General features: G+C 61.0%; 107 protein-coding genes, 1 tRNA gene and 2 pseudogenes (2 of these 110 only partly in view). 59 read left to right on the forward strand and 51 right to left on the reverse strand.

Going from position 1 to position 113278, the window contains the following annotated elements; all coding sequences use genetic code 11:
- A protein-coding gene (locus DK870_RS22420; RefSeq protein WP_060753718.1) for a response regulator crosses the window boundary here: on the reverse strand, positions 1–461 show its 5' portion. The gene continues 211 nt to the left of window position 1, outside the view; 461 of the gene's 672 nt are visible here — the first part of the coding sequence; its start codon is at positions 459–461; its stop codon lies beyond the left edge, outside the window.
- A gap of 234 nt (positions 462–695) precedes the next feature.
- Here DK870_RS22420 and DK870_RS22425 point away from each other — a divergent pair, with 234 nt between their 5' ends.
- The 6 genes from DK870_RS22425 (at position 696) to DK870_RS22450 (ending at position 7170) form a co-directional block, all read left to right on the forward strand.
- Complete coding sequence (locus tag DK870_RS22425; RefSeq protein ID WP_161549705.1) at positions 696–1985, forward strand: OprD family porin; 1290 nt, start codon at positions 696–698, stop codon at positions 1983–1985.
- Positions 1986–2021: 36 nt separating this feature from the next.
- Positions 2022–3002, forward strand: coding sequence for a tripartite tricarboxylate transporter substrate binding protein (locus DK870_RS22430; protein ID WP_104995783.1), 981 nt, complete (start codon positions 2022–2024; stop codon positions 3000–3002).
- Positions 3003–3132: 130 nt separating this feature from the next.
- Positions 3133–3591, forward strand: coding sequence for a tripartite tricarboxylate transporter TctB family protein (locus DK870_RS22435; RefSeq protein ID WP_060753721.1), 459 nt, complete (start codon positions 3133–3135; stop codon positions 3589–3591).
- A 1-nt stretch (position 3592) separates the two neighbouring features.
- Complete coding sequence (locus DK870_RS22440) at positions 3593–5107, forward strand: tripartite tricarboxylate transporter permease (protein ID WP_161549706.1); 1515 nt, start codon at positions 3593–3595, stop codon at positions 5105–5107.
- Positions 5100–6128: an AbrB family transcriptional regulator gene (locus DK870_RS22445; RefSeq protein WP_161549707.1), complete on the forward strand. Its 1029-nt coding sequence runs from the start codon at positions 5100–5102 to the stop codon at positions 6126–6128. The genes DK870_RS22440 and DK870_RS22445 overlap by 8 nt, the downstream gene beginning before the upstream one ends.
- Positions 6129–6231: 103 nt before the next feature.
- On the forward strand, positions 6232–7170 hold the full coding sequence (locus DK870_RS22450) for a YncE family protein (protein WP_104995780.1): 939 nt from the start codon (positions 6232–6234) through the stop codon (positions 7168–7170).
- Positions 7171–7188: 18 nt separating this feature from the next.
- Here DK870_RS22450 and ung read toward each other — a convergent pair whose 3' ends face one another.
- Complete coding sequence (ung, locus tag DK870_RS22455; RefSeq protein ID WP_060753725.1) at positions 7189–7881, reverse strand: uracil-DNA glycosylase; 693 nt, start codon at positions 7879–7881, stop codon at positions 7189–7191.
- 135 nt (positions 7882–8016) lie between these two features.
- Here ung and DK870_RS22460 point away from each other — a divergent pair, with 135 nt between their 5' ends.
- Positions 8017–9129, forward strand: coding sequence for an enoyl-CoA hydratase/isomerase family protein (locus DK870_RS22460; protein WP_161549708.1), 1113 nt, complete (start codon positions 8017–8019; stop codon positions 9127–9129).
- 10 nt (positions 9130–9139) lie between these two features.
- On the opposite strand, the gene DK870_RS22465 is transcribed toward DK870_RS22460, so the two are convergent.
- Both DK870_RS22465 and DK870_RS22470 read right to left on the reverse strand, forming a co-directional pair.
- Positions 9140–9580, reverse strand: a complete 441-nt coding sequence (locus tag DK870_RS22465; protein ID WP_161549709.1) for a DUF3757 domain-containing protein — start codon at positions 9578–9580, stop codon at positions 9140–9142.
- A 145-nt stretch (positions 9581–9725) separates the two neighbouring features.
- The gene (locus DK870_RS22470; protein ID WP_090366242.1) at positions 9726–10079 is read right to left on the reverse strand and encodes a hypothetical protein; all 354 of its coding nucleotides are present in this window, start codon (positions 10077–10079) and stop codon (positions 9726–9728) included.
- Positions 10080–10340: 261 nt separating this feature from the next.
- Here DK870_RS22470 and DK870_RS22475 point away from each other — a divergent pair, with 261 nt between their 5' ends.
- From DK870_RS22475 to DK870_RS29755, 6 genes and pseudogenes are all read left to right on the forward strand, one after another.
- Positions 10341–11963 carry a methyl-accepting chemotaxis protein gene (locus tag DK870_RS22475; protein WP_161549710.1) on the forward strand — a complete coding sequence of 541 codons (1623 nt, stop codon included), beginning with the start codon at positions 10341–10343 and terminating at the stop codon, positions 11961–11963.
- Positions 11964–12048: 85 nt separating this feature from the next.
- Positions 12049–12261 (forward strand): cysteine-rich CWC family protein, encoded by a 213-nt coding sequence (locus DK870_RS22480; RefSeq protein WP_161549711.1) that lies wholly within the window; start codon positions 12049–12051, stop codon positions 12259–12261.
- Positions 12261–12953, forward strand: coding sequence for a pseudouridine synthase (locus tag DK870_RS22485; RefSeq protein WP_161549712.1), 693 nt, complete (start codon positions 12261–12263; stop codon positions 12951–12953). The genes DK870_RS22480 and DK870_RS22485 overlap by 1 nt, the downstream gene beginning before the upstream one ends.
- A gap of 303 nt (positions 12954–13256) precedes the next feature.
- Complete coding sequence (locus DK870_RS22490; protein WP_104995776.1) at positions 13257–14141, forward strand: alpha/beta fold hydrolase; 885 nt, start codon at positions 13257–13259, stop codon at positions 14139–14141.
- A 220-nt stretch (positions 14142–14361) separates the two neighbouring features.
- A tRNA-Gly gene (locus DK870_RS22495) sits at positions 14362–14435 on the forward strand.
- A 75-nt stretch (positions 14436–14510) separates the two neighbouring features.
- Positions 14511–14746, forward strand: a pseudogene (locus tag DK870_RS29755) (addiction module antidote protein); the annotation flags it as partial.
- Here the strand turns inward: DK870_RS29755 and DK870_RS22500 are convergent.
- Positions 14739–15926 carry an MFS transporter gene (locus DK870_RS22500; protein ID WP_161549713.1) on the reverse strand — a complete coding sequence of 396 codons (1188 nt, stop codon included), beginning with the start codon at positions 15924–15926 and terminating at the stop codon, positions 14739–14741. The pseudogene DK870_RS29755 and the gene DK870_RS22500 overlap by 8 nt on opposite strands.
- Positions 15923–17086, reverse strand: a complete 1164-nt coding sequence (locus DK870_RS22505; RefSeq protein ID WP_161549714.1) for an MFS transporter — start codon at positions 17084–17086, stop codon at positions 15923–15925. Before DK870_RS22505 ends, DK870_RS22500 begins: the two co-directional genes overlap by 4 nt.
- 95 nt (positions 17087–17181) lie before the next feature.
- Here DK870_RS22505 and DK870_RS22510 point away from each other — a divergent pair, with 95 nt between their 5' ends.
- The 4 genes from DK870_RS22510 to DK870_RS22525 all read left to right on the forward strand — a co-directional run bounded on the left by DK870_RS22510 (position 17182) and on the right by DK870_RS22525 (position 19674).
- Positions 17182–18093, forward strand: coding sequence for a LysR family transcriptional regulator (locus tag DK870_RS22510; protein WP_161549715.1), 912 nt, complete (start codon positions 17182–17184; stop codon positions 18091–18093).
- Positions 18094–18210: 117 nt separating this feature from the next.
- The gene (locus tag DK870_RS22515) at positions 18211–18543 is read left to right on the forward strand and encodes a hypothetical protein (RefSeq protein ID WP_060753735.1); all 333 of its coding nucleotides are present in this window, start codon (positions 18211–18213) and stop codon (positions 18541–18543) included.
- A 93-nt stretch (positions 18544–18636) separates the two neighbouring features.
- Positions 18637–19137 carry a methylated-DNA--[protein]-cysteine S-methyltransferase gene (locus DK870_RS22520; protein ID WP_161549716.1) on the forward strand — a complete coding sequence of 167 codons (501 nt, stop codon included), beginning with the start codon at positions 18637–18639 and terminating at the stop codon, positions 19135–19137.
- A gap of 111 nt (positions 19138–19248) precedes the next feature.
- Positions 19249–19674, forward strand: coding sequence for a low affinity iron permease family protein (locus DK870_RS22525; RefSeq protein WP_060753737.1), 426 nt, complete (start codon positions 19249–19251; stop codon positions 19672–19674).
- Positions 19675–19729: 55 nt separating this feature from the next.
- Here the strand turns inward: DK870_RS22525 and DK870_RS22530 are convergent, their stop codons facing one another.
- From DK870_RS22530 to yiaY, 9 genes are all read right to left on the reverse strand, one after another.
- Positions 19730–20257 carry a DUF4142 domain-containing protein gene (locus tag DK870_RS22530; RefSeq protein ID WP_090366255.1) on the reverse strand — a complete coding sequence of 176 codons (528 nt, stop codon included), beginning with the start codon at positions 20255–20257 and terminating at the stop codon, positions 19730–19732.
- Positions 20258–20378: 121 nt separating this feature from the next.
- The gene (locus DK870_RS22535) at positions 20379–21020 is read right to left on the reverse strand and encodes a LysE family translocator (RefSeq protein WP_090366257.1); all 642 of its coding nucleotides are present in this window, start codon (positions 21018–21020) and stop codon (positions 20379–20381) included.
- A 53-nt stretch (positions 21021–21073) separates the two neighbouring features.
- The gene (fos, locus tag DK870_RS22540; RefSeq protein ID WP_161549717.1) at positions 21074–21484 is read right to left on the reverse strand and encodes a fosfomycin resistance glutathione transferase; all 411 of its coding nucleotides are present in this window, start codon (positions 21482–21484) and stop codon (positions 21074–21076) included.
- A 70-nt stretch (positions 21485–21554) separates the two neighbouring features.
- Complete coding sequence (locus DK870_RS22545) at positions 21555–22883, reverse strand: MFS transporter (protein ID WP_161549718.1); 1329 nt, start codon at positions 22881–22883, stop codon at positions 21555–21557.
- A gap of 59 nt (positions 22884–22942) precedes the next feature.
- Positions 22943–23884, reverse strand: a complete 942-nt coding sequence (locus tag DK870_RS22550) for a hydroxymethylglutaryl-CoA lyase (RefSeq protein ID WP_161549719.1) — start codon at positions 23882–23884, stop codon at positions 22943–22945.
- Complete coding sequence (locus DK870_RS22555) at positions 23881–25074, reverse strand: CaiB/BaiF CoA-transferase family protein (RefSeq protein WP_161549720.1); 1194 nt, start codon at positions 25072–25074, stop codon at positions 23881–23883. Before DK870_RS22555 ends, DK870_RS22550 begins: the two co-directional genes overlap by 4 nt.
- A 110-nt stretch (positions 25075–25184) precedes the next feature.
- Complete coding sequence (locus DK870_RS22560; RefSeq protein ID WP_161549721.1) at positions 25185–26105, reverse strand: LysR family transcriptional regulator; 921 nt, start codon at positions 26103–26105, stop codon at positions 25185–25187.
- A complete protein-coding gene (locus DK870_RS22565; protein WP_161549722.1) occupies positions 26105–26779 on the reverse strand; it encodes an NAD(P)H-binding protein in 675 nt (224 codons plus the stop codon). Before DK870_RS22565 ends, DK870_RS22560 begins: the two co-directional genes overlap by 1 nt.
- 92 nt (positions 26780–26871) lie before the next feature.
- Positions 26872–28020: an L-threonine dehydrogenase gene (gene yiaY / locus DK870_RS22570; RefSeq protein WP_104995764.1), complete on the reverse strand. Its 1149-nt coding sequence runs from the start codon at positions 28018–28020 to the stop codon at positions 26872–26874.
- Between the two features lie 123 nt (positions 28021–28143).
- Here yiaY and DK870_RS22575 point away from each other — a divergent pair, with 123 nt between their 5' ends.
- Positions 28144–29160, forward strand: coding sequence for a DUF4917 family protein (locus DK870_RS22575; protein ID WP_060753747.1), 1017 nt, complete (start codon positions 28144–28146; stop codon positions 29158–29160).
- 141 nt (positions 29161–29301) lie between these two features.
- Here DK870_RS22575 and DK870_RS22580 read toward each other — a convergent pair whose 3' ends face one another.
- Entirely contained in the window at positions 29302–29829 is a 528-nt protein-coding gene (locus DK870_RS22580; protein ID WP_161549723.1) for a helix-turn-helix domain-containing protein, read from the reverse strand.
- A gap of 106 nt (positions 29830–29935) precedes the next feature.
- Here DK870_RS22580 and DK870_RS22585 point away from each other — a divergent pair, with 106 nt between their 5' ends.
- From DK870_RS22585 to DK870_RS22610, 6 genes are all read left to right on the forward strand, one after another.
- Complete coding sequence (locus DK870_RS22585; RefSeq protein ID WP_060753749.1) at positions 29936–30718, forward strand: aldolase; 783 nt, start codon at positions 29936–29938, stop codon at positions 30716–30718.
- A 28-nt stretch (positions 30719–30746) separates the two neighbouring features.
- Positions 30747–31619, forward strand: a complete 873-nt coding sequence (locus DK870_RS22590; protein ID WP_060753750.1) for a dihydrodipicolinate synthase family protein — start codon at positions 30747–30749, stop codon at positions 31617–31619.
- 131 nt (positions 31620–31750) lie between these two features.
- Positions 31751–32290 (forward strand): RNA polymerase sigma factor, encoded by a 540-nt coding sequence (locus DK870_RS22595; protein WP_161549724.1) that lies wholly within the window; start codon positions 31751–31753, stop codon positions 32288–32290.
- Complete coding sequence (locus DK870_RS22600) at positions 32287–33255, forward strand: FecR domain-containing protein (protein ID WP_161549725.1); 969 nt, start codon at positions 32287–32289, stop codon at positions 33253–33255. The genes DK870_RS22595 and DK870_RS22600 overlap by 4 nt, the downstream gene beginning before the upstream one ends.
- 127 nt (positions 33256–33382) lie before the next feature.
- Positions 33383–35941 (forward strand): TonB-dependent receptor, encoded by a 2559-nt coding sequence (locus DK870_RS22605; protein WP_161549726.1) that lies wholly within the window; start codon positions 33383–33385, stop codon positions 35939–35941.
- A gap of 116 nt (positions 35942–36057) precedes the next feature.
- A complete protein-coding gene (locus tag DK870_RS22610) occupies positions 36058–37002 on the forward strand; it encodes a DMT family transporter (protein WP_161549727.1) in 945 nt (314 codons plus the stop codon).
- A 44-nt stretch (positions 37003–37046) separates the two neighbouring features.
- Here DK870_RS22610 and DK870_RS22615 read toward each other — a convergent pair whose 3' ends face one another.
- From DK870_RS22615 to DK870_RS22630, 4 genes are all read right to left on the reverse strand, one after another.
- A complete protein-coding gene (locus tag DK870_RS22615; RefSeq protein ID WP_060753755.1) occupies positions 37047–38264 on the reverse strand; it encodes an SAM-dependent methyltransferase in 1218 nt (405 codons plus the stop codon).
- 87 nt (positions 38265–38351) lie between these two features.
- Complete coding sequence (locus DK870_RS22620) at positions 38352–38969, reverse strand: TPM domain-containing protein (protein WP_060753756.1); 618 nt, start codon at positions 38967–38969, stop codon at positions 38352–38354.
- 28 nt (positions 38970–38997) lie between these two features.
- Positions 38998–39726 carry a YgcG family protein gene (locus DK870_RS22625; protein WP_060753757.1) on the reverse strand — a complete coding sequence of 243 codons (729 nt, stop codon included), beginning with the start codon at positions 39724–39726 and terminating at the stop codon, positions 38998–39000.
- A gap of 18 nt (positions 39727–39744) precedes the next feature.
- Positions 39745–40356 carry a LemA family protein gene (locus DK870_RS22630; RefSeq protein ID WP_161549728.1) on the reverse strand — a complete coding sequence of 204 codons (612 nt, stop codon included), beginning with the start codon at positions 40354–40356 and terminating at the stop codon, positions 39745–39747.
- A 242-nt stretch (positions 40357–40598) separates the two neighbouring features.
- Between DK870_RS22630 and bglX the strand changes: the two genes are divergently transcribed.
- Entirely contained in the window at positions 40599–42890 is a 2292-nt protein-coding gene (gene bglX / locus DK870_RS22635; protein WP_104995755.1) for a beta-glucosidase BglX, read from the forward strand.
- A 127-nt stretch (positions 42891–43017) separates the two neighbouring features.
- On the opposite strand, the gene DK870_RS22640 is transcribed toward bglX, so the two are convergent.
- The 5 genes from DK870_RS22640 to DK870_RS22660 all read right to left on the reverse strand — a co-directional run bounded on the left by DK870_RS22640 (position 43018) and on the right by DK870_RS22660 (position 47819).
- A complete protein-coding gene (locus DK870_RS22640) occupies positions 43018–44175 on the reverse strand; it encodes a phosphatidylserine/phosphatidylglycerophosphate/cardiolipin synthase family protein (protein WP_161549729.1) in 1158 nt (385 codons plus the stop codon).
- Between the two features lies 1 nt (position 44176).
- Positions 44177–44755, reverse strand: coding sequence for a YceI family protein (locus DK870_RS22645; RefSeq protein ID WP_161549730.1), 579 nt, complete (start codon positions 44753–44755; stop codon positions 44177–44179).
- Between the two features lie 111 nt (positions 44756–44866).
- On the reverse strand, positions 44867–46309 hold the full coding sequence (locus DK870_RS22650) for an amidase (RefSeq protein WP_161549731.1): 1443 nt from the start codon (positions 46307–46309) through the stop codon (positions 44867–44869).
- A 125-nt stretch (positions 46310–46434) separates the two neighbouring features.
- Positions 46435–46749, reverse strand: a complete 315-nt coding sequence (locus DK870_RS22655) for an amidase (RefSeq protein WP_104995753.1) — start codon at positions 46747–46749, stop codon at positions 46435–46437.
- Positions 46746–47819 carry a serine hydrolase gene (locus DK870_RS22660; RefSeq protein WP_161549732.1) on the reverse strand — a complete coding sequence of 358 codons (1074 nt, stop codon included), beginning with the start codon at positions 47817–47819 and terminating at the stop codon, positions 46746–46748. Before DK870_RS22660 ends, DK870_RS22655 begins: the two co-directional genes overlap by 4 nt.
- A 188-nt stretch (positions 47820–48007) precedes the next feature.
- On the opposite strand from DK870_RS22660, the gene olsB reads away from it, so the two are divergent.
- Positions 48008–48763, forward strand: coding sequence for an L-ornithine N(alpha)-acyltransferase (olsB, locus tag DK870_RS22665; RefSeq protein ID WP_060753765.1), 756 nt, complete (start codon positions 48008–48010; stop codon positions 48761–48763).
- Positions 48763–49554, forward strand: a complete 792-nt coding sequence (locus DK870_RS22670; RefSeq protein WP_060753766.1) for a lysophospholipid acyltransferase family protein — start codon at positions 48763–48765, stop codon at positions 49552–49554. Before olsB ends, DK870_RS22670 begins: the two co-directional genes overlap by 1 nt.
- Before the next feature lie 5 nt (positions 49555–49559).
- On the opposite strand, the gene DK870_RS22675 is transcribed toward DK870_RS22670, so the two are convergent.
- A complete protein-coding gene (locus DK870_RS22675) occupies positions 49560–50177 on the reverse strand; it encodes an ACP phosphodiesterase (protein WP_161549733.1) in 618 nt (205 codons plus the stop codon).
- Between the two features lie 153 nt (positions 50178–50330).
- Here DK870_RS22675 and DK870_RS22680 point away from each other — a divergent pair, with 153 nt between their 5' ends.
- The 3 genes from DK870_RS22680 to DK870_RS22690 are packed head-to-tail and all read left to right on the forward strand — an operon-like array spanning position 50331 to position 52920.
- Positions 50331–50657 (forward strand): helix-turn-helix transcriptional regulator, encoded by a 327-nt coding sequence (locus tag DK870_RS22680; protein ID WP_060753768.1) that lies wholly within the window; start codon positions 50331–50333, stop codon positions 50655–50657.
- 13 nt (positions 50658–50670) lie between these two features.
- Positions 50671–51837, forward strand: coding sequence for an MFS transporter (locus DK870_RS22685; protein ID WP_161549734.1), 1167 nt, complete (start codon positions 50671–50673; stop codon positions 51835–51837).
- 27 nt (positions 51838–51864) lie between these two features.
- Entirely contained in the window at positions 51865–52920 is a 1056-nt protein-coding gene (locus tag DK870_RS22690) for an alkene reductase (protein WP_104995748.1), read from the forward strand.
- Positions 52921–53237: 317 nt separating this feature from the next.
- Here the strand turns inward: DK870_RS22690 and DK870_RS22695 are convergent, their stop codons facing one another.
- Complete coding sequence (locus tag DK870_RS22695) at positions 53238–53870, reverse strand: TetR family transcriptional regulator (RefSeq protein ID WP_090366301.1); 633 nt, start codon at positions 53868–53870, stop codon at positions 53238–53240.
- A 265-nt stretch (positions 53871–54135) separates the two neighbouring features.
- Between DK870_RS22695 and DK870_RS22700 the strand changes: the two genes are divergently transcribed.
- From DK870_RS22700 to DK870_RS22720, 5 genes are all read left to right on the forward strand, one after another.
- On the forward strand, positions 54136–55284 hold the full coding sequence (locus DK870_RS22700; RefSeq protein WP_060753772.1) for an efflux RND transporter periplasmic adaptor subunit: 1149 nt from the start codon (positions 54136–54138) through the stop codon (positions 55282–55284).
- 3 nt (positions 55285–55287) lie between these two features.
- Complete coding sequence (locus DK870_RS22705; protein ID WP_161549735.1) at positions 55288–58449, forward strand: efflux RND transporter permease subunit; 3162 nt, start codon at positions 55288–55290, stop codon at positions 58447–58449.
- Positions 58446–59903: an AdeC/AdeK/OprM family multidrug efflux complex outer membrane factor gene (gene adeC, locus DK870_RS22710; RefSeq protein WP_060753774.1), complete on the forward strand. Its 1458-nt coding sequence runs from the start codon at positions 58446–58448 to the stop codon at positions 59901–59903. Before DK870_RS22705 ends, adeC begins: the two co-directional genes overlap by 4 nt.
- 173 nt (positions 59904–60076) lie before the next feature.
- Positions 60077–61327 (forward strand): OprD family porin, encoded by a 1251-nt coding sequence (locus DK870_RS22715; RefSeq protein ID WP_161549736.1) that lies wholly within the window; start codon positions 60077–60079, stop codon positions 61325–61327.
- A gap of 83 nt (positions 61328–61410) precedes the next feature.
- Positions 61411–62310, forward strand: a complete 900-nt coding sequence (locus tag DK870_RS22720; protein ID WP_161549737.1) for a polysaccharide deacetylase family protein — start codon at positions 61411–61413, stop codon at positions 62308–62310.
- On the opposite strand, the gene pcaC is transcribed toward DK870_RS22720, so the two are convergent.
- The 11 genes from pcaC to pcaR all read right to left on the reverse strand — a co-directional run bounded on the left by pcaC (position 62311) and on the right by pcaR (position 73210).
- Positions 62311–62703 carry a 4-carboxymuconolactone decarboxylase gene (pcaC, locus tag DK870_RS22725; RefSeq protein WP_060753777.1) on the reverse strand — a complete coding sequence of 131 codons (393 nt, stop codon included), beginning with the start codon at positions 62701–62703 and terminating at the stop codon, positions 62311–62313. It lies immediately after the preceding gene.
- Between the two features lie 219 nt (positions 62704–62922).
- Complete coding sequence (gene pcaD, locus DK870_RS22730; RefSeq protein ID WP_161549738.1) at positions 62923–63714, reverse strand: 3-oxoadipate enol-lactonase; 792 nt, start codon at positions 63712–63714, stop codon at positions 62923–62925.
- A gap of 10 nt (positions 63715–63724) precedes the next feature.
- The gene (locus DK870_RS22735; protein WP_161549739.1) at positions 63725–65089 is read right to left on the reverse strand and encodes a 3-carboxy-cis,cis-muconate cycloisomerase; all 1365 of its coding nucleotides are present in this window, start codon (positions 65087–65089) and stop codon (positions 63725–63727) included.
- A gap of 9 nt (positions 65090–65098) precedes the next feature.
- Complete coding sequence (locus DK870_RS22740; protein ID WP_060753780.1) at positions 65099–66394, reverse strand: MFS family transporter; 1296 nt, start codon at positions 66392–66394, stop codon at positions 65099–65101.
- 186 nt (positions 66395–66580) lie between these two features.
- A complete protein-coding gene (gene pcaG, locus DK870_RS22745; protein ID WP_060753781.1) occupies positions 66581–67147 on the reverse strand; it encodes a protocatechuate 3,4-dioxygenase subunit alpha in 567 nt (188 codons plus the stop codon).
- Between the two features lies 1 nt (position 67148).
- Positions 67149–67853 carry a protocatechuate 3,4-dioxygenase subunit beta gene (pcaH, locus tag DK870_RS22750; RefSeq protein WP_060753782.1) on the reverse strand — a complete coding sequence of 235 codons (705 nt, stop codon included), beginning with the start codon at positions 67851–67853 and terminating at the stop codon, positions 67149–67151.
- 18 nt (positions 67854–67871) lie between these two features.
- Positions 67872–69077, reverse strand: a complete 1206-nt coding sequence (pcaF, locus tag DK870_RS22755) for a 3-oxoadipyl-CoA thiolase (protein WP_178126901.1) — start codon at positions 69075–69077, stop codon at positions 67872–67874.
- Complete coding sequence (locus DK870_RS22760; RefSeq protein ID WP_060753784.1) at positions 69074–69853, reverse strand: CoA-transferase subunit beta; 780 nt, start codon at positions 69851–69853, stop codon at positions 69074–69076. The genes pcaF and DK870_RS22760 overlap by 4 nt, the downstream gene beginning before the upstream one ends.
- On the reverse strand, positions 69853–70710 hold the full coding sequence (locus tag DK870_RS22765) for a CoA transferase subunit A (protein ID WP_060753785.1): 858 nt from the start codon (positions 70708–70710) through the stop codon (positions 69853–69855). The genes DK870_RS22760 and DK870_RS22765 overlap by 1 nt, the downstream gene beginning before the upstream one ends.
- Before the next feature lie 172 nt (positions 70711–70882).
- Positions 70883–72223 (reverse strand): MFS transporter, encoded by a 1341-nt coding sequence (locus DK870_RS22770; protein ID WP_060753786.1) that lies wholly within the window; start codon positions 72221–72223, stop codon positions 70883–70885.
- A gap of 144 nt (positions 72224–72367) precedes the next feature.
- Positions 72368–73210 carry a pca regulon transcriptional regulator PcaR gene (pcaR, locus tag DK870_RS22775; RefSeq protein WP_060753787.1) on the reverse strand — a complete coding sequence of 281 codons (843 nt, stop codon included), beginning with the start codon at positions 73208–73210 and terminating at the stop codon, positions 72368–72370.
- Between the two features lie 558 nt (positions 73211–73768).
- On the opposite strand from pcaR, the gene DK870_RS22780 reads away from it, so the two are divergent.
- Both DK870_RS22780 and DK870_RS22785 read left to right on the forward strand, forming a co-directional pair.
- Entirely contained in the window at positions 73769–73969 is a 201-nt protein-coding gene (locus DK870_RS22780; RefSeq protein ID WP_003172389.1) for a hypothetical protein, read from the forward strand.
- Positions 73970–74298: 329 nt separating this feature from the next.
- Positions 74299–75774 (forward strand): inorganic phosphate transporter, encoded by a 1476-nt coding sequence (locus DK870_RS22785; protein WP_060753788.1) that lies wholly within the window; start codon positions 74299–74301, stop codon positions 75772–75774.
- A gap of 176 nt (positions 75775–75950) precedes the next feature.
- On the opposite strand, the gene ccoM is transcribed toward DK870_RS22785, so the two are convergent.
- Together ccoM and DK870_RS29450 are read right to left on the reverse strand one after the other, a co-directional pair.
- Positions 75951–76067, reverse strand: coding sequence for a cytochrome c oxidase subunit CcoM (ccoM, locus tag DK870_RS29865; protein WP_017137226.1), 117 nt, complete (start codon positions 76065–76067; stop codon positions 75951–75953).
- A gap of 143 nt (positions 76068–76210) precedes the next feature.
- Positions 76211–76417 carry a hypothetical protein gene (locus tag DK870_RS29450; protein ID WP_143038184.1) on the reverse strand — a complete coding sequence of 69 codons (207 nt, stop codon included), beginning with the start codon at positions 76415–76417 and terminating at the stop codon, positions 76211–76213.
- A gap of 98 nt (positions 76418–76515) precedes the next feature.
- Between DK870_RS29450 and DK870_RS22790 the strand changes: the two genes are divergently transcribed.
- The 3 genes from DK870_RS22790 to DK870_RS22800 all read left to right on the forward strand — a co-directional run bounded on the left by DK870_RS22790 (position 76516) and on the right by DK870_RS22800 (position 79127).
- Positions 76516–77388, forward strand: a complete 873-nt coding sequence (locus DK870_RS22790) for a LysR substrate-binding domain-containing protein (protein ID WP_090366320.1) — start codon at positions 76516–76518, stop codon at positions 77386–77388.
- A 90-nt stretch (positions 77389–77478) separates the two neighbouring features.
- Positions 77479–77949, forward strand: coding sequence for a RidA family protein (locus DK870_RS22795; RefSeq protein ID WP_104995739.1), 471 nt, complete (start codon positions 77479–77481; stop codon positions 77947–77949).
- Positions 77946–79127: an aminotransferase class V-fold PLP-dependent enzyme gene (locus DK870_RS22800; RefSeq protein WP_161549741.1), complete on the forward strand. Its 1182-nt coding sequence runs from the start codon at positions 77946–77948 to the stop codon at positions 79125–79127. Before DK870_RS22795 ends, DK870_RS22800 begins: the two co-directional genes overlap by 4 nt.
- Here DK870_RS22800 and DK870_RS22805 read toward each other — a convergent pair.
- Positions 79124–79465 (reverse strand): aspartate-semialdehyde dehydrogenase, encoded by a 342-nt coding sequence (locus DK870_RS22805; RefSeq protein WP_161549742.1) that lies wholly within the window; start codon positions 79463–79465, stop codon positions 79124–79126. The two genes, DK870_RS22800 and DK870_RS22805, sit on opposite strands and share 4 nt — an antisense overlap.
- Before the next feature lie 219 nt (positions 79466–79684).
- On the opposite strand from DK870_RS22805, the gene rapA reads away from it, so the two are divergent.
- Positions 79685–82531, forward strand: coding sequence for an RNA polymerase-associated protein RapA (rapA, locus tag DK870_RS22810; protein WP_161549743.1), 2847 nt, complete (start codon positions 79685–79687; stop codon positions 82529–82531).
- A gap of 107 nt (positions 82532–82638) precedes the next feature.
- On the opposite strand, the gene DK870_RS22815 is transcribed toward rapA, so the two are convergent.
- Positions 82639–83985 (reverse strand): MFS transporter, encoded by a 1347-nt coding sequence (locus DK870_RS22815; protein ID WP_161549744.1) that lies wholly within the window; start codon positions 83983–83985, stop codon positions 82639–82641.
- Between the two features lie 253 nt (positions 83986–84238).
- On the opposite strand from DK870_RS22815, the gene DK870_RS22820 reads away from it, so the two are divergent.
- The 3 genes from DK870_RS22820 to DK870_RS22830 all read left to right on the forward strand — a co-directional run bounded on the left by DK870_RS22820 (position 84239) and on the right by DK870_RS22830 (position 89406).
- Positions 84239–84604 carry a YkgJ family cysteine cluster protein gene (locus DK870_RS22820; RefSeq protein WP_060753795.1) on the forward strand — a complete coding sequence of 122 codons (366 nt, stop codon included), beginning with the start codon at positions 84239–84241 and terminating at the stop codon, positions 84602–84604.
- Between the two features lie 138 nt (positions 84605–84742).
- A complete protein-coding gene (locus DK870_RS22825) occupies positions 84743–87007 on the forward strand; it encodes a bifunctional diguanylate cyclase/phosphodiesterase (RefSeq protein WP_161549745.1) in 2265 nt (754 codons plus the stop codon).
- Positions 87008–87210: 203 nt separating this feature from the next.
- Positions 87211–89406 carry a hypothetical protein gene (locus DK870_RS22830; protein ID WP_104995735.1) on the forward strand — a complete coding sequence of 732 codons (2196 nt, stop codon included), beginning with the start codon at positions 87211–87213 and terminating at the stop codon, positions 89404–89406.
- Positions 89407–89626: 220 nt separating this feature from the next.
- On the opposite strand, the gene DK870_RS22835 is transcribed toward DK870_RS22830, so the two are convergent.
- Positions 89627–89929: a DUF2288 domain-containing protein gene (locus DK870_RS22835; protein WP_060753798.1), complete on the reverse strand. Its 303-nt coding sequence runs from the start codon at positions 89927–89929 to the stop codon at positions 89627–89629.
- A 355-nt stretch (positions 89930–90284) separates the two neighbouring features.
- On the opposite strand from DK870_RS22835, the gene DK870_RS22840 reads away from it, so the two are divergent.
- The 9 genes from DK870_RS22840 (at position 90285) to DK870_RS22880 (ending at position 97965) form a co-directional block, all read left to right on the forward strand.
- The gene (locus DK870_RS22840; protein ID WP_060753799.1) at positions 90285–91412 is read left to right on the forward strand and encodes a branched-chain amino acid ABC transporter substrate-binding protein; all 1128 of its coding nucleotides are present in this window, start codon (positions 90285–90287) and stop codon (positions 91410–91412) included.
- Between the two features lie 228 nt (positions 91413–91640).
- On the forward strand, positions 91641–92564 hold the full coding sequence (gene livH / locus DK870_RS22845; RefSeq protein WP_060753800.1) for a high-affinity branched-chain amino acid ABC transporter permease LivH: 924 nt from the start codon (positions 91641–91643) through the stop codon (positions 92562–92564).
- Positions 92561–93814, forward strand: a complete 1254-nt coding sequence (locus tag DK870_RS22850) for a high-affinity branched-chain amino acid ABC transporter permease LivM (protein ID WP_090366330.1) — start codon at positions 92561–92563, stop codon at positions 93812–93814. The genes livH and DK870_RS22850 overlap by 4 nt, the downstream gene beginning before the upstream one ends.
- The gene (livG, locus tag DK870_RS22855) at positions 93811–94578 is read left to right on the forward strand and encodes a high-affinity branched-chain amino acid ABC transporter ATP-binding protein LivG (protein WP_060753802.1); all 768 of its coding nucleotides are present in this window, start codon (positions 93811–93813) and stop codon (positions 94576–94578) included. Before DK870_RS22850 ends, livG begins: the two co-directional genes overlap by 4 nt.
- Position 94579: 1 nt before the next feature.
- On the forward strand, positions 94580–95281 hold the full coding sequence (locus DK870_RS22860; protein WP_161549746.1) for an ABC transporter ATP-binding protein: 702 nt from the start codon (positions 94580–94582) through the stop codon (positions 95279–95281).
- Positions 95282–95502: 221 nt separating this feature from the next.
- Entirely contained in the window at positions 95503–95808 is a 306-nt protein-coding gene (locus DK870_RS22865; protein WP_060753804.1) for a DUF2282 domain-containing protein, read from the forward strand.
- A gap of 23 nt (positions 95809–95831) precedes the next feature.
- Positions 95832–96710, forward strand: coding sequence for a DUF692 domain-containing protein (locus tag DK870_RS22870; protein WP_161549760.1), 879 nt, complete (start codon positions 95832–95834; stop codon positions 96708–96710).
- Complete coding sequence (locus DK870_RS22875) at positions 96707–97483, forward strand: DUF2063 domain-containing protein (RefSeq protein WP_161549747.1); 777 nt, start codon at positions 96707–96709, stop codon at positions 97481–97483. Before DK870_RS22870 ends, DK870_RS22875 begins: the two co-directional genes overlap by 4 nt.
- Positions 97480–97965: a DoxX family protein gene (locus DK870_RS22880; RefSeq protein WP_060753807.1), complete on the forward strand. Its 486-nt coding sequence runs from the start codon at positions 97480–97482 to the stop codon at positions 97963–97965. Before DK870_RS22875 ends, DK870_RS22880 begins: the two co-directional genes overlap by 4 nt.
- Here DK870_RS22880 and DK870_RS22885 read toward each other — a convergent pair.
- Entirely contained in the window at positions 97956–98870 is a 915-nt protein-coding gene (locus DK870_RS22885) for a LysR family transcriptional regulator (RefSeq protein WP_161549748.1), read from the reverse strand. The two genes, DK870_RS22880 and DK870_RS22885, sit on opposite strands and share 10 nt — an antisense overlap.
- Before the next feature lie 105 nt (positions 98871–98975).
- Between DK870_RS22885 and DK870_RS22890 the strand changes: the two genes are divergently transcribed.
- The 3 genes from DK870_RS22890 (at position 98976) to DK870_RS22900 (ending at position 102063) form a co-directional block, all read left to right on the forward strand.
- Positions 98976–99575 carry a short chain dehydrogenase gene (locus DK870_RS22890; protein ID WP_060753809.1) on the forward strand — a complete coding sequence of 200 codons (600 nt, stop codon included), beginning with the start codon at positions 98976–98978 and terminating at the stop codon, positions 99573–99575.
- Between the two features lie 96 nt (positions 99576–99671).
- Entirely contained in the window at positions 99672–100343 is a 672-nt protein-coding gene (locus DK870_RS22895) for a COG3650 family protein (RefSeq protein WP_161549749.1), read from the forward strand.
- 106 nt (positions 100344–100449) lie between these two features.
- Positions 100450–102063, forward strand: coding sequence for an NAD(P)/FAD-dependent oxidoreductase (locus tag DK870_RS22900; RefSeq protein WP_161549750.1), 1614 nt, complete (start codon positions 100450–100452; stop codon positions 102061–102063).
- Positions 102064–102167: 104 nt separating this feature from the next.
- Here the strand turns inward: DK870_RS22900 and DK870_RS22905 are convergent, their stop codons facing one another.
- Entirely contained in the window at positions 102168–103262 is a 1095-nt protein-coding gene (locus DK870_RS22905) for a PLP-dependent cysteine synthase family protein (protein ID WP_060753812.1), read from the reverse strand.
- Positions 103263–103479: 217 nt separating this feature from the next.
- Here DK870_RS22905 and nhaA point away from each other — a divergent pair, with 217 nt between their 5' ends.
- The 3 genes and pseudogenes from nhaA (at position 103480) to DK870_RS30060 (ending at position 106509) form a co-directional block, all read left to right on the forward strand.
- Positions 103480–104655, forward strand: a complete 1176-nt coding sequence (gene nhaA / locus DK870_RS22910; protein WP_060753831.1) for a Na+/H+ antiporter NhaA — start codon at positions 103480–103482, stop codon at positions 104653–104655.
- Between the two features lie 231 nt (positions 104656–104886).
- Positions 104887–105651, forward strand: a pseudogene (locus DK870_RS30055) (MCP four helix bundle domain-containing protein); the annotation flags it as partial.
- The gene (locus DK870_RS30060) at positions 105646–106509 is read left to right on the forward strand and encodes a methyl-accepting chemotaxis protein (RefSeq protein WP_372241694.1); all 864 of its coding nucleotides are present in this window, start codon (positions 105646–105648) and stop codon (positions 106507–106509) included. The pseudogene DK870_RS30055 and the gene DK870_RS30060, both read left to right, overlap by 6 nt.
- Before the next feature lie 71 nt (positions 106510–106580).
- Here the strand turns inward: DK870_RS30060 and DK870_RS22920 are convergent, their stop codons facing one another.
- From DK870_RS22920 to dinG, 6 genes are all read right to left on the reverse strand, one after another.
- Entirely contained in the window at positions 106581–107045 is a 465-nt protein-coding gene (locus DK870_RS22920; protein ID WP_060753814.1) for a glycine zipper 2TM domain-containing protein, read from the reverse strand.
- Positions 107046–107301: 256 nt separating this feature from the next.
- Positions 107302–107949: a pyridoxamine 5'-phosphate oxidase gene (pdxH, locus tag DK870_RS22925; protein WP_161549752.1), complete on the reverse strand. Its 648-nt coding sequence runs from the start codon at positions 107947–107949 to the stop codon at positions 107302–107304.
- 27 nt (positions 107950–107976) lie between these two features.
- On the reverse strand, positions 107977–109143 hold the full coding sequence (locus DK870_RS22930) for an OmpA family protein (RefSeq protein WP_161549753.1): 1167 nt from the start codon (positions 109141–109143) through the stop codon (positions 107977–107979).
- Between the two features lie 143 nt (positions 109144–109286).
- Positions 109287–110432: a serine hydrolase domain-containing protein gene (locus DK870_RS22935; protein ID WP_161549754.1), complete on the reverse strand. Its 1146-nt coding sequence runs from the start codon at positions 110430–110432 to the stop codon at positions 109287–109289.
- A gap of 82 nt (positions 110433–110514) precedes the next feature.
- Positions 110515–112812 carry a beta-galactosidase gene (locus DK870_RS22940; protein ID WP_161549755.1) on the reverse strand — a complete coding sequence of 766 codons (2298 nt, stop codon included), beginning with the start codon at positions 112810–112812 and terminating at the stop codon, positions 110515–110517.
- Positions 112813–112909: 97 nt separating this feature from the next.
- Positions 112910–113278 carry the final stretch of an ATP-dependent DNA helicase DinG gene (gene dinG, locus DK870_RS22945; RefSeq protein WP_060753818.1) on the reverse strand. The gene runs 1776 nt beyond the window's last position, so the window shows 369 of its 2145 coding nt (coding positions 1777–2145); its start codon lies beyond the right edge, outside the window; its stop codon occupies positions 112910–112912.

Below are 113278 nucleotides of genomic sequence, written 5' to 3' on the forward strand. Positions count from 1 at the left end.
TCGCGAGAGGTCAACGTCATCAATTCGCCCCCCACCGTGAACCGTCGTGTATCCAGGTCGTAGACCAGCACACCGCAGGTCTGCTGGCGCTCGCCGCCGAGTACGCTGCGGCGCAACAGTGCCTTGACCCGCGCTTCCAGTTCCGTCAGTTCAAACGGCTTGGCGAGGTAGTCGTCGGCGCCCAGGTTCAGGCCATGCACGCGGTCCTTCACATCACTGCGCGCCGTCAGCATCAGCACCGGCAGGTTCTTGCCGCGTGCCCGCAAGCGTGCAAGCACCTCGAAACCATCCATGCGCGGCAGCCCGACATCGAGGACCAGCACCGCATACTCCTCGCTGCCCAAGGCCAGATCCGCAGCCACCCCATCGTGCAGCACATCGACGGTCAAGCCCGTGCTCTTGAGCGCCTGGGCGACACTTTCGGCGAGCTGCAGATGGTCTTCAACCAAGAGGACACGCATGGATTTTCACCTCATTCGGGCATGGTCGACGCCACGCTTTGCGAGGCAGTTTACAGACGCCGCCTGGCCTGTGAAGCCCGAAAACATTGAAAGACAACTGAAAGGTTAGTGAAAGGTTCGCCCTTTAGCATCCCGTTACGGTGGTCTATGCCCACCCCGTTGCCTGAGCGCAACGCTCGAAAAACGCCTCGAAGCGTTTTCGCCAAAATAAGAACAATAACGGAGTACACCCCCATGCTGTCGACACAGCCCCAGGCTCGCCCGCCTGTCCGGTTTTCCCGCCTGACCCACACCGCCCTCGCCAGTGCCGCTGCGCTTGCCGGCTTTGCGCCGCTTAGCCAGGCCGCCTTCTTCGAAGACAGCAGCGCGACCCTGGAAACCCGCAACATGTACTTCAACCGCGACTTTCGTGACGGCACCAGCGCGCAGCAATCCAAGCGTGACGAATGGGCCCAGGGCTTCATGCTCAACCTGCAATCGGGCTACACCGACGGCACTGTCGGGTTTGGCGTGGATGCGCTGGGCATGCTCGGGGTCAAGCTCGACTCCAGCCCCGACCGCACCGGCACCGGCCTGTTGCCCACCGACGACGGTCGTGCGGTCGACGAGTACAGCAAACTCGGCCTGACCGGCAAAGTGAAGATCTCCGCCACCGAACTGAAAATCGGCGCACTGATCCCCGAACTGCCGATCCTCAAGCCCAACGACGGCCGCATCCTGCCGCAGACGTTCAACGGCGGCCTGCTCACCTCGAAAGAATTCAAGAACCTGGTATTCACCGGTGGCCGCCTGGACAAAGCCAAGGACCGCGATTCCACCGACTACGAAGACATCGCCCTCAACAACAAGAACAGCCGTTTCGTCGGCGGCGCCACCGGCAAGCACTTCAACTTCGGCGGCGTCGACTACAAGTTCGCCGACAAAATCACCGGCAGTTACCACTTCGCCCAGCTCGATGACGTCTACCGCCAGCACTTCCTCGGCCTGGTGGCCTCGCGCCCGATGGGCCCGGGCACCTTTGGCGCCGACCTGCGCCTGGCCATCAGCGATGACACCGGTGCGTCCCGCGGCGGCAACATCGACAACACCTCCCTCAACGGCCTCTTCAGCTATGCCCTCAATGGCCATAAGCTCAGCGCCGGTTACCAGCACATGTCCGGCGACAGCGCCTTTCCTTATGTGGATGGCAGCGACCCGTACCTGGTCAACTTCGTACAGATCAACGACTTTGCCGGCGCCGAAGAACGCTCCTGGCAAGCGCGCTATGACTACGACTTCGCCAAACTGGGGATTCCCGGCCTGAGCTTCATGAGCCGCTACATCTCGGGCGACCACATCAGGCTCAAGAACGGCGAGACCGGCAAAGAGTGGGAACGCAACAGCGAGATCCGCTACGTGGTGCAAAGCGGCACGTTCAAGGACGTCGCCGTGCGCCTGCGCAATGCCACGTACCGTTCCAACTATTCGGCCCGTGATGCGGATGAAGTACGCCTGTTGGTCAGTTACAGCCTGGCGCTTTGGTAGTCAAACAAGCTCATAACAACAAAGACGGAGAGACCCATGACCTTTTCACTGCGTAAATTGGCCCTTGCCGCCGGCTGCATGCTGTTCGCCGGCCAGCTGCTGGCCGACGAACCCAAGCGCCCGGAATGCATCGCCCCGGCCTCCCCCGGCGGTGGGTTTGACCTGACCTGCAAACTGGCGCAAAGCGCGCTGGTCAACGAAAAACTGCTGAGCAAGCCGATGCGCGTGACCTACATGCCCGGCGGTGTGGGCGCGGTGGCCTACAACGCGGTGGTGGCCCAGCGCCCTGCGGATGCCGGCACGCTGGTCGCATGGTCCAGCGGTTCGCTGCTGAACCTCGCGCAAGGCAAGTTCGGGCGCTTCGATGAAAGCGCCGTGCGTTGGTTGGCGGCGGTCGGCACCAGCTATGGGGCTATCGCGGTGAAAGCCGATTCGCCCTACAAGAACCTCGACGATCTGGTCAAAGCCCTGAAGAAAGATCCGGGCAGCGTGGTCATCGGCTCCGGCGGCACCGTCGGCAGCCAGGACTGGATGCAAACTGCGCTCATCGCCAAGGCCGCCGGGATCAACCCGCGTGAGCTGCGCTATGTGGCGCTTGAAGGCGGCGGTGAAATCGCCACCGCCTTGCTCGGTGGCCACATTCAGGTGGGCAGTACCGACATTTCCGACTCCATGCCGCACATCCTGAGCGGCGACATGCGCCTGCTGGCGGTGTTCTCCGAGCAGCGCCTGGACGAGCCGGAAATGAAGAACATTCCGACCGCCAAAGAGCAAGGCTACGACATCGTCTGGCCGGTGGTGCGTGGCTTCTACCTCGGGCCAAAAGTCAGCGATGCCGACTACGCCTGGTGGAAGGATGCGTTCGACAAACTGCTGGCTTCCGAGGAGTTCGCCAAGCTGCGTGACCAGCGCGAGCTGTTCCCGTTCGCCATGACCGGCCCGGAGCTGGACACCTACGTGAAGAAACAGGTGGCTGACTACAAAGTGCTGGCCAAAGAGTTCGGCCTGATCCAGTAATCGCCCCTCTGTGGGAGCGGGCTTGCTCGCGAAAAACTTCAACGATGACGCGTGCTGCCTGGATACACGCGACGTCCTTGCGTTCTTTGTGAGCAAGTTGGCGCCGACAAGAGTTTCCAAGGAGTTTCCTATGCTCTTACAACGCATTTTCGCCTCGGTGATGCTGCTGGTCTGCGCGGGCCTCGCGCTGATGGCCTGGCCGTATCAGGCGTCGTTTTCCTACGAGCCGGTCGGGCCTCGCGCCTACCCGCTGTTGATGCTCGGGCTGATGAGCCTGGGCCTGCTCTACATGCTGTTTCGCCCACAGCCGACCAAGCACACGGAAGAAGAACCGGCGCTGGACCGTGAAACCCTGATCAAGATCGGCATCTGCGTGGTCTTGCTGCTGATCTTTGCCGGCACCTTCGAATCCCTGGGCTTCATCCTCAGCAGCATGTTGATCGGTATTCCGATGGCACGGCTGTATGGCGGCCGCTGGTTGCCCGGTGCGGTGATCATCACCTTGATGAGCGTCGGCCTTTATCTGCTGTTCGATAAAGCCATGGACGTACCGCTGCCCCTCGGCCTGCTCGACGTTCTGGAGAACTGATATGGATACTTTCGGCTATTTGGGCCAGGGCTTCGGCGTTGCACTGAGCCCCTACAACCTGGTGACCGCGCTGTGCGGCACCTTGATCGGCACCGTGGTCGGCCTGTTGCCGGGCCTGGGGCCCATCAACGGCGTGGCGCTGTTGATCCCCATCGCCTTCGCCCTGGGCCTGCCGCCGGAGTCGGCGTTGATCCTGCTGGCCGCCGTGTACCTGGGTTGCGAGTACGGCGGGCGTATCAGCTCGATCCTGCTGAACATCCCCGGCGAAGCCTCCACCGTGATGACCACCCTCGACGGTTACCCGATGGCCCGCAAAGGCCTGGCCGGTGTGGCGCTGTCGTTGTCCGCCTGGAGTTCGTTCATCGGTGCGTTCATCGCCACCTGCGGCATGGTGTTGTTCGCGCCGCTGCTGGCCAAATGGGCGATTGCCTTCGGCCCGGCGGAATATTTCGTCCTGATGGTGTTCGCGATTGTCTGCCTCGGCGGCATGGCCGGTGACAAGCCGTTGAAAACCTTTGTCGCCGCGCTGATCGGCCTGTTCCTCTCGGCGGTCGGCATCGACGCCAACAGCGGCGTGTACCGTTTTACCGGCGACAATATCCACCTCACCGACGGCATCCAGTTCGTGGTGCTGGTGCTGGGCCTGTTCTCCATCAGCGAGATCCTCTTGTTGCTGGAAAAAACCCATCGGGGCCAGGAAGCGGTCAAAGCCACCGGACGCATGCTGTTCAACTTGAAGGAAGCGGGCGCAGTATTTGTGGTGAATATCCGTTGCGGCTTGCTCGGTTTCATCATGGGCGTGCTGCCCGGCGCCGGGGCCACCCTGGCCTCAGCCGTTGCCTACATGACCGAAAAACGCATGGCCGGCGCCGACGGCAAATTCGGCCAAGGTGACATGCGCGGCCTCGCGGCCCCGGAAACCGCGATCGGCGCGTCCGCCTGCGGCGCGCTGGTCCCGATGCTGACCCTGGGCGTTCCCGGTTCGGGCACCACGGCGGTGATGATCGGCGCCCTCTCGCTGTACAACATCACCCCTGGCCCGCTGCTGTTCCAACAACAACCCGACATCGTCTGGGGCCTGATCGCGTCGTTGTTTATCGCCAATATCATGCTGGTGATCCTCAACATCCCGATGATCCGCATCTTCACGCGCATCCTCGCCGTACCGAACTGGGCGCTGGTGCCGGTGATCGCCATCATCACCGCGATCGGGGTGTACGCCGTGCACGCCACCACCTTCGACCTGTTCCTGATGATCGGCATCGGTATCTTCGGCTACATCCTGCGCAAGCTCGACTTCCCGCTGTCGCCGGTGCTGCTGGGCTTTATCCTCGGCGGCCTGATGGAGCAGAACCTGCGCCGTGCGCTGTCGATTTCCAACGGCGCGCTGGACATCCTCTGGTCGAGCCCGATCACCTTCGGTGTGTGGGTGTTGACGGTGCTGATGCTGGCCTTCCCGCTGGTGCGTATCTACCGCAAACGTGCCCTGCAGCGTCGTGCCGTGGCCGATGTCTGAGGCCACCTTTAAACATTGGTGGGGCACACCGCTGGTCGGCCTGGCCGGCGGTTACCTGGCCAGCCTCGTCGGCTGGCCTTTGCCGTATATGGTCGGCTCGTTGCTGGCGATCATCCTGGTGCGCTGCCTGACTCCCTGGCAATTGGCCGAGATCCCCGGCGGGCGCAAATGCGGCCAATGGGTGGTCGGCATCGGTATCGGCCTGCACTTCACCCCCGTGGTGATCGAACAGGTGATGAGCCACTTCGGGCTGATCTTCTTCGGTGCGCTGGTCACCAGCCTGTCGAGCGTGGTGGGTGTGTGGTTGATGCGCCGTAGCGGCGAAGACCGCGCCACCGCGTTTTTCTCGAGCATGCCGGGCGGCTCCGGCGAGATGGTCAACCTCGGTTCACGCAACGGTGCGGTGCTCAGCCGGGTCGCGGCGGGGCAAAGTTTGCGGGTGCTGGTGGTGGTGCTGTGTGTACCGGCGATCTTCAAGTACGTGCTGGAAGGCGGCACGCCACAGTTTCATCCGGCGCCGGTGAGTTGGCCTTGGCTGCTGGCGTTGTTTCCTGTCGGCGCGCTGATGGCCTGGGGCTGGCAGCGTTTGCGCCAGCCGAACCCCTGGCTGTTCGGGCCGTTGCTGGTGAGCGCCACCGCCAGTGTCGTGTGGGACTTGCATATCGGCCTGCCCGACGGCGGCAGCCAGATCGGCCAATGGCTGATCGGCAGCGGCCTGGGCTGCCACTTCAACCGGCAGTTCTTCCGCCGCGCGCCCTCGTTCATCGGGCGCACCTTGATCGGCACGGCCTTGACCATGGCATTGGCGACTGTCGCCGCAGTGGGTTTGAGTGCATTGACCGGCCTTGACCTGCGCTCACTGACCTTGGGCATGATGCCCGGCGGCATCGCCGAAATGAGCCTCACCGCCGAGACCCTGCAACTGTCGGTGCCCCTGGTGACAGCGATGCAGGTGATGCGGTTGTTGTTTGTGTTGTTTCTGGCGGAGCCGTTGTTCAGGCGGTGGGATCGCCATCCCTGACCGACCACAGCCATTCGTCGGAACTGTCAATTCTCACAGCTAGCCATACTGATGTGCCGTCGTTTCAATCAACCCAACCACCTAATCCATCAAAGGAAAGGTTATGAAACGCACCGTGCACCTCACTCAGCAGCAAAACGACGACGTGGAGCCTGAAGGCATTGTCGACGTAATACACCTTACAGACACACCAAGCCGCCTATTGGTCAACCAGGACGGAACACGCCTATATGTTGCCAGCACTAACGGTGAGTCCGTAACGATCATCGATACTGCGAGCAATGCCATCATCCACACGGTTGAAGGTCACGGAGCTCCACTCTGGCTGGTCCTGCACCCGACACGCCCGTGGCTCTATATCAGCTATGCGAATCGCCCCGGCAATCCTGTCATCGTGGTGATCAGTGTCACTACCTTTGATGTACTCGACACGTTGAGCGGCTTTATCTCCATCAACGGCATTGCAATTAACTCGAGTGGGTTGCGGCTTTATGCACCAGACAGAGCCGGCGAGCTGGATATCATTGAAATCAGCAATCCTCAGCAACGCATCAAACTGAGATTCGACGCTGCGCCCGACATCGTCACAATCGCACCTGGGAATGCACGAGCCCACTTGGCCAACGGGTTCGCGAGTTGGTTCACGGTCCATCTGGGGACCAATCGTTTGGTGAGTACGGTCAATACCCAAGTTCCCGGCCAGCCTTCCACTATCGCTCATGCTACTCACATCGCCCGCATCTATATCCTTTACCCGACCGCCAACCAGATTTACATAGGCGACACCACCACTAGCAGACAAAGCCGAATCCTGAGCAACCTGCTGCAACCATGGGATATCACGTTCAATAGCATGCGTGGGCTGGCCTACGTCACGGAAACCCAAGGCCACCGGGTCAGTATCCTCAATACCACCAGCGAAAGCGTCATCGGCACCTTTGAGGGGTTCAACAGGCCCATGGGGATTTGCAGCACCAGTGATGGTCGTATGGCCTATGTCGCCAACAGCGGCGACAACACTATTGCTCGAGTAAGACTTTAAGTCTGGGCCGCTCCGGGTTCAGATAGGAGGCAACCGCCAATCAATCGGCGTCTCGCCATTCTGCTCAAGAAACTTGTTGGCACGGCTGAAGTGCCCACACCCCAGGAACCCGCGATACGCCGACAACGGCGAGGGATGCACCGAGGTCAGCACCAGGTGCTTGGTGGCATCGATCAGCTTCTGCTTGCTCTGGGCATGCGCGCCCCAAAGCAGGAACACCAGGTGCGGTTGGTGCTGGCTGACCACTTCGATAATCCGATCGGTAAAGAACTGCCAGCCCTTGCCGGCATGGGCGTTGGCATTGGCGCGCTCGACGGTCATGGTGGTGTTGAGCAGTAGCACGCCCTGGTCGGCCCAACTTTGCAGGCAGCCGTGGTTGGGGATGTCGATGTTCAGGTCGCGCTTGAGCTCTTTATAGATATTGACCAGCGACGGCGGCGTCGGCACGCCCGGTTGTACCGAGAAGCACAAGCCATGGGCCTGGCCGGGGCCGTGGTACGGGTCTTGGCCCAGGATCACCACCTTGACCTGGTCCAGCGGCGTGGAATTGAGCGCATTGAAAATCAGCGGGCCGGGCGGGTAGATCTCTTTGCCGGCCGCATGTTCCTGGCGCAGGAACTCGCGCAACTGGGCCATGTAGGGCTGTTCGAATTCGTCGCGCAGGGCGTGTTTCCAGCTGGGTTCGAGTTTGATACGGTCGCCGTCGGTCATCGTGCACGTGTCTTGTCAAAAGAATGAAGCGAACCCTAGGAAAGCCCACTCCGCTTGTCAATTGATCTGACACACCACCGGCACTTTCCTACCCAGCGATCATACTTATCTTTCAACCTATCGATTGAGGTCACGATGAACCTGCACTTCGAAGAGCTGACTGGCAGCGACGGTGCTCGCCTGGGCATCGCCAGCCTGGACGCGGAAAAATCCCTCAACGCCCTGTCCTTGCCCATGATCCTGGCCCTGAGCGAACGCCTGGAGGCGTGGGCCAAAGACCCGCATATCGTCTGCGTGCTGCTGCGCGGCAACGGCGCCAAAGCCTTTTGCGCCGGTGGCGAAGTACGCAGCCTGGCCCAAGCCTGTCGTGAACAGCCCGGCACGGTGCCCGGCCTGGCGGCGCAGTTTTTTGCCGCCGAATATCGTCTCGACTATCGCCTGCACACCTATCCCAAGCCACTGATCTGTTGGGGCCACGGTTACGTGCTCGGCGGCGGCATGGGGTTGCTGCAAAGCGCGGCGGTGCGCATCGTGACGCCCAGCAGCCGCCTGGGCATGCCCGAAATCAGCATCGGCCTGTACCCGGACGTGGGCGCCGGCTGGTTTCTCTCGCGCTTGCCCGGCAAGTTGGGTGTGTTCCTCGGCCTTACCGGCGCGCCGATCAACGCTCGAGATGCCCTGGATCTGGGCCTGGCCGACCGTTTCCTGCGCGATGACCAACAAGAGGCGCTGATCGAGGGCCTGCTGCGCCTGAACTGGCAGGAGCAGACCGCGAAACAGCTCAACAGCTTGCTCAAGGCCCTGAGCCAGGAAGCGCTTGGCCAGCAGCCCGAGGCACAATGGCTACCGCGTCGTGCGCAGATCGACGAGTGGCTGGACGTGGGTGACGTACGTTGTGCCTGGCACGCCTTGAGCCTGCTGCGCGAGCACACCGACCCGCTGTTGAGCCGCGCCGGCAAAACCCTCAGCGACGGTTGCCCGCTGACCGCGCATCTGCTGTGGGAGCATCTGCGGCGCGCCCGTCATCTGTCGTTGGCCCAGGTATTTCAGGTGGAGTACACCTTGAGCCTCAATTGCTGCCGTCACCCCGAGTTTGCCGAAGGCGTACGCGCACGTTTGATCGACAAGGACCAGGCGCCCCACTGGCACTGGCCGGATATCGACACGATCCCGGACGCGGTAGTCCAGGCGCATTTCAACAAAGCCTGGGAAGGTCGCCACCCGCTGGCGGATTTGTCCGACTACTGACAGCTCATGCCTACCGACCGTTGACCCTGAACGCGCAGTTGTCGGGCTGGCTGTCCTGACACAGAAAAACCTGTTGTTCGAAAGGAGCTTCGCCAGGCTCCCAATGCGAAGTACTGGTCAACGACATGTTGGTGACAAGGTCTCCCAGGGCCGGTCTCATGGCAACCAGGTTACCGCTGCCGCTGCGGTAGAGACATTTGTCCATGTAGCCGTCTTCCCGCTCTTGCCCGCTGCCCGGCATGAAGATTGCGCCGATAAACAGGTCGATAAAGTCACGGCTGTCGACCTTCGGGCTCTGCCACAGCAGTTGCTTGTCCACGGTTCTGAAATGCCCGTCGATGTACCGGATCGCGGAGGGATAGGGGCAGCCTTGCTCAGCCTGCACTTGGGCGATAGCGCTGAGCATCAAGATGCACAGGGCCACCTGCTGTTTGAATAGAGGGAGGTTCATTCGACGAGTCGCTCCACTGGACAAGCACAACGGCTTTCGTGCAGTGAAATATAGTTTGGCCCCAAAATATAGCTGTTAATTCTGACAGTACTTATAAACGCCAGGTATAAAAAAACGGCGCCTCATGCGCCGTTTCTTCCGCTCGTCAGCGATGCCCGCCGCGCCCGCCTCCATGATCGGAGCCGCGCCCGTGACCGCCGCCGTTACCCCAACGGCTGCCCCAGTCCTGATTTTGATAGGGTCGGTAGCCGGGCCGTGGGTAATAGCGCGGTGACGGCTGATAATACCGGGGGGCCGAGTAGTACCGCGGCGCTGAGTAATAGCGCGGTGCCGGCGCGTAGTAGCCGCGCCCGTAATAGGCAGGACCGCCGTAATAATAGGCCGGCGCAGGCGCTGTGTAGACTTCGGAGCGGTAGTAGGTGCCGCCTCCCTCGTAGTAAGGCACGCAAGCTGACAAGGTCAGGCCGAGTAAAGCAGTGAGCAGCAGTCGTCGATACATGGCGGCCTCCTGGACCGCGAGAGAGCACCTCCAGCGACGCTGGAGCGCGGCATTCAGATTTCACTGAATGACGAAACATCTGACATCAAAAACAGAATCTGGTGCGTTTTCGCAACAACTTGATACATCCCTTCTGGCTTTATCGATTCAGTAAATTTATCTGGCATGCAACTTTGCCTGTTGCGATGATGTCACTATGACACCACCAAGGGCCAGGGAGGCTCTAGCGTGCCCTCTTCGCTACCCTTTCCGGAATCGCCCATGAAAATCTCGACCAAATTGCTGCTGTCATTTCTATTGTGTGCGCTAATCACTTTTGGGGTGGGCCTTCTAGGCATCAAAGGCGTGGTTCGTCTCTCCACGGCATTGGAACTGACGTTCTCCAACAACCTGGTCTCTGTGAGTAATACAGCCGCTACCCTCAACGGCCTTATGGCCCATAACCGCGGCATGTACCGCTTGATGGACGCCAGCAAAGGCGATGTTGCCCCACAGGATCGCGAACGCGTGCGCCAGGATATCGCCCAGGAGCTCAACCGCAGCCAGGCTGCCTACGCCACCTATCGCGCAACGCCGCTGGAAGATGACGAACGGGTAGCAGGAGACAAGCTCGATCAGATGTGGCCCACCTACATCAGCAACTCCGAGCGCATCATTTCTCTGCTCGACGCCGGCCAGATCGATCAAGCCCGCACTCAGCTCAATACCACCAACAACGAACTGTTCCGTCAGGCACGCGAGCTGATCCGCATAATGGTCGAATCCAATAACCGCCAGATCAAGGAAGGCGCGATCGCTGCCGAGGAGCTGCGCAGTAGCGCCTTGACGTGGATGATCGGCGGCATTTTGCTGGCTTTCATCATCGCGATCATTGTTGGCGTGCTGATCACGCGCCTGATCACCCGCCCTATCGCCCAGGCCGTGGAAAGCGCCCAACGTATTGCTCAGGGTGATTTGACCCAGGCCATCATCACCGAACGTACCGACGAAGCGGGGCAACTGCTGATGGCGTTGTCGGGTATGCAGGGCGGCCTGAAAAGCACTCTCATGGAAATCGCCAACGCATCCGACCAGTTGGCCTCGGCGGCCGAAGAAATGAGTGCGGTCACCGATGAAAGCAGCCGTGGCCTGACGCGTCAGAATGATGAGATTCAACAAGCCGCCACCGCCGTCAACCAGATGACCGCCGCAGTGGAAGAAGTGGCCAGCAACGCAGTCTCCACCTCTGAAGTGTCGCGCCAGGCCACCACCGAGGCCGAAGATGGTCGCCAACAAGTGGAGCAGGCGGTGTCCGGCATGAACTCCATGGTGGTCGAGATCAACGGCTCCACGCAATCGGTTGCAGAGCTCGCCGGCCAGGTACGGGAAATCGGCAAGGTGATCGATGTGATCCGTGGCATTGCCGAACAGACCAACCTGCTGGCCCTTAACGCCGCCATTGAAGCCGCTCGTGCGGGTGAGCAGGGGCGTGGTTTCGCGGTGGTCGCCGATGAAGTGCGGGCGCTGGCCCACCGTACCCAGACGTCCACAGTCGACATTGAAAAGATGATTGGTGAAGTGCAGATCGGCGCCGACAATGCCGTCGCGGCGATGAACAAGAGCCTGACCTGGGCCAACAACACTCAGGCCCTGGCGCAGAACGCCGGCGAGGCCCTGCAACGGATCACCACCAGTGTGGCGAAGATCAATGAACGCAACCTGGTGATCGCTTCGGCATCCGAGGAGCAGGCCCAGGTAGCGCGCGAGGTGGACCGCAACCTGCTGAACATCCAGGATCTGTCCACCCAGACGGCCGCCGGTGCGCATCAGACCAACGCCTCCAGCCAGGACCTGTCGCGCCTGGCCACCTCGTTCAACGTACTGGTCAGCAAGTTCCAGCTCTGAGTAGCCTGGGCAGGGACGGCCCTGTATCGTACAAGGCACACCGGGAACTCTCCGGAAACTTGTCCGATCCAGCCCGAACCTGCCCATGACCACACCCACCCTTTGCCCTGCCTGCGGCGCCCGCAACAACTGCTCCCTGGCTGACCCGCGCACGGTCGACCAGGCGTGCTGGTGTTACAGCGTCACCATCGACCCGGCAGTCCTCCAGGCCCTGCCTGACGAATTGCGCAACCAGGCCTGCCTGTGCCCGCGCTGTGCTCAGGTCGATGAGCAGTTGCGTGGCAACGGGCCGACGTAATGCGGGTTGATCGTTTCCTCAGTAACCTGCCGCAGTTCAATCGCAAGCAAGTCCGCCTGCTGCTGGTTGAACGGCGGGTGTCGGTCGATGGCGTAGCGGTCAGCGACCCGCATCACGAGGTGCGGGCCTTCAGCCGCGTGTGCGTTGACAACGATGTGCTGCAGACCGGCAAACCGGCGCGCTACTTCATGCTGCACAAACCCCAGGGTTGCGTAAGCGCCACGGCCGACCCACAACACCGCACTGTGCTGGATCTACTGGATGAGCCGGACAAAGAGGAGTTGCACATTGCCGGCCGCCTGGATTTCAACACCACCGGCCTGGTGCTGATCACCAACGACGGCCAATGGTCGCGCCGCCTCACGCAACCGCAGACCAAACTGCCCAAGGTCTACCTGGTGCAGACCGAGCAGGACATTGGCCCGGAATACGCGGCGACCTTCGCTGCGGGCCTGTATTTTGCGTTTGAAGACCTCACCACCCAACCGGCCGAATTGGCACTGCTGGGCCCCAGAACCGCACGCTTGAGCATCATTGAAGGCCGTTACCATCAGGTCAAGCGCATGTTCGGGCACTTCAATAACAAGGTGATCGGCCTGCATCGCGAGCGAATGGGCCCGCTGGCGTTGGATGCAGCCCTCGAGCCGGGCCAGTATCGCGCGCTGACTGCGGATGAAATCCGACAGATATGACGACCGTTCGGCCGGTAGTGGCAAAAACCCATTTCTGTGGCTTGCGACTTCCGGGGTCAGGTGCTTGAATCACACCGTCAGCCAAAATATGACTGACGAGTCGCCTATAACCTCCAAGAAACACTTTGCCCCGCCCGCGCCTGATCCATGGGCCTTCCCGGCAAACAGCCCGCCATAACAACACCCGTCGGCCAGCCGTTATCGGACCGACATGGGCCTCCCATTCCAGGCGTATGCCTACCTGTCATAAAGCTCGTGCAGAGTGTTCTGCGCGCCCTACCCGCTTGCCAGGAGTCTTATGACATGAGGCCAGAAATCGCTGTGTTGGATATACAGGGTCAGTATCGGGTTTACACGGAGTTCTATCGCGCGGAAGCTGCTGACAAGACCATCATCCTGGTCAACGGCTCCATGGCCACCACGGCATCTTTCGCCCAAACCGTGAAAAGCCTGTACCCGCAATTCAATGTGGTTTTGTACGACCAGCCCTACGCTGGCCGCTCGAAAATCCATAACCGCCATGAGCGCATGCTGACGAAAGAAGTCGAAGGCCAGATCCTGCTGGAGCTGATCGACCACTTCGCCGCTGAGCACGTGCTGTCGTTCTCCTGGGGCGGTGCCGCCACGCTGGTCGCCCTTGCCCACCGCCCACGCCGTGTGGAAAAAGCGGTGATCAGCTCGTTTTCCCCAGTGATCAACGCCCCCATGCGTGATTACCTTGAACGAGGTGTCGATTACCTTGGCAATCTCGATCGCCACAACGTCGGCCACCTGGTCAACAGCACCATCGGCAAACACCTGCCATCGCTGTTCAAACGCTTCAACTACAAGCACGTGAGCAGCCTGGCCGAGCACGAATATGGGCAGATGCACTTTCACATCAGCCAGGTGTTGAACAGCGACCGGTTGTGCTACCTCAAGGCGGCCAAACAGATCGACATTCCGGTGCTGTTTGTGAATGGCGAATGGGACGAATACACCAGCGCCCAGGACGCCACGTTGTTCGGTCAACACGTGGCGAACAGCAGCTTCAGCACCATCCAGGCGACCGGGCACTTCCTGGACATGGAGCACAAGGCTGCATGCCGGGACACTCGGGATGCAGTGGTGGGTTTCCTCAAGCCAGAGCGTCAGGCCAGTCGATTGCGCTACCAACGGGGCCAGACGCAGCATGCCTTGGCAATTTGAAATATCGCTTACTGTGGCGAGCAAGCTTGCTTGCGCTGGGGTGCGAAGCAGCCCGACTGTTTTTATTTTAGGAGCGCGTCGCCCCCAGCGGGAGTAGCTCCCTCGCCACAGGCACGCGTGCTCCTACAGTGGATCCAGTCGTCGACTAACGTAACCCACACATTTTTGAAGAAAAACTTCAAATCCCGGCGAACATCTGGTACAAAGTCAGCCGCTCTGAGCGGGTATAGTTTAATGGTAGAACAGTAGCTTCCCAAGCTTCCGACGAGGGTTCGATTCCCTCTACCCGCTCCACTCAAATTCGCGCTCCACGTCAGGTCGTTTTTTGACGCAGGATGCCTAAAAAAACCGGCCCTTTGAGGCCGGTTTTTTTTGCCCTACGCTAGGGCCGACGGTGACAATGAAGCGTTTCTTCGCGCCATCAGCTATGTGGCTAAAGAATGACAAAGGTTAACGCTGAAGCGGGCATGGGCCGTGAGAGCCTCTACAAAGCCCTTGCTCCCGGCGCAAAACCTCGCGTTGAAAGCGTACTCAAAGCACTCCACTCCCTGGGTATCGATCTGTTTGCCCGAGCGGGACACACTGCCCATCACTCAATCATTTGAGCCGCCCCCGCTGCACCACCCACGCCAACGGCAACGTCACTAACAACACCCCTGCCAACACCATCACCGCAACCGGCACGCCCAGCGCATCCCCCACGCCACCCAACACCACCGGCGCCAGTGCTCCGCCCCCAATGGTGCCGGTATAGAACAGCGCGAACGCCTGTTCCCGCTTGCCCGCGCTCGCCAGGTCCGGCACGGCGCCGTACAACACTGAGGAGGTACCATTGAGCACCAGGCCGATCACCGGCAGCATCACCATCAACCCGGCCAGTGGCAGGTACACCGCCGCGACGATCAGCAGCGCGGTGCTGGTTTCCGTCAGCCATACGGTTTTCATCATGCCGATACGGGCGCCGAGGTAGCCACAAAAGAGCTTGCCGAACGCGCCGCCGATAAACAGCAGCGTCAATGCCAAGCCAATGCCGGCCGTACCCGCGCCTTTGGCTTGCAGCAGGAACGGCAGGAACGTGAGAAACCCCATGCGCACGGCGCTGTCGAGGGTGCCGGTGAGGATCAGTGCACGCAGGCCCGTGGCGGACCCGTTGCCGGTGAGGGGCTTCGCCTTTTGACTCGACGTGGGTAGAGAAGACTGGCCAGGGATCAACCACCACAGCAGCCCAGCCGCCAGCAGCCCCAGCAAGCCCAGCAGTGTGGCACTGGCACGCCAACTGACCACGGTCAGCAGCAGGCCGATCAGCCCCGGAATCAGGGTTTTGCCGATGTCGCCGGAGAAGTTGTACTGGGACAGCGCTTGCTTGACGCCACCGCCATCCTCATAGGCATCGGTGATCATCGAGGACGCCAGCGGGTGTTGGGCGCTGGCGCCCAGGCCGCCGAGCAGCAGCGCCAGCAGCAACAGGCCGAGGCCGGTGGCTTGCCCGACCAATAAATAAGCGGTACCTGCCAGCGCCGTACCGCCCACCAGCATCGGCATGCGCCCCCAGCGCCGGGCCGCACGGCTGGCCATGAGTTGGAACACCGCCATCGTCCCGGAATAGGCGCCGCGCAACAGGCCGATCTGGGCGTAGGACAACGCGAACTGGGTTTGCCAGATCGGCAGCAGTACATAGATGACATCAGTGAGGCCATCGTGTACCGCATGGGCGCCGCAACCGGCGATAAGCGAGCGACGGCGCGAGGATCGTTCGGTTGCAGGCAAGGCGACCATATCGTTCATGGTGTCGGGATCCGTTCAGGCGTAAGGGGCTTCCAGCCGGTCTGGGCGATCAGCAGGGTGAGGAGTTGCACACCGATAATCAGGCTCACGCAACCGGGCCAGCCCCCTTTTTCCCAGAGCAATGCAGGGACGATGGCGCCGCAACTGCCGCCCAGGTAATAACAGGTGAGGTAGGCCCCCACCGCGCCAGCCTTGTTGTCATGGGCACTGGCAACCGTGAAGGCATTGGCGGCGGTCTGCGCGAGAAATACCCCGGTGGAACTGAGGGCCAGCCCCACCACAATGCACCACAAGGGCGGCAACAGGGTCAGTGCCGAACCCGTGACGCCGAGCACGACAGCAACGCTCAGCAGCTCGGCATGGGGCCGGGCCTTGCCAAGACGGCCGGCAAGGGGAATCACCACCAGGGCCAATAGGAAGACCATGTAGAGTGCGCCTAAGGCGGCAGGCCCGAGATGGTAAGGCGCCAAGCCCAGATAGAGACCCGCGTAGGTAAACGCCGCAACCTGTGAAAACAGCACGCAAAAACCTACGGCGTAGGCCGCCAACAACGGTAGGCGAAAGACGCCCGCTGCGGTGGCTTTCACCTGCACCGCCCGTGGCCGATTGGCGGGCAATAGAAACTGGATAAACCCGCCCACCATCAAGCTCAGCACCGCCAGCCACTCAAAGGCCTCGCGCCAGCCCACATATTCTGTGATCACCCCCGTGACGAAGCGCCCGGCAAACCCGCCCAACACGGTGCCCGCCACATAGAGGCTGGTGACTTCAGTCACCGTACCGCCGCTCCAGCGATCGCCGATATACGCCACGCTGGTGGCAAACACCACCGGGATCAACATGCCTTCGACGAATCGCCACGCCAGCACTTCGGCGAAGCTGTCGGCATACGCCGTCATCAGCGCCGGCACTGCCAGCAACAACGCGGCCACAGCGATCACCGTGCGTTGTTCGAAACGCCCGGTCAGGCGGCTGACGAAAGGCGCGGTGATGGCCACAGCCAGGGTCGTCACCGTGATGCTCCACCCCGCCGCCTTGGCGCTGATCTGAAACTGCACGGCAAAGGTCTGGAGAATACTCTGGGTTGCATAGAGGTTGAGAAACGCCGCGCACCCACACAAAAACAGGGCAAGGCGGGCACAATGCAGGCGCGGTTTCATGAAACATCTCGTTTTATTTTGTCCTGCCTTTATAGAATGGGCGGCAGGATCGAGACCAATACCGATTTCCGACCGATCAATACCCAAGGACCAGGATGCTTGACCTACGCAAGCTGCGTTACTTTCTGACGGTCGCCGAAGAATTGCACTTCGGCCGCGCCGCCCTGCGCCTGCATCTGGCCCAGCCACCGCTGACCCGGCAGATCTCGGCGCTGGAAGCGGAGTTGGGTTTCAAGCTGTTCGACCGCACCAGCCGCAGGGTGACCCTCACCGCCCCGGGCCGTGCGTTTCTGCCCTATGCCCGTGGTGTGCTGGAACAGGTTGAGCTGGCCCAAGTGATCGCCGGCAAATTGGCCGCCGGCACCGCCGGGCAGTTGGCATTGGGCTATGTCAGCTCAATCGCTTTGTCGGATCTGTTCAGCCAGACGATCCAGGCGTTCGCCCAGCGTTTTCCCGACGTGCAACTGACCTTGGTGGAGTGCGCCTCCGGTAGTCTGGGCGCGCAGGTGGCGGATGGGCGGCTGGATATCGGGCTGAGTCGCCTGCAGCCACAGGCCCCAGACGTCCAAGCCCGGTCATTGGGCGAAGAACGATTGGTGGCGGCCGTCTCCAGCGACAGCTCCCTGGCGCTCCAGCCACAGGTCAGCCTGGCGCAATTGAGCGCTTACCCGTTGATCCTGTTTCCGCCGGATTATGGATCGGGGCTGAACCAGTCCATCGAGCAGCTTTACCGGCACCACGGCGTCCCCTTGCGCGCCGGCCCGACCGGACGGCAGATCACCTCGATCATTGCCCTGGTGGCAGCCGGTCAAGGCGTGGCACTGGTGCCGGAATGCACACAAAGCCTGATGAACAAAGGCGTGACGTACCGGCCGTTGGTGGAAGTGGATGCGTGTGCCCAATTGTTGGTACTGACTTCGAGTGAAACAAAAAGTGGCTTGGTTGAAGCCTTTCTCGCCGTCATCGAGGAGACCCTGCAGACCCGCGCTCGGCTTAGCTGCGACTAGGCGGCGCTGAAGGTGTGGCAACAGCAGCGCCAACGATCACTCGGAAATATCTGAATGCCACGGCGCACTCGCATGTTGATCATGTCTACTCGCCAGCCTGAAGGAAGGATCAGCGCCATGCTTGAACCCGGACAACGCACACCAACACCCATACTGCGCCAAATGGTGGGTTGGGTATTGGTATTGCCGCTATTGGTGGCCTGGGTGAAGCTGCCATTCCCGTTGGGGATGCTCCTGTCGCTCGGCTCGATTGCAGCCTCCGCCTATGGCGTTTGGCGAGCCCGGCGCTACGCCAGCCGACGTGTGACGCGACTCGCCTGGGTGGTCATTGTGCTCAATGTCATCTCATGGGTGTTGACGGCGAATGCATCGGTCCTCATGGCGCTTTATTGGGTGTCCTGGCTGTATGTTTACCCACACTATGCCCATTGGGTTTACTGGAACACCTAGACTGCCGCAGAATTCGAGCGCAAGAATCGTAGTTTTCAGTCGGGTCGAGGGACTTACAGTAGCGTCGTACCTTTTACCCTCAGGAGCCCGATCATGCCTTACGAATACAAGCTCATGCCCTCCCCCGTCGGCCAGCTCACCCTGGTGGCGCGCAATGGCAAACTCAGTGCCATCCTGTGGGAAACCGAGCGTGCCAACCGTGTACGCCTGGGTCAATTGCAGGAAGCCAATGACAGCCCGGTGCTGTTGGAGGCCGAACGCCAGTTGAAGGAATACTTCGCCGGCACCCGCAACCGTTTCGAGCTGCAACTGGACTTCACCGGCACGGATTTTCAGAAGCAGGTCTGGCAGGCGCTGCTGACCATTCCCTTTGGCGAAACCCGCAGCTACAGCCAGATTGCCCGGCAGATCGGCAACCCGAAAGCCGTGCGCGCGGTGGGTGCTGCCAACGGGCGTAATCCGATCTCGATCATCGCGCCCTGCCATCGGGTGATCGGCGCATCGGGCGGGCTGACCGGGTTCGCCGGGGGGCTTGAGGCCAAGCAATATCTGCTCGCGCTGGAAGGCGTCGGCCAGGCCGAACTGGCGTTTTGAGGCACTTGACGAAGGTGCTGTAACCGCTGGGTCATCGCATCAATTGTTAAAAGAAATTTCAGCGAAACGCCGTGGTCCATCTTTCATCACCACGATTCAAGGAACACGGCCATGAAATTTTCTGCAGTCTCCCAAACCCTGTCCCGCTGGGCAGGCAGTGCCCGGACATTTTACGCGGCGGTCGCGTTGATTTTCCTCTGGAGCCTCAGCGGCCCGTATTTTCACTACAACGACACCTGGCAACTGATCATCAACACCTCGACCACCATCATCACCTTCCTGATGGTGTTCCTGATCCAGAACACGCAAAACCGCGACAATGACATTCTGCATATCAAAATCGATGAGCTACTGCGCGTGTCCAAAGATGCGCAAAATGCGGTGTTGAGCCTGGAGGGCCTGGACCGCAAAGAGCTGGAAAAACTGCGCAAGCAGTACCGCAGCATTGGCAACACCGGCACCGTCAACCTGAACGACAGTTGTGGTGAGAATGGCGACGATACGGCGCGCGCCCATACCGATTTGAATCAGGCCTGAAAAAAACGGCGGTTGGAGAAACTCCAACCGCCGTTTTTCATTGCCGGCCAAGGCTTCAACCGTCGCCTTGATGGCCCTTGCCATAGGTCGACGCCAGCGCCCGGGCTTTCTGCAGACGCTCCTCCAACTTGGGCAGCGTCTCATCGACCAGGGCTTTTATTTCCGGTACGTCCGACGCCGCGCCTTCCTGTTTGAACAGCGCAATGGCGTCTTCATTTTCCTTGACCTGCTGCGCGGTATAAGCGGCGTCAAAGGAGTCACCATCCTTGAGTTGCGGCATCAGGGTTTCGGCTTTATCGACGATTTTCTCCCGTGGCGCCACGGGCAGGTCGAGCTTCTTGGCGATCGCCGCCAAATGCTGGTTGGCCAGGGTCCGTTCGTTGATCACCTCAATGGTGTAATCCTTGATTTCCTGGGATGAGGTCTTGGCGTGGGCCATGCGGCTGGTTTCGATATCGGCCATCCCTTTGGCCGAAGCCTGCTCGATGAATTCAGCAGGCGACTGGGCAAAAGCATTGCTGGCGCCGAGGCCCAGCAGCATCGCGAAACTGGCGGTGCGTAACCGGATAGCCATGCGGCTCATGATAGGTTCCTCCAGGGCAAAAATAGGGGCGGGGCAACGCGGCCCCCGCCCTCAATTCGAATTTTCCGGGCGGCAAAGGTTTAGAAAAACCTGCTCAGTGCGACGAACGGTCGTCGGTAGGTCACGCCGGCTTGCTGCCGAACAACCCTGGCAACGCATGCGCCAGAGCATTGATGGCAAAGCCGATGAACATCACGCCGCAGAGCCGGGTGATCAGGATTTCATGGCGCTGATAGACGGTGCGCACGCGCTGGGCGCCGACCACGCCGATCAGGATCGCATAGGCCAGCAGGCCGCCCAGAAAGCTGAGGACAATCAGCCACGGCAGCATCGACCATGTGAGCAATTCGGCGCGGCTGGACAACAACGCGGTAAACGTTGCGACCGCCACCGGGTAAGCCTTGGGGTTGGTCAAACCGAACAGAATGCCGTGCCGGAACGGATGCCGAGCGGCGCCTTGCGGCGCATCGCTGCTGCGAACCTGGGTACGAATCGCGCGCCAACCGAGCCAGAACAGGTACAGGCCGCTGAGTACGCCCAATACATCAAAGGCACTGCTGCCCACTTCCTTTGCACCGACGATGGCGATCAGCGCGGTGCTGCACCACACCACATCCCCGAGCAGATGCCCACCGAGAAACCCCGCCCCGGCGCGGCGGCCACGTGCGGCGCCAATCCCGAACACGGCCAGGACACCCGGCCCTGGCGTAATACCGTAGATAAAACCCGAAGCGAGGACGGCAAGCAGCAAGGACGGGGTCATGGGCACGACTCTGGCGGGAGGGTTGGGGTGGATCGATTCTGCACGTTCTGCCGCTACGGGTAAAACTTCATTCCGGCATAAGGCTGGGTGCGGCAGGCTTGCAGACGCGACGCCAAGTCGCCGACATGCACTTCAAGCTTATGCCCGTCAGGGTCGAAAAAGTAAAACGACGCGCCTTCACTGCGGTTGTCGCGCCACTCTTGCACACCAGCCGCCCGCAGGCGCGCCACCACCTCGCTGAAGTCATCTGGATGTGCGGTAAAAGCGTAGTGGGTGTATTCAGCCGTCGCGCCCACGGAGCGCGAAGGGTCGAGCGACAGGCACAGCCATAAACCGGGGAGTGAGAGGTAGGCGCCGTTGTCCCAGGTGGCGTCGAGCCGAAGCTGCAACAACTCATGATAGAAACTGACGCTGCGGTGCAGGTCGGTAACGGCAAGCGTCAGGTGGTTGAGACCAGAAAGCATGGTGTTTTCCTGTTATCCAATTGAATGCAAAGCAGCGCCCGCCTGACCTCGGACGCTGCGTGAGGATTCGTCAGCGCTTGTCGGAGGTCCGCAGCTTTTGCGGCAACCCCCACAGCAGCAGCGCGGCAGCGATCAGTGCACAGACACCAATCACGTAGAGAGCCGGAGTGGTACTGCCCGTCATGTCCTTGATCCGACCGACCATCACCGGGCTGACAATACCCCCCAGTTGCCCCAGGGTATTGATCAAGGCAATCCCGCCGGCGGCCCCTGCCCCGGCACCTGCCAACAGCTTGGGCGGCAACGTCCAGAAGGTGGGGATCGAGGCGATGATACCCGCACCCAGCAGCCCCAGGGCAATGATCAGGAAGGTGGTGTGATCATCGAAGATCCCGGCGCAGAAGAACCCTACCGCGCCTAACGCGACCAGGCCACTGACAAACTTGCGCCGTTCCCCCGTCGCGTCCGACCAACGCCCCACCACTACCATGGTGATGGCTCCGCAAATGTAGGGAACAGCAGTCAGCAGGCCGATCACTAACGAACTTTCGATCCCCGTGCTGCGGATCAATTGCGGCGCCCAGAAATTCAGGCCATAGGACGCCACCTGGATCAGGAAGTAAATCAAGCCCAGCATCAGGAAACCTGGAATTCGCAAGGCTTGCAGCAGAGAGCCTTTTTGATGCACCTCATGCACCGCGATACGGCTTGAGAGCAATGCCTTTTCGTCGCTGTTCAACCAGGGCGCATCCTCGATGCGGTCCTTGAACTGCGTCAGTACCAGCCACGCCAGCACCACACAGGGCAGGCCGCCCAGCAGGAAGAGCCAGTGCCAGCCGCGCATCTCCAGCACGCCATCCATGTGGCCCAATACCAGCCCGGAGAACGGCGCGCCGATCAGCCCGGCAAAGGCCGAAGCCAAAAACAGCATCGAGGTGATACGCCCACGGAAATCCTGGGGGAACCAAAGGGTCAGGTAATACAGCACGCCTGGGGCAAAACCGGCCTCCATGGCGCCGATCAGAAAACGCAGGGCGTAGAACTGCCACTCGGCCGTGACGAACACCATGGCCGCCGTCGCCAGCCCCCAGGACAGCATGATGCGCGCGATCCAGCGCCTTGCGCCGACCTTGTAGAGCATCATGTTGCTCGGCACTTCAAAGAGCACATAACCCACGACAAACAAGCCGGCCCCCAGGCCGTATGCGGTGTTGCTCAAGCCGAGGTCGGCCTGCAACTGGAACTTGGCGAAGCTGATGTTGATACGGTCGAAAAAAGCAAACAGATAGCAGACCATGATCAACGGCATCAGGCGCCAGGCGACCTTGTTAACCACCGCCTTGATCGGATCGATTGCTCCGGCCGCGCTCGCGCCGGCCTCCAACGTATTAGTGTTCATGATTTCTCTCCAGCGGGCAGCTCATAGGCGCCCGATTGTTTTTGTTGTCTGGTACAGGGTTACAACGTGGCGATGTGATCCGGGGGTGAGTGCAGGTCACAGTTGCGCCCGGCCTTGGCCACTTGACCGGGCAATTCATGACCCAGCAGCGCCGGCAGGCGACGGGATATGTTCAGCAGATGCGGCAGATCGATGCCGGTGTGAATGCCGACTTCCTCACACAGGTTGACCAGGTCTTCGGTGCAGATATTGCCCGACGCGCCCGGCGCAAACGGGCACCCGCCGAGCCCGCCCAGGGCCGCGTCAAAGCGCCGGGCACCTGCCTCGTAGGCGGCCAGCACATTGCACAAACCCAGGCCACGGGTGTTATGAAAGTGCAGGGTCAGATCGCTGGCGGGCACGCGCTGCAATACGCGCTTGACCAGACGTTCCACCTGGCGCGGGTTGGCCATGCCGGTGGTGTCGGCAAGGCTGATCCCGCGAATGCCGAGCGCCTGATAAGCGTCGACAATTTCCAGTACACGGTCTTCATCAATCCTGCCTTCGAACGGGCAGCCGAACGTGGTGGCGATACTGCCATTGAGGCGCACCGGGTAATCGGCGGCAAAGCGGGTGATATCGCCGAACGCCGCCAACGATGCCTCGCACCGCATACGCATATTGGCCAGGTTGTGGGTCTGGCTGGCGGACATCACCAGGTTCAATTCGTCGGCGCGCGAGTCGATGGCACGCTGGGCTCCCTTGAGGTTGGGGATCAGTGCTACGTAGATAACCCCGGCTCTGCGTTGAATGCCTTGGAACACCTGCTCACCGTCGCGCAATGCAGGAATGGCTTTGGGGGAGACAAATGAACCGGCTTCGATGCGCGAGAATCCAGCCAGGGAAAGCTGGTCGATCAACGCGATCTTGTCGGCCGTCGCCACCCAGGTCGGCTCGATTTGCAGGCCGTCGCGCGGGGACACTTCCTGCACGATCAGCCCAGCCGAATAGTCAGTGATCATTGCACCACTCCCGAGGTTTTCAGACGTTGGATATCGGCAACCGTCAAACCCAGGCTGCCGAGGATGTCATCCGTATGCTGGCCCAGGGTCGGACCTTGCCAGTTGATTGCGCCGGGCGTTTCCGACAGCTTGGGCACAATGCCGGGCATCTTCACCGACACACCGCCGGGCAGCTCGGCCTTGAGCAGCATGTCGCGTGCCTGGTAATGCGGGTCGCTGACGATGTCGGCCACCGAGTAGATACGCCCGGCCGGCACTTCGGCGGCCTCCAGGGCGCTGAGCACCTGCTCGATAGGCCGGCTGCTGGTCCAGTGGGTAATGGCCGCATCCAGCACGCCGCTTTTTGCCGCACGGCCATCGTTGTGGGCAAACTCCGGCGCCTCGGCCAGATCGGCGCGGCCGATGGTGGTCATCAGGCGCTTGTAGATCGGGTCGCTGTTGCCGGCAATCACCACATAGGCGCCGTCGGCGGTGAGGTAGGTATTGGACGGCGCGATGCCCGGCAAGGCACCGCCGCTGCGCTCACGCACATGGCCGAGCATGTCGTATTCAGGCACCAGGCTTTCCATCAGGTTGAACACGCTTTCGGCGAGGGACACATCGACAATCTGCCCGTCGCCCTGGCCGGTCTTGACCCGCAGCAAGGCCATCAGCGCGCCGATCACCGCGTGCAAGGACGCCAGGGAATCCCCCAGGCTCACGCCCACCCGCGCCGGCGGTGAATCCGGGTTGCCGGTGGTGTAGCGGATTCCGCCCATGGCTTCGCCAATGGCGCCGAAACCCGGGCGGTCACGGTAAGGGCCGGTCTGGCCATAACCGGAAATGCGCACCAGAGTCAGCTTGGGGTTGAGCGCGTGCAACACGTCCCAGCCCAGGCCGAGTTTTTCCAGGCCGTCGGGGCGCAGGTTCTCGATAAGGACGTCGGCGTCGCCGAGCAGTTGTTTGATCACGCCCAGGCCTTCAACGGACTTCAGATCCAGGGCCAACGACTTCTTGTTGCGCGATTGCAGGTACCACCACAGCGACGTGCCTTCGTGCAGCTTTCGCCACTTGCGAAGCGGATCGCCCTGGCCCAGGGCTTCGATCTTGATCACCTCGGCGCCAAACTCGGCCATCAGCCGTGCGGCAAACGGCGCGGCGATCAGCGTACCGATCTCGATCACCTTGATACCGCTCAGGGGAGCCGTCATGGGGTGTACCTCTTGTTCTTGGAATGTGCGCCAAGGCTAGAGGACTCTGAGAGCAGAAAGCCAACCGTCAGTTGGCAAGGAGCGTTCGCGAAACGCGAACGAACCGCGAATTATCTGTCAGCCCCCGCCGAGTGACTCAGGTAGTCAAAGAGCAAGCGGCTAACCGGCGAGAGCTGCGCTTCATCCCGGACCACCAGGATCAGGCTGCGATCGGACCAGTCATCCGTGAGCGGCACGGCATGCAGACCCAGTGCGCGACCAAACAATTCAAAAGCCTTCTGCGGCAGGATGCCAATCCCCATATTGGCCTGGACCATCCGGCACATCGCGTCAAAACCCGGCACATGGATCCGCAGGCGCAGCATCTGGCCTGCCTCGCGAGCGGCCGCGTGGGTGCGCATATTGATCGAGCTGGCCGAATGCAGGCCGACGTAATCGCTGCCCAGGGTTTCGGCGAAGGCCAGGGATTTGCGGGCCGCCAACGGATGGTCCGCGGGCATCAGCACCACCAGTTTGTCGCGGCGGTACACCACACGCGGCAAGCCCTTGGTGTCGGTGTCGCTGGAGCAGATGCCCAGGTCCGCCACACCATCCAACACGCCTTGCACCACACCATTGCTGGGGCGTTCTTCAAGGTCGGTTTTGACTTCAGGATGCAACTCGGAAAAATCCCGCAAGTCTTCCGGAAGGAACTGAATGATCGCCGACAGGTTGGCCAGCATCCGCACATAGCCGCGCACGCCGTGGCTGTGCTCGCCCAGCTCCAGGCCCATTTTTTCGACGTTGAACAGCATCTGCCGCGCATGGTGCAGCAACGTCTCACCGGCCGCCGTCAGGTCCATGCCCTTGGCCCGACGCACGAACAGACTGACGCCCAGCACCTGTTCCAACTCCATCAAGCGCTTGCTGGCCGCCGACACCGCGATGGCTTCCCGCGTGGCGGCACGGGTCAACGTGCCTTCTTCAAACACGGCAACGAACAGTTGCAGGGTGATCAGGTCCAGGCGCCGCACCAGGCTCTTGTGCAACATCAGTGGCGCTCGGCGGCCAGGCGATGGATCGCGGCCTGCTCCACTACCGCCTGTGGCGCGCCATGACGCACTGCCGCGAGCATCGCCTGGCCGACGGTCTCGGTACTCACCACCCAACTGGGTTTGACCCGGCGAACGAACGACAGCAGCGGGCCGAGCACGCTATAGAACGTTTGGTACAGCGGGGTTTTCGAGCGCACACCATGCAACGGTTGGATCACCCCCGGCCGGAACAGGTACACCGCCTTGAACGGCAGGCGCAGCAACGCATTTTCGGTCTTGCCCTTGACCCGGGCCCACATCGATTTGCCCGCCTCGGAGCTGTCGGTACCGGCGCCGGACACGTAGATAAACGTCATCTGCGGATTGAGCCGCGCCAGGGTGCTGGCGGCCACCAGCGTCAAGTCATAGGTCAGGTGGGTGTAGCGGGTTTCATCCATGCCCGCCGAGGAGACGCCCAGGCAAAAGAAACACGCATCAAACCCTTGCAGCAGGTTTTCCAACGGTTGCAAATCCAGCATGTCGCTGTGCAATACCTGGTGCAGCTTGCCGTGCTCCAGGGTCAACGGCGTACGCCCCACGGCAACGACTTCCTGAACGTCGGCCGCCAGCAGGCACTCGCGCAACACGCCCTGGCCGACCATGCCGGTGGCGCCGAATAGCAGAACTCTCATAACGGGACCTCAGCGGCAAGCCGCAAGCTTCATGCTCAAGTTGAATGCACATCGACTTGTAGCTTACCGCTTGCAGCTCACCACTGCCCGATTCAGAACGCGCTGCGGAAAATCTCCTCAATCTGACGCTGGTCGGCCCGCCGAGGGTTGGTCAGGCCGCAGGCATCCTTCAACGCGTTGGCGGCCAGCAGTGGGATGTCCTGCAATTTGGCGCCCAACTCCCGCAAGCCGGCCGGGATCTCGACATCCTGCGCCAAGGCGCGGATGGCCGCGATGGCCGCCTGGGCGCCCTCTTCCGGCGAATTGCCCTTGATGTCGGCGCCCAACGCACGCGCCACGTCGCTCAAGCGCCTGGCACTGACACTCGCGTTGAAACTTTGTACGTGGGGCAACAGCACTGCGTTGCAAACCCCGTGCGGCAGGTCATACAGGCCGCCCAGCTGATGGGCCATGGCATGCACATACCCCAAAGACGCATTGTTGAAGGCCATGCCGGCGAGAAATTGCGCATACGCCATGTTTTCCCGCGCAGCCTTGTCGCTGCCGTCACGGACTGCCAGGCGCAGGTTGGCACTGATCAGTTCGATGGCCTTGATCGCACAGGCATCGGTAATCGGGTTGGCGGCGGTGGACACGTAGGCCTCGATGGCGTGGGTCAAGGCGTCCATGCCAGTGGCGGCCGTGAGGCCCTTGGGCATGCCGACCATCAGCGCCGGGTCGTTGACCGACAGCAGCGGCGTGACGTTGCGGTCGACGATGGCCATTTTTACATGGCGGGTTTCGTCGGTGATGATGCAGAAGCGGGTCATCTCGCTGGCGGTGCCGGCGGTGGTGTTGATGGCCACCAACGGCAGTTGCGGCTTGCTCGACTGGTCGACGCCCTCGTAGTCACCGATATGCCCGCCGTTGGTGGCGCACAACGCAATGCCCTTGGCGCAGTCATGGGGCGAACCACCGCCCAGGGACACCACAAAATCGCAACCATTGGCCTCCAGCAGCGCCAGGCCTTTCTCGACGTTTTCCACATTCGGGTTGGGCTTGGCGCCGTCGTAGATCAGCGAGTCGATGTCCTGCATCGCCAGCTTTTCGGCGATCATGCTGGCGACGCCCGCCTTGGCCAGCCCTGCGTCGGTGACGATCAGCGCCTTGCGAAAGCCGTAGTTGCGGATGGCGGTCATGGCTTCGTCGAGGCAGTCGCTGCCCATGATGTTGACGGCGGGAATGAAGAAGGTACTGCTCATGGCAAATCCTCAGAGGCGTTATGCCAACAGGATCAACCGCCGTGGCTTGAGGCATCTTGATCAGGATCAACGCCGGCTCGTGATAAAGTCACCCACCCGCCGATTTTGAGTAGACAAGCCGCAATGAAGGATTTCCAGGATATTGACGCCCACCTCGAAGACTGGAGCGCGGTACGCAGCGCCATCGACTTCAGCGCGATTCTGATCGGCAACGGCGCCAGCCGCACGATCTGGGAAGACTTCGCCTACGACTCGCTGTTCGAAAACGCCCGCACCGTTGAAGAAAAGCCCCTGAGCCAATCCGAACTCAGCGTGTTCGACGCCTTGCAAACCCGCAGTTTCGAGCAGGCCCTGGGCGCGCTGAAAACCACCAGCCGGGTCAACAAAGCCCTGGCCGTCAGCTCGGCGGCGCCGCGTAATCGCTACTACGCGATCAAGGAAGCGCTGATCAACACCATCCATGCCGTGCACATCCCCTGGCGACTGGTGCAGCCCTCGACGCTGGCGACGATCAACGCAGAGCTGGCACGCTACCCCACCGTATTCACCAGCAACTACGACCTGCTCAACTATTGGGCGATCCTGCACACGCCGGGCATCGATGATCTGTTCCGCGGCGTGGATGCCAGCTTCGACCTGCGCCACACCCACACCGACGCCACACGCATCCTCTACCTGCACGGCGGCCTGCACCTGGTGCGCAACCTCGATGGCACTGCGCGCAAATTGGCCTCCACCGACAGCACCTTGCTCAGCAGCTTCGCGATCAACAACACGATCAAGACCCTTGATGATGTGCCGCTGTTCGTCAACGAAGGCAAGGTTGAGGAGAAGCTCAAGACCATCCGCAGTTCGGACTACCTGTCGTTCTGCTACGAGCAGTTGCTCGGCCATGCAGGGGCGCTGTGCATTTTTGGCCATGAGCTGGGACCGCAGGATAAGCACCTGGTGGATGCGATTCGCCAGGCGAAGCTCACGACCCTGGCGATCTCGGTATCGGGGCGCAGTGACGGGTTCATCCGCCAGCAGAAGCGCCGGTATTCAGCGTTGTTCGAGGGCACCGGGGTGGCGCTGAAGTTCTTCGCGGCGCGCACGCATCCATTGGGCGATCCGGCGCTGTCAGTCCCTGTGGAACGCTGATATCCAGAACAATGAAGATCCACTGTGGGAGGGGGCTTGCTCCCGATAGCGGTGTGTCATTCACAGTTTTACTGACTGATCCACCGCTATCGGGAGCAAGCCCCCTCCCACACTGGAGTGCATTGCAAGTCACTGCCGTGGTCACTCTTCGGCGCTGTGAACGACGACCAGCAACTGCGCCTGCACGTCTCCCACTGATCGAAGTCGGTGGGGTTTCTGCGCGTTGAAATGCAGCGCGTCTCCCCGCTCCAGAATCACCCGTTCGTTCATGAAATCCACTTCCACCCGGCCTTCATGCACGAACAGGAACTCCTCCCCCACGTGCTCCTTGAAGGTCTTGTCGGTGAACTCCGCCGGCGGGTAGATGATGAACGGCAGCAGGCTACGCTCACTGACCTGACGGGCCAACACGGCATACCCCGGCGAAGTGTCCGGCCGCTCGTGACTGCGCACCAGGCTGTAGCTGTCGAGGTTCACACTGTCTTCGCTGAACAACTCTTCGACCTTCACGTTCAACGCCTTGGCCAGTTTCAACGCGGCGGCGATCGACGGCGTGTTCAGCCCGCGCTCGACCTTGGACAGGTAACTCTTGGTCATCCCGGATTTTTCAGCCAAGGACTCAAGGGTTATGCCAAGTTTTTTTCTCAATAATTTCAAACGGATAGACATTTGCTGCGATTAATCCATGCAATAAAGCGAAAGCGGCGCTTGCCAATGACACTTTGTGTCATATAGCATCTTTAGTGTCATTTGCACTTACCCAAAGGACACCGATATGGCCAAGACATTAGCACTCCCCAAAGACCAACTGGTCAAGCAAGCGCTGACCCAGATGCAAAACACCCTGGCGGATAATACGTGGACCGACCGGCAAAAGCTGGCGCTCACGTGCCGCATCCTGTTCGAGCACGGCCACGACTCCGGCCTGGCCGGGCAGATCACCGCGCGCGGGCCCACCCCCGGCACCTTTTACACCCAGCAACTGGGCCTGGGTTTTGATGAAATCACTGCCGGCAACCTGTTGCTGGTCAACGAAGACCTTGAAGTCCTGGAAGGTCATGGCATCCCCAACCCGGCCAACCGCTTTCACACCTGGGTGTACCGTGGACGACCGGATGTGAACTGCATTATCCACACGCACCCGACCCACGTCGCTGCGCTGTCGATGCTGGAAGTACCGCTGCAGGTGTCGCACATGGACCTCTGCCCGCTCTACGAAGACTGCGCTTTTCTGGAGGCTTGGCCGGGGGTACCGGTGGGCAATGAAGAAGGGGAAATCATCACCACCGCGTTAGGCGACAAACGCGCAATTCTGCTCTCGCACCACGGCCAGCTCTCCACCGGGGCAAGCATCGAGGAAGCCTGTGTGATCGCGCAGTTGATCGAACGCGCGGCCAAATTGCAGCTACTGGCGATGTCGGCGGGCACCATCAAACCGATCCTGCCGCAACTCGGCCGCGAGGCCCACGACTGGATTTCCAAGCCCAAGCGCTTTGGTGCCGCATTCAACTACTACGCCCGGCAGAACCTGCGTCAACACGCCGATTGCCTGAACTGATTGCTCTTTTTCGAGCGGAGACCTTCCCATGTCCACCCCAAACATTCACGGCATCATCGGCTACACCATCACCCCGTTCAGCACCGACGGCCAACGCATCGACCTCGACGCCCTGGGCCGCTCCATCGACCGCTTGATCGACAGTGGCGTGCACGCCATCGCACCGTTGGGCAGCACGGGCGAAGGCGCGTACCTGAGCGATGCCGAATGGGATGAAGTCAGCGCCTACAGCCTGGCAAAAATCGCCAGGCGCGTACCGACTATCGTCAGCGTATCCGACCTGACCACGGCCAAAGCCGTGCGCCGCGCCCGTTATGCCGAGGCCAATGGCGCCGATGTGGTAATGGTGCTTCCGGCCTCGTACTGGAAACTCAGCGAGGCGGAGATCCTCGCGCATTACGCGGCGATCGGCGACAGCGTCGGCATCCCGATCATGCTCTATAACAACCCGGCTACCAGCGGAACGGACATGTCGGTGGACTTGATCCTGCGTATCGTCCAGCAGGTCGCCAACGTGAACATGGTCAAGGAAAGCACCGGTGATATTCAGCGCATGCACCAGTTGCGCCGGCACAGCGACGTGCCGTTCTACAACGGTTGCAACCCGTTGGCCCTGGAAGCCTTTGCGGCAGGCGCCAAGGGCTGGTGCACGGCGGCACCGAACCTGATCGCGCAATTGAACCTGGATCTGTATGACGCGGTACTGGCCAATGATCTGACTCTGGCGCGGGAACTGTTCTATCGCCAGTTGCCGCTGCTGGAGTTCATCCTCAAGGGCGGGTTGCCGGCGACGATCAAGGCTGGGCTGCGTCTGACCGGGTTGGAGGTAGGCGATCCACGGTTGCCGGTGTTTCCATTGGGCAAAGCGGGGATCGAAGACTTGAAGACACTTCTGAGCTGACACCACAACGCTTATGTGGGGGCTTGCTCCCACATTTTGACTCTGCAGATTCGTTACATAGAGACAAATGACAATAGTTCTCGATATCATTCGCGACTTTTCTACAGCGCGCTTCGTCAAGAAGGATATCCATGTCTCGTCCCAAGCCCGACCCGCTGTCGGCCGATGCCTTTCGCGGGTTTTATGCAGATATCCTGCATTTCCTGCGCAAACGCACGGACAACGCCAGCGACGCGGCCGACATGACCCAGGATGTCTTCACCCAATGGCTGGGCTACCGCGACCGGGCCAAGGTCGAGCAACCACGGGCGTTTCTGTTCCAGATGGCGCGCAACCTGCTGCGTGACCACTGGCGCAAACAGAAGGTCCGCCACACCGCTCACGCGGTTCCGACCGACCTGGACACCGAGCCACTCGCCGACGAGCAAAACGACCCCATGGCCGCCGCGCTTCGCGTGCAACGCCTGGACCAGTTGAAAGAAGTCCTCGCCGAACTCTCGCCCCGCAGGCGAGAAGCCCTTATGCTGCACCGCTTCGAAGGCTTGAGTCAGTCGCAGATCGCCGAGCGCATGGGGATTTCGACCAGCATGGTGGAAAAGCACATCGCTTTTGCCCTGCTGCACTGCAAGCGACGCCTTCAACACGCACCCGGCACGGAGCAGCCAGAATGAACCGCCTGAGCGAGAACGACGCCCAGGGCATTGAAGCGAGTGACTCGATCGATGCCCAAGCCGCCAGTTGGTTTGCCCGCAACCGCAACGAGTTGGGGCGCGCCGACCGCAAAGCCTTTGCCGCCTGGCAAGCGGAGCCTGCCCATGCCCGCGCCTATGCCGAGTTCGAACAACTGTGGGACGACCTCGCCCAGTTGCAGCAACACAGCAGGCCCGTGCCGCTGCCCCAACGCAAACCCTCGGTATGGCGCCCTGCCCTGGCCGTGGCTGCCGCCTTGGTCTGCGCCGTGATGACCAGCCACATCGGCACGCCCCGCGAGCTTTACCACAGCCAGGTGGCCGCCCATGCCAAAGGTATGCGTACCCTGCACCTGCCGGATGGCAGCACCTTGTACGTGAATGCCAACACGCGCCTGCAAGTGGATTTCACCGCCTACCAACGCATCCTGCACCTGGAAAAAGGCCAGCTGTACATCGACGTCGCACCCGACAAAGAGCGGCCGCTGTACGTACAAGCCGGAGAGGCGAATGTGCGGGTGGTCGGCACCGGCTTTGACGTGCGGCGCAGCCAGCAGCAACTGGTGGTCAGCGTCGCCCATGGCCAAGTGGCCTTCGAACCGGACGCCAAAAGCCCGGTGGCCCTGCTTGGCGCCCAGCAACGCGCCACCTACCAATACGCCAAAGGCACCGTGCAGCAGCAAACCCTCACCGCTGATGAGGTCGCCGACTGGCGCAGCGGGCACCTGTCCTTTCGCAACCGCGAGCTGGCCAGCCTGATCGATGAACTGAGCCTCTATCGCCCCCAGCCCCCGTTGCAGGTCAACCGTGCCGTTGCGCAACTGAAGGTCTCGGGCAATCTGGATGTGAATGACCCGCAGGCCCTGCTCAACGCGTTACCCGCCCTGCTGCCGGTAAAAACCGTGGCCTCGGCCGATGGCATCGTCAGAATCGAACCACGTAAGTAAGGTAGAAAACCCACACATGAGAATATTTTGCATTTGCACGTGTGGTTTTTTTTGCCTGCTCCGTCTTCCTCCCGACTGTGTTTGATACGCACACCTTTTTGGCTGTTCAGCCGCACCGGGGGATTTCATGTTTCGCGCGCCTTGCCACGCTTCGCACCTGTTTCTTCGACCCAGCCTCATTGCCACCTGCCTGGCGTTCAGCCTCAGTGCCCAGGCTGAGTCGTTCAAACTGCAACTGCCCGCCCAGCCGCTGGCCCTGTCCCTGAGCCAGGTGGCGCAACAGGCGAAAATCCAGCTGCTGTTCGATGAAACGTTGCTCAAAAACGCGCAGGCACCGGCGCTCAGCGGTGATTTCACCCCGGAAGTGGCGATTCGCAGCTTGTTGCAAAACGGCGAGTTCACCCTGATCAAAGTCGGCACGACTTACGTGGTGCGTCCCGACGAAGGCAAGACCACCCAAAGCGGCGCGATCCAACTGGACGCCCTCAGCGTGATCGGCACCGGCAACGAAGTCGACTCCGCCACCGTCAACCGTTCCACCCTGACCCAGGCCGATATCGACCGCTACCAGTCCAACAACATCCCCAGCCTGTTGCAGACCTTGCCCGGCGTAAGCCAGGGCGGCTCGCTCAAACCCGGCGGCCAGACCATCAACATCCGGGGCTTCGGTGACGCCGAAGACGTGCCGCTGACCGTCGATGGCGCCACCAAGAGCGGCTTTGAGCGCTATCAACAAGGCACGGTGTTTATCGAGCCCGAGCTGATCAAAAGCATCGAGGTAGAGAAAGGCCCGCACTCGCCGTTCACCGGCAACGGCGGTTTTGGCGGCACGGTCAACATGACCACCAAGGACGCCCCCGACCTGCTCCAGGACGGCCGCAACAGCGGCGCCATGCTCAAATATGGCTACTCCAGCAACGACCATGAACAGGTCTACAGCAGTGCCGTGTATGGCCGCACCGACGACGGCCGTTTCGACGCGCTGGCCTACCTGACCCAACGTGACGGCGGCGACATGAAGGTAGCCGGCAAACTGCCCAACGACAACAACCAGTACCCGATCAACCCCCAGCGCCTGCCCAACTCGGCACAGGATGTGGATGGCAAGTTGTTCAAGGTCAACGCGCACTTCACCGATGAGCACAGCGTGGGCTTGTCCTACTCGCGCTCCCACAGCAACCGCTGGACACCGTTCTCCGCCGCCAGCTACCCGACGCCGCCGACCCAGGCCAACATCGACCGCTACGGCTATGAAAACGCACTGAAACGCTTTTTGGCCCAACGCGACACCACCGACACCACCTGGTCGGGCAAGTACGAATACACACCGCTGGATAACCCGTTGGTGGACCTGACCGTCAAGTACTCCCAGTCCAACACCGAACAGACGGACGAGCGCGACGCCACCGCGTTCTTCCAGCTCGCCAGCGGCGGACGCAAGATGGACACGTCCTACACCGACAAGAACCTGGACGTACGCAACGTCAGCCTGTTCAGCACCGGGCCGTTGCAACACGCGCTGACGGTGGGTGGGCAGATCCGCAAGCACATCCGCGAAACCGAGATGTGGATGCCCGGTGCCACCTATAACAGCGCACGTTACAACTATGGGCATTTCCAGCCCGGCTTCATGCCCCACGGCAAAGTCGATACCAACAGTTTCTTCGTGCAGGATGCAGTCACCGTCGGGGATGTGACCATCACCCCATCGCTGCGCTACGACCACGTGCGCAACCGCGGCGAAGGCAATGATGCGCCGTACTACAACAACCCGGATCCGTCCTACGGCCACGACTACAGCGACCGCACCTATACCGGCTGGTCGCCGCGCCTGGCGCTGTTCTGGAACGTCACCCCACACCTGGGGCTGTTCGCCAACTGGAGCAAGACCTGGCGCGCGCCGGTCATCGACGAGCAATATGAAGTCCAGGGCCTGGGCAGCCGCACCGCCACCAGTCTCGACCTCGACCCGGAACGCATCACCTCGATCAGCCTGGGCAGCGTGACCAGCTTCGATCACGTCATCACCCAGGACGACAATCTGCAACTGCGCACCACGCTCTTCCACAACAAGGTCGAAGACGAAATCTTCAAGGCCACGGGGGTGGGCTGCCAGAACCAGGCCATCAACGGCGGCACGATTTCCAGCGCCTGCCCACCGGGCGCGCTGTCCAACTACCGCAACATCGGCGGCATGACCATCAAGGGCTTTGAACTGGAGTCGTTCTACAACTCCACCTACCTGTTCGGTTCGGTGTCATTCGCCTATGCCAAAGGCGACCACGAAGGCGCCTACACCAACCCCTGGGGGCCGGATGTACCGGCACGTGACATTCCACCGACCAAGTGGGTACTGGTGCTGGGCACCCACATTCCGGCCTGGGATGCCCAGGTGGGCTGGATGGGCCAGTTCATCGGCGCGACCGACCGCCTGCCCAGCGACAAATATTCCGGCGGCCCGGGCAGCAGTGTCGGCGACCTGTTCTACGACCAATACGGCAACAAGCGTTACAACACCCAGGGCCTGTTCGCCAAATGGAAACCCCAACAGGCTTACCTCAAAGGCACCGAGGTGAACGTCACCGTCGACAACCTGTTCAACGAAAACTTCCGTCCGGCCTTGAGCGGCGACCGTGCCTACACCAAGGGCCGCGACGCGAAGATCAGCATTACGCGGTTCTTCTAAAACTGTACGGATAAATCCGCACGCAGCTGTAGGCCCCTGGTCGACGGGGGTTGTGGCTAGATGGGCTTCCCTGGAAGCCCTCTGGATATGGGCTTCTCTCTATTTCGGATGCCCCCATGAGCTCGCGCGAAAACACCGGCATGGCCCTCGGCCTGCTGGGTGTCATCATCTTCAGCCTGACCCTGCCCTTCACCCGCATCGTGGTGCAGGAAATCCACCCGTTGCTCAACGGCCTGGGTCGCGCCTTGTTCGCGGCGGTGCCGGCGGCCGCGCTGTTGTTGTGGCGCCGCGAACGCTGGCCGACCTGGCGCCAAGTGCGTGGGTTGTGCCTGGTCATGGCCGGCGTGATCCTGGGCTTCCCGGTGCTGTCGGCCTGGGCCATGCAAACCTTGCCGGCGTCCCATGGCGCGTTGGTCAACGGCCTGCAACCGCTGTGCGTGGCGTTGTACGCAGCGTGGCTGTCCCATGAGCGGCCGTCGAAAGCCTTCTGGGCCTGTGCGGCGCTGGGCAGTGGGTTGGTGCTGGGTTACGCCTTGATCACCGGCGCCGGCAGTATCCAGGCGGGCGACCTGCTGATGCTCGGCGCGATTGCCGTTGGCGGCCTGGGTTATGCCGAAGGCGGCCGACTGGCCAAGGAGATGGGCGGCTGGCAGGTGATCTGCTGGGCGCTGGTGCTGTCTACGCCCGTGTTGATCGGCCCGGTGTGGTACCTGGCGGCGCAACATCAAGGAACAATCTCGCTGCGCACCTGGTGGGCGTTCGGCTATGTGTCGCTGTTTTCGCAGTTCCTGGGGTTCTTTGCCTGGTACGCCGGGCTGGCGATGGGTGGCATTGCCCGGGTCAGCCAGATTCAACTGCTGCAGATCTTCTTCACCATCGCTTTTTCGGCGTTGTTCTTTGGCGAACATATCGAGCCGGTGACCTGGCTGTTTGCCTGCGGGGTGATCGCGACCGTGATGCTGGGGCGCAAGACCGCGGTGCAGCCTGCACCAGTCTCCAAACCAGGTGGGAGAGGGCTTGCTCCCGATAGCGGTGCATCAGCCCGTCAATCCGTTGACTGACACGCTGCCATCGGGAGCAAGCCCCCTCCCACATCGGACTGCGTTTAGACCAGGTACCCGTCTGCGCGCAGCAGGGTTTCCAGGCAGTGCTCGGTGATGTGGTAGAACGCCTTCAGCTCTTGAATTTTCTCCAGCAACTGGGCGTTGTCCAACGGTTCGGCGCGTTTGACCGCGAGGATCATCTTGTTCTTGTTGGTGTGTTCCAGGGAGATGAACTCGAACACCTTCGTCTCGTAGCCACAGGCTTCAAGGAACAGTGCACGCAGGCTGTCGGTGACCATTTCCGCCTGTTGGCCCAGGTGCAGGCCGTATTGCAGCATCGGCTTCAATAGCACCGGGCTCTGGATCTGCAGGCGAATCTGTTTGTGGCAGCACGGCGAGCACATGATGATCGACGCGCCGGAGCGGATGCCGGTGTGGATCGCGTAGTCGGTGGCGATATCGCAGGCATGCAGGGCGATCATCACGTCCAGCTCGCTGGGCGCCACGCTGCGCACATCGCCGCATTTGAACACCAGCCCCGGGTGCTCCAGGCGTGCGGCGGCGTTGTTGCACAGGGTGACCATGTCTTCACGCAGCTCAACGCCCGTCACTTCGCCCTCGGCCTTGAGGGTGTTGCGCAGGTAGTCGTGGATGGCGAAGGTCAGGTAGCCCTTGCCCGAGCCGAAATCGGCGACGCGCACCGGCTGGTCGAGCTTGAGCGGTGACGAGGTCAACGCATGGCTGAAGACTTCGATGAATTTGTTGATCTGCTTCCACTTGCGCGACATCGATGGGATCAGCGCCTGTTTGGCGTCGGTCACACCCAGGTCGGCAAGGAACGGCCGGCTCAGGTCGAGGAAACGATTTTTCTCGCGGTTATGCTCGGCGGAAGGAGCCTCCCGCAGTTGTTGTGGCTTGCTTTTGAACAGCGAGCTTTTGTTCTTCTTGCTGTATTCCAACTGGGCTTCATCAGTCAGCGACAGCAAGTGCGCGTTCTTGAACGAGGCCGGCAGCAGCTCGGCAATCGCCTTGACGCCTTCGGCCAGGGGCAAATTCTTGGTGATGTCGCGCGTCTTGTAGCGGTAGACGAAAGACAGGCAAGGCTGCTCCTTGACCGCCACCTGCTTGATGATCAGCCGTTGCAGCTCGGCCTCCGTGCCCACGTACTTGGCCAGCACCAGTTTGATAAAGGCGTTCTGCGCGAGGCTGGCGTTCAACAGTTCGATGAACTGGGCATGATGATCCGGCGCAGGGCTGGCGGGTTGAGCGGTGACGGACATGAACAAAAACGCCTCGGGCTGGGAATGCCGGGCATTTTAGGGGGGATAGCCCTTCAGGGCACGGAGTTATTTGACCAGTGGTACGCCTTACTCCAGCACCACCAGTCGATTGGGCAGTTCGTTACGCGTCTGCGTCACCGGCACATGCACCTTCAACAACTCGCCACAGGCCTCGATGCACGCGATAAACCCCGCCAATGTCTGCCCCTGCTTCACCTGCTGGGTAAACGCCTTGACGATCCCATCCCAACTGCTGTTATCCAGGTGCCTGGAAATACCCTCATCCACCAGGATCTCCACATACCGCTCCGCCTCGCTGACAAAGATCAGCACCCCAGTGCTGCCCAGCGTGTGGTGCAGGTTCTGCTCCAGAAACTGCCGCCGTGCCAGGTTGGACGCGCGCCAATGGCGCACCGAACGCGGGATCAACCGGGTGGTGACCTTGGGCAGGCGGAACACCAGGCACAACACGATGAAGGTCACCCATTGCGCCAGCAACAAGGTGTACATGGTCAGATAACCCGACAGGTAATGCACCACGCCGGGCACCACTAACGCGATCAGGCTGGCCCACAACAGCGGGATGTAGGCGTAGTCGTCGGCGCGGGCGGCCAGTACGGTCACCAGTTCCGCGTCGGTGTCTTTTTCCACGCGGGCAATCGCTTGCGCGACTTGGCGCTGCTCGTGCTCAGTCAGTAATGCCATGGTTGTGCTTGCTCTCTCATTATTATCATCACCAGCCGCCTGACGCCCCGCCGCCGCCGAAGCCACCACCGCCGCCCCGGAAACCACCGCCGCCTCCCCCGCCGCCACCACCACGGCCGCTGTTGCTGAGAATGGCCAGCAGGATCGCCCCCACCGGCAGGCCCATGCGATTGCACAGCCACAACACGCCGATCAGCAGAATAAACAGGCCGATGGAAAACCCGGGATTATCCTTGGCAAAGTTGGCATCCGCCACATGGGCCGGCACGGCCAGCGGTTCGCCGCCCACCACTTGCAGCATTGCCGCCACGCCGTCGCTGATGCCTTTGCTGTAGTTACCGGCCTTGAAAGCCGGTGCGATCACCTGGTTGATGATGACCCACGACTGCGCATCCGTCAGCACGCCCTCCAGGCCGTAACCGACTTCGATACGCAATTTGCGCTCATCGCGGGCGACGATCAACAGCGCGCCGTTGTCCTTGCCCTTCTGGCCAATACCCCACTGGCGGCCCAATTGATAACCGAAGTCCTCAATGGGCACACCTTGCAAGTCAGGCACGGTGACCACCACGATCTGGTCGCCCGTGGTTTGCTCCAGCGCCTGCAATTGCTGAGTCAGTTGCTGGCGCGTCGCCGGGTCGATCATCTGGGCGTCGTCCACCACCCGCCCGGTCAGCGCCGGGAAGGTCAGCGCCGCCTGGGCCGCACCGACACAGGCCAACCAGCACAGCGCCAGGCCTATCCTTAATAAACGCATCGACACCTCAGGGAAGCCTTATTTGAACTTCACTTGGGGCGCTTTATCGGCATCGGCACTGGTGGCTTCGAACGTCGCGCGGATCGGCAGATCGCTGTACATGATGCTGTGCCACAGGCGACCCGGGAAGGTGCGGATCTCGGTGTTGTACGCCTGTACCGCCTGGATAAAGTCACGCCGGGCCACGGCGATACGGTTCTCGGTACCTTCAAGCTGGGATTGCAGGGCCAGGAAGTTCTGGTTGGCCTTCAGGTCCGGGTAGCGCTCGGACACCACCATCAGGCGGCTGAGGGCACCGCTCAAACCGTCCTGGGCTTGCTGGAACTGCTTGAGTTTTTCCGGGTTATCGAGGGTGCTGGCATCCACCTGGATCGAAGTGGCCTTGGCCCGCGCTTCGATCACAGCGGTCAGGGTGTCCTGCTCATGGGCCGCGTAACCCTTGACCACCTCCACCAGGTTGGGGATCAGGTCGGCGCGCCGTTGGTACTGGTTCTGCACCTGGCCCCAGGCTGCCTTGGCCTGTTCATCCAGCGTGGGAATGGTGTTGATGCCGCAACCGCTGAGCACTGTGCTGAGCAAAAGCAAAGCGGCGGCCTTGAAGCCCCAGCGGTAGGTGTGTGCTGCTTGCATGGTGGTTCTCCTGGTGCAACGGGATGAATTTGACGGCTGGCCCTATCGCTCACACGCTTGAGGCATAATCCGCGACCACGACTGGATTGCGTCGAGTCAATCAGCTAAAAGATGCCCAGCGCAAATAAGAGTTCAGAAGTGTGGTGCATTTTCAGCAATAACACTCGAACAACAACATAGGTTCCCCACATTTTGGCAGAACGGCGTATTTACGCCGCGCAGTGTGCCGAAAAAGGATATTCATGAAAAAGCTGTGTTTGCTCGGCCTTGTTGCCACTCTGGCCACTCACCCCGTATGGGCAGAAACAAAGCCTGCTGCGCTTAAAGACAAGGACGCCTTCGTCAGCGACCTGCTCAAGCAGATGACCCTGGATGAAAAGATCGGCCAATTGCGCCTGATCAGCATCGGCCCGGAAATGCCCCGCGAGCTGATCCGCAAGGAAATCGCCGCAGGCCGCATCGGCGGCACGTTCAACTCCATCACCCGCCCGGAAAACCGTCCGATGCAGGACGCGGCCATGCGCAGCCGGTTGAAGATCCCGATGTTCTTCGCCTATGACGTGATCCACGGCCACCGGACCATTTTCCCGATCAGCCTGGCCCTCGCCTCCAGCTGGGACATGGACGCCATCGGTCGCTCCGGGCGCATCGCCGCCCAGGAAGCCGCCGCCGACAGCCTCGACATCACCTTTGCGCCGATGGTCGACATCTCCCGCGACCCCCGCTGGGGCCGTACGTCCGAAGGTTTCGGCGAAGACACCTATCTGGTCTCGCGCATTGCCGAAGTGATGGTCAAGGCGTTCCAGGGCGCCAGCCCCGCCAACGCCGACAGCCTCATGGCCAGCGTCAAGCACTTCGCCCTGTATGGCGCGGTGGAAGGCGGCCGCGACTACAACGTCGTCGACATGAGCCCAATCAAGATGTACCAGGACTACCTGCCGCCCTACCACGCGGCGATCAAGGCCGGTTCCGGCGGCGTGATGGTGGCGCTCAACTCCATCAACGGCGTGCCCGCCACCGCCAACACCTGGCTGATGAACGACCTGCTGCGCAAGGACTGGGGCTTCAAGGGCCTGGCCGTCAGCGACCACGGCGCGATCGTCGAGCTGATCAAGCACGGCGTGGCCAAGGACGGGCGTGAAGCCGCCAAGCTGGCGATCAAGGCCGGTATCGACATGAGCATGAACGACTCGCTGTACGGCAAGGAACTGCCGGGGTTGCTCAAGTCCGGCGAAATCCAGCAGAGCGACATCGACAACGCCGTGCGTGAAGTGCTAGGCGCCAAGTACGACATGGGCCTGTTCAAAGACCCGTACCTGCGCATCGGCAAGGCCGAGGACGATCCGGCCGACACCTACGCCGACAGCCGCCTGCACCGCAGCGACGCCCGCGACATTGCGCGCCGCAGCCTGGTGCTGCTGAAAAACCAGCATGACACCCTGCCGCTGAAAAAATCCGCGACCATCGCCCTGGTTGGCCCGCTGGCCAAGGCACCGATCGACATGATGGGCAGTTGGGCCGCGGCCGGTAAGCCGGAACAATCGGTGACCCTGCTCGACGGCATGAACGCGGTGATCGGCGAAAAAGGCAAGATCATCTACGCCCGTGGCGCCAACATCACCAACGACAAGGCGGTGGTCGACTACCTCAACTTCCTCAATTTCGATGCACCGGAAGTGGTGGATGACACCCGCCCTGCCCAGGTGATGATCGACGAGGCCGTGAAAGCCGCCAAGGACGCCGACGTGGTCGTGGCGGCCGTGGGTGAATCGCGGGGCATGTCCCACGAGTCCTCCAGCCGCACCGACCTGAACATCCCGCAAAGCCAACGCGACTTGATCAAGGCGCTCAAAGCCACCGGCAAACCCCTGGTGCTGGTGCTGATGAACGGCCGCCCACTGTCGATTCTCGATGAGAACCAGCAGGCCGATGCGATCCTGGAAACCTGGTTCGCCGGCACTGAAGGCGGCAACGCTATCGCTGACGTGCTGTTCGGTGACTACAACCCATCGGGCAAGCTGCCGATCACCTTCCCTCGTTCGGTGGGCCAGATTCCGACCTACTACAACCACCTGACCATTGGACGGCCATTCACCCCAGGCAAACCGGGCAACTACACCTCGCAATACTTCGATGACACCACCGGGCCGCTGTTCCCGTTCGGCTACGGCCTGAGCTACACCACGTTCAGCCTGTCGGACATGGCATTGTCGTCCACGACCCTGAACAAGACCGGCAAGCTCGACGCCAGCGTCACGCTGAAAAACACCGGCAAGGTGGATGGCGAAACCGTGGTGCAGCTGTATATCCAGGATGTGGCCGGTTCGATGATCCGTCCGATCAAGGAATTGAAGAATTTCCAGAAAGTCATGCTCAAGGCGGGTGAAGAACGCACCTTGCACTTCACCATCACCGAGGACGACTTGAAGTTCTACAACACCCAGCTCAAATACGCAGCGGAACCGGGTGAATTCAACGTGCAGATCGGGCTCGACTCCCAGGATGTGCAACAGCAGACGTTCGAACTGCTCTAAAAATGTGGGAGGGGGCTTGCTCCCGATAGCGGTGGATCAGTCAATATTTTCAGAGGCTGACACCCTGCAATCGGGAGCAAGCCGAATCCTCGCACCGCCCCTCCCATATTTGATTTCATTGACCTGGTTAGCCGCGTCTATCCAGCAAGTTCACCACCAACCGATCAATCCACCCCCACACCCGCTGTTTCACCCGTCGCCACAACGGCCGAGCCTTCCAGGCCTCCAGGCTCACCGCCTGGCTCTGTGCAAAGTCACGCTCGAAACTGCCCGCCACCGCCTGCGTCAATGCCGGGTCCAGCGCTTCGAGGTTGGCTTCCAGGTTGAAGCGCAGATTCCAGTGATCGAAATTGCACGAGCCCACGCTCACCCAGTCATCTACCAGCACCATTTTCAGGTGCAGGAAGCACGGCTGGTATTCGAAGATCTGCACACCCGAGCGCAGCAGGCGCGGGTAATAGCGGTGCCCGGCGTAACGCACGGACGGGTGATCGGTGCGCGGGCCGGTGAGCAACAAGCGCACATCCACGCCCCGCGCCGCCGCTCGACGCAGGGCACGACGCACGCCCCAGGTCGGCAAAAAGTACGGGGTGGCCAGCCAGATGCGTTGCTGGCTGCGGTTCAGTGAGCGCAGCAGTGATTGCAAGATATCGCGGTGCTGACGGGCATCGGCATATGCCACCCGGCCAAGGCCCGGGCCTGTCGCCGGCACCTTGGGCAAGCGCGGCAAACCGAAATGGCGGGAGGCTTTCCACTCCCGGCGCGCCGCATTGGCCTGCCATTGGCGGTCGAACAACGCCTGCCAGTCCTGCACCAGAGGGCCGTGTATATGCACCATCACTTCATGCCAATCGGCGGTGTCGTTGCCCGGTGTCCAGAACTCATCCGTGGCCCCGGTGCCGCCCACAAATGCGTTATGCCGGTCGATCAACAAGAGCTTGCGATGATCGCGGTACAAGTTGCCCATCCACCGGCGCCAGTTGAGGCGATTGTAAAACCGCAGCTCGACACCGGCGTCGATCAAGCGCTTACGCAGCCCAAGGGTAAATGCCAGGCTGCCGTAATCATCGAACAGACAGCGCACCTGCACGCCACGTTCGGCGGCCACGACCAGCGCCTGCACCATGGCTTCGGCACACGCCCCGGCTTCCACCAGATAGAGTTCGAGGTCCACCTGCCGCTCAGCTCGGGCAATGCCCACCAGCATCTGCGGGAAAAAACTCGGCCCGTCGATCAGCAACTCGAAACGGTTGGCGCTGCGCCAAGGGAACACTGCGCCGCCCATGTCAGCGCGCCGAAAAGATCAGTACCGCACCCACCGGCACCGACAAGCTGATAGACGTGAGCCCGGCCGCCTTACGCAAGGCCGCAACACCCGGCATCAGCTCGAAATCCTCGGCGTGCACCACCACAGGTTGCAGGGTCACGACCTGGAACCGGCGATCATCCAGGCGCGTGGCGAGCAGCTCGGCACTGTAAGTCTGGGTCTTGCCATGCAGCGTGACCGCCAGCGGCAGACGCAACTCCAACTGTGCGCCGGGCGCCAGATCGTTGATCGGTTGCAGGTTGATCTGCGCGTTGATCCGGGCTTCGGGGAAAGTCTTGATTTCAAACAGGTCATTACGCATGCGCTCATCGCGCAGGGGGATGCCACTGTTGATCGACTCCAGCTCCACCTCCAACTGCGCCGCGCCGTTGCCATCCACCTTGCCATGCAACACCAGGAAGCGATGCACTTCGGCAATTTCAGTGTTTTTGGTGGTCACGAACGACAGGCGCGAGGACTCGTTATCCAGGTACCAATCGGCATGGGCAGGTAAGGCGGTGGCGGCCAGGAGGGCGAAGGCCAAGGGTTTGATTGACATTAACGACTCGCGGGGGAAAACCTGAGCGAACCTTAAGCGCAATGTCATGAACGGTGCAAATCCATTGTGGAGGAGGCGCGCCAGGCCAACGCCAGGTCCTACGTCGACCAATCAACCTATCCCCGCTAGACACGCAGGCGGCCGCCGCTGCACCCATTGCGTCAGTTGCTCATGGGCATACGCCAATTGCAGGACCGCACGGTCGGCCTGCGCCGGGCCGATGATCTGCAGGCCCATGGGCAGGCCCTGGGAGTTAAAGCCCACCGGAATGCTCATGCTCGGCAGGCCGGCCAGGGTGGGGCCGATCACCACTTCCATCCAGCGATGGTAGGTGTCCATGTCACGCCCTGCCACCTGGCGCGGCCAGGGTTGTCGGGCATCGAAAGGGAACACTTGGGCCGTGGGCAGCAACAGGAAATCGTAGCGTTCGAACAGCTTGGCCAACGCGCGATACCACTCGCTGCGATCCACCGAAGCCTGATACACCTGCTGGGCACTCAAGCCCAGGCCACCCTCCACTTCCCATTGCGCCTCGGGCTTGAGCAAGGCGCGTTTTTTCGGGTTGGCGTAGGCCCCAGCCAGGTTGCCATGCACCAACCAGTGGCGATGTACCAACCAACTACGCCACAGGCGCGCCATGGAAAAGTCCGGCAGGCAGCGTTCGACGTTGCAACCCAGCGTGGCGAAATCCCCGAGGGCCGATTCGCACAGGCTCATGATCCCGTCTTCCATCGGCAGGTAGCCGTTATAGTCGCCCAGCCAGCCGAGGCGCGTGCCCTTGAAGTCACGCGCCAAGGGTTGGCCCAGGACGCGCGGATCGTCCTTGGATGACAACGGTACCCGAGGGTCATAACCCGCCTGGATGCTCAGCAGTTGCGCCACATCCGTCACGCTGCGGCCCATCGGGCCTTCGGTACTCAATTGCTGCACGAACAGTTCCGGCACCGGCCCGTGGGGCACCCGGCCCTGGGACGGGCGCAAGCCGAACACATTGTTGAATGCCGCCGGGTTGCGCAACGAACCCATCATGTCGCTGCCATCGGCCACCGGCAGCATGCGCAGCGCCAGGGCCACGGCCGCCCCGCCGCTGCTGCCGCCTGCGACACGGCTGGGGTCGTACGCGTTGCCGGTGGTGCCGAACAGCGTGTTGTAGGTCTGTGAGCCGAGGCCGAACTCCGGCACGTTGCTCTTGCCGATGATGATCGCGCCGCTGGCACGCACGCGTGCCACGCTGATCGCGTCTTCTGTCGGCACATGGTCGGCGAACAATGGCGAACCCAGGGTCGTGCGTAACCCCTGGGTGGCCGCCAGGTCCTTGATCGCCTGGGGCATGCCGTGCATCCAGCCACGGGACCGGCCCTGGGCCAATTCGCGATCACAGGCCCGCGCCTCGGCCAGCACCTCATCGGCTTCGCGCAGCGACACCAGCGCATTCACGCTCGGGTTGAAACGCTGGATCTGCGCCAGAAATGCCAGCATCACTTCTTCGCAGGAGACCTGCCGGGCGTGGATCGCCCGTGACAGTTGCGCGGCATCCCAATCAACAATACTCAAGGCCTCACCTCACTCGCAAACGATAGCGGCTACCTGGCAAACGCTACCTCATGCGTACAGTAAGCACACCGGCAACGTCAGCGTGCAAGCTGACAACAACGGCGTGTGCATACAGGTGTGAAACTTCAAGGCAACAGGCGGCAGCCCTGGCGGTCCCCCATCCACCGCGCAGTATGGGTGCGCCCCAACCCACTGGCGGTGACTTCACTGCGCTGCGGGTTATCGCTCAACGCATTGATCGGCACGTACTGCTTCACATACCCGCGGCAATAATCGGCCGGGTTGTTCTCCACATACCGGCACGAACAATATTCCTTGGCCGTGTACGCCGCGATGATGTCGGGGAAGGCTTGCAGGTTGACGCGCTCGTGCCAGATCCAACCCAGCAAGGCGAGCAACAACAGTAGAAACAGACTGGTAAACGGTCGACGGCGGATCATGGTTGCACCGCCGCAAGCACGTGTTTGAGCAATTCGTTATGGCGGTAGCTACCATCGCGGTCGTCGCCGTAACGCACGATCACCAAGTGTTCGTCGGGCATCACGAACAATGCCTGGCCCCAGTGGCCGAGGGCGGCAAAGGTGTCGGCAGGGGCGTCGGGCCAGGGTTGCGGCACGCCTTTGTTAAGCCACCAATGCCCACCCGGCACCGCGTCGTCCTGGCCGGCTTTGTAGCGGTCGAACGGCTGGCGGTTGAAGGCGACCCAGTCTTTGCGCAGCAACTGCTGATCACCCCAGCGCCCGTCGCGCGCCATCAGCAGGCCGACCCGCGCCAGATCGCGGGCGGTGAGGTATGCGTAGGACGAGGCGACAAAGGTTTCATTGGCATCGGTTTCCCACGTGGCGTTGTGAATGCCCAGCGGTTTGAAGAGCGCGTCCCACGGGTAACTCATATAGGCCTTGTGACCGAGCATGCCTTTGAGGGCAGCGGAGAGGATATTGCTGTCGCCGCTGGAGTAACGGAACGCCTGGCCTGGCGGGTTGACGGACGCGGTGTCTGCGGCGAAGTCGGCCATATCGCCACGGCCGCGGGTGTAGAGCATTGCCACCACCGAGGAGTTCAGCGGGGCGTACTCATAGTCCTCCTGCCAGTCCAGGCCCGAGGCCCAGTGCAGCAAGTCGGCCATCGTCACCGTGGGGTGTTGTTTCATCGGCGGGTAAAAGCGCGCCACGGGGTCGCTCAGCTTGAAGCGGTTCTCGCCGTAGGACACGCCGAGCACAGTGGCCATCAGGCTTTTACTGACGGACCACGTCAGGTGCGGCGTGCTGGCCGTGGTGGGCGCGCCGTAGCGCTCATAAATGATCTGGCCATCGCGGATCACCAGCAAGGCATCGGTGCGGATGCCTTTGCGGGTGACGTCATCGCGGGCTGGGAATGCGTAGGCGTCCAATGCATCGACAGCAGGGCCGGAAAGCGCTGTGCCCTTGGCCCATTCCTTGTCGGGCCAGGTTTCGGCGTGGGCGGTAACGGTGACGAACAGCAGGGCGACACACAGCAAGCCTCTGACCATAAACGCAGACTCAACGAGGGGGGCATTCAAGCCCGCGAGCCTAGCCGAGGCCGATGACAGATTTGCGACAAACAGCCTGTCATCCAACCGTCACCGTAACTTCATGGAGATGACACCGAGGCTACATAGCCTGAGTTTGGACAAACAAGTCGACCGGCCGGTAAGTGGCCGGCACTCGGAGATTCGCCATGACTCAGATCGCCCGCATCAGCGACACCGGCAATGAACGCCGCCTGCAAGCCGAACGCCTGGTTGGCGCACAGGCGTTGCAGGAAGCCCAGGCCCTGCGGTTCAACGTGTTCAGCGGCGAGTTCAACGCCAAGCTGAAAGGTGCGGAACTGGGCCTGGACATGGATGATTATGATGTTCACTGCAGCCACATCGGCGTGCGTGATTTGAACAGCGGTCGACTGGTGGCGACCACCCGTTTGCTGGACCACCAGGCAGCCGGCACTCTGGGCCGGTTCTACAGTGAAGAAGAATTCAGCCTGCACGGCTTGTTGCATCTGCAAGGCCCGATCCTGGAAATCGGCCGCACGTGCGTCGATCCCGCCTACCGCAACGGCGGCACCATCGCGGTGCTGTGGGGCGAGTTGGCCGAGGTGCTCAACGAGGGTGGCTACAGCTACCTGATGGGCTGCGCGAGCATCCCGATGCACGATGGCGGCATCCAGGCCCACGCGATCATGCAGCGCCTGCGCGAACGCTACCTGTGCAATGAACACTTGCGCGCCGAACCGAAAAAGCCGCTGCCGGCGCTGGACCTGCCGTCCAACGTCATCGCCGAGATGCCGCCCCTGCTCAAGGCGTATATGCGCCTGGGTGCGAAGATCTGCGGTGAGCCGTGCTGGGATGAAGACTTCCAGGTGGCCGACGTATTTATCCTGCTCAAGCGCGATGAGTTATGCCCGCGTTATGCCCGCCACTTCAAGGCGGCGATGTGATGAGCCGCCTGCGCGTCTATGGGCGCATTGCACGGGTGTTGCTGGTGGTGGCGCTGGGCTTGAGCATGGCCAGTGTCTTTGGGGTGTTCGAACGCTTGGGTGTCGCCAACTCGATGGTGCGACGCCAGCGCTGGTCGCGATTCTTCATGGCGCGGTTGACTAACGCTCTGCCCTTTCGCGTGACGGTACACGGCGAGCTGCCGCAAACGCCGATGCTGTGGGTGAGTAATCACGTGTCCTGGACCGACATTCCGCTGCTGGGCATGGTCACGCCGATGTCGTTCCTGTCCAAGGCCGAAGTGCGCACCTGGCCGGTCGCCGGCTGGTTGGCAGCCAAGGCCGGCAGCCTGTTTATCCGCCGGGGCTCGGGCGACAGCCAGTTGATCCGCAAGCAGATGACCCGCCATCTGGAGCAGCAGCACCCACTGCTGATGTTCCCGGAGGGCACCACCACCGACGGGCGCAGCCTGCGCACCTTCCACGGACGCTTGCTGGCCAGTGCCATTGATGCCGAGGTGTCACTGCAACCGGTGGCCATTCGTTATCTGCGCGGCGGCCAGGTGGATCCGCTGGCACCGTTCATTGGCGATGATGATTTGCTCTCGCACCTGATGCGCCTGTTTGCCAATGACCAGGGCGATGTCGAGATTCATGTGCTCAAGCCGATTGCCTGTGCCGGCCAGGAACGCGCGGCATTGGCGTACCAGGCGCAACAAGCGGTGCAGAAAGCCTTGTTCGGGCCGCTGCCGGAGATCGAGCAGGTGGATGCACGGCCTGCATTCGCTGCCTGAATCGTTCAAATGTGGGAGGGGCCTGCTCCCTCCCACACTTGGCCTGATGCTGCCAGTTGGGTGCTGGCAAACGCCTGCAGTTGCGGATAGAACACCCGGAAGTCCTCACTCAACGGCTCATAGAGCATGCGCAACTCCTGCATTGCATGGCCCAGTTCTGCGGGCTGTGTCAGGCGCCGTGAGATCCCCCGCAACACCTGTTCCATCACCGCAAACTCGCGGTAGGAACCCAACCAGTCATCCGCCGCCATATAGGGGGCGATCTGCGCCAGGCGCCCTGGCAACTGCGGTTCGGCCGCCAGTACGCGATACACCTGCGAGGTGAAGCGCTCCAGCGGTTGGTCGGCATACACCAGCCAGTCCCGCGCCAGGCAGTGGTCAAAAAACACATCGAGGACGATCCCGGCATAACGCCGGCGGGTCAGGCTGAAGCGCGACAACGCCTGCCCCACCCGTGGGTGGCTGTCGGTGTAGCGGTCGATTGAGCGGTGCAGCGCAATGGCCGATTCGATTTGCGGACTGAACTGGCCCTGCAGGCGGCCTTTGACGAAGTCGCCATAGAGGCTGCCCAACAGTTGCGCAGGAAGTTGGCCGCCCAAGTGCAGATGTGCGAGATAATTCATGACGTGCAGTCTAACACTGCCGCCAACGTATCGTTATAACCCGATATACCGAATTGATCGGCATCAAGACCAAAATCATATTGGTATATCGGAATTCAACGATTTAAAGTTCGCCTCATCGCGATATAACGCTGCAAGCAACGAGCAACCGCCATGTCCATCGACCTCGACGAAATAATAAAAGCCCTGGCACACCCAGTACGACGAGACATCCTCACCTGGCTTAAAGACCCCAAGGTGCAGTTTCCCGAGCAACTGCATAACCACGAATACGGCATTTGCGCCGGGCAGATCGACCAGCGCTGCGGCTTGTCCCAGTCGACGGTGTCGGCCCACCTGGCCACCTTGCAACGGGCCGGTCTGATCAGCAGCCAGAAGGCTGGGCAGTGGCACTTTTTCAAACGCAACGAGGAAACCATCCAGGCCTTCCTCGCTGCGCTCATCACCGAACTCAGCGCTGACGATAAGGCAGCGCTGTAACAAGGACAGGATAATGCCTCTCTCGCTACTCATACTGGCCCTGAGCGCCTTTGCCATCGGCACCACCGAGTTCGTCATCATGGGCTTGTTGCCCGATGTGGCGGCAGACTTGGGTGTGTCGATTCCAGGTGCCGGCTGGCTGGTGACCGGCTACGCCCTGGGCGTGGCCATCGGCGCGCCCTTCATGGCATTGGCGACCGCCAAGCTGCCACGCAAGGCCGCCCTGGTAGTGCTGATGGGCATCTTCATTATCGGCAATCTGCTCTGCGCCCTGGCCAGCGACTACAACGTGCTGATGTTTGCCCGCGTGGTGACCGCGCTGTGCCACGGGGCCTTCTTCGGTATCGGTTCGGTGGTGGCCGCCAACCTGGTGCCCGCCAACAAGCGTGCCTCGGCCGTGGCCTTGATGTTCACCGGCTTGACCCTGGCCAACGTGCTTGGCGTGCCATTGGGCACGGCGCTGGGCCAGGCAGCCGGCTGGCGCTCGACCTTCTGGGCCGTCACCGTGATTGGCGTGGTGGCGTTGATCGGTCTGATCCGCTTCCTGCCCGCCAAGCGTGATGAAGAAAAACTCGACATGCGCGCCGAACTCAAAGCGCTGCAGGGCGCCGGTATCTGGCTGTCGCTGAGCATGACCGCGCTGTTTTCAGCGTCCATGTTCACGCTCTTTACCTACGTCGCGCCGTTGCTGGGCGATGTCACCGGCGTGTCGCCCAAGGGCGTGACCTGGACGCTGTTGCTGATCGGCCTGGGCCTCACCCTGGGCAACATCATCGGCGGCAAGCTGGCGGACAAACGCCTGGGCGCCACCTTGATCGGCGTGTTCATCAGCATGGCGGTGGTTTCCACCGTACTGAGCTGGACCAGCACCGCACTGATCCCGACTGAAATCACCCTGTTCCTGTGGGCCACCGCTGCGTTCGCCGCCGTCCCTGCACTGCAAATCAACGTGGTGACCTTCGGCAAGGCTGCACCGAACCTGGTGTCCACCCTGAACATCGGCGCTTTCAATGTCGGCAACGCCCTCGGCGCCTGGGTGGGCGGCAGTGTGATTGCCCACGGCCTCGGCCTGACCAGCGTGCCCCTGGCCGCCGGTGCCCTGGCGGTGCTCGCGCTGCTGGTGACCTTGATGACTTTCCGTCAGGGCGGCGACGCCGACCTGGCCCCTGCGACCAACTGATCAACTTAATAGAGAGAGTGTTTTCCCATGACGACTATTTTCGATCCGATCAAACTGGGCGACCTGGAACTGTCCAACCGTATCATCATGGCGCCGCTGACCCGTTGCCGCGCCGATGCCGGTCGCGTTCCCAACGCATTGATGGCCGAGTACTACGTGCAACGTGCTTCCGCCGGGCTGATCCTCAGCGAAGCCACTTCGGTCACGCCGATGGGCGTGGGTTACCCTGACACCCCGGGCATCTGGTCCAATGACCAAGTGCGTGGCTGGGCGAATGTCACCAAGGCCGTGCACGGCGCAGGCGGCAAGATTTTCCTGCAACTGTGGCACGTAGGGCGCATCTCGCATGAGTCCTACCTGAACGGCGAAACGCCCGTTGCCCCGAGCGCCATCCAGCCTAAAGGCCACGTCAGCCTGGTGCGCCCACTGGCCGACTACCCTACCCCGCGCGCCCTGGAAACCGCTGAAATCGCCGACATCGTCGACGCCTACCGCGTGGGTGCGGAAAACGCCAAGGCCGCAGGTTTTGACGGTGTGGAAATCCACGGCGCCAACGGCTACCTGCTCGACCAATTCCTGCAAAGCAGCACCAACCAGCGTACCGACAACTATGGCGGCTCCCTGGAAAACCGGGCGCGCCTGCTGCTGGAAGTGACCGACGCTGCGATTGAAGTCTGGGGTGCCGGCCGTGTGGGCGTACATCTGGCTCCGCGCGCCGACTCCCATGACATGGGCGACGAGAACCTGGCGGAAACCTTCACCTACGTCGCGAGCGAACTGGGCAAACGTGGTATCGCCTTCATCTGCTCCCGCGAAAAAGAAGGTGCCGACAGTCTCGGCCCACAGCTGAAAAAAGCCTTCGGCGGCCCGTACATCGCCAACGAGCGCTTCACCAAGGACAGCGCCAACGCCTGGCTGGCCGCCGGCAAGGCGGATGCGGTGGCCTTCGGCGTACCGTTCATTGCCAACCCGGACCTGCCGGCCCGCCTGAAGGCCGATGCGCCGCTGAACGAAGCGCACCCGGAAACCTTCTACGGCAAAGGCCCGGTGGGTTACATCGACTACCCGACGCTGGCGCTTTGAGCGTCACTCTGAATAAGTAGTACGACAATAAAATGTGGGAGGGGGCTTGCCCCCGATAGCGGTGTGTCAGCCAACGAATCAGGCGACTGACACTGTGCTATCGGGAGCAAGCCCCCTCCCACATTTTGCTTTGTATAGCCTATGAGGAAACATTCCTTCACAGGCTTGCAACAAAATCGCTACAAAATACTTAGGCGGCTACCTATCAACCGCCGGTCAGCCCGTATATAAAGTCATCCTGCCCATCAGGCGAAGGGGCGATTGACTGTTTCTGGAATTTGCCGTTGACACAACTGGAAGCAATTACGCATTTTGTCTTAATTGCGCAGGCTGGGGCTCAGGCGCAGCATGTCCAGCCCTGTATCCACCCAACGCTCGGCGTCCTGGTGCAGTTGGAAGCTGTCAGGCACCAATAGCCATTGGCCAATCAAGCCGTGGATGTAGGCGTGGATGCACACGGCGCCACGGGTAGTGTCCAGGTTTTCCGGCAGTTGCCCCCGATTGACCGCGTTACGCAACGTCAGGCCGATGCGCAGGTTGCACTCAAGACTGTGGGTCTGGCGTTGGCGCCGCATGTCACACATTTCATCGGTGAACTCGCACTTATGAAACAGGATTTCGTTGATGCGCCGGGTTTTCGGGTCCAGGGCCACTTGATGATAAAGATGAATCAACAGCTTGCGCATACAGCCCAGCGGGTCGACTTCATCCTCGCTTTCACTCGCCCTGGCCAATTCGTCCAGGGGTTCGTGCAGCGTGTCCAGCAGTGCCTGGAACAAGTCCGACTTGTTACTGAAATGCCAGTAAATGGCACCGCGTGTCACGCCGGCCAGCGTGGCGATGTCCGCCAGCGTGGTCCGCGCGACGCCGCGCTGATAAAAGGCGTGCTCGGCGGCCTCGAGAATCTGGCTGCGCGTTTCCTGAGCTTCCTCTTTGGTGCGACGAACCATGGCAGTAAAACCTCAATCAGAACACTTGGGATGATCGGTAACGAGCATCTGAATAATTGTGGGACGACGCCGTCAGGGGCGCCGAACGTACTAGAATCGAGGCTTTCAGCGGTGCTTTGTCAACATTGCGCGAAGCCTGTCAAGAGTTTACAAACAACCATGAACGTAAGTATATTGCGTAGCAAGCTACTTATCTACTCACAGCTTGTTTTTTACCCTTCCACACTGCTTGTGCGCATTCTGCGCGCCTGACCCGAGGATCTTCATGCAACTTAAGCCAGCTGTTACCGCTCTGGTCACTGCCGTCGCCCTGGCATCGCTGCTCAGCGGATGTAAAAAGGAAGAAGCGGCTCCGCCCGCTCAAACCCCTCAGGTCGGCGTGGTCACCATTCAACCGCAAGCCTTTACCCTGACCACTGAACTGCCGGGCCGCACCACGGCTTACCGCATTGCGGAAGTCCGCCCCCAGGTCAATGGCATCATTCTCAAGCGCCTGTTCAAGGAAGGCGGCGACGTGAAGGAAGGGCAGCAGCTCTACCAGATCGACCCGTCGGTGTATGAGGCCACCCTGAAAAGCGCCCAAGCCAGCCTGACCCAGACCAAGTCCATCAGCGACCGCTACAAGCAGTTGGTCAATGAGCAGGCCGTCAGTCGCCAGGAATACGACACCGCCGTGGCCAACCGCATGACCGCCGAAGCCAACGTGCAAACCGCCCAGATCAACGTGCGCTACACCAAAGTGTTCGCGCCGATCTCCGGGCGTATCGGCCGTTCTTCGGTGACCGAAGGCGCGCTGGTCAGCAATGGCCAGACCGATGCACTGGCCGTGATCCAGCAACTGGACCCGATCTACGTCGACGTCACGCAGTCCTCGGCTGAAATGCTGAAACTGCGCCGCGACCTGGAAAGCGGCCAGCTGCAAAAAGCTGGCGACAACGCCGCCAAGGTCAAGCTGACCCTGGAAGACGGCACCGCCTACGGCCTGGACGGCAAGCTGGAATTCTCGGAAGTGTCGGTCGACCAGACCACCGGTTCCGTGACCCTGCGCGCCGTGTTCCCCAACCCTGACCACACCCTGCTGCCGGGCATGTTCGTCCACGCCCAACTGCAAGCCGGTGTGAACAGCAAGGCTATCCTGGCGCCGCAACAAGGCGTGACCCGTGACCTCAAGGGCATCCCGACGGCACTGGTCGTGAACCAGGACAACAAGGTCGAACAGCGCGTCCTGGTGGCGAACCGCACTGCCGGCGCCTACTGGCTGGTGGAAGATGGCCTCAAGGCCGGTGACCGCGTGATCACCGAGGGCCTGCAGTTCATCAAGCCGGGCATCGAAGTCAAGGTCAAGGACGCTGATAACGCTAAACCCGCCGGTACGGCTGCAGCACCTGCTGCCGCTGCTGGTAAAGGGGAGTAATTCATGTCGAAATTTTTTATCGACCGTCCCATTTTTGCCTGGGTAATCGCCCTGGTGATCATGCTGGTCGGGGCACTGTCGATCCTGAAGTTGCCCATCAACCAATACCCGGCCATCGCGCCAACCGCCATCGACATCCAGGTGACCTACCCAGGCGCGTCCGCACAAACCGTGCAGGACACCGTGGTGCAGGTCATCGAGCAACAGCTCAACGGTATCGACAACCTGCGTTATGTCGCCTCGGACAGTAACTCCGACGGCAGCATGACCATCACCGCGACGTTCAACCAGGGTACCAACCCGGACATCGCCCAGGTTCAGGTGCAGAACAAGCTGAACCTGGCGACCCCATTGCTGCCGCAAGAAGTGCAGCAGCAGGGTATCCGCGTGACCAAGTCGGTGAAGAACTTCCTGATGGTGATCGGTCTGGTGTCGGAAGACGGCAGCATGACCAAGGACGACCTGTCCAACTACATCGTTTCCAACATCCAGGACCCGATTTCCCGGACCGCCGGTGTGGGTGACTTCCAGGTGTTCGGTTCGCAATACGCCATGCGGATCTGGCTCGACCCGGCCAAGCTGAACAACTATCAGCTCACGCCGGTAGACGTCAGTAACGCCATCTCGGCCCAGAACGTCCAGGTCGCGACCGGCCAGTTGGGCGGCCTGCCTGCCCTGCCCGGCACCCAGCTGAACGCCACCATCATCGGCAAGACCCGTCTGCAAAGCGCCGAAGAGTTCGCCAAGATCCTGATGAAGGTGAACGCCGACGGCTCGCAGGTTCGCCTGGGTGACGTGGCTCGTATCGAGCTGGGTGGCCAGAACTACAGCATCAGTGCACAGTTCAACGGCAAGCCGGCCTCGGGTATGGCCATCAAGCTGGCAGCCGGCGCCAACGCCCTGGACACCGGCAAGGCGATCCGTGCCACCGTGGCCTCCCTGGAACCGTTCTTCCCGCCAGGCATGAAGGCGGTGGTGCCGTATGACACCACCCCGGTGGTGACCGAGTCGATCTCCGGGGTAGTCGACACCCTGGTCGAAGCGATCGTGCTGGTGTTCCTGGTGATGTTCCTGTTCCTGCAGAACTTCCGCGCCACCATCATCACCACCATGACGGTACCGGTGGTATTGCTGGGTACCTTCGGCATCCTCGCGGCAGCCGGCTTCACCATCAACACCCTGACCATGTTCGGCATGATCCTGGCCATCGGCTTGCTGGTGGACGATGCCATCGTCGTGGTGGAAAACGTCGAGCGGGTCATGGCCGAGGAACACCTCTCGCCCAAGGAGGCGACGGTCAAGTCCATGGGCCAGATCCAGGGTGCCCTGGTGGGTATTGCCCTGGTATTGTCGGCGGTACTCTTGCCGATGGCCTTCTTCGGTGGTTCCACCGGTGTGATCTACCGACAGTTCTCCATCACCATTGTTTCGGCGATGGCGTTGTCGGTACTGGTTGCCCTGATCTTTACCCCGGCCTTGTGCGCCACCATGCTCAAGCCGATCGACCCGGAAAAACACGGCCAACCCAAGCGCGGCTTCTTCGGCTGGTTCAACCGCACCTTTGATCGCGGCGTTCAGAAGTACGAGCGCGGCGTGGGCGGCATGATCAAGCACAAGATTCCAGCGTTCCTGGTGTATGCGCTGATCCTGGCCGGCATGATCTGGATGTTCACCCGTATTCCAAGCGCGTTCCTGCCTGAGGAAGACCAGGGTGTGATCTTTGCCCAGGTGCAGACGCCGGTCGGTTCGTCGGCTGAACGTACGCAAAAAGTCATCGACGACATGCGTGCCTTCCTGCTCAACGACAAGGAAGGCGAGCCGGGCGAAGGCAAGGCCGTGAAGTCGGTGTTTACCGTGAACGGCTTCAACTTCGCCGGCCGTGGCCAGAGCTCGGGCCTTGCGTTCGTGATGCTCAAGCCATGGGGCGAGCGAGATGCTTCGCAATCGGTGTTCGAGGTCGCGAAACGGGCCCAGGGTTACTTCTTCGGGGCCTTCAAGGACGCCATGGTCTTTGCCATCGTGCCGCCTTCGGTTCTGGAACTGGGTAACGCCACCGGTTTCGACGTGTTCCTGCAAGACCAAGGCGGCGTCGGCCACCAGAAGTTGATGGATGCGCGTAACCAGTTCCTCGGTGCCGCGGCGCAAAGCAAGATCCTGGCGGGCGTACGCCCCAACGGCGTGAACGATGAGCCGCAGTACGAGCTGACCGTTGACGACGAGAAGGCCAGTGCCCAGGGCATCAGCCTGTCGGAAATCCAGCAGACCCTGGCGATTGCCCTAGGTGGCAGCTACGTCAACGACTTCATCGACCGTGGTCGTGTGAAGAAGGTGTACGTGCAGGGTGACGCGGCCAGCCGCATGTCGCCGGAAGACCTGGACAAATGGTACGTACGCAGTACCTCCGGGAAGATGGTGCCCCTGTCGGCCATCTCGTCGGGCAAGTGGATCTACGGCTCGCCCAAGCTCTCGCGTTACAACGGTGTAGCGGCGATGGAAATCCTCGGTACTCCGGCACCTGGTTACAGTACCGGTGACGCGATGGCGGAAGTCGAGCGCATTGCCAAGAGTCTGCCGGCCGGTGTCGGCTACTCGTGGACCGGCCTGTCATATGAAGAACGCCTCTCCGGCTCCCAGGCGCCTGCGCTGTACGCCCTGTCGCTGCTGGTGGTGTTCCTGTGCCTCGCGGCCCTGTACGAAAGCTGGTCGATCCCGATTGCGGTGATTCTGGTGGTGCCGCTGGGTGTGATCGGTGCCTTGATCGCCACCAGCCTGCGCGGCCTGTCCAACGACGTGTTCTTCCAGGTGGGCCTGCTGGTAACCGTCGGTCTGGCGGCGAAAAACGCCATCCTGATCGTGGAGTTCGCCAAAGAGCTCCACGAACAGGGCAAGGGCATCGTCGAGGCCGCCATCGAAGCGTCCCGCATGCGTCTGCGCCCGATCATCATGACGTCCATGGCGTTCATGCTCGGCGTACTGCCGCTGGCGATTTCCACCGGCGCAGGTTCAGGCAGCCAGCATGCAATCGGTACCGGCGTGATCGGCGGTATGATCACGGCGACTGTCCTGGCGATCTTCTGGGTGCCACTGTTCTACGCTACCGTGTCCTCCGCCGGCGAACGCAAGAAGCCGGTGGCCATTGAAACTCCTAAAGAGGCTGGCCAATGAGCAAGTCGCTAATTTCCCTGGCCGTCACCGCATTCGTGCTCAGTGGCTGCTCCTTGATACCTGACTACCAGCGCCCCGAGGCGCCGGTAGCTGCCCAGTTCCCGCAGGGGCCGGCGTATTCGTCGGCCCAGGCGCCGGGCCAGGCCGCTGCAGAGCAAGGCTGGAAGCAGTTTTTCCATGACCCGGCCCTGCAACAGCTGATCCAGACCGCGCTGGTGAACAACCGTGACCTGCGCGTCGCGGCGCTGAACATCGACGCGTATGCGGCGCAGTACCAGATCCAGCGTGCCGACCTGTTCCCGGCCGTTTCGGCCACGGGCAGCGGCACCCGCTCGCGCACTCCGGCCCGCCTGTCGCAGACCGGCGAAGCGAGCATCAACAGCCAATACTCGGCCGGCCTCGGGATCAGCGCGTATGAGCTGGACCTGTTCGGTCGCGTACGCAGCCTGAGCGAAGAAGCCCTGCAAAAGTACTTCGCCACTGAAGAAGCACGGCGCAGTACCCAGATCAGCCTGGTGGCCAGCGTGGCCAACGCCTACCTGACCTGGCAGGCCGACAAGGAACTGCTCAAGCTGACCCAGGAGACCTTGGGCGCCTTCGAGGAGAGCTATCGGTTGACCTCGCGCAGCAACGAAGTCGGCGTGGCCTCGGCCCTCGACCTCAGCCAGTCGCGTACCTCGGTGGAAAACGCGCGCGTGCAGCTTGCCCGCTATACGCGCCAGGTGGCCCAGGACGAAAACAGCCTGACCCTGCTGCTGGGTACCGGCCTGCCGGCCAATCTGGCCAGCAAGCCGCTGTCGGATGACCTGCTCAGCGAAGTGCCGGCCGGCTTGCCGTCGGACCTGCTGCAACGGCGTCCCGACATCGTGCAGGCCGAGTACAACCTCAAGGCAGCCAACGCCAATATCGGCGCCGCCCGGGCAGCGTTCTTCCCGAGCATCAGCCTGACCGCCAGCGCCGGCACCGCCAGCCCCAACCTGGGCGGCCTGTTCAAAGGCGGTTCGGGCACCTGGTCGTTTGCCCCGCAGATCAACATCCCGATCTTCAACGCCGGTAGCCTGCGCGCAAGCCTGGACTACTCGAAGATCCAGAAAGAGATCAACGTGGCCAACTACGAGAAAGCCATCCAGACCGGCTTCCAGGAAGTCTCCGACGGCCTCGCCGCACGTGCGACCTACAAACAGCAACTGGACGCCCAACGTGGTTTCGTCGCGGCCAACCAGGATTACTACCGCCTGGCCGAGCGTCGCTACCGCATTGGTGTCGACAGCAACCTGACGTTCCTCGATGCACAGCGCCAACTGTTCAGTGCCCAGCAATCGCTGATCACCGACCGCCTGGCGCAGCTGACCAGCGAGGTCAACCTGTACAAGGCCCTCGGCGGTGGCTGGAACGAGCAGACGGCGAAGAACGAGCCGTTGAAAGAAGAAGCGCCGAAGATGAAGCTGTTCTGATCTGCGCGACGTAAACGAAGCCCACCTTTTGGTGGGCTTTTTATTTTGCATGCCTTCAACAGCTTTCGTTCGATCATCGCACACAACCCGCTCTCCCCCACTTTCAACGCTCCCATAGCGCCAAGCACCATGGCCGCCACCTGCACAACCCCAATAACAACAGGTCCAACGCCATGAGCATTTTCCACCCGCGCCAGCTGTTGCTGGCCATCGCTGTCGCCAGCCTTGCCCTCCCCGTGGTCGCCGAAGAACACGGCTTTCTCGAAGACGCCAGCGCCAACCTCAACCTGCGCAATTTCTTCTTCAACCGCAATTACACCAACCCGACCAAAAGCCAGGGCGGCGCGCAGGAGTGGACGCAGAGTTTCATCCTCGACGCCAAGTCCGGCTTTACCCAGGGCACCGTGGGTTTCGGCCTGGACGTGCTGGGCTTGTACTCACAAAAGCTCGACGGTGGACGCGGCACCGGCGGCACCCAACTGTTGCCGCTGGATCACGATGGCCGCCCGGCCGATAACTTCGGACGCCTCGGCGTAGCGTTCAAGACGCGCATTTCGAAGACCGAAGTGAAGGTCGGCGAATGGATGCCGGTACTGCCGATCCTGCGGGCCGACGACGGCCGCTCGCTGCCGCAGACCCTGCGCGGCGGGCAGATCACTTCCAAAGAGATCGACGGCCTGACGCTGTATGGCGGCCAGTTCCGCGCCAACAGCCCGCGTGACGACAGCAGCATGAGCGACATGTCCATGACCGGCAAAGCGGCGTTCACCTCCGACCGTTTCAACTTCCAAGGCGCGGAATACGCGTTCAATGACAAACGCACCCAGGTCGGCCTGTGGAACGCCCAGCTCAAGGACATCTACCGCCAGCAATTCGTCAACCTGATCCACAGCCAACCCGTGGGCGACTGGACCCTGGGCGCCAACCTTGGCTTTTTCTATGGCAAGGACGATGGCAGCGCCCGCGCCGGCAGCCTGGACAACAAGACCTGGTCCGGCCTGTTTTCCGCGCGCTACGGCGGCAACACTTTCTACGTCGGCCTGCAAAAACTCACCGGCAACAATGCCTGGATGCGCGTCAACGGCACCAGCGGCGGCACCCTGGCCAACGACAGCTACAATTCCAGCTACGACAACGCCCAGGAGAAATCCTGGCAAGTGCGCCACGACTACAATTTCGCCGCCCTCGGCATCCCGGGCCTGACCTTGATGAACCGCTACATCAGCGGCAGCAACGTGCACACCGGCACGATCACCGACGGCAAGGAGTGGGGGCGTGAAAGCGAAGTGGGCTACACCGTGCAGAGTGGAAGCCTGAAAAACCTCAACGTGCGCTGGCGCAATTCCACGATGCGCAGGGACTACAGCAACAACGAGTTCGATGAAAACCGGTTGATCGTCAGTTACCCGATCAGCCTGCTGTAAACCGGCGTCACACTTACTGTATGGTGCGCGCCTGCCGCTGCTGAAGCACCCAGCAGCGGCCTTTATTCGAGCCCGCGTCCACCATGAAAGCCCTCGCCTTAGCGACTGCCCTGCTAGCCCTGGCCTTGAGCCTCAACGGCTGCATCAGCGCACCTATTGCCCTGACGCCGCAGACCGCGCAGCGTTTGCAGGCCCAGGCACCGATCCGATTTCTGCTGACCTTCGATGACGGCCCCAGCGCCTCGGGCTATAACAACCCGAGCCGTTCGGTAATCGCGGACCTGGCGAAAAACCCGGTGTTGCCGGGCATCAAGGCGGTGTTCTTCCTGCAGACCGAAGCCTCGCGCTCGGGGGGCAACCCGCGTGGTCACAAGACCATGGAGCGTGAGTATGCCGCCGGGCATATCCTGGCATTCCACACGGCTACCGCGTTTCATACCAACCATCGCTGGCTCAATGATGCCGAATTGGAAAGCACCCTCACCCAGGGTTCGGCAGATATCGCCGCCATCACGGGAACCCCGCCCCTGCTGGTACGCCCGCCCTTCTGGAACTACGACAAACGCACCTTCGCGGCCTACCAGCGCCATCACCTGCAGGTGTTGCTGACCGACTTGAGTGCAAACGACGGCAAGATCTGGGGATTCAATGGCAGCCCGCGTCGCCGCGCCAACCTGTACCGGCAACTGTCAGTGGTGCGCGAACGTATTGCCTTGGGCGAACTGCCCACGGTGGACGGGGTGATCCCCGTAGTGGTGACCTTCCACGACATCAACCGCTACACCGCACGGCATATGCAGGAGTATCTGCAGATCCTGCTGGACAGTGCCAGGATCAACGGCATGAAAACCGCCGCCGAACCCTTCTACACCGACCATGCCACCCTGGAACGCGCCGCGCTGGCACGCACGGTCAAGGATGTGAATGAGCCGGTGCATCTGCCTGGGGTATGGAATTGGGTGTGGGATGCCGACTCCCACTGATCACTGCCGAGACTCAACCCCCAGCTCATCCCACACCGACTCCGCCAGGTGGAACGTCGCATTCGCCGCCGGAATGCCGCAGTAGATCGCGCTCTGCATCAATACTTCCTTGATCTCGGCACGGGTCACGCCGTTGCTGGCGGCGGCGCGCAGGTGCAGTTTCAGCTCTTCGCTGCGGTTCATGCCGATCAACATGGCGATGGTGATCAGGCTGCGGGTGTGCCGTGGCAACCCGGGCCGGGTCCAGATATCGCCCCAGGCATGACGGGTGATCATCTCCTGGAACTCGCTGTTGAACTCGGTCAGGGCATTGAGGCTGCGATCGACGTGGGCATCGCCCAGTACCTCGCGGCGTACCTGCAGGCCATCGGCGTAACGTTGTTTCTCGTCCACAAAAAATTCCTCACTTGTAGTGAGCGGGCTTGCCCTAATGCCAGTCAGTTAAGGTTTAACGCTGTCACTGTGGGAGGGGGCTTGCTCCCGATAGCGGTGGGTCAGTCGATAAACTGCTGACTGGCATACCCTCATCGGGAGCAAGCCCCCTCCCACAAGTTATTCATCGTCCGTTCTATCGCTTAACTGACTAGCATTAGGACAAGCCCGCTCACTACATTAATGGGCTAGTAGAAAGTCCAGGACGCGGTCGCTGAACGCCGTGCCCGCTTGAACGTTGGACAGGTGCGCCGCGTAGAACTCGGCGTATTCGGCGCCCTTCACATGGTTCTGAATAAAGTGCCCGCCGGCCGGTGGCGTCACGGCATCTTCAGTGCCGGCAATCACCAGGGTCGGGACATTGATCGAAGCCAGTTGCTCACGAAAATCGGCATCGCGCACCGCCGCGCAGTTCGCCGCATAACCCTCGGGCGAAGTCGCAGCGAGCATATCGGTGATCAGCTTGGCCTGATGCGGGTTGGCCGCGGCGAAATCCGCCGTGAACCAGCGTGCAATGGACGCATCGCGCAAGGCCACCATCGCCGCCGCGCCATCGCGCAGGACCATTTCTATGCGTGGGTTCCAGACCTCGGGCGTGCCGATCTTGGCGGCGGTGTTGCACACCACCAGGCGGTGCAGGCGTTCACCGGCGTGAATGCCCAGCCATTGGCCAATCAACCCGCCCATGGACAGGCCACAGAAATGCGCACGCTGGATATCCAGTGCATCAAGCAACGCGATCACATCATGGCCGAGCTGCTCGATGCTGTACGGCCCCGGCGTCACCAGGGATTGGCCGTGGCCGCGGGTGTCGAAACGCAACACGCGAAAATGCCGGGCAAAGGCCGGGATCTGCAGGTCCCACATATGCAGGTCGGTCCCCAGGGAGTTGGACAGCACCAGCACCGGCGCGTCGGCCGGTCCGTCCAGTTGGTAATGCAGTTCGCCCTCGGCGAGTTGTACAAAAGCCACAGCGTTCTCCTCAGGCGGTCAATGCAAAATGGTCGGCCACTGCGCGGGTCACCCAGGTTTGCGCCTGGCCCAGGTAGTGGGCCGGGTCAAGCAGCCGGTCCAGCTCAGTTGCCGACAACTCGGCGGTGATGCGCGGTTCGTCCGCCAGCACGGCGCGCAGATGGCGCCCCTCGGCGACGGCCCGTTTGCAGCAGTGTTCAAGCAGATGATGCGCAGTCTCACGGCCCAGGCGCTGGGCCAGCACGATGCTGACCGCTTCGGCCAGCACCAGGCCTTGGGTCAGGTCGAGGTTGTGCGCCATGCGCTGCGCATCGACCTCAAGCCCCTCGCTCACCTGCAACGCCTGCTTCAAGGCGCCGGACACCAAGCGACAGATCTCCGGCAAGGTTTCCCATTCGGCGTGCCATAGGCCCAGGCTGCGCTCATGCTCCTGGGGCATGGCACTGAACATCGTCGCGACCAGGCCGGGCACGCGCGTGGCGGCGCTGATCAATACGGCGGCGCCCACAGGGTTGCGCTTGTGGGGCATGGTCGACGAACCGCCCTTGCCTGGCGCCGAGGGCTCGAATACTTCCGCCGCTTCGGTCTGCATCAGCAGGCTGACATCGCGCCCCAGTTTGCCGAGGCTGCCGGCGATCAGGCCAAGGCTGGCGGCGAACTCCACCAAGCGATCACGCTGGGTATGCCAGGGTTGCTCGGGCAAGCTCAACTGCAACTCGTCCGCCAGCGCCTCGGCCACCGGCATGGCCTGTTCGCCCAGCGCCGCGAGCGTGCCGGAAGCACCGCCAAACTGCAGCACCAGCAGGCGCGGCTTCAGTTCGGCAAGACGCTGGCGGCAGCGTGTCACCGCCCCCAGCCATCCGGCGATTTTCATGCCCAGCGTCACCGGCGTCGCATGTTGCAACCAGGTGCGCCCGGCCAGAGGGGTGCTCGCATAACGCTGCGCTTGAGCAGCCAGAACGCCACCCAACTGCGCCAAGTCCGTTTCGATCAACGCCACAGCGCGCCGCAGTTGCAGCACCAGGCCGGTGTCCATCACATCCTGGCTGGTGGCGCCCAGGTGCACATAGCGTTCGGCGCCGGCGTCTTCAGCGGCAATCAACTTGCCCAGCGCCTTGACCAATGGAATCGCCGAATTGCCCGCCGTGGCAATCGCCGCGCCGAGCGCATCGACGTCGTACAGCGACGCCAGGCACGCCTGGGCAATCGGCGCCACGGCGGCCTGTGGAATCAGCCCGACCCGGGCCTCGGCCCGGGCCAGCGCCGCTTCGAAATCCAGCATGCCCTGCAGGCGTCCCTGGTCGCAGAACACCTCGGCCATGCTGTCAGCAGTGAAGTAAGCGTCGAACAGTTGATTGCTCGTGCGCAGTGTCATAACTCATCCCTAGAGATCGTGGTGCAGATACGCCGCCTGTTTCGGCAGGCGCAAGCTGAACAGGAAAGCGATTGCCATCATCGCCGTGACGTACCAATAGAAGCTGTTTTCCAGGCCGATGGATTTGAGGCTCAGCGCGACGAACTCCGCAGAGCCGCCAAAGATCGCGTTGGCCACCGCGTAGGCCAGGCCCACGCCCAAGGCACGCACCTGGGGCGGGAACATCTCCGCTTTGACCAGGCCGCTGATGGAGGTGTAGAAGCTCACGATCGCCAAGGCCAGGGTGATCAGCACGAATGCCAGGAACGGGCTGCTGACGGTTTTCAAAGTGAGCAGGATCGGCACGGTAAACAGGGTGCCAAGGCCGGCGAACCAGAGCATCGAGTTACGTCGGCCGATCTTGTCCGCCAACATGCCGAATACCGGCTGCATGCACATATACAAAAACAGCGCACCGGTCATGATGTAGCTCGACGTCTTGGCATGCATGCCGACGGTGTTTACCAGGTACTTCTGCATGTAAGTGGTGAAGGTATAGAAAATCAGTGAGCCGCCGGCGGTGTAGCCCAGCACCGTGATAAACGCGGCTTTGTGGTCGCGGAACAACGCGGCAATGCTGCCGGCGTCTTTGTCTTCGCGCATTTCCTTGCTGGTGGTTTCTTTCAACGAGCGGCGCAGCAGCAGCGAAATCACCGCCGCGACGGCGCCGATCACGAATGGAATCCGCCAACCCCAGGCCCGCAGTTCCTCTTCAGTGAGGATCTGTTGCAGGATCACCACCACCAGCACGGCCAGCAGTTGCCCGCCGATCAGCGTCACATACTGGAAAGAGGCAAAGAAACCCCGTTGGCCCTTGAGCGCCACTTCACTCATGTAGGTCGCGGTGGTGCCGTACTCGCCGCCCACGGACAGCCCCTGGAACAAGCGCGCCACCAGCAGCAGGATCGGCGCCCAGACGCCAATGGCGTTATAGGTCGGCAAAAAGGCGATGACCAGGGAGCCGGCGCACATCATCAACACCGAGATCATCATCGAGTTTTTACGGCCGTGCTTATCGGCTACCCGACCGAACAGCCAGCCACCAATGGGCCGCATCAGGAACCCGGCGGCGAACACACCGGCGGTGTTGACCAGTTGAACCGTGGGGTTGTCCGACGGAAAAAACGCCGGCGCAAAGTAAATGGCGCAGAAGGCATAGACATAGAAGTCGAACCATTCGACAAGGTTGCCGGAGGAAGCACCGACAATCGCAAAAATCCGTTTGCTGCGTTCTTCTCCGGTGTAGTGACTCGTTGTTGTTGTCATGTTTTTTTACTCAGTGGGAACGGTTATAGCCTAGACATACTTTGCAACAACCATGTTCCGCAAGCAGACTTTTGGAGAAGTAATGCCCGAACCGGCTTCATCCGGAGCAAGCCTCCTCCCACATTTGCAGGTATTCACACATCAAAATGTGGGAGCGGGCTTGCTCGCGAATGGCCTCAAGCCAACTCAATAATCGAAGAACACCGTTTCCTTGTCTGTGCCCTGCAAAATCACATTCCACTGATAGACACCACCGGCATCCTGCCGGGCAATCAAGGTGCTACGACGCTCAGCCGGCACACAGGCCAGCAACGGGTCGTCCCCGTTCAGCGCCTCGCCATCAAAATAAATCCGCGTGAGCAAGTGCTTCACCAACCCACGGGCAAACACCAGGACCACCAGGTGCGGCGCCTGGGTCGTGCCGTTCAGCCCCGGCACTGCACCCGGCTTGATGGTGGTAAAGCGGAAACGCCCTTCGGCATCCACCGGCACCCGGCCGAAACCTTCGAAGTTCGGGTCGACGGCCTTGTCCTGCTCATCTTCCGGGTGGTCATATTTACCGGCAGCATTGGCTTGCCACACTTCAAGCATGGCGTCGTTGACGACATTACCCTTGCCATCCACCACCTGCCCACTGATCGCCACACGTTCGCCGAGGGTGGCCGGCACGGTCAGGTCTTCACGGTTCAGCCAGGTCAGGCCAATGTGGTAATACGGCCCGACGGTGTGGGACGTAGTCGCGTTGAGTGTCATCTCATTTCTCCATCGGCGTGGCGTCGCGGCCGCGCAAGACGATGTCCCAGCGATAGCCGAGGGCATAGGAAGGAATGGTTTTTTCCAGGTCGAAACGGGCGATCAGGCGCTGCTTGGCCGAGGTGTCCGGTACGCAGTTGTAGATCGGGTCATATTCGAGCAATGGGTCGCCGGGGAAATACATCTGCGTGACCAGCCGCGTCAGCACGCTCGGGCCGAACAGCGAGAAGTGGATATGCGCCGGCCGCCACGCGTTGTGGTGGTTGCCCCACGGGTAGGCGCCGGGCTTGATGGTCTGGAACTGATACCAGCCGTCGGCGTCGGTGACGGTGCGGCCGGTTCCGGTGAAATTCGGGTCCAGCGGCGCGTCGTGCAGGTCGTTCTTGTGGTTGTAGCGCCCGGCGGCGTTGGCCTGCCAGATCTCCACAAGAATACCGGGCACCGGCGAGCCGTTTTCGTCCAGCACACGGCCATGAATGATGATGCGTTCGCCCTGGGGGTCGCCTTCATGCTGTGCGGTGAGGTCGTTGTCCTTCGGGTTGACCCGCTCGGCACCGATGGTCGGGCCGGTAATTTCCGACAACGAATGGGGCAGGAACACCAACGGCTTGGACGGCGAACGCAGGTTCGTCGACTGGTAGGCCGGGTGCAGGTAATCCGGTTGAGTACCCGCTTGCGGGCGCCGGTATCCGGGCTTGTCACTCATGGAGCAATCCTCTCTTATTTAGATGCGTTCAATCGCCAGGGCCAAGCCCTGGCCGACGCCCACACACATGGTCGCCAGGCCTTTGCGCCTACCGGTCTTTTCAAGCTGATGCAGTGCGGTCAGCACCAAACGCGCACCACTCATGCCCAGCGGGTGGCCCAGGGCAATGGCGCCGCCGTTCGGGTTGACCTGCGGCGCGTCGTCGGCCAGACCCAACTCGCGCAGCACCGCCAAACCCTGGCTGGCGAAGGCTTCATTGAGCTCGATCACATCAAAATCGGTGACCGCCAGGCCCAGCCGCTCCACCAGTTTGCGTACTGCCGGCACCGGTCCAATCCCCATCACACGCGGTGCGACACCGGCGCTGGCCATGCCCAGTACCCGTGCACGGGCGGTCAAACCGTGTTTCTTTACGGCTTCGGCGCAAGCGAGGATCAGCGCTGCCGCACCATCGTTCACACCCGAGGCATTGCCGGCGGTGACAGTCTTGTCGGGGCCGTTGACCGGCTTGAGTTTGCTCAGGGCTTCCAGGGTGGTGTCAGCCCGTGGATGTTCATCTTGCTCGACGACGGTCTCGCCTTTCTTATGGGCAACGCGTACCGGCACGATTTCCTCGGCGAAGAACCCGGCGGCTTGTGCGGCAGCAGTCCGTTGCTGGCTGCGCAGGGCGAAGGCATCCTGGTCGGCGCGGGACACCTTGTAGTCGTCGGCGACGTTATCGGCGGTCTGCGGCATGGCATCCACACCGTACTGCGCTTTCATCAACGGGTTGATAAAGCGCCAGCCGATGGTGGTGTCTTCCAGTTTCATGTTGCGCGAAAACGCCGCGTCAGCCTTCCCCATCACGAACGGTGCACGGGACATCGACTCAACGCCACCGGCGATTGCCAACTCCATTTCGCCACTGGCGATGGCGCGGAAAGCGGTGCCGATTGCATCCATGCCCGAGGCGCACAGGCGATTGAGGGTCACACCGGGAACGCTTGCAGGCAGGCCCGCCAGCAACAGCGCCATACGGGCGACGTTGCGGTTGTCTTCACCGGCCTGGTTGGCGCAGCCGAGGAACACTTCATCCACAGCATTCCAGTCCACCGATGGGTTGCGCTCGATCAAGGCCTTGATCGGCAGCGCCGCCAAGTCATCGGCACGCACGGTGGACAGGCCACCGCCAAAACGGCCAATGGGCGTACGAATAGCGTCACAGATAAACACATCGCGCATCAGGCTTCTCCGGGGGCTTGGCCATGGGCGGCGGCAGTACGGGCTTCAAGGTCACGCAGAGCGGTCAGCTCCAGATCGGTCGGTTCGGCCGTGGTGTCGACCTGCTCGGCAAAACGGACGGCCCAACCGGTAGCGGCGATGACTTGCTCACGGGTCACCCCAGGGTGCAGCGCGGTGACCACGAACTCATGGGTGCCCTCTTCCGGCTCCATGATGCACAGGTCAGTAATAATGCCTACCGGCCCCGCGCCCGGCAGGCCCAGGCGTTTACGCGAGTCACCGCCTTCGCCATGACCGACCGAAGTGATGAAGTCCAACTTGTCGACAAACGAACGCGCCGACTGCTTGAGGATGATCAACACGCTCTTGGCGGAACCGGCGATCTCCGGCGCACCGCCGGCACCGGGCAGGCGCACTTTAGGCTGGTGGTAGTCACCGACCACGGTCGTGTTGATGTTGCCGAAGCGGTCGACCTGGGCGGCGCCGAGAAAGCCGACGTCAATGCGCCCGCCTTGCAGCCAGTAACGGAAGATCTCACCGGTCGGGACCACGGTGTCGGCGGTTTCCGCCAGCTCGCCGTCACCGATGGACAGCGGCAATACCGATGGCTTGGCGCCAATCGGGCCGGATTCGTAGATCAGCACCACATCCGGCGACGAGGTCAGTCGCGCCAGGTTGGCGGCCTTGGACGGCAGGCCGATGCCAACGAAGCATACGGAGCCGTTCTTGAGGCGGCGCGCAGCGGCGACGGTCATCATTTCATTGGTCGAGTAAGCCATTACTTGGCCTCCTGCGCGGTGGCCAGCTTGGCCTGGAATTCAGTGAAGTCGGCGGTACCGCGGATGTATTCATCAATCCATGCGGTAAAGGTCCCACGGTCACGGGCGATTGGGTCCCACGCTTGGTAGAAGCGGTTATCACGCTCGTTGTAGCCATGAGCGTAGGACGGGTGCGCACCACCGGGTACATGGCACACCGCAGTCAGGGCCCAGGTCGGCAGGACGCAGCTGTTCATCGGCGCATTCAGGTCATCGACGATTTCTTCGACGGTGACGATGCAGCGCTTGGCTGCCAGTGCCGCTTCCTTCTGCACCCCCAAAATTCCCCACAGCAGCACGTTGCCCTTGCGGTCGGCCTTTTGCGCATGGATCACGGTGACGTCCGGACGCACCGACGGCACCGCCGCCAGCACTTCGCCGGTGAACGGGCAAGTCACGGACTTGATCAGCGGGTTGACCTTGGGCAGGTCGGAACCTGCGTAGGCGCGCAGCACCGCGAACGGCAGGCCGGATGCGCCGGCGACGTAGGCATTGGCCAGGTCGGCGTGACTGTGTTCTTCAATTTCCAACGGTTGTGGCCATTGCTTCTCGACAGCGTCGCGCAGCCGGTGCAGGGAGCCCACGCCCGGGTTGCCGCCCCAGGAGAAAATCAGCTTGCGGGCGCAACCGGCACCGATCAACTGGTCGTAGATCAGGTCAGGCGTCATACGCACCAGCGTCAGGTCTTTCTTGCCCTGACGAATGATTTCATGACCCGCTGCCGTAGGGATCAGATGGGTGAAGCCTTCCAGAGCGACGGTGTCGCCGTCGTTCACAAATTGCTTCACCGCGTCACGCAGCGCGAGAATTTCAGCCATGGGGTTGGAGCTCCCGATATGGATCGAAAAAGGCGCTGAGGTGGCGCCGAAGTGCTTGAAGATTAAGCCGGGAAAATCGCCCAAACAATCCGATAATCGACTCAGCGTTCGATTATCGAACCGATTGTTGCCTAGCTAATCGTTTGCCAATCGCAGGCAAAGTGGCAGGGGCTCAAGTCGCGTCGGCGTGGCTGACCATGCCTTTGATCACGACAGCCGTGGTGGCCAACGCCGCCGGAATCACCAGGGCGGTCAGTACCTGCTCGAAGTTCCAGCCCAGGCCGAGCAAGGTGGCGCCCATCCATGCGCCAAGGATGGCGCCGAAGCGGCCGATGCCGAGCATCCACGACACGCCGGTGGCGCGGCCCTGGGTCGGGTAGAAACGTGCGGCCAGTGACGGCATCGCCGATTGCGCACCGTTGACGCACATCCCGGCGATCAGCACCAAGGTCGCCAGCAGGGTGATATTGCCCAGACTCTGCCCCACTGCGTAGGCAAACACCCCGGCCAACAGATAGAACGTACCGATGACCTTGTGCGGATTGAACCGGTCCATCGCCCAGCCCACACCGACCGCGCTCAGTACGCCGCCAAACTGGAACAACGCGCCGATAAACGCGGCTTGCTCCATGCTGGCGCCGCTGTCACGCATCAGGGTCGGCAGCCAACTGGTCAGCAGGTAAACAATCACCAGCCCCATGAAGTAAGTCAGCCACAGCAGCAACGTGCCGGCGCTGTAGGTGCCGGAGAAAATCACCGCGAACACGTTGCGCGCCTTGACGGTTTTCTGCTCGGGCACACTGAAGCTGGTGGCTTGGGCAACCAGGTCGGGCGCGATGGGTGACAAGGTTTTGCGCACCTTGTCGCTACCGCGATTGCGCACCACCAGATAGCGCGCCGATTCCGGCAGCCATACCCACAGCACCAGCGCCAGGATCAACGGCAGGATACCGCCAATCAGCAGCAGGCTGTGCCAGCCGAAGGCCGGAATCAGCTTGGCCGAAATAAACCCGCCCCCTGCCATGCCCAGGTTGAAGCCACAGAACATACTGGTGACCAGCAACGATTTGTGACGCTCCGGGGTGTATTCGGACAGCAGCGTGGTGGCATTCGGCATGCCCGCCCCCAGGCCCAGCCCGGTGAGGAAGCGCAACACCAGCAACTGATCGACGCTGGTGCTGTAGGCCGAGGCCAGGCTGAATGCGCCAAACACCAGCACCGCGCCCACCAGCACCACTTTGCGCCCGAAGCGGTCGGCCAACGGACCGGAGCCCAGCGCGCCGAAGACCATGCCGATCAACGCGGCACTCATCACCGGGCCAAGGCTGGCGCGGTCGATGCCCCAGTCCTGGGACAGCGCAGGCGCGATAAAGCCCATGGCGGCGGTGTCGAGGCCATCGAGGAAGACAATCAGAAAACACAGGATCACCACGCGCCACTGATAGCGAGACAATGGCTGGGCATTGATAAAGGACTGTACGTCCAGGTTGGTGCCGACAGAAGGCTGATTCATTATTGTTATTTCCACACCGATGGGCGGGCCGACGACCTGAGGCCGTGATTATTATTGGGGGCAGCGATAGCGCTGCCGCACATTAATAAGCCTGGGGAAACACCGTCAATTGATCAGGCCGGGATCTGTGCGGTCACCGAACACTTAGGCAAACAACTGCGTGCTCAGCTCGCGGCTGGCGCTGAGCATGCTCGGCAAGAAGCGCTGCTCCAACTCGTTGCGACTGACCCGCCCGGCGTGGGTGCTCACATTCAGCGCGGCCAGCACCTGGCCCGAGGCGTCATACACCGGCACGGCAATCGAACGCAGCCCCTGTTCCAGCTCCTGATCGACGATGCACCAGCCCTGCTGACGTACTTGTTGCAGGCATTCGAGCAAGGCTTGCGGCGTGGTCAGGGTGCGGCTGGTCTTGGTTTGCAGGTCGGCGTGGTCAAGGTAGTCCTTGAGCGAGGAATCATCCAGCGCCGCCAGCAGAATGCGGCCCATGGAAGTGCAATACGCCGGCAGGCGCCCCCCCACCGACAGGTCCACGGAAATCAGGCGCTGGGTGGTGGCCGAACGGGCGATATAAAGAATGTCGTCGCCCTCCAGCGTCGCCATGTTGCACGCTTCGTGGAGCTGCTCGCTCATACGGTCCAGATAGGGCTGGGCCGACACCGCCAGAGGCGTGGAGGACAAATAGGCATGGCCCAGGGTCAAGACTTTGGGCAGCAGCGAATAGGTACGCCCATCCGTGGTGGCGTAGCCGAGTTTGATCAAGGTATGCAGGCAACGGCGCACGGCGGCGCGGGGGATTTCGGTACGGTGACTGATCTGGGCGATCGTCAGGTGGCGCTTGCGCTCCTGGAACGCCTGCACCACGGCCAAGCCTCGCGCCAGGGATGTCATGAAATCCGGATCCCCCGTAAACGCCTGGATACGCTTGGCCGGTGAAGCCACGATCGGCGGCGCGACGGATGCGAAGGAATTGCGCAATTGATCGTTCATTTCGGGGCCCTTTATCTTATTTTCAATCGCCGGGAGGGTTGGCAGCGATTAGCTATTACCAGTCGCACAGACCGATGCACAAGGTCGCCAAGGCAACATTGGGCGATTATCGGACAACCATCCGATAATCGCAATTTGCCGGGTACATCAAGTCTTAACACTGCACAATGAACATGAAAGAAGCGTACTGCGTCGATATTGAGATGAGGGCAGACTTTATGACGCGGGATATCGAAAATTGAGACGCAAACTTGTAACAACCCCCTCACACGGCGTTGAGTTTTTTTAACTTCATGATGATAGTGTTATTCGTGTGCGCCGCTATAATGCAGCGTGTACAGAGGTCAGCCCGGTAACGCTGTCGGGATTGGAGCTCATCAGGCGCAGCGGGTTGTAGGCCGCGCCGGTAATAAAAACAAATAGTCGGTTTAGAGATAACGTTCCCTGGCCTTTGCTTCAAACTTGAACGGTTGCACTGTTCATACTTGGCATAGCCCCGGGACGACTCTCACGCACCGCGTTGCACAACACATACACTCAACTCAATTAGGTAACACTGTGACGAAAGACGAACTGCGCGCGGAACTTGAGCGCCAGGAACAACGTTACAAGGACGTTTACGGCGGGGAAGTCACCACCTACGCCGCCCAACCTGAGCCGGAACGCAAGCCATGGCGCAAACGAGCCAGCCTGCTGGACCAGGCATTCGCCCAGGAAATTCAAAAGATCGAACAGGAGCTCAAAGCCGAAGAGCCATAAGCACTTCGATATGAGCATTGCGGTTTTTGCTGTCTCCGCCGGTCCACCAACGGCGGAGAGCACCTCCCTGTTCCAAACGGTCAGCTTCCTGCTGCTGCCAACGAAATTTCATACAAATGTTTCAAACAGGATGTTTGCCGGTAAAAACCCGTCTCGATCGCCCCGAACTTTATAAATCAAAGACTTGCCAAGCCCCCGAAAACCCTAGGATGAGCGCCCTGCCCGCGGTTTTTTTCAGAGAAGATTGTTACCGATGAGCAGCTAATGCATCGATTACTGAGGTTTTCTGGCATAATCGCGCCCCCTTACGACCGGGTCAGAAAACCTTCATGATCGATTTATTCAGCGGACTGGATGCTTGGGTTCTAGTGAGCCTGTTGCTCGCCCTGGCCTTTGTCCTCGCCTTCGAGTTCATCAATGGCTTTCATGACACCGCTAACGCGGTGGCCACAGTCATCTATACCAAAGCCATGCCGCCACACCTGGCCGTGTTCTTCTCCGGGGTATTCAATTTCCTCGGCGTGTTGCTCGGCGGTGTCGGCGTCGCCTACGCCATCGTGCATTTGCTGCCGGTGGAATTGCTGATCAATGTGAATACCGGCCATGGTTTGGCAATGGTCTTCTCGCTATTGGCCGCGGCAATCACCTGGAACCTGGGCACCTGGTACTTCGGTATCCCCGCCTCCAGCTCCCACACCCTGATCGGCTCGATCCTCGGCGTCGGTCTGGCCAATGCCCTGATCAACGACATCCCCCTGGCTGACGGTGTGAACTGGCAGAAGGCAGTGGATATCGGTGCCTCGCTGGTGTTCTCGCCGATGGCCGGTTTCCTGGTCGCAGCCCTGGTGCTGATCGGCCTGAAATGGTGGCGCCCGCTGTCGAAGATGCACAAGACCCCGGACCAGCGCCGCAAACTCGATGACAAGAAGCATCCGCCGTTCTGGAACCGCCTGGTCCTGGTGATTTCGGCCATGGCCGTAAGCTTCGTGCACGGCTCCAACGACGGTCAGAAAGGTATCGGCCTGATCATGCTGGTGCTGATCGGTATCGTGCCGGCCCAGTTCGTACTCGACCTGGGCAGCACCACTTACCAGATCGAACGCACTCGCGACGCTACTGTGCATCTGAGCCAGTTCTACCAGCGCAACAACGCCACGCTCGGCGAGTTCCTCGCACTGGGCAAAGGCGTGAAGGACGATCTGCCGGGCAAGTTCCAATGCAATCCGCAACAGACCGAGCCGACCATCAACGCCCTGATGGAAACCCTCAAAGGCGTCTCCGACTACCACTCGCTGACCGCCGAGCACCGTATCGAAGTACGCCGTTACCTGCTGTGCCTGGACGATACCGCGAAGAAAGTCGGCAAGCTGCCAGGCCTGGATGCGCGTGAGAAGTCCGACCTGGACAAACTGCGCAAAGACCTGACCGCCACCACCGAATATGCCCCGTTCTGGGTGATCCTGGCCGTTGCACTGGCCTTGGGCCTGGGCACCATGGTCGGTTGGAAGCGCGTGGTGTTGACCATCGGCGAGAAGATCGGCAAACAGGGCATGACCTATGCCCAGGGCATGTCGGCGCAAATCACCACGGCGAGCATGATCGGCCTGGCCAACATCTTCAGCCTGCCGGTTTCGACGACCCACGTATTGTCGTCGGGCGTAGCCGGGACCATGGTGGCCAACAAGAGTGGGCTGCAAGGTGGCACGGTGAAAACGATTCTGATGGCATGGGTGTTGACCCTGCCGGCGACCGTGGCCTTGTCGGCCGGGTTGTTCTGGCTGGCGTCCAAGGCGCTGGGCAGCTGATAACCCAGCGGTGAAAAAGAAGGTGCGACCTCGCTGAGGATCGCGCCTTTTTTTATGCGCGTTCGATTGGCGACATATCTCTTTACCAAGTGAATATGTACACAAACCAACACACAAAAAAAAGGGCGACCGAAGTCGCCCAAAATGCCTTGCGTGCCCATGTAATCCAGAAAGACTTACGGTTCTTTACGCTTGTTAGCGTCTTTCCAGATAAAAATCCCAAACCCTACAAAGAACAACACCATGAGGCTTACAGTCAGCACTCCGGCGAACACCACATTATCGAAAAACATGACCGGCCTCCTGCTCGTGCCCTGTTGCGATAGGGCTAAGTTAAAGGAGAAGGCGCAATGGAAAATTGACGGGGATCAATGTCCCACGCAACTGGGCGTAAAGGAGGGCAATAACTGACCTGCATCAATGGATGCCGGCAGTTTCAACGCTTTTTCGGATTATTCTTCGGTTTTTTCTTAACTTTCGGCTTTTTCCCAAGCAACGGCATTGCCTGTTCGAATGCCTGACGCACTTCATTGAGGCGCTTGTCATTCAGGTCATGGATACGTTTGGCACGTTCGGCATTCAGGTCGATCAGCTTGGGGTCTTCACTCATGGCTTGGCTTACGTCGTGGCGGGAATCGCTCAATAATGCGGCCTCCCTCGCGCCACGGCAAATCAACGAGCGACAAATGGCAGGTCATCGCCCAAAATCGGCATTTCCCCCTGCCCCGGAGACGTATTCAAGTGGCACTGCACAAGGATCTTCCGCCATTGCTGGCCCTGCGCGCGTTCGAGGCGGTGGCGCGGCACTTGAGCTTTATCAAGGCGGCCAACGAGTTGTCGGTGACCCAGAGTGCCCTGAGTCATCAGGTACAAAAACTTGAACAGCATCTGGGCAAACCTCTGTTTATCCGTCGTACCCGTGCGATCGACCTGACTACCGATGGCGAGCATTACTACAACGAAATACGCCCTGCCCTGGACGCTATCGCCGCAGCCACCCGCGTACAACGGGTCGCCCCGCGCCACACCGTGTTACGCATCGGCCTGCTGGCTTCTTTCGCTACCCTGTGGCTGGCCCCACGGCTGGCCGACTTTCTCAACCGCTACCCGCACATTCAGGTGGAATTGCTGCCGTCGATTCAACTGGCCAACGTCGCCGCCGCCGAGGTCGACCTGGCCATCCGCTATGGCAAGGGCGACTGGCCAGATGTGCAAGCCGTGCGCCTGATGGATGAGGCGATCTCACCCGTGTGCAGCCCCGCGTTCAAGGCCAGCCAACTGCAGAAAGGGCCGTTGTTGATGGCCACCTCCCATCGACCGTTCGAATGGACGGATTGGTCCGCGCACTATCAATTGGACCTGGCCGATCACCCGCGTGTCGTGTTGCATGACTACAACATCGTGGTCGAAGCCGCCGTGGCCGGCCAGGGCATCGCCATGGGCCGCCACCGCTTGATCGAGCGCAGGCTCCAGGACGGTAGCCTGGTCGAAGCCTTCGACTGGCCGCCCTATCGCAGCGAAATAGGCTACTGGCTGATCACCCCCCACGCCTCCACCCACGAAGCGGTCAAGTGCTTCAGCCAATGGTTGCAGGAAGCCTGCCGCCACGCATGAGCTTTTTCGATACGTCGAGTGAGATCTACGCGTTTGTCGCCCACTGCCACGCCCGACATGCTGAAGCCTCTTGAACCAGGAGGATTCACCATGAGCGACTCGATCCGCCAACACGTGCACGCCCTTGGCCTGACGCTACCGGCGGCCAGCCAACCAGCGGCCAATTACCTCAGCTACGTTATCAGCGGCAACCAACTGTGGATCTCCGGGCAGATTCCAATGCTCGAGGGCAAACCCGCCTACCTCGGCCGCCTCGGCGAATCCCTCAGCGCCGAAGAGGGCACCCAGGCGGCGCAGTTGGCGGCCTTGGGGCTGCTTGCACAACTGAGCAGCGCCCTCGGCGATGATCTGTCGCGCCTGGCACGCACCCTGCGCGTCGGGGTCTTTATCGCCAGCAGCGGCGACTTCCAGCAGCAGAGCGCGGTCGCCAATGGCGCCTCGAACCTGTTGGTCAACGCCCTCGGCGACAAGGGCCGGCACGTGCGCACCGCCGTGGGCGTATCAAGCTTGCCGGCCGGCGTCGCCGTGGAGGTGGATGCGCTTTTCGAGTTGCAACCATGAGCCCGCTCGAAGTCCAACACCTGCGGGACGAAACACCGGGCTGCCGGTCGGGCATCCTGCATTTCAATCATGCCGGTGCCTCCTTGCCGAGCCAGGCGACCCTCGACGCGATCATCGACCAGTTGCAACGCGAAGCCCGCGACGGCCCCATGGAAGCCGGCGAGCATGGCACGCTGCTGGTGGAAAAAGCTCGCCAAGCGGCCGGGCAATTGCTTAATGCACCGGCCTCTTCAATAGCCTTTGCCAGCAGCGGCTCGACCGCGTGGAGCATGGCGTTTCAAGCCTTGGGCGCTTGGCAGCCTGGCGATCGCATTCTCGTCGGCCGGCAGGAATGGGGGGGCAACCTCGCCAGCATGGACCTGGCCGTGCAAGCGGGTGCGCGGGTGGAGGTCATTCCCTGTGACGAAAGCGGCGCAGTCTGCCCAATCGCCCTGGAATCGATGATCGATGCAAACGTGAAGTTGATCGACCTGACCTGGCTTCCCGCCAATGGCGGTCTTATCAACCCGGCCCAGGCGATAGGCGCTGTGGCCAGGCGCCATGGCATCCTATACTTCATCGACGCAGGCCAAGCGGTCGGCCAGCTACCGGTGGACGTACAGGCGCTGCGCTGCGACGTGCTCAAATCGGCGGGCCGCAAACACCTGCGCGGGCCACGCGGCACGGCGCTGCTCTATATACGACCCGACTTCCTTCAACGTTTGAACCCGGCTCAACGCGACGTGTTTTCAGCCCCCTGGACCGCCAAAGGCTTCGACTTGCGCAACGACGCCCGACGCTTTGAAACCAGTGAGGCGTCCTATGCCTTGTTGGCAGGGTTGGGCAATGCGCTGCAAGAGGCCAACCGACTCGGCGTGGAGCGAACCTGGGAAAGAGTCTTACAGCTCAGCAAGCGAATTCGTGAAGAGTTGCGTGAGATCCCCGGCCTTTCCCTGCACGACTCAGGCACCACCCACTCAGGTCTGATCGCCTTCAACCTCGCCGGCTGGGACGCCTTCGAGCTCAAGCAATGCCTGGGACTCAAACGCATCAATATCGGCGCCAACGGCGTGGCCTATACGCCCTTGGACATGCAGGCTCGCGGCTTGAACAGCATTGCGCGAATCTCGGTCAGCCCGCTCAACAACGATCACGACATCGAGTTGCTGATAGCGGCACTGCGGGCCTTGAGCGATTAGACCTCGACGTCCACCCACAACCCCTGGCGCGGCGCATCTTCGATCAACGGGACGACCGGCACCGTGTTGTCGGCATTGAGCACATCACCTGGAATCGCCAAGTGTTGTTCAGGATCTTCGTCGGCTTCGCGCCGACGTTTTTGTTGCTCTTGCTGGCGGCGCTGTTCTTCGCGCAGCAGAAAGCCCGATTGCTCCGCATCACCCTTTTTCAGGTCGATCGTGCTCTCGTTGGAGCCTGCTTGTACGGGCACCACCGGCGGGATATCCGGCTTCTGGCGCGCCGGGTCGAGCTGCGACGTGACCGGCACAACGCTGACGGGCATCATGGGTGGCAACATAGGCTTTATTCTCCTGATCAACAGGCTGTCGGCGGACCGCCGGGCGACTTGAACGGCCAGTCGCCAAGCTGTGACCCAGTCGACACTCGTGAGTGCCCGCCATCTGTCGATTCAACTGTTGAAGCGCCGCTCAAACAGAGTAGTTTTTGTCAGAATCCTTTGGCTGAGGGCCGTGTTCCGTTAAGATAGTCGGCTTTTTCACGGCGGGAGTCAGGCAGCATGGCGCAGCAGTATCAACCGGGGCAACGCTGGATTAGTGACAGCGAAGCAGAGCTGGGGTTAGGCACCGTTCTGGCACAGGACGGGCGCTTGTTGACCGTGCTCTATCCGGCCACTGGCGACACTCGTCAGTATGCGCTACGGAATGCGCCCCTCACTCGCGTGAGGTTCTCGCCGGGTGACACCATCACCCATTTCGAAGGCTGGAAAATGACCGTGCAGGAAGTCGACGATGCCGACGGCCTGTTGGTCTACCACGGCCTCAATGGGCAGAACGAGCAGGTCACCCTGCCGGAAACCCAACTCTCCAACTTTATCCAGTTCCGCCTGGCCAGCGACCGTCTGTTCGCCGGGCAGATCGACCCGTTGGCCTGGTTCTCGCTGCGTTACCACACCCTGGAACACACCAGCCGTCAATTGCAGTCCTCGCTGTGGGGCCTGGGTGGCGTGCGAGCGCAACCTATTGCTCACCAACTGCATATCGCCCGTGAAGTCGCTGACCGTATCGCGCCACGGGTATTACTCGCGGATGAAGTGGGCCTGGGCAAGACCATCGAAGCCGGCCTGGTGATCCATCGCCAGCTGTTGTCGGGCCGCGCCAACCGCGTGCTGATCCTGGTGCCGGAAAACCTGCAGCACCAGTGGCTGGTAGAGATGCGCCGCCGCTTCAACCTGCAAGTGGCGTTGTTCGACGAAGAACGTTTTATCGAAAGCGATGCCGCCAACCCGTTCGAAGACACCCAGCTTGCGCTGGTCGCACTGGAATGGCTGGTGGACGACGAAAAGGCCCAGGACGCGCTGTTCGCCGCCGGCTGGGACCTGCTGGTGGTCGACGAAGCCCACCACCTGGTGTGGCATGAAGACAAGGTCAGCCCGGAGTACGCGCTGGTCGAACAGTTGGCCGAGGTTATCCCCGGCGTGCTGCTGCTCACCGCCACCCCGGAACAACTGGGCCAGGACAGCCATTTCGCACGCCTGCGCCTGCTGGACCCGAACCGCTTCCACGACTTGCAAGCCTTCCGCGCAGAAAGCGAGAACTATCGCCCGGTGGCCGAAGCCGTGCAGGAGCTGCTGGACAAGGGCCGCCTTTCCCCTGGCGCGCACAAGACCATCCAGGGTTTCCTCGGCAACGAAGGCGAAGCCCTGCTCACCGCCGTCAACGATGGCGACACCGAAGCCAGTGCGCGCCTGGTGCGTGAGCTGCTCGACCGCCACGGCACTGGCCGCGTGCTGTTTCGCAACACCCGCGCCGCCGTACAAGGCTTCCCCGAGCGCAAGTTGCACGCCTACCCGCTGCCGAACCCGGACGAGTACCTGGAGCTGCCGCTGGGCGAACACGCCGAGCTGTACCCGGAAGTCAGCTTCCAGTCGCAGCCGGATATCGAGGAAGACAATCGCTGGTGGCGCTTCGACCCACGGGTCGAGTGGCTGATCGACCAGCTGAAAATGCTCAAGCGCACCAAGGTCCTGGTGATCTGCGCCCACGCCGAAACCGCCATGGACCTGGAAGACGCCCTGCGCGTGCGTTCCGGTATCCCGGCCACGGTATTCCACGAGGGCATGAACATCCTCGAACGTGACCGCGCCGCCGCTTACTTCGCCGATGAAGAGTTCGGCGCCCAGGTGCTGATCTGCTCGGAAATCGGCAGTGAAGGCCGCAACTTCCAGTTCTCCCACCACCTGGTGCTGTTCGACCTGCCGTCCCACCCCGACCTGCTGGAACAGCGGATCGGCCGTCTGGACCGGATCGGCCAGAAACACGTGATCGAACTGCACGTGCCGTACCTGGAAACCAGCCCGCAAGAGCGCCTGTTCCAGTGGTACCACGAAGCACTGAACGCGTTCCTCAACACCTGCCCGACCGGCAACGCCTTGCAGCATCAGTTCGGCCCGCGCCTGCTGCCGCTGCTGGAAAACGCCGATGACGGCGAGTGGCAAGCGCTGATCGACGAGGCCCGCGCCGAGCGCGAGCGCCTGGAAGAAGAGTTGCACACCGGTCGCGACCGTCTGCTGGAGCTCAACTCCGGTGGCGCGGGTGAAGGCGAGGCGCTGGTGGAAGCTATCCTTGAGCAAGACGACCAGTTCGCCCTGCCGATCTACATGGAAACCCTGTTCGACGCGTTCGGCATCGACAGCGAAGACCATTCGGAAAACGCGCTGATCCTCAAGCCCAGCGAAAAAATGCTCGACGCCAGCTTCCCCCTGGGCGACGACGAAGGCGTGACCATCACCTACGACCGTAACCAGGCGCTGTCGCGCGAAGATATGCAGTTCATCACCTGGGAGCACCCGATGGCGCAAGGCGGCATGGACCTGGTGCTGTCCGGTTCCATGGGCAACACCGCCGTGGCGCTGATCAAGAACAAGGCGCTCAAGCCCGGCACCGTATTGCTGGAACTGCTCTATGTCAGCGAAGTGGTTGCGCCACGTGCGCTGCAACTGGGCCGTTACCTGCCGCCGGCCGCCCTGCGCTGCCTGCTGGACGCCAATGGCAACGACCTGTCGAGCCGGGTGTCCTTCGTGACCCTCAACGACCAGTTGGAAAGCGTGCCGCGGGCCAGCGCCAACAAGTTCATCCAGGCCCAGCGCGACCAGTTGACGCCACGCATCAACGCAGGTGAAGAGAAGATCACCCCGCAACATGCCGAGCGCGTGGCCGAGGCCAAGCGTCGCCTGGCGGCGGATACCGAAGAAGAACTGGCACGCCTGACCGCGTTGCAAGCCGTCAACCCGACGGTGCGTGACAGCGAACTGGTTGCCCTGCGCAACCAACGCGAACAAGGCCTGGCCATGCTCGACAAGGCGGCACTGCGGTTGGAAGCGATCCGGGTGCTGGTCGCCGGTTGATCGCGGCTTGAAGGAAAAAACAAGGCCCGCGCAATGCGGGCCTTTTTTCATTCATCTTGCGCGCCTCATCGGGAGCCAGCGCCTTGTTTCAACGTGACGGTGCAGTATTAGACAGTCGCCGCCGAAGCCGGCACCTCCACCGCACTCAAGCCTTCCTTCATCCGCTTGGCATCCCGCACAAAACTGCGTGACGCCTGGAACAGAAACAGCATGGTCAAGAACAGCGCCACCGGGATCAGGTACATGGCGTCATGCAACCCCACCGCTTTATAAGCTTCGGTCATTTGCTCAGCTCCCGCCGCGTACATGGCCGAATGGGCGAAATGGTCCGACAGGCCACCCACCACGATAGGCCCCATGCCCCCTCCCAGCAGGTACAAGCCGGCAAAGAACAGCGCCATCGCCGTCGCCCGCAGGCGCGGTTCGACCACATCCTGGATCGCGGTGTACACGCAGGTGTAGAAGTTATAGGCGAACAGCCAGCCGACACTGAACAGGGCTATAAACACACCGATCTCGATTCGCCCGGCATGCAAGGCCCAGGCGGTGGTCACCGTGGAAATGATCAGGCTGCACGCGGCAAACAACAGACGACCATTGGCGACCCGCTGATGGATCTTGTCGGCAATCCAGCCGCCCAAGGTCAAGCCCACCAGGCCGGTCAGGCCGACGATCACCCCGGTAGCCACGGCCGCCTCCTGCAATGGCATGAGGAAGTAGCGCTGCAGCATGGGCACCAGGAACGAGTTGCAGGCATAGGTGGCGAAGTTGAAACACAGCCCGGCCAGCACCAGCCACAGGAAAGTCGGCACCGCCAGCACGCGACGGATCGGGCGGTCGACGCGCTCCTGGGAGACCTTTACGGTTTCCGCCGCGCCGCGTTCAGGTTCCTTGATATAGAACATGAATATCGCCAGGATCAGCCCCGGCACGGCGGCTATGAAGAACGGTGCGCGCCAGCTGTCAAAAGCCTTGACCATCGCGCCAATGGTGAAAAACGCCAGCACCAGGCCCAATGGCAGGCCCAGCATGAAAATGCCCATGGCCCGTGCCCGGCGGTGCGCTGGAAACAGATCGCCAATCAGCGAGTTGGCCGCCGGCGCGTAGCTGGCTTCGCCAATGCCGATCCCCATGCGTACCAGCAGGAAGCTCCAGAAACTGCCAACCATGCCATTGATCGCGGTGAGCCCGCTCCAGGCAAACAGGCCCCAGCCCATCAGTTTGCTGCGTGAACCGGTATCGGCCATACGCCCCAACGGCAAGCCGGCAATCGCATAGACGATAGTGAAGGCCGTGCCGATGATACCAAGCTGGAAGTCGCTCAGATGCCACTCCATGCGGATCGGCTCGATGATGATCGCGGGAATGGTACGGTCGAAGAAGTTGAACAGGTTGGCCAGGAACAGCAGGAACAGAATGCGCCAGGCATTCGCCGCTTGGGTCGAGTTCTGCATGGGTCCGTCTCTTTTATTGTTATAAGAGCTGCGATGTCCGGTGCATCCTGCTCAGGTACCTGCAACATAGTCAGGCTGGCGGTGGTTGTCTGTAATGATTCGTAAAGCTGATAGGGCATGATTTCGCCCGTCGCAATGGGACTTTGCCTACACAAAATATAAGTGCGCCCCCCTCTTCCCAACGGCTACGGCCCGGATAGAATGGCGAGCCTTCCGAAACACCCTACTTCTACTTTTCTTATCGATGACGCCCATGTCCGAAGCCAGTCCGTGTCTGAATTGCGGTGCCTGCTGTTCATACTTTCGTGTGTCTTTCTTCTGGGGTGAGTGCGCTTCCTCCGGCGGTACGGTACCCGATGACTTGGTGGTACAGATCAACCCCACCCGCGTGGCGATGATCGGTACAGACCAGAAACCCGCACGCTGCTGCAGCCTCGAGGGCGAAGTGGGCAAAGAGACCCGCTGCACGATTTACGAGCAGCGCTCGAGCCCGTGCCGTGAGTTCGACGCATCGTGGAGCCAGGGTGAACACAATGTCGACTGCGATGCCGCACGTGCCGCATTCGGCCTGGCCCCACTGGAAGCACCTGTCGCGCGGGAATTGCCGATCAGCGCTTAGCATCAAACGCTATGGGCACCATGCGAAAAAAGTTCAAAGCAAAGTGCCATTATCCATGATGAATCCCGCGGAGCTTCTATACTCGCCTTCATAGGTCATCGCCTCAGGCTGTGACGTGACTCTATGACGAGGCATGCTATGGAATGGCTTGGGATGCACTTTTTCACCGAGCTTCCAGAAAAAGGGCATTTATTACTCAATTGCAGTCATAACCCCTTTCTGGTGCTGCTGGCTTACCTGGTCGCTTGCGCGGCCGGGTTCGGCACGCTGGATATGGCCGAGCGAGTCGGCCATGTGGAAGACCCCACCGCCCGTAAACACTGGCGCTGGCTGGGTGCCGGGTGCCTGGCGGGCGGCATCTGGTCGACTCACTTCATCAGCATGCTGGCTTTCCAGGCCCCGATCGCTATTCATTACGAATTGATCCTCACGTTCGTCTCTCTGGTGATCGCCCTGATCGCTTCGCTGTTCGCCATGCAAACCCTCAGTCATCCGCACCTGCGGTTCCATCAATACCTCCTGGCGTCGGCCTGGATGGGGCTCGGCATCGCGCTGATGCATTATGTCGGCATGTCGGCCATGCGTTCCCAAGCCGTGATGTACTTCGAATCGGGCTTGCTCATTACGTCGGTGGCGATCGCCATCGGCGCCAGCCTCGCCGCGTTGTTACTGTCCAGCTACCTGCGCACCGGCGCCGGGGTATTTCATCAACTGCTCAAGTACGCCGCCAGCCTGGTGCTGGGCGCCGGCATTCTGAGCATGCACTTCACCGGCATGGCCGCCATGCAGATGGTCGTGCCCACGGGGGCCGACCTGTCGTTAGCGCAGGACCACAACCCGATTCAACTGGGCCTGTCGGTGGCGGTGATTACGCTACTGGTGATCGGCAGCAGCATCAGCGCGGCCTTGGCCGACAAGAAACTGCAGCAAAAGGAGCGCGACCTGCGCCGAGTCAACGCACTGCTCAGTGAGCTGGACCAGGCACGTGCGTCGCTGCAACAAGTCGCACATTTCGACGCACTGACCAGCCTGCTCAACCGCCGTGGGTTCAACCAGATCTTTGCGGAGAAAGTCGCAGAAAAAACCGCCAACAAAGGCATGATGGCGATGATCTTTCTCGATATCGACCACTTCAAGCGAATCAACGACAGCCTGGGACATGACGCCGGCGACCAGCTGCTCAGAGTACTGGCCGGGCACATCAAGAGTTCCGTGCGCAGCCACGAAGATGTGGTCGCGCGCTTTGGTGGCGATGAGTTCTGCATCCTGATCAGCATCCACCACCGCGATGAAGCGCGCCACATGGCCCAACGCATCATGCAGAGGATGAAAGATCCGATCGAGCTGGCCGGTCGACGCATGGTGATGACCACCAGCATCGGCATCAGTGTGTTTCCCGATGACGGCCTGACCTGCGAAGAGCTGCTGAAAACCGCCGACCTGGCGCTGTACCAATCCAAGGACAACGGGCGCAATAACCTGAGCTTCTTCAGCTCCAACCTGAAAACCCGTGCTTTCCTCGAGCTGCAACTGGAAGAAGAGCTACGTACGGCGCTGCGTGCGCGCAACGAATTGGTACTGTTTTACCAGCCGATCTTCGACATGAAGCTCGGCAAGGTCACCCGCCTGGAAGCCCTGGTACGCTGGCAGCATCCGCAACATGGGCTGCTGGCGCCGGACCGTTTTATCGAAATCGCCGAAAGCAACGGGCTGATTGCCGAACTGGATCACTGGGTGCTGCGCCAAGCCTGTCACGACCTGAGCTTGTTGTCCGACCGCGGCTACTCCGGGCTGACCATGGCCGTGAACTGCTCGGCCTTGAACCTGGCCCGAGATGAATTGGCCGATGAAATCGAAGCCGCCCTGCGCTTCGCCGGGGTTGCCGCCAACCGCCTGGAACTGGAGGTCACCGAGAACGCGCTGATGGGCAATATCAGCAGCACCCTGGCGCTGTTGCGGCAGATTCGGGCATTGGGTGTCTCCCTGGCCATCGATGACTTCGGCACCGGCTACTCATCCCTGGCCTACCTCAAGCGCCTGCCATTGAACACCTTGAAGATCGACCGCTCGTTTATCCAGGACATTCCCAAATCCACCGCCGATATCGAGATCGTCCAGGTGATTATCGGCATGGCTCATACCCTGCACCTGCAGGTGGTGACCGAAGGCGTGGAAACCCAGGCGCAGTTCGAGCTGCTGCTCAAGCATGGCTGTGATTTCATTCAAGGCTATTTGCTCAGCCCAGCAGTGCCTGCCAGTGACATCATCGGTGTGATGCAGGGCATCCAGATGCGCAACCCGCTCAACCTGATCAACGGGGAAGGCCATAAGGAGGCCCCGCTGCCGAAGGAACCCACTCCGGAGCGTAATGGCTCCCCCTCTGTCGTAAGGCCAATTCGCTGACGCCGATTCTTTGGCATTTCGCCATCATTTGGTTAAAGAACGCCGACGAACGGCCGATTCATCAGAGTCCGGCCGGAATTCCCCTGTAAACACTTGGGTTAAACCCAGCCGCCCCGGACTCAGACGCACTGTAAAGTCGCGAACTTTCATTCAGTGATGGCTCCCCGATTTTTTTGGCCATCCGTCCAGGTACATGGCGCCCAATGACTTCCAAAAACAGCTCCGCCACCGTGGTCCCCGACGAGTTGCCGACAACGCCTGCGCAAAAAGCCGCCGGTTACAAACCATTGAACACTGCCCGCCCGCTGGCCACCCAGCAATACTTGTACTTCACCGAGACCAATACCGACCGCATCCTCGACAACCTCGACGGCCTGCGCGACATGGTGTTCCCGCGCCCGCCCCAGCTGGAAGGTGACGGTGCCTCGGGCCATGAGCAGGAATTCCCGTCGGTGTGCCTGATCGGCCTGGGCCGCTGCGGCTCCAATATTGCCTTGGACGTGGCGGAGCTGGTGTACAACGCGCGCAAGTTCTACCTGAACGAGTTCAGTACCGAGGATAAGCCTCAGTTCAAAAAGAGCCCTCTGGACAAGGGCTACAGCCCGACCCAATGGATTCGCAACAACCTGCGCCTGGGCGGCGGCAAAACCACCAAGCCGGTGTTCCTGGTGGAACCCCTGGTGATGCTGGGCGATCTGGACAAGGACATCGCCGGGCGCATCCGCTTCTCGCGCAAGGGTGAAAAAAGCGGCTTCCTGCGCGACTACAGCAAGATGAAAATCATGGACCTGTCGGAAGTCCATGCCGGTGGCGCCGGTAACGCGCCCATCCTGGGCCAGTACCTGGCCAAGATCATCCTCAACAAAGACACCCAGCGTTTCTCCAGCCCCGACTGGAAGATGATTCACTCGTACCTGATCGACTCCTGCGGCATCAAGGCCAACCAGTCGCGCCTGTATTTCTCGATCTTCAGCGCCGGCGGCGGTACCGGCTCAGGCATGGCTTCAGAGTTCGGCCTGGCCCAGCAGCACTCGTACATGAACAAGACGTTCGACACCAAGCCCGCCGACGAACACGACAGCAAGAGTGGCCATGCGTTTGTGTTCGAGCCGATCTTCACCAGTGGCATCTGCGTGCTGCCGAATATCTCCGACCACCGCAGCGAAATGTCCGAAGCCCTGCACATCAACGCCGGTCGGCTGTTGTGCAAGTATCTGTCAGAGGAATGGGATTTCTCGTACAACTTCGCCAATGAAGACAGCAGCGAAGCCAGTGTGAAAGGTCGCATCCGCCCCTGGAACGCGATGATGCTGATCTCCAACGACATCATGCGTTACGCCGAAGAGAGCGACGACGGCAATATCCAGAACATTGATGTCAATGCCATGGAAAAACATGCCAACCAATACATTTCCCAACAGATCTTCAACATTCTCACCGCCCAGGCGGTGACCACGGACTATGACCAGAATTACTTCCGGCGCGCGGGCATCGACATCGGCGAAACCATTCGCCTGGATGCCAACGACCTGTTCATGAGCCTGGCCGGCCCGGTGGCGATTGCCTATGCCGAATCCGTAGTACCGGAAACCCCGGCGCCGTCGAACGACAAGTTCAAGGTCTTCGACAAAGAGCCCCAGCGCCTGAACATCGACGACCTGTTCTTCCGCTCCATTGACCTGCCGCACTTCAACAAGGTCACCCAGGCTATCGAAGGCATCAGCCTGCTGCCCATCGAGTCCAAGCGCTACAAGGCGTCGCTGGAGCAATACAAGAACTCCGGTTATGACGCGGCGGCGCTGCATGACCTGCACTTTTTCAAGAACTGCTCGTCGGTGGTCTCCATCGTCTCGCTGCCCAAGGATTACAAGCTGTCCTACATGGACCTGAACCGGCTCAAGACCCACCTCAACAGCCTGTTTCCCAACACCACGCTCAAGCGCTATGCATTGGTGATCGGCGCGTCGGCCAACCTGTCGCTGACCACACTGATCGCCAAGAGCCCGTGTCTGTCGGATGATTTCCTGACGTTGATCGTCGCGTTTATCAAGCGCTGCTTTGCGCGCAATCCTTACCGCTTCGATGACACGCTGGACAACTCGATCCTGGACTTCATCATTCATGAAGACTTCGACGAAGACCGCATGGACGAACTGCTCAACGAGTTCGAGAACCCAGCGAAGATCCTCGATACCAACTGGTATGCGATCAAGCCGATGTATGAGAAGAAGTACCGCGAGTTGATCAACGACAAGGAGAAGTTCGTCTCGATCAACGACATTCGCCTGTCACGCGACTGCGTGAAGAAGGCGATCAAGTACCTGCGTGAGATTTACCGCCACCGGATTGGCAAGACCAAGGTTATTTCGCTGAACAACCATACCGGCAAGACGGGGTAGGCTTTTATGGGGAGGGCGCTTGCTCCCTCCCACAACGATTTGCTCATCTTCTGAAACAATTCATCAGGCACTCAGCCACCGACAAAACTGTTCCCGTGACGTTTACGTCACCCTTATCTGTGACCTTTCTCTACGGCAAGATGCCATCACCGTCTCAGCGGTTACCCGGATACACACTCCACCCGCGAAAAAACATGCACCTTTTTTGTGCGCAACTTTCTTAAGCCGCCCTTTCCTGGATCAGAATCCATGGCGAAACCACGACCGCCCACAGGCTCGGATCACGTGTAACCAAGTCCAACGCCCGCGTCGCAGACACCTCGCCCAGACTCCCCGCAGCCAGCCACGCGGCGACTTTTTCGCGGTTATCCTCGGCCATCGCCTCGGCGGCCTCGATCAAATCCAAGCCGGCGTCGACCCACAATAGGGCACCCTTGGCAAAGAACGGTTCAAGCTCCTTCCAGGAAATTTCGGCGGTTTCACCGAGCAGCTTGGCATAGAGGGTGCTAGGTTCTTGCGTCATGGGAATCCACCTGAAGAAAAAATCGGCGCAATCATAACGTCGTCCCTTTCGCATCACAAAGCCAGGTGGAAAAACCCAGTTGCAAATGAGGCATCGATAGAAAGTGTCAGGAAAGCCAAGGATTGCCCGGAACTCTGGCATAACCACGCCGCAATTCTGTCTTTTTCTTTCATTTAAGCGACACGCTCGAGTTTTGCCCCCAGCAGCCAGCTTTTCAAGCGATCAACCGGCGCTCTACACTGTACCGGTACAGTTGCCAGGCCGCTGCCGGGGGATATTCGAGATATCCGATCCGGTTCTGCTGCCCACAAGGCCGCTAGAACTATAAAAAATACAACAGCAAGAGTGGAGCACTATGAATAAGGCTACTAAGCAGATTTCCAAACTGTTTGCCGCTATGGTCCTGGCTGGGGTTGCCGGCCATTCGTTCGCAGCCGATACCATCAAGATCGGTATCGCAGGTCCTAAAACCGGTCCTGTCACGCAATACGGCGACATGCAATTCATCGGTGCCAAACAGGCAATCGCCGACATCAACGCCAAGGGCGGTGTAGACGGCAAGATGCTTGAAGCCAAGGAATACGACGACGCTTGCGATCCTAAACAAGCAGTTGCCGTAGCCAACAAAGTGGTCAACGACGGCGTCAAGTTCGTGGTGGGTCACCTCTGCTCCAGCTCCACTCAGCCAGCCTCGGACATCTACGAAGATGAAGGCGTGATCATGATCACTCCGGCGGCCACCAGCCCGGAAATCACCGCCCGTGGCTACAAGCTGGTCTTCCGCACCATCGGCCTGGACAGCGCCCAGGGCCCGGCGGCCGGCAACTACATCGCCGATCACGTCAAGCCGAAAGTCGTTGCCGTGCTGCACGACAAACAGCAATACGGTGAAGGCATCGCCACCGCCGTTAAACAGACCCTTGAGAAGAAAGGCGTAAAAGTCGCGGTCTTCGAGGGCCTGAACGCCGGTGACAAGGACTTCTCCTCGATCATCCAGAAACTCAAGCAAGCCAACGTCGACTTCGTTTACTACGGCGGCTACCACCCTGAGCTGGGCTTGATCCTGCGCCAGTCCAAGGAAAAAGGCCTGAACGCCAAGTTCATGGGTCCGGAAGGCGTCGGCAACGACTCCATCTCGCAAATCGCCCAGGACGCTTCCGAAGGCCTGCTGGTGACCCTGCCGAAATCCTTCGACGCTGACCCGGCCAACAAAGCCATCGTTGATGAGTTCACCAAGAACAAGCAGGACCCAAGCGGTCCGTTCGTGTTCCCATCCTACTCGGCCGTTGAAGTGATCGCCGGCGGCATCGCCGCTGCGAAAAGCGAAGACACCGCCAAAGTCGCTGCCGCCATCCACGCAGGCACTTTCAAGACCCCCACCGGCGACCTGAGCTTCGACGCCAAGGGCGACCTGAAGGACTTCAAGTTCGTGGTCTACGAATGGCACTTCGGTAAACCAAAAACCGAAGTTTCCCCTCAGTAAGCCAGGCGTTACTGGTCAACAAGCCCACTGTGCAAGCAGTGGGCTTTGTTTTACGAGGTTTATGGGCCTGACACCCGCGATCCGGGCGCTGGCTCACCTGAAAATCTTAAAACCGTCACCAGCGGTTCGCTGGCAAACGCTTTGTGCGAATGTGCTCACAGAACACAGCACGGGGCCGGAACATGACTCCACCAGTGAAATGCGTATCGGGTTTTTAGGAGCGCTGTAATGCCTGAGATCTATCATTTTTTCCAACAGCTGGTTAATGGCCTGACCATTGGCAGCACCTATGCCTTGATAGCCATTGGCTACACAATGGTTTACGGCATCATTGGAATGATTAACTTCGCCCATGGCGAGGTGTACATGATTGGTTCCTACGTGGCCTTTATCGCCCTTGCCGGGTTGGCCATGATGGGTATCCACTCCCTGCCGCTGTTGATGACCGCCGCGTTTATCGCGTCAATCGTTGTAACCAGTGCCTACGGCTACAGTATCGAGCGGGTTGCCTACCGTCCCTTGCGTGGCAGCAACCGTCTGATCCCGCTAATTTCCGCCATCGGCATGTCGATTTTCCTACAGAACACCGTATTGCTGTCCCAGGATTCCAAGGACAAATCCATCCCCAACCTGATCCCGGGGAGCTTCTCCTTCGGCCCAGGCGGTGCGGAAGAAGTGCTGATTTCCTACATGCAGATCCTGGTCTTCGTCGTCACCCTGGTGGCCATGCTGGGCCTGACCCTGTTCATCTCCCGCTCTCGTCTGGGCCGCGCCTGCCGCGCCTGTGCCGAAGACATCAAGATGGCCAACCTGCTGGGCATCAACACCAACAACATCATCGCCCTGACCTTCGTGATCGGCGCCGCACTGGCGGCTGTCGCGGCGGTACTGCTGAGCATGCAGTATGGCGTGATCAACCCCAACGCCGGATTCCTGGTGGGGCTCAAAGCCTTTACTGCGGCGGTATTGGGCGGCATCGGCAGTATCCCGGGCGCCATGCTCGGTGGGCTGGTGCTGGGTGTGGCTGAAGCCTTTGGCGCCGACATCTTCGGTGACCAGTACAAGGACGTCGTGGCGTTCGGCCTGTTGGTTCTGGTGCTGTTGTTCCGTCCGACCGGCATTTTGGGCCGTCCGGAGGTTGAGAAAGTATGAGCAGATATCTTAAATCGGCGTTTTTCAGCGCCTTGCTGGTGTGGGCCGTTGCCTTCCCGGTACTCGGCCTCAAACTGAGCATTGTCGGCATCAACCTGGAAGTGCATGGCACCGGTCCCGTGACACTGAGCATCATCGCCCTGTGCTCGGTGCTGATGTTCCTGCGCGTGCTGTTCACCCAGCAGGTCGGTGCGCTGTTCAAGGGTAACCGTGGCCCACTGGTATCGCCCAAGGTCAGCCAATTCCTGACCCTGCCGCGCACCCAGCGCTACATCATCATCGGTTTGATCATCGCCGCGTTGATCTGGCCGTTCTTCGGCTCGCGCGGCGCGGTCGACATCGCCACCCTGATCCTGATCTACGTGTTGCTGGGCCTGGGCCTGAACATCGTGGTGGGCCTGGCCGGCTTGCTCGACCTCGGTTATGTGGGCTTCTACGCCGTGGGTGCCTACACCTATGCGCTGCTCTCGCATTACCTGGGCTGGAGCTTCTGGATCTGCCTGCCATTGGCGGGTATGGCGGCGGCGACGTTCGGTTTCCTGCTGGGCTTCCCGGTGTTGCGTTTGCGCGGTGACTACCTGGCCATCGTGACCCTCGGCTTCGGTGAAATCATCCGGTTGTTCCTGCGTAACCTCACCGACATCACCGGCGGCCCGAACGGTATCAGCAACATCCCCAAGCCGACGTTCTTCGGCCTGTCGTTCGATCGCACCGCTGCCGAAGGCCTGCAGACCTTCCACGAATACTTCGGGATCGACTACAACCCGGTGAGCAAAGTGGTGTTTCTGTACCTGGTCGCACTGTTGCTGGCGCTGGCGGCCCTGTTCGTGATCAACCGTCTGCTGCGCATGCCGATCGGCCGCGCCTGGGAAGCGCTGCGCGAAGATGAAATCGCCTGCCGGGCCCTGGGCCTGAACCCGACCATCATCAAGCTCTCCGCATTCACCCTGGGCGCCGCATTCGCCGGTTTTGCCGGCAGCTTCTTTGCCGCGCGCCAAGGGCTGGTGACACCGGAATCGTTCACCTTCATCGAGTCGGCGATCATCCTCGCCATCGTGGTGCTGGGCGGCATGGGCTCGCAACTGGGCGTGATCCTGGCCGCGATCGTGATGATCCTGTTGCCGGAAATGATGCGTGAGTTCAGTGAATACCGCATGTTGATGTTCGGCGCCCTGATGGTGCTGATGATGATCTGGCGTCCTCAAGGCCTGCTGCCCATGCAACGTCCACATATGGAGCTGCGCAAATGAGCCGCGAGATCCTGAAAGTCGAAAATTTGAGCATGCGCTTTGGTGGCTTGCTCGCGGTCAACGGCGTGGCCCTGACCGTCAAAGAGAAACAAGTGGTCGCGCTGATCGGCCCGAACGGCGCCGGCAAGACAACGGTGTTCAACTGCCTCACCGGTTTCTACAAGCCCAGCGGCGGCAGCATCCTGTTGGATGGCCAGCCGATCCAGGGCCTGGCCGGCCACGAGATCGCCCGCAAGGGCGTGGTGCGCACCTTCCAGAACGTACGCTTGTTCAAGGACATGACGGCGGTCGAGAACCTGCTCATCGCCCAGCATCGCCACCTGAACACCAACTTCCTGGCGGGCCTGTTCAAGACCCCTGCGTTCCGCAAGAGCGAGCGCGAGGCCATGGAGTACGCCGCGTACTGGCTGGACAAGGTCAACCTCACCGAGTTCGCCAACCGCCCTGCCGGCACATTGGCCTATGGGCAGCAACGCCGCCTGGAGATCGCCCGCTGCATGATGACCCGCCCGCGGATCCTCATGCTCGACGAACCGGCCGCCGGCCTGAACCCCAAGGAGACCGAAGACCTCAAGGCGCTGATCAGCGTGTTGCGTGAGGAAAACAACGCCACGGTGTTGTTGATCGAACACGACATGAAACTGGTGATGAGCATTTCCGACCACATTGTGGTGATCAACCAGGGCACGCCACTGGCCAACGGGACGCCGGAACAGATCCGTGACAATCCTGAAGTGATCAAAGCCTATTTGGGGGAAGCGTAAAATGCTGCAATTCGAAAACGTTTCCACTTTCTACGGCAAGATCCAGGCCCTGCACAGCGTCAACGTGGAAGTGCGCCAGGGTGAAATCGTCACGCTGATCGGGGCCAACGGTGCCGGCAAGTCGACCCTGCTGATGACCTTGTGTGGTTCACCCCAGGCCCACAGCGGCAGCATCCGCTATATGGGTGAAGAACTGGTGGGCCAGTCGTCGTCACACATCATGCGCAAGAGCATTGCGGTGGTGCCGGAAGGCCGTCGCGTGTTCTCCCGCCTGACCGTGGAGGAGAACCTGGCCATGGGCGGATTCTTCACCGACAAGGGCGACTACCAGGAGCAGATGGACAAGGTGTTGCACCTGTTTCCAAGGCTCAAGGAACGCTTCAACCAGCGCGGCGGCACCATGTCCGGCGGCGAGCAGCAGATGCTCGCCATCGGCCGGGCGCTGATGAGCAAACCCAAGCTGTTGCTGCTGGACGAACCGTCCCTGGGCCTGGCTCCGATCATCATCCAGCAGATTTTCGACATCATCGAACAACTGCGCAAGGACGGTGTGACGGTGTTCCTGGTGGAACAGAACGCCAACCAGGCGCTGAAAATCGCCGACCGTGCCTATGTGCTGGAAAACGGCCGGGTGGTGATGCAGGGTACGGGCGAGCAGTTGCTGACCGACCCGAAAGTGCGTGAGGCGTACCTGGGCGGTTAAGAAACCGCGCTGAATGTGGGAGGGGGCTTGCTCCCGATTGCAGTGTGTCAGCCAAGAAGTACTTAGCTGAACCACCGCTATCGGGAGCAAGCCCCCTCCCACTTTTTTTGCCCTGCCTGAAATTATTTCCGGCTGGCGTGTAACGAAATTCATCGTGCTACCTCTAGTGGGGTAAGCGGGCAATCAAGCCCGCCACAACCATCCACTGCTGGAGATACACCATGACCACTAAAACCCGTTCGCTGTCCGCCGCTACCCTCGTCCTGGCCCTGGGTTCAGCCCTGAGCCTGTCCACCCTGGCCACCACCGCCCATGCCGCCGACGACATGCAGAAATGCTTCGGTGTTGCCGAAGCCGGCAAGAACGATTGCGCCGCCGGCGCCGGCACTACCTGCGCCGGGACCTCCAAAGTCAAGGATCAGGCCAATGCCTGGAAACTGGTGCCTGCCGGCAGCTGCGCTAAAACCCCAAGCTCCACCTCGCCGACGGGTTTCGGCCAGGAAGCTGCCTTCACCGCCAAGTCCTGAAACCCGGCACAACCTGAGTCAGGATCATGACGCTCTCACACCCACACACGGTCTTGTCCGCTCAGGTGCCCGGCCTCCCCCACAGGGCCGGGCTGGGGCTGAAGAACGAGCATTTCATCGAAGTGCTCGAGACCTCGCCCGACATCGGTTTTTTTGAAGTACATGCCGAAAACTATATGGTGGCCGGCGGCCCGTTTCATCACTACCTGGGTTTGATCCGCGAGCAGTACCCACTGTCATTGCATGGCGTGGGCCTGTCCATCGGTGGCGAAAGCCCGCTGAACCGTGAGCACCTGGCACGGTTGGCTGCGCTGATCGAACGCTATCAACCCCAGTCCTTTTCCGAACACCTGGCCTGGTCCAGCCATGGTCCGGTGTTTCTGAATGACTTGCTGCCCCTGGCCTATGACACCGCGACCCTGGACCGGGTGTGCGAACACGTCGATCAGGTCCAGAACGCCCTCAAGCGCCCCATGCTGTTGGAGAACCCGTCGACCTATCTACAGTTCCGGCGCTCGACCCTGGACGAGGCGGATTTCATCAGCGAAATCATCCGGCGCACGGGCTGCGGCCTGTTACTGGACGTCAACAACGTCTACGTATCGTGCATCAACCACCAACGCGACCCGCTGGCCTACCTCAACGCACTGCCATTGCATGCGGTGGGTGAGATCCATCTGGCCGGTTTTGCCGAAGACACCGACAGCCTGGGCGATCGCCTGCTGATAGATGATCACGGCGCGCCCATCGACAACGCGGTATGGCAGTTGTACGAGCAGGTGCTGACGCAGACCGGCCCGGTTGCCACGCTGATCGAGCGGGATAACCAGGTACCGGCCTTGCGCGTGCTGCAAGCCGAAGCGCTACAGGCCGACTGGCATCTTTCGCAGGTCACCCCATGAGCCAGCATAATGCGTTTACCCAGGCCCTGCTCTCACCTGACCGGGCCTGCCCCGATGGCCTGTTCAGCAGCAACGGCGCCGACCCGGCGGGCCGCTTTGTGGTCTACCGCAACAACGTCCATAGCTCGTTGATCAATGCACTGGTAGCGGCTTACCCGGTGACCTTGCAATTGGTCGGCGAGGCGTTCTTCCGTGCCATGGCGGGCCTCTTCGTACAGGCGTGCCCGCCCACCAGCCCGCTGATCAGCGAATACGGCAGTGCATTTGCGGCGTTTATCGAGGACTTCGAGCCGGCAGCCAGCGTGCCTTATCTGGCCGATGTTGCGCGGCTGGAACGGCTGCGGGTTCGCGCCTATCACGCCGCCGATGCCCCGCCGATGGATCGACAAGCCATTTTGCTCGCGCTGCAAGCTGAAACCGAATTGGGCAGCCTGCGCCTGCAACTGCATCCATCCCTCGCCACGCTGGATTCTGCCTACGCCGTCGTCGGCATCTGGTCGGCGCATCAGTGCGAAGAGGCCATTGCCGACTTCAACCCCTGGCACGCTCAAAGTGCGTTGGTTTTACGCCAAGGACTGTCAGTCAAAGTCTTCGCGATCGACCCGGGCACAGACGCGTTCATCCACCACCTGAACCAGGGCGTGGCGCTTGAAACGGCGGTGGAACACGCCCTCCAGGTGTCGGCCGAATTCGACCCGCTCCCCTGCCTGAACCTGCTGATCAACCACGACGTCATCACTCACTTGCACACCAAACAAAAGGTTTCACCATGAACACATCCTCCTCTTGCCTGATTAAACGGCTCATCGCGATTTTCGAGAAGATCCCCTACAGCGTGATCGCCTTTCTCGCACGTTTCTCCATCGCCGCGGTGTTCTGGAAGTCCGGACAGACCAAGGTCGAAGGCTTTGCCATCGACCTGGTCAGCGGCACCTTCCAACTGGGCGAGCCGCGTCTTGCCGCGTCCACCCTGCCGCTGTTTCGCAGTGAATACCACGTCCCCTTGCTGTCGCCGGAAGTGGCCGCACACATGGCTGCGTTTGCCGAGCACTTTTTCCCGGTCCTGATTCTGGTGGGCGTTGCCACGCGCTTCTCGGCGTTGGCGCTGATTGGCATGACACTGGTCATTCAACTGTTCGTCTACCCGGAGGCATACCCGACGCACGGCACCTGGATCGCGATATTGCTGCTGCTGGTCGCCCAAGGCCCAGGTCGCCTGTCCATCGACCACTGGATCGCCCGCCGCTATCGCTGAATTCGGTCGAGGGCTTCGCCGCTGCGCTTGAACCACTCCACCAGGTAATCGGCCAGCACCTGGGTACGACGCGGCAGCCCACCCTGGTAAGGATGAACCAGGTACATGGGCATACTGCGTGTGGAATAGTCACGCAGTAGCCAACGTAAACGGCCGTCAGCCAATTCAGCGGGTAACACGTAGGACGGTAGCCGCGCGATGCCCGCCCCCACCAGGGCAGCCTTTTTCAGCAGGTTGTAGTGGTTGGAGGCAAAGGTGCCGCTGACCCGCACCCGCAACAGCTCATGCTGCTGGTGATATAACCATTCCTCACGCCCGCTGTAGTGGCTGTTGAGCAGGCAGGTATGCGCCGCCAGATCCGCCGGGGTCAGTGGCTCACCATGCTGTTCCAGATAGGCTGGGCTCGCGCAGGTCATCTCGTGCCAGGCCAGCAATGGCTTGGCAACCAGGCGTTCATTCTCGATGGCGCCCATCCGTACCCCCAGATCAAAGCCGTCCCGGGCCAGGTCCCGGTAGCTGTTGTTCAGCTCCAGCTCGATCTGCACCTGCGGATATTGCTGGGAAAACTCCAGCAGCAAGCCATCAAAGAAGGTTTCACCCAACGACACCGGAACCGTCATACGTACCGGCCCGGCGAGATCGTCCTTGAGCCTCGCCAATGCCTGACGGGCGCGCTCCACTTGCACCACCAGCGCCTGAGCCTGAGGCAACAATGCCGCGCCGGCCGCGGTGAGGCTGAGCTTGCGGGTGGTGCGATGCAGCAACACCACGCAAAACTGCGCTTCCAACTGGCTGATACGCTTGGACAACTGTCCCTTGCTACACCCCAGTTGCTCGGCCGCCACCGTAAAGCTGCCGGCTTCGATCAGCACGGCAAAAGCTGCCAGGTCATCCATCTCGCTCATGGATTGTTTCCATTTGAAAACCAAAGGTTGCCTATTAGCGCGTTTATCCACTCGAAAAGCCATCTTAGACTGGATGCGAACCCTACATTCAAGGAAACCTGCACGATGAAAATCCTATTGATTGGTGCCAGCGGCACGGTCGGCTCGGCGGTCAAGGCGGAACTGGCGCAGCGTCACGAAGTGATCAGCATCGGTCGCAGCAGCGGCGACTTCCAGGTGGATATCAGCGACAGTGCGTCGATCCGCAAGCTGTTCGAGCAGACCGGCAAATTCGATGCGCTGGTCTGTACCGCAGGCAGTGTGAACTTTGTCGCGCTGGGTGAGATGAGCGAAACCGACTTTGAATTGGGCCTGCGTGACAAGCTGATGGGCCAGGTCAACCTGCTGCTGATCGGCCGTGAATACGCCAACGACGGTGCCTCGTTCACGTTCACCAGCGGCATCCTCAACCGCGACCCGATCCGCACCGGGGCCTCGGCGGCGCTGGTCAACGGCGCACTGGATGCCTTCGTCAAGGCCGCCGCGATCGAGTTGCCACGCGGTTTGCGCATCAACTCCGTCAGCCCCACCGTCCTGCTGGAAGCCATGGGCAGCTATGCGCCTTACTTCCGTGGTTACAAACCGGCTCCCGGCGCAGATGTGGCACTGGCCTACGCAAAAAGCGTCGAGGGACTGCAGACGGGGCAGACGTTTATCGTCGGCTGATTTTCACGTCTGTAAGAATCGCCTGAAGCTGGGCGCTGGACTTGTGATGCAGCGCCAGCCTGCGTAACGTGACGGCACTTGTCTGGAGACCCGATAATGCGCGCCGCCCGTACCCTCGTTCTGTTTGCCTTGCTTCCCTTGTTCGCCGCTTGCCAGATGTTCGAAAGCGAACCGGCCAAGCCGTCTACCGCCGGCCTGACCCGTATGCAGGGGGAGTTGACGGCAGTGGGCGGCAAGCTGTTGTTCCAGCCGTGCAACGATCAACGCAACTATGTGGTCAACGACACCGGTGGCACCAGCGTCCTGCAGGAAGCCGCTTCACTGGCCGGCCAGCAAGGCGAACTGTTTGCCGACTTGCGTGGCAAGTTCTCCGGGGTTGCCAGCGGCACCCAGGGTTCGGTGGAACTGCAACAACTCTATCGCGTCGAGCGTTCTACCTCGGCCTGCAACGATCCGGATTTCAAACGCACGATCCTGCGCGCCAGTGGCCATAAACCCGCCTGGACGATGAACGTCACCGCCAAGGGCATGGTGCTTGAGCGCGAAGGCCAGCCGCCTTTGGCGGTGCCTTACGTCGAAGAACAGATTGGTGATGGCCGCTTCAACCTGATGACCGAAGCCAACAACCAGCACGTCGAACTGTGGGTAGCCCCGCAGCGTTGCGTGGACAGCGCCAGCGGCAGCCTGCAGCACATGACCGCCGAACTGCGGGTCAACGGCCAGGTACAGCGTGGTTGCGCGGCGTTTGGTGGCTCACGGGACGACTGATTCGGCCCTGCGCTGTTTTAACCTGACGGAAACCTGCCATTGGGGCTTATAATCGCCGGTTTGCAAAACAGCCGGCCTCCTTGCCCGCCGCCTACCGGACCCTGTCATGTTACGAATCACCGAACTCAAGCTGCCCATCGACCATCCCGAAGAAGACCTGCGGCCAGCCATCGTGCAACGCCTGGGCATCGCCAGTGATGACCTGCTCGATTTCACCCTGTTCAAGCGCAGCTACGACGCCCGTAAAAAATCGTCGGAGCTGTGCTTCATCTACACCATCGACCTGAACGTGAAAGGCGAAGCCGCCCTGCTGCTCAAGTTCGCCGACGACCGCAACGTCAACCCGGCGCCGGATGTCAGCTACAAGGTGGTCGGCCAGGCGCCGCAAGACCTGAGTGAACGACCGATCGTGGTGGGCTTTGGCCCTTGCGGCATCTTCGCCGGCCTGCTGTTGGCGCAAATGGGCTTCAAGCCGATCATCCTCGAACGTGGCAAGGAAGTCCGCCAGCGCACCAAGGACACCTGGGGCCTGTGGCGCAAAAGCGTGCTCAACCCGGAATCCAACGTGCAGTTCGGTGAAGGCGGCGCCGGCACCTTTTCCGACGGCAAACTGTATAGCCAGATCAAGGATCCGAAATTCCACGGCCGCAAAGTGCTGCACGAGTTCGTCAAGGCCGGCGCGCCGGAAGAAATCCTTTACGTCAGCAAGCCGCACATCGGGACCTTCCGCCTGACCGGCGTGGTGGAGAACATGCGCCAGCAGATCATCGCCCTGGGCGGTGAAGTGCGTTTCGAACAACGCGTGACCGACGTGCTGATCGAAGATGGCCAGTTGAACGGTGTGGTGATCGATGGCGGCGAGCAGATCCTGTCCAAGCACGTGATCCTCGCCCTGGGCCATAGTGCCCGCGATACCTTCCGCATGCTCCACGAGCGTGGCGTTTACATGGAGGCCAAGCCGTTCTCCGTCGGGTTCCGTATCGAACACCCGCAATCGCTGATCGATGCCGCGCGCCTGGGCAAGTACGCCGGGCACCCGAAACTCGGCGCCGCCGACTACAAGCTGGTGCACCATGCCAAGAACGGCCGCTCGGTCTACAGCTTCTGCATGTGCCCGGGCGGCACGGTGGTCGCCGCGACGTCCGAGCCACACCGCGTGGTCACCAACGGCATGAGCCAGTACTCGCGCAACGAACGCAACGCCAACTCCGGCATCGTGGTGGGCATCACGCCTGAAGTGGATTACCCAGGTGGCCCACTGGCCGGGATCGAGTTGCAGGAGCGCCTGGAGTCCCACGCGTATATTCTCGGCGGCAGCAACTATGAGGCGCCGGCGCAACTGGTGGGCGACTTCATCGCCGGCAAGCCCTCCACGGCCCTGGGCAGCGTCGAGCCGTCCTATAAGCCCGGCGTATCGCTGGGCGACCTGGCCTTGGCGTTGCCGGACTTCGCCATCGAGGCGATCCGCGAAGCCTTACCCGCCTTCGAGAAGCAGATCAAAGGCTATTCGCTGCACGATGCGGTGCTGACGGGTATCGAGACCCGCACTTCGTCGCCGCTGCGGATTACCCGTAACGAGTCGATGCAGAGCTTGAACGTGAAGGGCCTGTATCCAGCCGGCGAAGGCGCCGGTTACGCCGGAGGGATTCTGTCGGCGGGTGTTGACGGAATTCGGATTGCCGAGGCGTTGGCGCGGGATATGTTGGGTATCCAAGCCTGATCCAACGTAATTCAATGTGAGAGGGGACTTGCTCTCGATAGCGGTGTATCAGCTACAGATAAGCTGACATACAGACTGCTATCGCGAACAAGCCCCCTCGCCTGTCAGATATTGGCGCGCAAGATCGTTTCAGGTAATGGCTCGCCGCGCTCGACACTGGCCGCAACGGCCGCCATCAAACCTTTCAATTCATAGCCCTGAGCGTCAAGCCAAGCCTGATCGTAATAGGTCGTGGCATAGCGCTCCCCGCCATCGCACAAGATCGCTACGATCGACCCCGACTCGCCTGCCGCTTTCATCTGCTGCGCCGCCATCAGGGCGCCAATCAGGTTGGTCCCGCTGGAGCCGCCGACCCGCCGCCCCAAGCGCTCGGCCAGGTAATGCATGGCCGCCAGCGACAGGGCATCCGGGACCTTGACCATCGCATCAATCACCTTGGGCAAAAACGACGCCTCGACCCGTGGCCGACCAATCCCTTCGATCCGAGAGCCACAGTCCAGGCGCAAACTGGCATCGCCGCTTTGATAAAAGTCGAAAAATACCGAGCGTTCGGCATCTGCACACAACACGCGGGTGCAATGCTGGCGATAACGCACATAGCGCCCCAGAGTTGCGGTGGTGCCGCCGGTGCCGGGGCTGGAAATCAACCAGCTCGGTTCGGGGTAATGCTCGAAGCGCATCTGCTGGAAGATCGATTCGGCGATGTTGTTATTCGCCCGCCAGTCCGTGGCCCGCTCGGCGTAGGTGAATTGGTCCATGAAGTGGCCACCGCTTTCCTTCGCCAGGCGTTCGGACTCGGCGTAGATCTGCGTCGGGTCCTGTACCAGATGGCTCTTGCCACCATAGAAGGCGATCTGGGCGATCTTTTCCTGGGACGTGGTCGCCGGCATGACCGCAATGAACGGCAGGCCGAGCAGACGGGCGAAGTAGGCTTCCGAGATCGCCGTCGAACCGCTGGAAGCTTCAATCACCGGCGCGCCCGGCTTGAGCCAGCCATTACACAGCGCATACAGGAACAGCGAACGGGCCAGCCGGTGTTTCAAGCTGCCCGTGGGGTGGCTTGACTCATCCTTGAAGTACAACTCGATACCCGGCAGCCCCGGCAATGGCAAAGGGATCAGGTGCGTGTCGGCGCTACGCTGGAAGTCCGCTTCAATGATGCGAATGGCTTCACGGGCCCAGGTACGGTGGTCACTCATAAGATGGGTCTCTAAGGATTTCAGCCCGAATCTTAAGGGGTTTCCTACACTGCACACAGATACAGTGACGACTCAATTAGACACACAATTGCTAGGCTTTGGCGGCCTGCCGATCCTGAGCGCCGCTTATAACAAATAAGAATATAACTTTTGTTTTAACAACTAACGGTACGGGTTAGGGTACCCATCTATTGAACCTTGAATGGGAGAGCATCCCTTGCCTCTGCGTAGCACTTTCACCCGTTTCTTCCAGCTGGAAGCCGCCAGCGGCCTGTTGTTGATCGCCGCTGCCGCCCTGGCGCTGATCATTAACAACTCACCGTTGTCGCACCTGTATAACGCTTTTCTTGACGTGCCAGTGGTGGCACAGGTCGGCGCGCTGAAAATCGCCAAACCCGCCCTGCTGTGGATCAACGATGGCCTGATGGCCCTGTTCTTCCTGCTGATCGGCCTGGAAGTGAAGCGAGAACTCCTCGACGGTCACCTGTCCAAGCCATCGCAAGTGGTATTGCCCGGTGCCGCCGCCATCGGCGGCATGGTCGTACCGGCGCTGATCTATTGGGCGATCAACAAGGATTACCCCGCCGCGATGTCCGGCTGGGCGATCCCCATGGCCACCGATATCGCCTTTGCCCTGGGCGTCCTGGCGCTGCTGGGCAAGCGCGTGCCGGTGTCGCTGAAACTGTTCCTGATGACCTTGGCCATCATTGATGACCTGGGCGCCATTATCGTCATCGCGCTGTTCTACTCCGCCGATCTGTCCGGTGCCTCCCTGGCAGGTGCGGGCGCTTGCCTGATTGCCTTGATCGCCATGAACCGCCTGGGTGTGATCAAGCTTGGGCCCTACCTGATCATTGGCCTGATCCTGTGGGTCTGCGTGCTCAAGAGTGGCGTGCATGCCACGCTGGCCGGCGTGACCCTGGCATTCTGCATCCCGATGCGCACCAAGAATGCCGAACCCTCGCCGCTGCTTACCCTGGAGCATGCACTGCATCCATGGGTGGCCTACGGCATCCTGCCATTGTTCGCGTTTGCCAATGCCGGCGTGTCCCTGGCGGGCGTCAGCCTGGACAGCTTCACCCATCACGTGCCCATGGGTATCGCCGCAGGCTTGCTGATCGGCAAGACCATCGGCGTATTCGGCCTCACCTGGCTCGCCATCAAGACCGGCCTCGCCGCCCTGCCCAGTGGCGCCAACTGGGGCCAGGTGTTCGGTGTAGCGATCCTGTGCGGCATCGGCTTCACCATGAGCCTGTTCGTCGGTTCCCTGGCCTTTGTGCCGGGCGCCAGTGAATTCGCGGGTGAAGACCGAATGGGGATCCTGACCGGTTCGATCCTGGCGGCGTGTATCGGCTATGCGGTAACGGCCATGGCAAGTCGCAAGAAAGCTTGAGCCCTTTGCGGGAGCCGGTAATCGGCTCCTGTTCCCAACCCGCTATCCGATTGGACAGTGTTTACCAGTGGCGCTGCGCAACCACAGCGCTATCTCCCCATCCCCTTCCTCCAATCCCCTAAAGACTTCCCCCCTGCCGCCGATTATCTGTTGTGGCGATCTCGCTGTCCCTCCTAGGGACACCCGCTCCACCTTGCTCTCCAACGCGTTTCCAGCCCGAGCGACAATCCCATGTTCCTGAGAAATATAAGAATCGCAGCCAGGGCCTTCATCGGCTTCGCTGCTATTGCGTCACTGAGTGTGTTTCTCGGTCTGTTCGCCCTCAAGCAGATCGGCGAAGTGCAGTCCCAGGCTGCCGACATACAGAACAACTGGCTGCAGCGGGTCCGGCTGCTGGCCCTGGCCAATGCTTCGCTCGACCGTTTTCGCCTGGGGGAAATGGCGCACATCCTGTCCTCTAGCGATGCAGACATGCAGACCTACGAAGAAAAATCCGCCGGCCGCCTGAAGGCGGTCAAAGAGCAGTTGGCGCAATACGCAGCCCTCCTGAACACCGCCGAGGAAAAATCTCGTCTCGATGTGTTCAACCAGAGCCTGGACGCGTATGCGCAGAACCACACCGAGATGCTCAAGCGCTCACGTTCAGGCGACAAGGCCGGCGCCCGCGACTTTCTCAACAGCATTCGAGAAAGCTACGAGCACATGACCAAGAACTTTGACCAACTGATCGACCTCGCCAACAAAGGCGCGGAACAAGCCGGCCGGACCTCCGTGGATGCTTATCAACACGCCATGAAAGGCATCGCACTCGTCATCCTGCTGGTGAGTGGTGGCACCGTACTGGTTGCCTGGCTGCTGACCCGAAGCATTACCCGCCCCATCAATGAAGCGGTGCAGGTCGCCGAAACCATCGCCAAGGGCGACCTGACCCAGCCCATCAATCCGACGGGCAATGACGAGGCCACTCGCCTGCTCAGGGCGCAGGAGACCATGCGTAACAATCTGGTGCAGACTTTGCGGCAGATTACCGGCTCATCCAGCCAACTCGCCGCAGCCGCCGAAGAATTGAATGCCGTGACCGCCGAAGGCAGCCGCGACTTGCAGCAGCAACATGGCGAAATCGAACAGGCCGCCACTGCCGTCACCGAGATGACTACCGCGATTGAGGACGTCGCCAGGAACGCGGCTTCAACCTCCGACCTCTCCCAAGAGTCGCGCAGCATTGCCTTGAAAGGCCAGCAGCGCATGGTCGAAGCCCTGGATGCTATCCAGGCCCTGACCCGTGGCGTTGAAGTCAGCTCCGAGCAAGTGGGCAGCCTGGCCGAACAGGCCAAGGATATCGGCAAGGTGCTGGATGTCATCCGCACCATCGCCGAACAAACCAACCTGCTGGCGTTGAACGCGGCCATCGAAGCCGCCCGTGCCGGTGAAGCCGGTCGCGGTTTTGCCGTGGTTGCCGACGAAGTTCGCGCCCTGGCCCATCGCACCGCTCAATCGACCCAGGAAATCGAGCAGATGATCGGCAGTATCCAGTCCAACACTGCCAGCACCGTCAAGACCATGCTCGACAGCAGCAGCATGACCCAGCAAACCCTGTCACTGGCCGAGCTGGCACAACAGGCACTGGCGGATATCCTGATGGCCAATAATGAGATCAACGATCGAAACCTGGTCATCACCACCGCTGCGGCCGAGCAAGCCGACGTTGCTCGGGCGGTTGATCGCAACTTGCTGAATATCCAGCAGCTGTCGATTCAATCCGCGGAGGGCTCGACCCAAACCACCAGTGCTTCCCAGTCCCTCGCCAGCCTGGCGCATGAATTGAATACGATGGTGAAGCACTTTCAGGTTTGAAACCGGGACGCAGAAAACCAAAAACCCCAACCGGTCACCCGGTTGGGGTTTTGTGTTTCTACAACCGACGCTTACTGAGAAACGCGGCTTTGACCGTTAACGCTCATGATGCGCACGCGTTGGCCGATGCGGAAGATTTCATTCGGGTCAACGGCCTGGACGTAGGCGCGCATGCTGCCGTCGTCTTCGCGAACGGTGATTTCGACGCCTTGGGTGCGGGTCAGGCCTTCTTCGGCAGCAGAGCCCAGCAGGCCGCCGGCAACGGCACCGATAACACCCGTGACGATACTGCCACGGCCACCGCCGATAGCACTGCCGCCAACGCCACCCACCACGGCACCGGCCACGCTACCGATTGGGGTCTTGGTGCCTTCGATTTTCACTGGACGCAGGGATTCGATGGTACCCATGCGAACGGTCTGTACACGACGCGCATCATCACGGGAGTACGAGTCGCCGGTCAGACTCGAGGCGCAGCCACCCAACAGCAACGACAGGGTGGTAAAGCAGGCAACTAGTAAAACGGACTTACGCATAGCATCAACTCCAAAGGACAGGGTTTCATTAAACGCTGCGACTCGACGCCTGTCACGGCAAGCCGGGCAGAAAATTGCTTTCATTCAGCCTGAGTACAGACTGCCAGCACCATAGAAACCGACGAATGGTAGCATTTACGCTGTTCCAAGAGAGCGTTATGGACACGCTCATCCGTGTTGCCGCACGCTCGAAAACACCTGAAGCCTCTTGATTCGAGGCTTCGGCGTGGAGGATCGAGCGTCAGGAAGGAAAAGCTCAGGGAGCCAGGCGCTCGCGCACCCAGTCCGCGCCTTGCAGGCGATAGTTCAGGCGGTCATGCAGGCGGCTGGCGCGGCCCTGCCAGAACTCGATGCGTTCCGGCAAAAGCCGGTAACCACCCCAATGCTCCGGGCAATCAGGCTGGGTATCGCTGAAGCGTTGCTCGGTGGCCTTGAGCAAGTCCTGCAGTTCTTCGCGGTCACGAATGACCTTGCTCTGCGGGGACGCCCATGCCCCCAGGCGGCTGCCCAATGGGCGAACCTGGTAATAGGCATCGGACTCCTCCGGCGTGACCTTCACCACCCGCCCTTCGATACGCACCTGGCGCTCCAGGGTCGGCCAGAAGAACGTCATGGCCGCAAAGGGCCGCGCCGCAAGTTGTTCACCCTTGGCGCTCTGATAATTGGTGAAGAAGGTAAAGCCCTGCGCATCCAGGCCCTTGAGCAGCAGGATGCGACAGTGCGGGCGACCTTCCTGGTCAACCGTAGCCAAGGTCATGGCATTGGCCTCCACCGGTGGCTGCTCGGTTTTCACCGCATCGCCAAACCACTGGTGGAACAGGGCAAACGGCTCGTCCGGAGCCTGGGCCTCACTCAAACCGTCCCGTGTGTAGTCACGGCGCATATCGGCCAGTGCCTGGGTCATGCGGCTTTATCCTTCTGGTTCAGCGAATCAGTTTTTTGCCTGGTCGTTCGAAGCCGGTGCCGCGGCTTTGGCTGCAGGCTTTTTGGCTGCAGGCTTGGCCGCAGCTTTCTTGGCAGCAGGTTTGGCGGCCGCTTTCTTGGTCGAAGCCTTTTTCGCCGGCGCTGCTTTTTTAGCGGCCGGTGCCACGGGTGCCGGAACGTCCTGCACAGCGATCATTTCAGCCTTCGGCGGGTTAGCCGAGTTGTACTTGCTCAGCAAGGCCAGCATGGTGGTGCGCTGGGTGAACATGATTTCCATGCGGCGGTTCAGGGCGCGGCCCTGGTTGCTGTCGTTGGCGGCACGCGGCATCAGGTCACCCATGCCACGCAGCATCAGGCGGTCTTGCTTCAAGCCGCTGAGGCTGAAAATCGAGGCGATGGACTGTGCGCGTTCCTTGGTCAGGGCCTGGCTTTGCGGCTCAGGACCGTTGGTGTCAACGTGGCCCAGTACCAGCACGGCGGTCTTCGGGTCGCCCTCTACGGCCTTGGCAACACGGGTGAATGGGCCCAGGGTCACCGGCAGCAGCATCGCCGGGCGTTTCGGGTTATAGGACCCGTCCACCGGCGCAATGATCACCAACACGTTGTCACGGCGTTCAAGTTGCAGGTTGCTGTCCTTGATCGCGGTGCGCAGGCGCGGCTCGTAGTCGTCGAGCCAGGCTTGAGTGATTTTCGGGTCAGGCATCGGCACGTTGGTCACATCGACCTTGGCCAGTGGTTTTGGCTTGCTTTCGAACGGCCACCACCAGTGAGCTTCGTCGGTCTTGGCAACGGCAGGCGCTGCAGCCGGGGTTGCTGCCGGAGTGGCGGCCTTGAGGTCGGCCTTCAGGTCGGCCTTGGCGTCCGCAGCTTTTTCGTCGGCGCTTTTGGAAAAGAACGGCCACCAGCTGGAACCGGTCTCGGCCTTGGCTACCGGGGCAGGCGCTGGAGCGTCGGCTGCAGCGGCCACAGGTGCGGCAGGCTTGGCGCCGGCGGCAGGCTTGGCATCCGGTTTGGCATCCGGTTTGGCGTCGGTTTGGCTCACTGCGTCCTTGGTAGCAGCCTTGTCAGATCCAAATGACCACCAATGCCCACCTTCGGCATCATTCTGTGGAGTTTGTGCGCAACCAGTAATAGTGAGGCACAGCGCCAGTGCCAAGGACTTGTTCGATAACATGAGATATCCACAAAATGAGAAAAAACCGGAGGGTCTGGATGACCCGTTAAACAGACACTTAATGAACATTTAAGTTACGTCATTTCGTTCAGCGTCTTCTTATACGTGCCTTTGTAACAAAAAATTGTGAAACAGCAAGCGGTTTACAGACAACCGGCCAATATTCCGACCAACTTCTGCGCACGCGGGTCCATAAGTACATAGGGGCCCAGCGTATTAGTCACAAAGCCGAACGCTACATCATGTTCCGGATCGGCAAAACCCACCGAGCCTCCCGCCCCAGGGTGCCCAAACGCACGCGGGCCAAGGCCGAAGGTCGCGTTGGGCAACTGCGGTTGATCCAACATGCAACCCAGGCCGAAACGGGTTTGGGTCAATAAGGTTTTATCCAGCCCGATACTGTGTTCACGGGTCAATTGTTCGAGCATGTCGCTTTCCAGCAAACTACCGTCCAACAAACCGCTATAAAACCCTGCCAGGCTTCGTGCATTACCGTGACCATTTGCCGCTGGCTGCTGCATGCGTCGCCATTCAGGCTTATTAGTGCTGGTGAGAATAGAGGGTGGATTGGCGAATGCACGCGTTGTCAGTGCCGCAGGTTCGCGCATCATTACTTGCAACAACCTTTGTGCCGCTTCATCGCCCATGTTGCCTTTGCTACGCGCTATATGGGCGACACGATAAAACTCTGCGTCCGCCAACCCCACATGGAAGTCCAGGCCCAACGGTCGTGCAACCCGCGCCACGATGGATTCCCCAGGCCCACGCCCATCGGCGCGGCGCAGCAGTTCGCCTACCAGCCAGCCGTAGGTGATAGCTTCATAGCCATGCCCTTGGCCGGGCGTCCACCACGGGGCCTCGGCTGCCAGGGTGTCGACCATCAACTGCCAGTCATACAGGGCTTCGGCAGGCAGCATTTCGCGGATCGCCGGCAACCCGGCCTGGTGACAGAGCAACTGGCGAAGGGTAATCATCCCCTTGCCCGCCGCGGCAAACTCCGGCCAGTAATCGGCCACGGGGGCATCCAGCTTCAGCTTGCCTTCGGCCACCAGTTGCAACGCCGTGACGGCCGTGAAGGTCTTGGTGCAGGAGAACAGGTTGACGATGGTGTCGCTGTGCCAGGCCTCGGCCCCATCCTTGTCGGCAGTGCCGGCCCACAGGTCGACGACGGTTTCGCCGCCGATCTGGATGCACAGCCCCGCACCTCGTTCCTGCGGGTCATCGAACAACGCGGCAAACGCTTCGCGTACCGCTTCGAACTGGAGTTCGTAATGACCCTGAATCTGCACCTGCGCGCCCTCGAAAAACACCGTAAAAAGTGGCCGACATTGTTCCAGCCATTGTGGCTTTTGTGAACCCGTCAACGCTCAATCAGTGACCATTTCCAGAGTGCCCGCCGGCATGCCCGGCGCCCTGTCCCGCGCCTTTGCCGTCGTGCCCCGACTTGCCGCCTTCACTTTCACGCACTGCGCTGTCCGCCTTGGCTTTCAGCGCCTCCTTGCCCAGTTGGTCGACGGTCGCCAGGTTACTTTTACGCACACTTTCGACAAAACCCTGGTACGGCACGTCAGTGATGCCGACGAGGCCGAAGTGGCCGTTCTCGCCGTCCAGCAGTCGACCGGTCACCGGTTGATCCAGGTACTGGAACCAGTGCACACCGACAATCGACGGTTCGGCCATGGCCTGCTTGAGGAAGGTTCCGTAAGCCGTGCCGCGGTCTTCTTCCTTGGCCAATTGCGTTACGCCACCCCAGAACGGCCCCCGGTCCGCCGAGCCGAAATTGAACTCCGTGATCAACACCGGCTTATCCAGAGCGCGCAAGGCGGCGAAGTCATAACCGTCCTGAGGCTTGAGCGTGTACATGTTGAAACTCAGCACATCGCAATACTGGGCGCAGGACGCCACGGCTTCCGGGGTGCTCACGGCGTAACGCCCGCCCAGTAGCAACTGGTTGGGCGCGTGCCATTTCAGCGAGTCGGAAATGGTCTTGAAGTAGGCGTCGGCGAAGGTCTTCTGGAAATATTTGAAGTCAGCTTCGATTTCCGGGTGTTCAGGGTTCGGCAGCGGCGGCTCGAAACCGGGATCTTCCATCAGCTCCCAGCCGGACAGGTGGATGCCCCAGGCTTTCGAAAGCCCCTCTTCGTTGCGGTACTTGTCGCGCAATTGCTTGAGGAACGCACGTTTGGCCGGTACGTCGGTGGTCATGCGCAACGTGCCGTAGGCCAGGGCGTAACGCGCCTTCGGGTCATCCCCCGGGCCGGCCCAGGCCAGTTCGTTGTCGGCGAAATAACCGATCAACCAGGGGTCATCACGATGATCGCGGGCGGCAATGGCCACGGCACGCTCGGTGGCCATGGCGAAGCGCGGGTCGAACGGATCGGGCATGCCGCCCCACCAGTCGGTGCCAGTGCTGATGCTGGCGTAATCACCGACGATCGACAGCGGCAAGGTGTAAGGCACGCGGTCGGCGCTGGCCAGGTCCGGATCGCTCCAGTTGCCCACGGTGTTGAAACCCCAGGCTTGCAGGCGATCCAGGGTGTGGGTCACCCAACGCTTCTGGTCGAACCCTTCGGTATCGTAGGTCCGTTGCAGGTTGGCGCCGTAGAAATCGTACCAACGCCCGGCCGCGAAGCCGCGCCCCTCGCCCGAGCCGTTGCCGGTGCGGTTATCGGCGCTGCCGTAGTACTTGTCGAAGGGCTCGCCGGCCTTGGGCAACGCGGCGAACATCCATTCACGGCCAGCCACGTAAGTCTGGCTGTTATCCGGTGCGACGGTGTTGACGCCCAAGGAGTAGAACGGGTGACCTTCCGGTGTCACCAGGTACCAGCGCCCGTCGCGCTTCTCTGTGCGGAAAAAACCGCTGGCCTCGAATGCCGGGCCTTTGTTCCAGCCGCCGTAGCGGTCCAGGGACGCTTTGTCACGCTCCGCCAGCCAGCCCTTGAGTTGCTGTTGCTCCCTGGCGGCCGCGGCCTTGAGTTGCTCGTCGCTGCCGACCTTTTCCGGCCAGCGCGCACGCGTGGACTGGCCATAGGCATCCACCAGGTCACTGTAGGCCGCCTTCAATACCGGCTCGCTGTCCTGCACACCAAAACGTTCCAGCAAGATGCTTTGGGCCGCATTGGGCTTGATCATCGACAGTGTCACCGACGCCACCTGGCTGCGGTCGACGTCACCGGCGCTGGCGGCGAGCAGCACACGCTGGCCATCCACGGTGATCGGCATCGGCGGGCCGGCCTTCATGCCCTGGCTCAGCGGCGAATTGGCCTGCAACGGGATCAACAGGGTCTGGGCCGGGCCGGCCGGCAGATCGATACGGCTGACCAGGGTCTTGCCATCCGTACTCTGCACTTTGACATAGAGCGTCAATGCCCAGTCCATGGCGCTTTGGATGCGCAGGCTCATGGCACTGCTCTGGGACCAGTCCCAGACGCCGGACTGCGGGCTGAGCACCAGGCTCGGTTCAGCGGCGGGGTTGAAGGTGATGCGGCGCAACACCTCGCCTTCGGGGGTTTGCTCGGCGTTGTATTGCGGCAGGCTGGCGTCCTGGGTCGCCACCTTGACCACGTCGGCAGGCCGGACGAAGTTGAACAGCGTTTGTTGCCCGGCAGGCGCGGCCATCAAGGGCGCAGCGAACAGCAGGGCAAAAAGGGCAGGCAGCGTGCGAATCATACGAACAAGGCTCTCCAATCGGCCGGTGAATGGCCTGATGACTTAAATCGACAGCGACGACATAGACCACGAAATGGGCGAATTCGCCCACAGTGGCTTAAGAAATTTCGCGCCTGAATGGTGGCAAGGCATTCAGAATGGCCTTGCCGTAGCGCTGGGTGACCAGGCGACGGTCAAGCAAGGTGATGGTGCCCCGGTCCTGCTCCGTGCGCAGCAAGCGCCCGCAGGCCTGCACCAGTTTGAGGGAGGCATCCGGCACCGAGATTTCCATGAACGGGTTACCGCCCCTGGCTTCGATCCATTCGGCCAGGGCCGCTTCAACCGGGTCATCCGGCACCGAGAACGGGATCTTGGCGATGACCACGTGTTCGCAATAGGCGCCGGGCAAGTCCACGCCTTCGGCGAAACTGGCCAGGCCGAACAGCACGCTGGAATCGCCGCCATCGACCCGGGCCTTGTGTTTGTT

It is taken from the genome of Pseudomonas sp. Q1, assembly GCF_009935975.1.
Classification (GTDB): domain Bacteria; phylum Pseudomonadota; class Gammaproteobacteria; order Pseudomonadales; family Pseudomonadaceae; genus Aquipseudomonas; species Aquipseudomonas palleroniana.

What these genes read in the sequence shown, in the direction of transcription:
- DK870_RS22425 (WP_161549705.1), top strand. Translation starts at nt 696, where the DNA reads ATGCTGTCGACACAGCCCCAGGCTCGCCCGCCTGTCCGGTTTTCCCGC.
- DK870_RS22430 (WP_104995783.1), top strand. Translation starts at nt 2,022, where the DNA reads ATGACCTTTTCACTGCGTAAATTGGCCCTTGCCGCCGGCTGCATGCTG.
- DK870_RS22435 (WP_060753721.1), top strand. Translation starts at nt 3,133, where the DNA reads ATGCTCTTACAACGCATTTTCGCCTCGGTGATGCTGCTGGTCTGCGCG.
- DK870_RS22440 (WP_161549706.1), top strand. Translation starts at nt 3,593, where the DNA reads ATGGATACTTTCGGCTATTTGGGCCAGGGCTTCGGCGTTGCACTGAGC.
- DK870_RS22445 (WP_161549707.1), top strand. Translation starts at nt 5,100, where the DNA reads ATGTCTGAGGCCACCTTTAAACATTGGTGGGGCACACCGCTGGTCGGC.
- DK870_RS22450 (WP_104995780.1), top strand. Translation starts at nt 6,232, where the DNA reads ATGAAACGCACCGTGCACCTCACTCAGCAGCAAAACGACGACGTGGAG.
- ung (WP_060753725.1), bottom strand. Translation starts at nt 7,881, where the DNA reads ATGACCGACGGCGACCGTATCAAACTCGAACCCAGCTGGAAACACGCC.
- DK870_RS22460 (WP_161549708.1), top strand. Translation starts at nt 8,017, where the DNA reads ATGAACCTGCACTTCGAAGAGCTGACTGGCAGCGACGGTGCTCGCCTG.
- DK870_RS22465 (WP_161549709.1), bottom strand. Translation starts at nt 9,580, where the DNA reads ATGAACCTCCCTCTATTCAAACAGCAGGTGGCCCTGTGCATCTTGATG.
- DK870_RS22470 (WP_090366242.1), bottom strand. Translation starts at nt 10,079, where the DNA reads ATGTATCGACGACTGCTGCTCACTGCTTTACTCGGCCTGACCTTGTCA.
- DK870_RS22475 (WP_161549710.1), top strand. Translation starts at nt 10,341, where the DNA reads ATGAAAATCTCGACCAAATTGCTGCTGTCATTTCTATTGTGTGCGCTA.
- DK870_RS22480 (WP_161549711.1), top strand. Translation starts at nt 12,049, where the DNA reads ATGACCACACCCACCCTTTGCCCTGCCTGCGGCGCCCGCAACAACTGC.
- DK870_RS22485 (WP_161549712.1), top strand. Translation starts at nt 12,261, where the DNA reads ATGCGGGTTGATCGTTTCCTCAGTAACCTGCCGCAGTTCAATCGCAAG.
- DK870_RS22490 (WP_104995776.1), top strand. Translation starts at nt 13,257, where the DNA reads ATGAGGCCAGAAATCGCTGTGTTGGATATACAGGGTCAGTATCGGGTT.
- DK870_RS22500 (WP_161549713.1), bottom strand. Translation starts at nt 15,926, where the DNA reads ATGAACGATATGGTCGCCTTGCCTGCAACCGAACGATCCTCGCGCCGT.
- DK870_RS22505 (WP_161549714.1), bottom strand. Translation starts at nt 17,086, where the DNA reads ATGAAACCGCGCCTGCATTGTGCCCGCCTTGCCCTGTTTTTGTGTGGG.
- DK870_RS22510 (WP_161549715.1), top strand. Translation starts at nt 17,182, where the DNA reads ATGCTTGACCTACGCAAGCTGCGTTACTTTCTGACGGTCGCCGAAGAA.
- DK870_RS22515 (WP_060753735.1), top strand. Translation starts at nt 18,211, where the DNA reads ATGCTTGAACCCGGACAACGCACACCAACACCCATACTGCGCCAAATG.
- DK870_RS22520 (WP_161549716.1), top strand. Translation starts at nt 18,637, where the DNA reads ATGCCTTACGAATACAAGCTCATGCCCTCCCCCGTCGGCCAGCTCACC.
- DK870_RS22525 (WP_060753737.1), top strand. Translation starts at nt 19,249, where the DNA reads ATGAAATTTTCTGCAGTCTCCCAAACCCTGTCCCGCTGGGCAGGCAGT.
- DK870_RS22530 (WP_090366255.1), bottom strand. Translation starts at nt 20,257, where the DNA reads ATGAGCCGCATGGCTATCCGGTTACGCACCGCCAGTTTCGCGATGCTG.
- DK870_RS22535 (WP_090366257.1), bottom strand. Translation starts at nt 21,020, where the DNA reads ATGACCCCGTCCTTGCTGCTTGCCGTCCTCGCTTCGGGTTTTATCTAC.
- fos (WP_161549717.1), bottom strand. Translation starts at nt 21,484, where the DNA reads ATGCTTTCTGGTCTCAACCACCTGACGCTTGCCGTTACCGACCTGCAC.
- DK870_RS22545 (WP_161549718.1), bottom strand. Translation starts at nt 22,883, where the DNA reads ATGAACACTAATACGTTGGAGGCCGGCGCGAGCGCGGCCGGAGCAATC.
- DK870_RS22550 (WP_161549719.1), bottom strand. Translation starts at nt 23,884, where the DNA reads ATGATCACTGACTATTCGGCTGGGCTGATCGTGCAGGAAGTGTCCCCG.
- DK870_RS22555 (WP_161549720.1), bottom strand. Translation starts at nt 25,074, where the DNA reads ATGACGGCTCCCCTGAGCGGTATCAAGGTGATCGAGATCGGTACGCTG.
- DK870_RS22560 (WP_161549721.1), bottom strand. Translation starts at nt 26,105, where the DNA reads ATGTTGCACAAGAGCCTGGTGCGGCGCCTGGACCTGATCACCCTGCAA.
- DK870_RS22565 (WP_161549722.1), bottom strand. Translation starts at nt 26,779, where the DNA reads ATGAGAGTTCTGCTATTCGGCGCCACCGGCATGGTCGGCCAGGGCGTG.
- yiaY (WP_104995764.1), bottom strand. Translation starts at nt 28,020, where the DNA reads ATGAGCAGTACCTTCTTCATTCCCGCCGTCAACATCATGGGCAGCGAC.
- DK870_RS22575 (WP_060753747.1), top strand. Translation starts at nt 28,144, where the DNA reads ATGAAGGATTTCCAGGATATTGACGCCCACCTCGAAGACTGGAGCGCG.
- DK870_RS22580 (WP_161549723.1), bottom strand. Translation starts at nt 29,829, where the DNA reads ATGTCTATCCGTTTGAAATTATTGAGAAAAAAACTTGGCATAACCCTT.
- DK870_RS22585 (WP_060753749.1), top strand. Translation starts at nt 29,936, where the DNA reads ATGGCCAAGACATTAGCACTCCCCAAAGACCAACTGGTCAAGCAAGCG.
- DK870_RS22590 (WP_060753750.1), top strand. Translation starts at nt 30,747, where the DNA reads ATGTCCACCCCAAACATTCACGGCATCATCGGCTACACCATCACCCCG.
- DK870_RS22595 (WP_161549724.1), top strand. Translation starts at nt 31,751, where the DNA reads ATGTCTCGTCCCAAGCCCGACCCGCTGTCGGCCGATGCCTTTCGCGGG.
- DK870_RS22600 (WP_161549725.1), top strand. Translation starts at nt 32,287, where the DNA reads ATGAACCGCCTGAGCGAGAACGACGCCCAGGGCATTGAAGCGAGTGAC.
- DK870_RS22605 (WP_161549726.1), top strand. Translation starts at nt 33,383, where the DNA reads ATGTTTCGCGCGCCTTGCCACGCTTCGCACCTGTTTCTTCGACCCAGC.
- DK870_RS22610 (WP_161549727.1), top strand. Translation starts at nt 36,058, where the DNA reads ATGAGCTCGCGCGAAAACACCGGCATGGCCCTCGGCCTGCTGGGTGTC.
- DK870_RS22615 (WP_060753755.1), bottom strand. Translation starts at nt 38,264, where the DNA reads ATGTCCGTCACCGCTCAACCCGCCAGCCCTGCGCCGGATCATCATGCC.
- DK870_RS22620 (WP_060753756.1), bottom strand. Translation starts at nt 38,969, where the DNA reads ATGGCATTACTGACTGAGCACGAGCAGCGCCAAGTCGCGCAAGCGATT.
- DK870_RS22625 (WP_060753757.1), bottom strand. Translation starts at nt 39,726, where the DNA reads ATGCGTTTATTAAGGATAGGCCTGGCGCTGTGCTGGTTGGCCTGTGTC.
- DK870_RS22630 (WP_161549728.1), bottom strand. Translation starts at nt 40,356, where the DNA reads ATGCAAGCAGCACACACCTACCGCTGGGGCTTCAAGGCCGCCGCTTTG.
- bglX (WP_104995755.1), top strand. Translation starts at nt 40,599, where the DNA reads ATGAAAAAGCTGTGTTTGCTCGGCCTTGTTGCCACTCTGGCCACTCAC.
- DK870_RS22640 (WP_161549729.1), bottom strand. Translation starts at nt 44,175, where the DNA reads ATGGGCGGCGCAGTGTTCCCTTGGCGCAGCGCCAACCGTTTCGAGTTG.
- DK870_RS22645 (WP_161549730.1), bottom strand. Translation starts at nt 44,755, where the DNA reads ATGTCAATCAAACCCTTGGCCTTCGCCCTCCTGGCCGCCACCGCCTTA.
- DK870_RS22655 (WP_104995753.1), bottom strand. Translation starts at nt 46,749, where the DNA reads ATGATCCGCCGTCGACCGTTTACCAGTCTGTTTCTACTGTTGTTGCTC.
- DK870_RS22660 (WP_161549732.1), bottom strand. Translation starts at nt 47,819, where the DNA reads ATGGTCAGAGGCTTGCTGTGTGTCGCCCTGCTGTTCGTCACCGTTACC.
- olsB (WP_060753765.1), top strand. Translation starts at nt 48,008, where the DNA reads ATGACTCAGATCGCCCGCATCAGCGACACCGGCAATGAACGCCGCCTG.
- DK870_RS22670 (WP_060753766.1), top strand. Translation starts at nt 48,763, where the DNA reads ATGAGCCGCCTGCGCGTCTATGGGCGCATTGCACGGGTGTTGCTGGTG.
- DK870_RS22675 (WP_161549733.1), bottom strand. Translation starts at nt 50,177, where the DNA reads ATGAATTATCTCGCACATCTGCACTTGGGCGGCCAACTTCCTGCGCAA.
- DK870_RS22680 (WP_060753768.1), top strand. Translation starts at nt 50,331, where the DNA reads ATGTCCATCGACCTCGACGAAATAATAAAAGCCCTGGCACACCCAGTA.
- DK870_RS22685 (WP_161549734.1), top strand. Translation starts at nt 50,671, where the DNA reads ATGCCTCTCTCGCTACTCATACTGGCCCTGAGCGCCTTTGCCATCGGC.
- DK870_RS22690 (WP_104995748.1), top strand. Translation starts at nt 51,865, where the DNA reads ATGACGACTATTTTCGATCCGATCAAACTGGGCGACCTGGAACTGTCC.
- DK870_RS22695 (WP_090366301.1), bottom strand. Translation starts at nt 53,870, where the DNA reads ATGGTTCGTCGCACCAAAGAGGAAGCTCAGGAAACGCGCAGCCAGATT.
- DK870_RS22700 (WP_060753772.1), top strand. Translation starts at nt 54,136, where the DNA reads ATGCAACTTAAGCCAGCTGTTACCGCTCTGGTCACTGCCGTCGCCCTG.
- DK870_RS22705 (WP_161549735.1), top strand. Translation starts at nt 55,288, where the DNA reads ATGTCGAAATTTTTTATCGACCGTCCCATTTTTGCCTGGGTAATCGCC.
- adeC (WP_060753774.1), top strand. Translation starts at nt 58,446, where the DNA reads ATGAGCAAGTCGCTAATTTCCCTGGCCGTCACCGCATTCGTGCTCAGT.
- DK870_RS22715 (WP_161549736.1), top strand. Translation starts at nt 60,077, where the DNA reads ATGAGCATTTTCCACCCGCGCCAGCTGTTGCTGGCCATCGCTGTCGCC.
- DK870_RS22720 (WP_161549737.1), top strand. Translation starts at nt 61,411, where the DNA reads ATGAAAGCCCTCGCCTTAGCGACTGCCCTGCTAGCCCTGGCCTTGAGC.
- DK870_RS22735 (WP_161549739.1), bottom strand. Translation starts at nt 65,089, where the DNA reads ATGACACTGCGCACGAGCAATCAACTGTTCGACGCTTACTTCACTGCT.
- DK870_RS22740 (WP_060753780.1), bottom strand. Translation starts at nt 66,394, where the DNA reads ATGACAACAACAACGAGTCACTACACCGGAGAAGAACGCAGCAAACGG.
- pcaG (WP_060753781.1), bottom strand. Translation starts at nt 67,147, where the DNA reads ATGACACTCAACGCGACTACGTCCCACACCGTCGGGCCGTATTACCAC.
- pcaH (WP_060753782.1), bottom strand. Translation starts at nt 67,853, where the DNA reads ATGAGTGACAAGCCCGGATACCGGCGCCCGCAAGCGGGTACTCAACCG.
- DK870_RS22760 (WP_060753784.1), bottom strand. Translation starts at nt 69,853, where the DNA reads ATGGCTTACTCGACCAATGAAATGATGACCGTCGCCGCTGCGCGCCGC.
- DK870_RS22765 (WP_060753785.1), bottom strand. Translation starts at nt 70,710, where the DNA reads ATGGCTGAAATTCTCGCGCTGCGTGACGCGGTGAAGCAATTTGTGAAC.
- DK870_RS22770 (WP_060753786.1), bottom strand. Translation starts at nt 72,223, where the DNA reads ATGAATCAGCCTTCTGTCGGCACCAACCTGGACGTACAGTCCTTTATC.
- pcaR (WP_060753787.1), bottom strand. Translation starts at nt 73,210, where the DNA reads ATGAACGATCAATTGCGCAATTCCTTCGCATCCGTCGCGCCGCCGATC.
- DK870_RS22785 (WP_060753788.1), top strand. Translation starts at nt 74,299, where the DNA reads ATGATCGATTTATTCAGCGGACTGGATGCTTGGGTTCTAGTGAGCCTG.
- ccoM (WP_017137226.1), bottom strand. Translation starts at nt 76,067, where the DNA reads ATGTTTTTCGATAATGTGGTGTTCGCCGGAGTGCTGACTGTAAGCCTC.
- DK870_RS22795 (WP_104995739.1), top strand. Translation starts at nt 77,479, where the DNA reads ATGAGCGACTCGATCCGCCAACACGTGCACGCCCTTGGCCTGACGCTA.
- DK870_RS22800 (WP_161549741.1), top strand. Translation starts at nt 77,946, where the DNA reads ATGAGCCCGCTCGAAGTCCAACACCTGCGGGACGAAACACCGGGCTGC.
- DK870_RS22805 (WP_161549742.1), bottom strand. Translation starts at nt 79,465, where the DNA reads ATGTTGCCACCCATGATGCCCGTCAGCGTTGTGCCGGTCACGTCGCAG.
- rapA (WP_161549743.1), top strand. Translation starts at nt 79,685, where the DNA reads ATGGCGCAGCAGTATCAACCGGGGCAACGCTGGATTAGTGACAGCGAA.
- DK870_RS22815 (WP_161549744.1), bottom strand. Translation starts at nt 83,985, where the DNA reads ATGCAGAACTCGACCCAAGCGGCGAATGCCTGGCGCATTCTGTTCCTG.
- DK870_RS22820 (WP_060753795.1), top strand. Translation starts at nt 84,239, where the DNA reads ATGTCCGAAGCCAGTCCGTGTCTGAATTGCGGTGCCTGCTGTTCATAC.
- DK870_RS22825 (WP_161549745.1), top strand. Translation starts at nt 84,743, where the DNA reads ATGGAATGGCTTGGGATGCACTTTTTCACCGAGCTTCCAGAAAAAGGG.
- DK870_RS22830 (WP_104995735.1), top strand. Translation starts at nt 87,211, where the DNA reads ATGACTTCCAAAAACAGCTCCGCCACCGTGGTCCCCGACGAGTTGCCG.
- DK870_RS22835 (WP_060753798.1), bottom strand. Translation starts at nt 89,929, where the DNA reads ATGACGCAAGAACCTAGCACCCTCTATGCCAAGCTGCTCGGTGAAACC.
- DK870_RS22840 (WP_060753799.1), top strand. Translation starts at nt 90,285, where the DNA reads ATGAATAAGGCTACTAAGCAGATTTCCAAACTGTTTGCCGCTATGGTC.
- livH (WP_060753800.1), top strand. Translation starts at nt 91,641, where the DNA reads ATGCCTGAGATCTATCATTTTTTCCAACAGCTGGTTAATGGCCTGACC.
- DK870_RS22850 (WP_090366330.1), top strand. Translation starts at nt 92,561, where the DNA reads ATGAGCAGATATCTTAAATCGGCGTTTTTCAGCGCCTTGCTGGTGTGG.
- livG (WP_060753802.1), top strand. Translation starts at nt 93,811, where the DNA reads ATGAGCCGCGAGATCCTGAAAGTCGAAAATTTGAGCATGCGCTTTGGT.
- DK870_RS22860 (WP_161549746.1), top strand. Translation starts at nt 94,580, where the DNA reads ATGCTGCAATTCGAAAACGTTTCCACTTTCTACGGCAAGATCCAGGCC.
- DK870_RS22865 (WP_060753804.1), top strand. Translation starts at nt 95,503, where the DNA reads ATGACCACTAAAACCCGTTCGCTGTCCGCCGCTACCCTCGTCCTGGCC.
- DK870_RS22875 (WP_161549747.1), top strand. Translation starts at nt 96,707, where the DNA reads ATGAGCCAGCATAATGCGTTTACCCAGGCCCTGCTCTCACCTGACCGG.
- DK870_RS22880 (WP_060753807.1), top strand. Translation starts at nt 97,480, where the DNA reads ATGAACACATCCTCCTCTTGCCTGATTAAACGGCTCATCGCGATTTTC.
- DK870_RS22885 (WP_161549748.1), bottom strand. Translation starts at nt 98,870, where the DNA reads ATGAGCGAGATGGATGACCTGGCAGCTTTTGCCGTGCTGATCGAAGCC.
- DK870_RS22890 (WP_060753809.1), top strand. Translation starts at nt 98,976, where the DNA reads ATGAAAATCCTATTGATTGGTGCCAGCGGCACGGTCGGCTCGGCGGTC.
- DK870_RS22895 (WP_161549749.1), top strand. Translation starts at nt 99,672, where the DNA reads ATGCGCGCCGCCCGTACCCTCGTTCTGTTTGCCTTGCTTCCCTTGTTC.
- DK870_RS22900 (WP_161549750.1), top strand. Translation starts at nt 100,450, where the DNA reads ATGTTACGAATCACCGAACTCAAGCTGCCCATCGACCATCCCGAAGAA.
- DK870_RS22905 (WP_060753812.1), bottom strand. Translation starts at nt 103,262, where the DNA reads ATGAGTGACCACCGTACCTGGGCCCGTGAAGCCATTCGCATCATTGAA.
- DK870_RS30060 (WP_372241694.1), top strand. Translation starts at nt 105,646, where the DNA reads ATGCGTAACAATCTGGTGCAGACTTTGCGGCAGATTACCGGCTCATCC.
- DK870_RS22920 (WP_060753814.1), bottom strand. Translation starts at nt 107,045, where the DNA reads ATGCGTAAGTCCGTTTTACTAGTTGCCTGCTTTACCACCCTGTCGTTG.
- pdxH (WP_161549752.1), bottom strand. Translation starts at nt 107,949, where the DNA reads ATGACCCAGGCACTGGCCGATATGCGCCGTGACTACACACGGGACGGT.
- DK870_RS22930 (WP_161549753.1), bottom strand. Translation starts at nt 109,143, where the DNA reads ATGTTATCGAACAAGTCCTTGGCACTGGCGCTGTGCCTCACTATTACT.
- DK870_RS22940 (WP_161549755.1), bottom strand. Translation starts at nt 112,812, where the DNA reads ATGATTCGCACGCTGCCTGCCCTTTTTGCCCTGCTGTTCGCTGCGCCC.